General features: G+C 65.2%; 114 protein-coding genes and 3 pseudogenes (2 of these 117 only partly in view). 65 read left to right on the top strand and 52 right to left on the bottom strand.

Features of this window, described 5'->3' with window-relative positions:
• Together ACVMB0_RS23625 and ACVMB0_RS23630 are read right to left on the bottom strand one after the other, a co-directional pair.
• Positions 1-320: the 5' end (the start) of a COG4705 family protein gene (locus ACVMB0_RS23625; protein ID WP_461347835.1), read on the bottom strand. Its footprint begins 454 nt before the window's first position; the window shows 320 of its 774 coding nt (coding positions 1-320); it begins with the start codon at positions 318-320; its stop codon lies beyond the left edge, outside the window.
• A 316-nt stretch (positions 321-636) separates the two neighbouring features.
• Positions 637-2124 (bottom strand): MFS transporter, encoded by a 1488-nt coding sequence (locus tag ACVMB0_RS23630; protein WP_456755309.1) that lies wholly within the window; start codon positions 2122-2124, stop codon positions 637-639.
• 141 nt (positions 2125-2265) lie between these two features.
• On the opposite strand from ACVMB0_RS23630, the gene ACVMB0_RS23635 reads away from it, so the two are divergent.
• From ACVMB0_RS23635 to ACVMB0_RS23650, 4 genes are all read left to right on the top strand, one after another.
• Positions 2266-2517 carry a hypothetical protein gene (locus tag ACVMB0_RS23635; protein ID WP_456756561.1) on the top strand — a complete coding sequence of 84 codons (252 nt, stop codon included), beginning with the start codon at positions 2266-2268 and terminating at the stop codon, positions 2515-2517.
• A 181-nt stretch (positions 2518-2698) separates the two neighbouring features.
• Positions 2699-4189, top strand: a complete 1491-nt coding sequence (gene guaB / locus ACVMB0_RS23640) for an IMP dehydrogenase (RefSeq protein WP_456755308.1) — start codon at positions 2699-2701, stop codon at positions 4187-4189.
• Between the two features lie 235 nt (positions 4190-4424).
• Entirely contained in the window at positions 4425-5447 is a 1023-nt protein-coding gene (locus tag ACVMB0_RS23645; RefSeq protein WP_461347836.1) for an NADP-dependent oxidoreductase, read from the top strand.
• A 143-nt stretch (positions 5448-5590) separates the two neighbouring features.
• On the top strand, positions 5591-5851 hold the full coding sequence (locus ACVMB0_RS23650) for a hypothetical protein (RefSeq protein ID WP_461347837.1): 261 nt from the start codon (positions 5591-5593) through the stop codon (positions 5849-5851).
• Between the two features lie 178 nt (positions 5852-6029).
• Here the strand turns inward: ACVMB0_RS23650 and ACVMB0_RS23655 are convergent, their stop codons facing one another.
• Together ACVMB0_RS23655 and ACVMB0_RS23660 are read right to left on the bottom strand one after the other, a co-directional pair.
• Positions 6030-6866 (bottom strand): metallophosphoesterase family protein, encoded by an 837-nt coding sequence (locus tag ACVMB0_RS23655; RefSeq protein ID WP_461347838.1) that lies wholly within the window; start codon positions 6864-6866, stop codon positions 6030-6032.
• Between the two features lie 127 nt (positions 6867-6993).
• Positions 6994-7431 carry a hypothetical protein gene (locus ACVMB0_RS23660; protein ID WP_461347839.1) on the bottom strand — a complete coding sequence of 146 codons (438 nt, stop codon included), beginning with the start codon at positions 7429-7431 and terminating at the stop codon, positions 6994-6996.
• A 139-nt stretch (positions 7432-7570) separates the two neighbouring features.
• On the opposite strand from ACVMB0_RS23660, the gene ACVMB0_RS23665 reads away from it, so the two are divergent.
• Together ACVMB0_RS23665 and ACVMB0_RS23670 are read left to right on the top strand one after the other, a co-directional pair.
• The gene (locus ACVMB0_RS23665) at positions 7571-7993 is read left to right on the top strand and encodes an MAPEG family protein (protein ID WP_461347840.1); all 423 of its coding nucleotides are present in this window, start codon (positions 7571-7573) and stop codon (positions 7991-7993) included.
• 22 nt (positions 7994-8015) lie between these two features.
• Complete coding sequence (locus ACVMB0_RS23670; protein WP_461347841.1) at positions 8016-9314, top strand: RsmB/NOP family class I SAM-dependent RNA methyltransferase; 1299 nt, start codon at positions 8016-8018, stop codon at positions 9312-9314.
• A gap of 144 nt (positions 9315-9458) precedes the next feature.
• Here ACVMB0_RS23670 and ACVMB0_RS23675 read toward each other — a convergent pair whose 3' ends face one another.
• Positions 9459-10706 carry an MFS transporter gene (locus ACVMB0_RS23675; RefSeq protein WP_461347842.1) on the bottom strand — a complete coding sequence of 416 codons (1248 nt, stop codon included), beginning with the start codon at positions 10704-10706 and terminating at the stop codon, positions 9459-9461.
• A gap of 129 nt (positions 10707-10835) precedes the next feature.
• Between ACVMB0_RS23675 and ACVMB0_RS23680 the strand changes: the two genes are divergently transcribed.
• A complete protein-coding gene (locus ACVMB0_RS23680; RefSeq protein WP_456755300.1) occupies positions 10836-11288 on the top strand; it encodes a winged helix-turn-helix transcriptional regulator in 453 nt (150 codons plus the stop codon).
• Between the two features lie 162 nt (positions 11289-11450).
• Here ACVMB0_RS23680 and ACVMB0_RS23685 read toward each other — a convergent pair whose 3' ends face one another.
• The 3 genes from ACVMB0_RS23685 to ACVMB0_RS23695 all read right to left on the bottom strand — a co-directional run bounded on the left by ACVMB0_RS23685 (position 11451) and on the right by ACVMB0_RS23695 (position 13876).
• On the bottom strand, positions 11451-11783 hold the full coding sequence (locus ACVMB0_RS23685; protein ID WP_456755299.1) for a DHCW motif cupin fold protein: 333 nt from the start codon (positions 11781-11783) through the stop codon (positions 11451-11453).
• A 159-nt stretch (positions 11784-11942) separates the two neighbouring features.
• The gene (locus ACVMB0_RS23690) at positions 11943-13274 is read right to left on the bottom strand and encodes an IS1182 family transposase (RefSeq protein WP_456756372.1); all 1332 of its coding nucleotides are present in this window, start codon (positions 13272-13274) and stop codon (positions 11943-11945) included.
• 230 nt (positions 13275-13504) lie between these two features.
• The gene (locus ACVMB0_RS23695; protein ID WP_456798214.1) at positions 13505-13876 is read right to left on the bottom strand and encodes a nuclear transport factor 2 family protein; all 372 of its coding nucleotides are present in this window, start codon (positions 13874-13876) and stop codon (positions 13505-13507) included.
• Between the two features lie 135 nt (positions 13877-14011).
• Between ACVMB0_RS23695 and guaA the strand changes: the two genes are divergently transcribed.
• From guaA to ACVMB0_RS23715, 4 genes are all read left to right on the top strand, one after another.
• On the top strand, positions 14012-15610 hold the full coding sequence (gene guaA / locus ACVMB0_RS23700) for a glutamine-hydrolyzing GMP synthase (RefSeq protein ID WP_461347843.1): 1599 nt from the start codon (positions 14012-14014) through the stop codon (positions 15608-15610).
• Positions 15611-15632: 22 nt separating this feature from the next.
• The gene (locus ACVMB0_RS23705; protein ID WP_461347844.1) at positions 15633-16583 is read left to right on the top strand and encodes a toll/interleukin-1 receptor domain-containing protein; all 951 of its coding nucleotides are present in this window, start codon (positions 15633-15635) and stop codon (positions 16581-16583) included.
• A 13-nt stretch (positions 16584-16596) separates the two neighbouring features.
• A complete protein-coding gene (locus tag ACVMB0_RS23710) occupies positions 16597-17091 on the top strand; it encodes a hypothetical protein (RefSeq protein WP_461347845.1) in 495 nt (164 codons plus the stop codon).
• Between the two features lie 224 nt (positions 17092-17315).
• Positions 17316-17996 carry a hypothetical protein gene (locus tag ACVMB0_RS23715; RefSeq protein ID WP_461347846.1) on the top strand — a complete coding sequence of 227 codons (681 nt, stop codon included), beginning with the start codon at positions 17316-17318 and terminating at the stop codon, positions 17994-17996.
• Between the two features lie 744 nt (positions 17997-18740).
• Here ACVMB0_RS23715 and ACVMB0_RS23720 read toward each other — a convergent pair.
• Positions 18741-19304 carry a TetR/AcrR family transcriptional regulator gene (locus tag ACVMB0_RS23720; RefSeq protein ID WP_461347847.1) on the bottom strand — a complete coding sequence of 188 codons (564 nt, stop codon included), beginning with the start codon at positions 19302-19304 and terminating at the stop codon, positions 18741-18743.
• A gap of 113 nt (positions 19305-19417) precedes the next feature.
• On the opposite strand from ACVMB0_RS23720, the gene ACVMB0_RS23725 reads away from it, so the two are divergent.
• Positions 19418-20071: a glutathione S-transferase gene (locus ACVMB0_RS23725; protein WP_461347848.1), complete on the top strand. Its 654-nt coding sequence runs from the start codon at positions 19418-19420 to the stop codon at positions 20069-20071.
• A gap of 136 nt (positions 20072-20207) precedes the next feature.
• On the opposite strand, the gene ACVMB0_RS23730 is transcribed toward ACVMB0_RS23725, so the two are convergent.
• Positions 20208-20807 carry an NADPH-dependent F420 reductase gene (locus ACVMB0_RS23730; RefSeq protein ID WP_461347849.1) on the bottom strand — a complete coding sequence of 200 codons (600 nt, stop codon included), beginning with the start codon at positions 20805-20807 and terminating at the stop codon, positions 20208-20210.
• A 72-nt stretch (positions 20808-20879) separates the two neighbouring features.
• A complete protein-coding gene (locus tag ACVMB0_RS23735; protein WP_456755292.1) occupies positions 20880-21614 on the bottom strand; it encodes an SDR family NAD(P)-dependent oxidoreductase in 735 nt (244 codons plus the stop codon).
• Positions 21615-21907: 293 nt separating this feature from the next.
• Between ACVMB0_RS23735 and ACVMB0_RS23740 the strand changes: the two genes are divergently transcribed.
• A complete protein-coding gene (locus tag ACVMB0_RS23740; protein ID WP_461347850.1) occupies positions 21908-22804 on the top strand; it encodes a LysR family transcriptional regulator in 897 nt (298 codons plus the stop codon).
• Positions 22805-22890: 86 nt separating this feature from the next.
• Here ACVMB0_RS23740 and ACVMB0_RS23745 read toward each other — a convergent pair whose 3' ends face one another.
• Complete coding sequence (locus ACVMB0_RS23745; protein ID WP_456798206.1) at positions 22891-23127, bottom strand: hypothetical protein; 237 nt, start codon at positions 23125-23127, stop codon at positions 22891-22893.
• A gap of 231 nt (positions 23128-23358) precedes the next feature.
• Positions 23359-23997 (bottom strand): glutathione S-transferase family protein, encoded by a 639-nt coding sequence (locus ACVMB0_RS23750; RefSeq protein WP_461347851.1) that lies wholly within the window; start codon positions 23995-23997, stop codon positions 23359-23361.
• Positions 23998-24902: 905 nt separating this feature from the next.
• Here ACVMB0_RS23750 and ACVMB0_RS23755 point away from each other — a divergent pair.
• Complete coding sequence (locus ACVMB0_RS23755; RefSeq protein ID WP_456756559.1) at positions 24903-25379, top strand: VOC family protein; 477 nt, start codon at positions 24903-24905, stop codon at positions 25377-25379.
• A 65-nt stretch (positions 25380-25444) separates the two neighbouring features.
• On the opposite strand, the gene ACVMB0_RS23760 is transcribed toward ACVMB0_RS23755, so the two are convergent.
• Positions 25445-26428, bottom strand: coding sequence for a toll/interleukin-1 receptor domain-containing protein (locus ACVMB0_RS23760; protein ID WP_461347852.1), 984 nt, complete (start codon positions 26426-26428; stop codon positions 25445-25447).
• 175 nt (positions 26429-26603) lie between these two features.
• Here ACVMB0_RS23760 and ACVMB0_RS23765 point away from each other — a divergent pair, with 175 nt between their 5' ends.
• Positions 26604-27866, top strand: a complete 1263-nt coding sequence (locus ACVMB0_RS23765) for a serine hydrolase domain-containing protein (RefSeq protein WP_461347853.1) — start codon at positions 26604-26606, stop codon at positions 27864-27866.
• 125 nt (positions 27867-27991) lie between these two features.
• Here the strand turns inward: ACVMB0_RS23765 and ACVMB0_RS23770 are convergent, their stop codons facing one another.
• From ACVMB0_RS23770 to ACVMB0_RS23780, 3 genes are all read right to left on the bottom strand, one after another.
• Positions 27992-28489, bottom strand: a complete 498-nt coding sequence (locus ACVMB0_RS23770) for a peptide deformylase (protein ID WP_461347854.1) — start codon at positions 28487-28489, stop codon at positions 27992-27994.
• 69 nt (positions 28490-28558) lie between these two features.
• Positions 28559-29431 carry a bifunctional helix-turn-helix transcriptional regulator/GNAT family N-acetyltransferase gene (locus tag ACVMB0_RS23775; RefSeq protein WP_461347855.1) on the bottom strand — a complete coding sequence of 291 codons (873 nt, stop codon included), beginning with the start codon at positions 29429-29431 and terminating at the stop codon, positions 28559-28561.
• A gap of 72 nt (positions 29432-29503) precedes the next feature.
• Entirely contained in the window at positions 29504-29830 is a 327-nt protein-coding gene (locus tag ACVMB0_RS23780; RefSeq protein WP_461347856.1) for an EamA family transporter, read from the bottom strand.
• 74 nt (positions 29831-29904) lie between these two features.
• On the opposite strand from ACVMB0_RS23780, the gene ACVMB0_RS23785 reads away from it, so the two are divergent.
• Entirely contained in the window at positions 29905-30126 is a 222-nt protein-coding gene (locus ACVMB0_RS23785; RefSeq protein ID WP_461347857.1) for a hypothetical protein, read from the top strand.
• On the opposite strand, the pseudogene ACVMB0_RS23790 reads toward ACVMB0_RS23785, so the two are convergent.
• A pseudogene (locus ACVMB0_RS23790) lies at positions 30024-30365 on the bottom strand (EamA family transporter); the annotation flags it as partial. The gene ACVMB0_RS23785 and the pseudogene ACVMB0_RS23790 overlap by 103 nt on opposite strands.
• A complete protein-coding gene (locus ACVMB0_RS23795) occupies positions 30362-30868 on the bottom strand; it encodes a MarR family winged helix-turn-helix transcriptional regulator (protein ID WP_461347858.1) in 507 nt (168 codons plus the stop codon). The gene ACVMB0_RS23795 and the pseudogene ACVMB0_RS23790, both read right to left, overlap by 4 nt.
• Before the next feature lie 207 nt (positions 30869-31075).
• Here ACVMB0_RS23795 and ACVMB0_RS23800 point away from each other — a divergent pair, with 207 nt between their 5' ends.
• Positions 31076-31873 carry a DUF899 domain-containing protein gene (locus ACVMB0_RS23800; protein ID WP_461347859.1) on the top strand — a complete coding sequence of 266 codons (798 nt, stop codon included), beginning with the start codon at positions 31076-31078 and terminating at the stop codon, positions 31871-31873.
• 33 nt (positions 31874-31906) lie between these two features.
• On the opposite strand, the gene ACVMB0_RS23805 is transcribed toward ACVMB0_RS23800, so the two are convergent.
• Positions 31907-32809, bottom strand: coding sequence for a LysR family transcriptional regulator (locus ACVMB0_RS23805; protein ID WP_461347860.1), 903 nt, complete (start codon positions 32807-32809; stop codon positions 31907-31909).
• 104 nt (positions 32810-32913) lie between these two features.
• On the opposite strand from ACVMB0_RS23805, the gene ACVMB0_RS23810 reads away from it, so the two are divergent.
• Genes ACVMB0_RS23810 through ACVMB0_RS23820 form a run of 3 tightly spaced genes read left to right on the top strand, consistent with a single transcriptional unit; the run spans position 32914 to position 36357 of the window.
• Positions 32914-33672, top strand: coding sequence for a GNAT family N-acetyltransferase (locus ACVMB0_RS23810; protein WP_461347861.1), 759 nt, complete (start codon positions 32914-32916; stop codon positions 33670-33672).
• On the top strand, positions 33669-34847 hold the full coding sequence (locus ACVMB0_RS23815) for an MFS transporter (RefSeq protein ID WP_461347862.1): 1179 nt from the start codon (positions 33669-33671) through the stop codon (positions 34845-34847). The genes ACVMB0_RS23810 and ACVMB0_RS23815 overlap by 4 nt, the downstream gene beginning before the upstream one ends.
• A gap of 46 nt (positions 34848-34893) precedes the next feature.
• Complete coding sequence (locus tag ACVMB0_RS23820) at positions 34894-36357, top strand: M20/M25/M40 family metallo-hydrolase (RefSeq protein WP_461347863.1); 1464 nt, start codon at positions 34894-34896, stop codon at positions 36355-36357.
• Positions 36358-36374: 17 nt separating this feature from the next.
• On the opposite strand, the gene ACVMB0_RS23825 is transcribed toward ACVMB0_RS23820, so the two are convergent.
• Positions 36375-37811, bottom strand: a complete 1437-nt coding sequence (locus tag ACVMB0_RS23825) for an MFS transporter (RefSeq protein ID WP_461347864.1) — start codon at positions 37809-37811, stop codon at positions 36375-36377.
• 116 nt (positions 37812-37927) lie between these two features.
• On the opposite strand from ACVMB0_RS23825, the gene ACVMB0_RS23830 reads away from it, so the two are divergent.
• Positions 37928-38839 (top strand): LysR family transcriptional regulator, encoded by a 912-nt coding sequence (locus ACVMB0_RS23830; RefSeq protein ID WP_461347865.1) that lies wholly within the window; start codon positions 37928-37930, stop codon positions 38837-38839.
• A 16-nt stretch (positions 38840-38855) separates the two neighbouring features.
• Here the strand turns inward: ACVMB0_RS23830 and ACVMB0_RS23835 are convergent, their stop codons facing one another.
• Entirely contained in the window at positions 38856-39755 is a 900-nt protein-coding gene (locus ACVMB0_RS23835; protein ID WP_461347866.1) for a LysR family transcriptional regulator, read from the bottom strand.
• 214 nt (positions 39756-39969) lie between these two features.
• Between ACVMB0_RS23835 and ACVMB0_RS23840 the strand changes: the two genes are divergently transcribed.
• On the top strand, positions 39970-41487 hold the full coding sequence (locus ACVMB0_RS23840; protein WP_461347867.1) for an MFS transporter: 1518 nt from the start codon (positions 39970-39972) through the stop codon (positions 41485-41487).
• Positions 41488-41538: 51 nt separating this feature from the next.
• Here the strand turns inward: ACVMB0_RS23840 and ACVMB0_RS23845 are convergent, their stop codons facing one another.
• The gene (locus tag ACVMB0_RS23845) at positions 41539-41958 is read right to left on the bottom strand and encodes a cupin domain-containing protein (RefSeq protein WP_461347868.1); all 420 of its coding nucleotides are present in this window, start codon (positions 41956-41958) and stop codon (positions 41539-41541) included.
• Positions 41959-42043: 85 nt separating this feature from the next.
• A complete protein-coding gene (locus ACVMB0_RS23850) occupies positions 42044-42445 on the bottom strand; it encodes an Ohr family peroxiredoxin (protein ID WP_461347869.1) in 402 nt (133 codons plus the stop codon).
• A gap of 134 nt (positions 42446-42579) precedes the next feature.
• On the opposite strand from ACVMB0_RS23850, the gene ACVMB0_RS23855 reads away from it, so the two are divergent.
• Positions 42580-43047, top strand: a complete 468-nt coding sequence (locus ACVMB0_RS23855) for a MarR family winged helix-turn-helix transcriptional regulator (RefSeq protein WP_456755271.1) — start codon at positions 42580-42582, stop codon at positions 43045-43047.
• A gap of 67 nt (positions 43048-43114) precedes the next feature.
• Here the strand turns inward: ACVMB0_RS23855 and ACVMB0_RS23860 are convergent, their stop codons facing one another.
• A complete protein-coding gene (locus ACVMB0_RS23860; RefSeq protein ID WP_461347870.1) occupies positions 43115-44458 on the bottom strand; it encodes an ATP-binding protein in 1344 nt (447 codons plus the stop codon).
• The gene (locus tag ACVMB0_RS23865) at positions 44455-45177 is read right to left on the bottom strand and encodes a response regulator (protein ID WP_461347871.1); all 723 of its coding nucleotides are present in this window, start codon (positions 45175-45177) and stop codon (positions 44455-44457) included. Before ACVMB0_RS23865 ends, ACVMB0_RS23860 begins: the two co-directional genes overlap by 4 nt.
• Positions 45178-45459: 282 nt before the next feature.
• Between ACVMB0_RS23865 and bamA the strand changes: the two genes are divergently transcribed.
• From bamA to ACVMB0_RS23880, 3 genes are all read left to right on the top strand, one after another.
• On the top strand, positions 45460-47982 hold the full coding sequence (gene bamA / locus ACVMB0_RS23870) for an outer membrane protein assembly factor BamA (protein ID WP_461347872.1): 2523 nt from the start codon (positions 45460-45462) through the stop codon (positions 47980-47982).
• A 136-nt stretch (positions 47983-48118) separates the two neighbouring features.
• Positions 48119-48670, top strand: a complete 552-nt coding sequence (locus tag ACVMB0_RS23875; protein ID WP_461347873.1) for a carboxymuconolactone decarboxylase family protein — start codon at positions 48119-48121, stop codon at positions 48668-48670.
• A 193-nt stretch (positions 48671-48863) separates the two neighbouring features.
• Positions 48864-48998: a hypothetical protein gene (locus tag ACVMB0_RS23880; RefSeq protein WP_461347874.1), complete on the top strand. Its 135-nt coding sequence runs from the start codon at positions 48864-48866 to the stop codon at positions 48996-48998.
• A gap of 22 nt (positions 48999-49020) precedes the next feature.
• Here the strand turns inward: ACVMB0_RS23880 and ACVMB0_RS23885 are convergent, their stop codons facing one another.
• Positions 49021-49830, bottom strand: a complete 810-nt coding sequence (locus ACVMB0_RS23885; protein WP_461347875.1) for a phosphotransferase — start codon at positions 49828-49830, stop codon at positions 49021-49023.
• A gap of 224 nt (positions 49831-50054) precedes the next feature.
• Between ACVMB0_RS23885 and ACVMB0_RS23890 the strand changes: the two genes are divergently transcribed.
• Positions 50055-51275 carry an MFS transporter gene (locus ACVMB0_RS23890; protein WP_456755266.1) on the top strand — a complete coding sequence of 407 codons (1221 nt, stop codon included), beginning with the start codon at positions 50055-50057 and terminating at the stop codon, positions 51273-51275.
• 31 nt (positions 51276-51306) lie between these two features.
• Here ACVMB0_RS23890 and ACVMB0_RS23895 read toward each other — a convergent pair whose 3' ends face one another.
• Both ACVMB0_RS23895 and ACVMB0_RS23900 read right to left on the bottom strand, forming a co-directional pair.
• The gene (locus ACVMB0_RS23895) at positions 51307-51951 is read right to left on the bottom strand and encodes a Vgb family protein (RefSeq protein WP_461347876.1); all 645 of its coding nucleotides are present in this window, start codon (positions 51949-51951) and stop codon (positions 51307-51309) included.
• Between the two features lie 28 nt (positions 51952-51979).
• Positions 51980-53200, bottom strand: a complete 1221-nt coding sequence (locus tag ACVMB0_RS23900; protein WP_461347877.1) for a helix-turn-helix domain-containing protein — start codon at positions 53198-53200, stop codon at positions 51980-51982.
• Between the two features lie 92 nt (positions 53201-53292).
• On the opposite strand from ACVMB0_RS23900, the gene ACVMB0_RS23905 reads away from it, so the two are divergent.
• Entirely contained in the window at positions 53293-53541 is a 249-nt protein-coding gene (locus ACVMB0_RS23905) for a hypothetical protein (protein ID WP_461347878.1), read from the top strand.
• Between the two features lie 5 nt (positions 53542-53546).
• Here the strand turns inward: ACVMB0_RS23905 and ACVMB0_RS23910 are convergent, their stop codons facing one another.
• On the bottom strand, positions 53547-54638 hold the full coding sequence (locus tag ACVMB0_RS23910; protein ID WP_461347879.1) for an adenylate/guanylate cyclase domain-containing protein: 1092 nt from the start codon (positions 54636-54638) through the stop codon (positions 53547-53549).
• Positions 54639-54714: 76 nt separating this feature from the next.
• On the opposite strand from ACVMB0_RS23910, the gene ACVMB0_RS23915 reads away from it, so the two are divergent.
• Positions 54715-55167 carry an SRPBCC family protein gene (locus ACVMB0_RS23915; protein WP_456755261.1) on the top strand — a complete coding sequence of 151 codons (453 nt, stop codon included), beginning with the start codon at positions 54715-54717 and terminating at the stop codon, positions 55165-55167.
• Positions 55168-55179: 12 nt separating this feature from the next.
• On the opposite strand, the gene ACVMB0_RS23920 is transcribed toward ACVMB0_RS23915, so the two are convergent.
• On the bottom strand, positions 55180-55821 hold the full coding sequence (locus tag ACVMB0_RS23920) for an HD domain-containing protein (protein WP_461347880.1): 642 nt from the start codon (positions 55819-55821) through the stop codon (positions 55180-55182).
• A 207-nt stretch (positions 55822-56028) separates the two neighbouring features.
• Here ACVMB0_RS23920 and ACVMB0_RS23925 point away from each other — a divergent pair, with 207 nt between their 5' ends.
• Both ACVMB0_RS23925 and ACVMB0_RS23930 read left to right on the top strand, forming a co-directional pair.
• On the top strand, positions 56029-56994 hold the full coding sequence (locus tag ACVMB0_RS23925) for a GlxA family transcriptional regulator (protein WP_461347881.1): 966 nt from the start codon (positions 56029-56031) through the stop codon (positions 56992-56994).
• Between the two features lie 72 nt (positions 56995-57066).
• The gene (locus ACVMB0_RS23930) at positions 57067-57636 is read left to right on the top strand and encodes a histidine phosphatase family protein (RefSeq protein ID WP_461347882.1); all 570 of its coding nucleotides are present in this window, start codon (positions 57067-57069) and stop codon (positions 57634-57636) included.
• Between the two features lie 102 nt (positions 57637-57738).
• Here ACVMB0_RS23930 and ACVMB0_RS23935 read toward each other — a convergent pair whose 3' ends face one another.
• The gene (locus tag ACVMB0_RS23935) at positions 57739-58113 is read right to left on the bottom strand and encodes an MmcQ/YjbR family DNA-binding protein (RefSeq protein ID WP_461347883.1); all 375 of its coding nucleotides are present in this window, start codon (positions 58111-58113) and stop codon (positions 57739-57741) included.
• A gap of 189 nt (positions 58114-58302) precedes the next feature.
• Between ACVMB0_RS23935 and ACVMB0_RS23940 the strand changes: the two genes are divergently transcribed.
• The 4 genes from ACVMB0_RS23940 to ACVMB0_RS23955 all read left to right on the top strand — a co-directional run bounded on the left by ACVMB0_RS23940 (position 58303) and on the right by ACVMB0_RS23955 (position 60959).
• The gene (locus tag ACVMB0_RS23940) at positions 58303-58932 is read left to right on the top strand and encodes a PadR family transcriptional regulator (RefSeq protein ID WP_461347884.1); all 630 of its coding nucleotides are present in this window, start codon (positions 58303-58305) and stop codon (positions 58930-58932) included.
• 26 nt (positions 58933-58958) lie between these two features.
• Positions 58959-59603 (top strand): O-methyltransferase, encoded by a 645-nt coding sequence (locus ACVMB0_RS23945; RefSeq protein WP_461347885.1) that lies wholly within the window; start codon positions 58959-58961, stop codon positions 59601-59603.
• Between the two features lie 108 nt (positions 59604-59711).
• Entirely contained in the window at positions 59712-60407 is a 696-nt protein-coding gene (locus ACVMB0_RS23950) for a GNAT family N-acetyltransferase (protein WP_456755254.1), read from the top strand.
• A 207-nt stretch (positions 60408-60614) separates the two neighbouring features.
• On the top strand, positions 60615-60959 hold the full coding sequence (locus tag ACVMB0_RS23955; RefSeq protein WP_229170061.1) for a Lin0512 family protein: 345 nt from the start codon (positions 60615-60617) through the stop codon (positions 60957-60959).
• A gap of 21 nt (positions 60960-60980) precedes the next feature.
• On the opposite strand, the gene ACVMB0_RS23960 is transcribed toward ACVMB0_RS23955, so the two are convergent.
• On the bottom strand, positions 60981-61829 hold the full coding sequence (locus ACVMB0_RS23960) for an SDR family oxidoreductase (RefSeq protein WP_461347886.1): 849 nt from the start codon (positions 61827-61829) through the stop codon (positions 60981-60983).
• 290 nt (positions 61830-62119) lie between these two features.
• On the opposite strand from ACVMB0_RS23960, the gene ACVMB0_RS23965 reads away from it, so the two are divergent.
• Positions 62120-64237 carry a phospholipase D-like domain-containing protein gene (locus ACVMB0_RS23965; protein WP_461347887.1) on the top strand — a complete coding sequence of 706 codons (2118 nt, stop codon included), beginning with the start codon at positions 62120-62122 and terminating at the stop codon, positions 64235-64237.
• Between the two features lie 149 nt (positions 64238-64386).
• Positions 64387-65091 carry a glutathione S-transferase family protein gene (locus tag ACVMB0_RS23970; protein WP_456755249.1) on the top strand — a complete coding sequence of 235 codons (705 nt, stop codon included), beginning with the start codon at positions 64387-64389 and terminating at the stop codon, positions 65089-65091.
• Here ACVMB0_RS23970 and ACVMB0_RS23975 read toward each other — a convergent pair.
• Positions 65088-65639 carry a disulfide bond formation protein B gene (locus tag ACVMB0_RS23975; protein ID WP_461347888.1) on the bottom strand — a complete coding sequence of 184 codons (552 nt, stop codon included), beginning with the start codon at positions 65637-65639 and terminating at the stop codon, positions 65088-65090. The genes ACVMB0_RS23970 and ACVMB0_RS23975 overlap by 4 nt on opposite strands.
• 8 nt (positions 65640-65647) lie before the next feature.
• Positions 65648-65806, bottom strand: a complete 159-nt coding sequence (locus ACVMB0_RS23980; RefSeq protein ID WP_461347889.1) for a DUF5993 family protein — start codon at positions 65804-65806, stop codon at positions 65648-65650.
• A gap of 143 nt (positions 65807-65949) precedes the next feature.
• Between ACVMB0_RS23980 and ACVMB0_RS23985 the strand changes: the two genes are divergently transcribed.
• From ACVMB0_RS23985 to ACVMB0_RS23995, 3 genes and pseudogenes are all read left to right on the top strand, one after another.
• Positions 65950-67287 (top strand): dicarboxylate/amino acid:cation symporter, encoded by a 1338-nt coding sequence (locus ACVMB0_RS23985; RefSeq protein WP_456755246.1) that lies wholly within the window; start codon positions 65950-65952, stop codon positions 67285-67287.
• A 418-nt stretch (positions 67288-67705) separates the two neighbouring features.
• Positions 67706-68917, top strand: coding sequence for an ABC transporter substrate-binding protein (locus ACVMB0_RS23990; RefSeq protein WP_461347890.1), 1212 nt, complete (start codon positions 67706-67708; stop codon positions 68915-68917).
• A 243-nt stretch (positions 68918-69160) separates the two neighbouring features.
• A pseudogene (locus tag ACVMB0_RS23995) lies at positions 69161-69253 on the top strand (thioredoxin domain-containing protein); the annotation flags it as partial.
• Between the two features lie 77 nt (positions 69254-69330).
• Here ACVMB0_RS23995 and ACVMB0_RS24000 read toward each other — a convergent pair.
• The 4 genes from ACVMB0_RS24000 to ACVMB0_RS24015 all read right to left on the bottom strand — a co-directional run bounded on the left by ACVMB0_RS24000 (position 69331) and on the right by ACVMB0_RS24015 (position 73536).
• The gene (locus ACVMB0_RS24000; protein WP_461347891.1) at positions 69331-70227 is read right to left on the bottom strand and encodes an amidohydrolase family protein; all 897 of its coding nucleotides are present in this window, start codon (positions 70225-70227) and stop codon (positions 69331-69333) included.
• A gap of 216 nt (positions 70228-70443) precedes the next feature.
• Complete coding sequence (locus tag ACVMB0_RS24005) at positions 70444-70956, bottom strand: lipocalin-like domain-containing protein (RefSeq protein ID WP_456755239.1); 513 nt, start codon at positions 70954-70956, stop codon at positions 70444-70446.
• Positions 70957-71036: 80 nt separating this feature from the next.
• Positions 71037-71798 (bottom strand): type 2 periplasmic-binding domain-containing protein, encoded by a 762-nt coding sequence (locus ACVMB0_RS24010; RefSeq protein WP_456755238.1) that lies wholly within the window; start codon positions 71796-71798, stop codon positions 71037-71039.
• Positions 71799-71982: 184 nt separating this feature from the next.
• The gene (locus ACVMB0_RS24015) at positions 71983-73536 is read right to left on the bottom strand and encodes a winged helix-turn-helix domain-containing tetratricopeptide repeat protein (RefSeq protein ID WP_456755237.1); all 1554 of its coding nucleotides are present in this window, start codon (positions 73534-73536) and stop codon (positions 71983-71985) included.
• Between the two features lie 163 nt (positions 73537-73699).
• On the opposite strand from ACVMB0_RS24015, the gene ACVMB0_RS24020 reads away from it, so the two are divergent.
• From ACVMB0_RS24020 to ACVMB0_RS24030, 3 genes are all read left to right on the top strand, one after another.
• Positions 73700-74752: an alpha/beta fold hydrolase gene (locus ACVMB0_RS24020; protein ID WP_456755236.1), complete on the top strand. Its 1053-nt coding sequence runs from the start codon at positions 73700-73702 to the stop codon at positions 74750-74752.
• Between the two features lie 103 nt (positions 74753-74855).
• Complete coding sequence (locus tag ACVMB0_RS24025) at positions 74856-75224, top strand: ArsC family reductase (protein WP_461347892.1); 369 nt, start codon at positions 74856-74858, stop codon at positions 75222-75224.
• A 269-nt stretch (positions 75225-75493) separates the two neighbouring features.
• Positions 75494-76507 carry an IS30 family transposase gene (locus ACVMB0_RS24030; RefSeq protein ID WP_461347893.1) on the top strand — a complete coding sequence of 338 codons (1014 nt, stop codon included), beginning with the start codon at positions 75494-75496 and terminating at the stop codon, positions 76505-76507.
• A 35-nt stretch (positions 76508-76542) separates the two neighbouring features.
• Here the strand turns inward: ACVMB0_RS24030 and ACVMB0_RS24035 are convergent, their stop codons facing one another.
• Positions 76543-77160 (bottom strand): hypothetical protein, encoded by a 618-nt coding sequence (locus ACVMB0_RS24035; protein WP_461347894.1) that lies wholly within the window; start codon positions 77158-77160, stop codon positions 76543-76545.
• Between the two features lie 455 nt (positions 77161-77615).
• Here ACVMB0_RS24035 and ACVMB0_RS24040 point away from each other — a divergent pair, with 455 nt between their 5' ends.
• From ACVMB0_RS24040 to ACVMB0_RS24070, 7 genes and pseudogenes are all read left to right on the top strand, one after another.
• Positions 77616-78371 carry an ABC transporter ATP-binding protein gene (locus ACVMB0_RS24040; RefSeq protein ID WP_456756557.1) on the top strand — a complete coding sequence of 252 codons (756 nt, stop codon included), beginning with the start codon at positions 77616-77618 and terminating at the stop codon, positions 78369-78371.
• Positions 78364-79107 (top strand): ABC transporter ATP-binding protein, encoded by a 744-nt coding sequence (locus ACVMB0_RS24045; RefSeq protein WP_461347895.1) that lies wholly within the window; start codon positions 78364-78366, stop codon positions 79105-79107. Before ACVMB0_RS24040 ends, ACVMB0_RS24045 begins: the two co-directional genes overlap by 8 nt.
• Positions 79108-79146: 39 nt before the next feature.
• Positions 79147-80367 (top strand): ABC transporter substrate-binding protein, encoded by a 1221-nt coding sequence (locus ACVMB0_RS24050; RefSeq protein ID WP_461347896.1) that lies wholly within the window; start codon positions 79147-79149, stop codon positions 80365-80367.
• A 65-nt stretch (positions 80368-80432) separates the two neighbouring features.
• Positions 80433-81297, top strand: a pseudogene (locus tag ACVMB0_RS24055) (branched-chain amino acid ABC transporter permease).
• 1 nt (position 81298) lies between these two features.
• The gene (locus ACVMB0_RS24060; protein WP_461347897.1) at positions 81299-82267 is read left to right on the top strand and encodes a branched-chain amino acid ABC transporter permease; all 969 of its coding nucleotides are present in this window, start codon (positions 81299-81301) and stop codon (positions 82265-82267) included.
• A 143-nt stretch (positions 82268-82410) separates the two neighbouring features.
• On the top strand, positions 82411-83055 hold the full coding sequence (locus ACVMB0_RS24065; RefSeq protein ID WP_456755229.1) for a DUF47 domain-containing protein: 645 nt from the start codon (positions 82411-82413) through the stop codon (positions 83053-83055).
• Between the two features lie 102 nt (positions 83056-83157).
• Positions 83158-84162 (top strand): inorganic phosphate transporter, encoded by a 1005-nt coding sequence (locus ACVMB0_RS24070; RefSeq protein ID WP_461347898.1) that lies wholly within the window; start codon positions 83158-83160, stop codon positions 84160-84162.
• 11 nt (positions 84163-84173) lie between these two features.
• Here the strand turns inward: ACVMB0_RS24070 and ACVMB0_RS24075 are convergent, their stop codons facing one another.
• Positions 84174-85061: a LysR family transcriptional regulator gene (locus tag ACVMB0_RS24075; RefSeq protein WP_461347899.1), complete on the bottom strand. Its 888-nt coding sequence runs from the start codon at positions 85059-85061 to the stop codon at positions 84174-84176.
• 152 nt (positions 85062-85213) lie between these two features.
• Between ACVMB0_RS24075 and ACVMB0_RS24080 the strand changes: the two genes are divergently transcribed.
• Genes ACVMB0_RS24080 through ACVMB0_RS24090 form a run of 3 tightly spaced genes read left to right on the top strand, consistent with a single transcriptional unit; the run spans position 85214 to position 87771 of the window.
• Positions 85214-86194, top strand: a complete 981-nt coding sequence (locus ACVMB0_RS24080) for an MBL fold metallo-hydrolase (protein WP_461347900.1) — start codon at positions 85214-85216, stop codon at positions 86192-86194.
• A 54-nt stretch (positions 86195-86248) separates the two neighbouring features.
• Entirely contained in the window at positions 86249-86908 is a 660-nt protein-coding gene (locus ACVMB0_RS24085) for a hypothetical protein (protein ID WP_461347901.1), read from the top strand.
• A 35-nt stretch (positions 86909-86943) separates the two neighbouring features.
• Positions 86944-87771, top strand: a complete 828-nt coding sequence (locus ACVMB0_RS24090) for a substrate-binding periplasmic protein (protein WP_461347902.1) — start codon at positions 86944-86946, stop codon at positions 87769-87771.
• A gap of 12 nt (positions 87772-87783) precedes the next feature.
• Here ACVMB0_RS24090 and sugE read toward each other — a convergent pair whose 3' ends face one another.
• Positions 87784-88098 carry a quaternary ammonium compound efflux SMR transporter SugE gene (gene sugE, locus ACVMB0_RS24095; protein ID WP_461347903.1) on the bottom strand — a complete coding sequence of 105 codons (315 nt, stop codon included), beginning with the start codon at positions 88096-88098 and terminating at the stop codon, positions 87784-87786.
• A gap of 153 nt (positions 88099-88251) precedes the next feature.
• Between sugE and ACVMB0_RS24100 the strand changes: the two genes are divergently transcribed.
• The 9 genes from ACVMB0_RS24100 to ACVMB0_RS24140 all read left to right on the top strand — a co-directional run bounded on the left by ACVMB0_RS24100 (position 88252) and on the right by ACVMB0_RS24140 (position 97393).
• Positions 88252-89871, top strand: coding sequence for a peptide chain release factor 3 (locus ACVMB0_RS24100; RefSeq protein WP_461347904.1), 1620 nt, complete (start codon positions 88252-88254; stop codon positions 89869-89871).
• Between the two features lie 221 nt (positions 89872-90092).
• Positions 90093-90704, top strand: coding sequence for a hypothetical protein (locus ACVMB0_RS24105; RefSeq protein WP_461347905.1), 612 nt, complete (start codon positions 90093-90095; stop codon positions 90702-90704).
• A 77-nt stretch (positions 90705-90781) separates the two neighbouring features.
• A complete protein-coding gene (locus ACVMB0_RS24110; protein WP_461347906.1) occupies positions 90782-91366 on the top strand; it encodes an NnrU family protein in 585 nt (194 codons plus the stop codon).
• 2 nt (positions 91367-91368) lie between these two features.
• A complete protein-coding gene (gene panB / locus ACVMB0_RS24115; RefSeq protein WP_461347907.1) occupies positions 91369-92190 on the top strand; it encodes a 3-methyl-2-oxobutanoate hydroxymethyltransferase in 822 nt (273 codons plus the stop codon).
• 10 nt (positions 92191-92200) lie between these two features.
• Positions 92201-93793: a class I adenylate-forming enzyme family protein gene (locus tag ACVMB0_RS24120; protein WP_461347908.1), complete on the top strand. Its 1593-nt coding sequence runs from the start codon at positions 92201-92203 to the stop codon at positions 93791-93793.
• Positions 93794-93948: 155 nt separating this feature from the next.
• Positions 93949-94605, top strand: a complete 657-nt coding sequence (locus ACVMB0_RS24125; protein WP_461347909.1) for a tetratricopeptide repeat protein — start codon at positions 93949-93951, stop codon at positions 94603-94605.
• A gap of 50 nt (positions 94606-94655) precedes the next feature.
• Complete coding sequence (locus tag ACVMB0_RS24130) at positions 94656-95213, top strand: hypothetical protein (protein WP_456755221.1); 558 nt, start codon at positions 94656-94658, stop codon at positions 95211-95213.
• A 207-nt stretch (positions 95214-95420) separates the two neighbouring features.
• A complete protein-coding gene (gene der / locus ACVMB0_RS24135) occupies positions 95421-96803 on the top strand; it encodes a ribosome biogenesis GTPase Der (RefSeq protein ID WP_461347910.1) in 1383 nt (460 codons plus the stop codon).
• A gap of 125 nt (positions 96804-96928) precedes the next feature.
• Complete coding sequence (locus ACVMB0_RS24140) at positions 96929-97393, top strand: hypothetical protein (RefSeq protein WP_461347911.1); 465 nt, start codon at positions 96929-96931, stop codon at positions 97391-97393.
• Here the strand turns inward: ACVMB0_RS24140 and ACVMB0_RS24145 are convergent.
• Positions 97390-98388: a YybH family protein gene (locus ACVMB0_RS24145; RefSeq protein WP_461347912.1), complete on the bottom strand. Its 999-nt coding sequence runs from the start codon at positions 98386-98388 to the stop codon at positions 97390-97392. The genes ACVMB0_RS24140 and ACVMB0_RS24145 overlap by 4 nt on opposite strands.
• Positions 98389-98414: 26 nt before the next feature.
• Between ACVMB0_RS24145 and ACVMB0_RS24150 the strand changes: the two genes are divergently transcribed.
• The 3 genes from ACVMB0_RS24150 to ACVMB0_RS24160 all read left to right on the top strand — a co-directional run bounded on the left by ACVMB0_RS24150 (position 98415) and on the right by ACVMB0_RS24160 (position 100763).
• A complete protein-coding gene (locus tag ACVMB0_RS24150; RefSeq protein WP_461347913.1) occupies positions 98415-99086 on the top strand; it encodes a TetR/AcrR family transcriptional regulator in 672 nt (223 codons plus the stop codon).
• A gap of 395 nt (positions 99087-99481) precedes the next feature.
• Positions 99482-100144 carry a DUF3313 domain-containing protein gene (locus tag ACVMB0_RS24155; RefSeq protein ID WP_461347914.1) on the top strand — a complete coding sequence of 221 codons (663 nt, stop codon included), beginning with the start codon at positions 99482-99484 and terminating at the stop codon, positions 100142-100144.
• A 52-nt stretch (positions 100145-100196) separates the two neighbouring features.
• Positions 100197-100763 (top strand): DUF2147 domain-containing protein, encoded by a 567-nt coding sequence (locus ACVMB0_RS24160; RefSeq protein WP_461347915.1) that lies wholly within the window; start codon positions 100197-100199, stop codon positions 100761-100763.
• Between the two features lie 102 nt (positions 100764-100865).
• On the opposite strand, the gene ACVMB0_RS24165 is transcribed toward ACVMB0_RS24160, so the two are convergent.
• The 9 genes from ACVMB0_RS24165 to ACVMB0_RS24205 form a co-directional block, all read right to left on the bottom strand.
• Complete coding sequence (locus tag ACVMB0_RS24165) at positions 100866-102092, bottom strand: ABC transporter substrate-binding protein (protein WP_461347916.1); 1227 nt, start codon at positions 102090-102092, stop codon at positions 100866-100868.
• A 151-nt stretch (positions 102093-102243) separates the two neighbouring features.
• A complete protein-coding gene (locus ACVMB0_RS24170) occupies positions 102244-103380 on the bottom strand; it encodes an NHL repeat-containing protein (protein WP_461347917.1) in 1137 nt (378 codons plus the stop codon).
• A 242-nt stretch (positions 103381-103622) separates the two neighbouring features.
• Entirely contained in the window at positions 103623-104363 is a 741-nt protein-coding gene (locus ACVMB0_RS24175) for an SDR family NAD(P)-dependent oxidoreductase (RefSeq protein ID WP_461347918.1), read from the bottom strand.
• A 161-nt stretch (positions 104364-104524) separates the two neighbouring features.
• Entirely contained in the window at positions 104525-106066 is a 1542-nt protein-coding gene (purF, locus tag ACVMB0_RS24180) for an amidophosphoribosyltransferase (RefSeq protein WP_461347919.1), read from the bottom strand.
• A 34-nt stretch (positions 106067-106100) separates the two neighbouring features.
• Positions 106101-106736: a CvpA family protein gene (locus tag ACVMB0_RS24185; RefSeq protein WP_212014401.1), complete on the bottom strand. Its 636-nt coding sequence runs from the start codon at positions 106734-106736 to the stop codon at positions 106101-106103.
• A 187-nt stretch (positions 106737-106923) separates the two neighbouring features.
• Positions 106924-108426, bottom strand: a complete 1503-nt coding sequence (gene radA / locus ACVMB0_RS24190; protein WP_456755208.1) for a DNA repair protein RadA — start codon at positions 108424-108426, stop codon at positions 106924-106926.
• A gap of 88 nt (positions 108427-108514) precedes the next feature.
• On the bottom strand, positions 108515-108991 hold the full coding sequence (locus ACVMB0_RS24195) for a hypothetical protein (RefSeq protein ID WP_461347920.1): 477 nt from the start codon (positions 108989-108991) through the stop codon (positions 108515-108517).
• A 27-nt stretch (positions 108992-109018) separates the two neighbouring features.
• Positions 109019-109744, bottom strand: coding sequence for a sulfite exporter TauE/SafE family protein (locus ACVMB0_RS24200; protein ID WP_461347921.1), 726 nt, complete (start codon positions 109742-109744; stop codon positions 109019-109021).
• Between the two features lie 245 nt (positions 109745-109989).
• On the bottom strand, positions 109990-110551 hold the 3' portion of the coding sequence (locus tag ACVMB0_RS24205) for an exodeoxyribonuclease III (protein WP_461347922.1). It continues 209 nt past the right edge of the window; only the last 562 of its 771 coding nucleotides appear in the window; its start codon lies beyond the right edge, outside the window; it ends in the stop codon at positions 109990-109992.

The following is a 110551-nucleotide window of genomic DNA, read 5'->3' on the forward strand; positions in this document are numbered from 1 at the left end:
AGCAGCAGCGTCGATCCGCCGGCATAGCCGATGCCGAGCGAGCGATCGGCGAAATCGGCCATGGTGGTGCCGAACGTCGTCGACGCGACGATCGTGGCCCAGTACAGCATCGGCTGAAACGCCTTTGCGGCGATCTGCGCCGCGACCAGCGCCACGAGTACGAACAGGAACAGCATCGTCCCCGCCAGGTAACCCCAGTTCAGCGTCATCGTGACGGTATCGCCGCCGGTCTCGCCGAGCGTGGTCGCGGCGATCTTGATGATCCAGAACACCAGCGTGACTTCGGGAACCTTGCTCTTGGTGTATTCGATTGAGTTCATCGGGCGCGCTCCTGAGGGACCACGCGGCACTACCCCGCAAAGCCGGCATGGTTTCGACGGCCCGTTCAACAATGCTTGAGCGAGGCCGGCTGGAGTCTTGCGAATGCGAAGTGGTGGCGACCGGGTTTCGCAGGCAACAGCCGTCATCGATAGGAACGTCGTGACCGTCACCCTGGGGAGCGCGAAGCGCATCTCGAAGGGTGCGCGGCCCGGCTGTTGGCCGTGCATCCTTCGAGACGGCGCTACGCGGCTCCTCAGGATGACGGTGATAGATCGAGCGCGCACCTCGTCATTGCAATGACGGAGCTAACCGTCCTCACCCCAGCCGCTGATCCCTGGCGTTCTGGGTGTCCTCGGTCGCGGCCTTGACTGCGTCGGCGGCGGCGCGCTTCTCGGCGCCCTTGCGGCTCGAGATATCGATCGCCTTGCGGCCGGCGATCTCGTTGCCGGCGTCGGCCGGCATCTGCCAGAAGAACCAGGCCGAGGCCGCCGAGATCAGCGACACCACGATGAAGGCCGGCGCGAACACGTCGGCGGACAGCTCGGTCGCGTGGTGCAGCGCCAGCGTGGTCTCGACCGAGAACGCGCCGACCGCGACGCCGGCGGACACCGCGAGCTGCTGGTTGACACTGACCAGCGTCGTGGCCCGGCTCATCTGCGGCGCCTCGACTTCCGCATAAGCGACGGTGTTGATCGCGGTGAATTGCAGCGAGCGGAAGAAGCCGCCGACCACCAGGATGGTGAAGATCAGCATCAGCGGTGTCGAGATCGTGAACAGGGCGCAGGCGGCGAGGAAGGCCGAACTCACCACCGCGTTGACCGTCATCATGTTGCGGAAGCCGAAGGCCTTGATGATGCGCGCCGCCAGCGTCTTCATGCCCATGGCGCCGACCGCCGACGCAAAGGTGACGAGGCCGGACTGGAACGGCGACAGGCCGAAGCCGACCTGCATCAACAGCGGCAACAGGAACGGCAGCGCGCCGATGCCGAGCCGGAACATGAAGCCGCCGACGATCGACGCCCGCATGGTCGGCAGCCGCAGCAGCCCGAAATCGAGCACCGGCGAGCCGGTGCGCCGCGCGTGCAGGACATAGAGCGTCATCGAGATCGTGCCGACCCCGACCAGCGCGGCGACGATCGGCCACGGCAGCAAATTGAGGCCCGCGACCGACAGTCCGAAGGCGATGCCGGCAAGGCCGATGCCGGCCAGCACCAGCCCCATCAGATCGAAGCGCTCGGGGTCCTCGCTCTTGATCGGGTCGATGTATTTCAGCGCCAGGAAGATGCCGAGCAGCCCGATCGGGATGTTGATCAGGAAGATCCAGTGCCAGGAGAAATAGGTGGTGATGAAGCCGCCGAGCGGCGGCCCGATCACCGGGCCGATCAGCGCCGGCACCGTCACCCAGGCCATCGCGTTGACCAGCGCGCTCTTGTCGACCGAGCGCAGCAGCACCAGCCGCCCGACCGGCGTCATCATCGCTCCGCCGAGGCCCTGCAGGATGCGGGCGAACACGAAATCGGTCACCGAGCCCGACAGCGCGCAGCCGATCGAGCCCAGCATGAAGACGGCGACCGCGCCGGCAAACACGATGCGGGCGCCGAAGCGGTCGGCGGTCCAGCCGCTTGCCGGGATGAACACCGCAAGCGACAGCAGATAGGAGGTGATCGCAAGCTTCAGCGTCAGGGGGCTGGTGCCGATATCGGCGGCGATCGCCGGCAGCGAGGTCGCAATCACCGTGGAGTCCATGTTTTCCATGAACAGGGCGGTGGCCACGATGAGCGGGATCAGGCGTTGCTTGTTCATCAAAATAGGACAGCCGTGCTGAAAAAGGCGGGCGAGGGGGCCATATCATCCTGTCCGCGGGCACGCTATTGCGGAACCGGCCAAACGCCCTAAATCCTGCGTGACGCTGGTATGCATCCGCCCGCGTTGGAGGTGTCCGCCGTGATTTACGTCCTAGCCGCTCTCTTGCCGCCGATCGGGCTGCTCCTGAACGGACAGCCGTTTTCGGCCATCTTCAATCTGGTCCTGATCGTGTTTTGCGCGATTTTCGGGCTGTTTTTCCACGTCTTGCTGCTGGTGCCGTCGGTCCATGCGGTGATCGCGGTCCACATGAAGCGAGAGGACCGGCGCCACCGCGAGATGGTCGAGGCGATCCGCCGCCACGGGCCGCCGCCCGGTTACAGGGTCCCCTGAATCGGCCTGCAAAAAGGCCTGTGCATGGCTGGCAAACGCTTTGATTCGTCATGCCGCCATGCTATCGACCAGCGTCAACCCCACCGATGGGCGCCGATTCGACGGTGACGCAGTGAGCGTCGCCGCAGGCGGCGTTCATCCGTAAGACCATCGCGGCTGGGCCGCAGATAAGGAGTTGGCAATGGCCACGGGATTTCCGGCTATCCGAGAAGCCTTCACGTTCGACGATGTGCTTCTGAAGCCCGGTCTGTCCGACGTCCTTCCCTCGGAAGTCGATATCCGCTCGCGCGTCACCCGCGCGATCCAGCTCAACATCCCGATCATGGCGTCCGCGATGGACACCGTCACCGAAGCGCGTATGGCGATCGCGATGGCGCAGGCCGGCGGCCTCGGCGTCATCCATCGCAACTTCGATCCCGAGGGCCAGGCCGCGCAGGTCCGGCAGGTCAAGAAGTTCGAATCCGGCATGGTGGTCAACCCGCTGACCATCGGCCCCGACGCCACCTTGGCCGACGCGCTGGCGCTGATGAAGGAGAACGGCATCTCCGGCATTCCGGTCGTCACCGGCGCCGCCAAGAATGTGCCCGGCAAGCTGGTCGGCATCCTGACCAACCGCGACGTGCGTTTCGCCAGCGACCCCAGGCAGAAGGTCTCGGAGCTGATGACGCATGAGAACCTCGTCACGGTGCGCGAGGGCGTCGGTCAGGACGAGGCGAAGCGGATGCTGCACAAGCATCGCATCGAGAAGCTCCTGGTCGTCGACGACCAATATCGCTGCGTCGGCCTGATCACGGTGAAGGACATCGAGAAGGCGGTGGCGCATCCGCTCGCCTGCAAGGATGAGCACGGCCGGCTGCGCGTCGCTGCCGCCACCACGGTCGGCGAGACCGGCTATGAACGCACCGAACGGCTGATCGATGCCGGCGTCGACGTTGTCGTGGTCGACACCGCACACGGCCACTCGCGGCATGTGCTTAATGCCGTCAACCGCATCAAGCGGCTCTCCAATGCCGTGCAGGTCGTGGCCGGCAATGTTGCGACCGAAGGCGGCGCGCAGGCGCTGATCGATGCCGGCGCCGACTGCATCAAGGTCGGCATCGGCCCGGGCTCGATCTGCACCACCCGCATCGTCGCCGGCGTCGGCGTGCCGCAGCTCACCGCGATCATGGATGCGGTGGCGGCGGCGAAGAAGGCCGACGTGCCTGTCATCGCCGACGGCGGCATCAAATATTCCGGCGACCTCGCCAAGGCGCTCGCCGCCGGCGCCGATATCGCGATGGTCGGCTCGCTGCTCGCCGGCACCGACGAGACGCCGGGCGAAGTGTTCCTGTGGCAGGGCCGCTCCTACAAGGCCTATCGCGGCATGGGCTCGGTCGGCGCAATGGCGCGCGGCTCGGCCGACCGCTACTTCCAGCAGGACATCAAGGACACGCTGAAGCTCGTCCCCGAAGGCATCGAGGGCCAGGTGCCCTACAAGGGCCCGGTCGGCAACGTGATGCACCAGCTCGCCGGCGGCCTCCGCGCGGCGATGGGCTATGTCGGCGCCAAGGACATCACGGATTTCCACGGCAAGGCCGAGTTTGTCCGCATCACCGGCGCCGGCCTGCGCGAAAGCCACGTCCACGACGTGACCATCACCCGGGAAGCCCCGAACTATCCGGGCGGGGTGTAAGTCTATCACCGTCATTCCGGGGCGGTCCGTAGGACCGAGCCCGGAATCCATCGGCACGCAGCGTTGGTGGATAAATGGATTCCGGGCTCGTGCTTCGCACGCCCCGGAATGACGGCCGTCATTTCAAACAGAATTTCAAACACCGCGCGCATCAGAACAAAATCCATCTCCCTTGCGGGGAGGCGGATTGCATGCCTACGTGTGCGCCACGAACCAATCATCTCAAGAGGAAATCATGTCCCAAGGTAAGCGCATCGTTCTGGCTTCGCGCCCGCATGGCGAGCCCACGCCGGCCAATTTCAGGCTCGAGGACTACACGCCGCCGACACCAGGCGCGGGCGAGGTGCTGCTGCGCACCATCTGGCTGTCGCTCGATCCCTATATGCGCGGCCGCATGGCCGACGGTCCGTCCTATGCCGCACCGGTGCCGGTCGGCGGCGTGATGGAAGGCGGCACGGTGAGCGAAGTGATCGCGTCGAACAATCCCGGCTTTGCCAAGGGCGACATCGTGCTGTCGCGCGCCGGCTGGCAGACCCATGCGATCTCGGACGGCAAGGGCCTTGCCAAGATCGATCCCAAGCTCGCGCCGATCTCGACCGCGGTCGGTGTGCTCGGGATGCCCGGCATGACCGCCTATACCGGCCTGCTCGAGATCGGCAAGCCGCAGGCCGGCGAGACGGTGGTGGTCGCGGCCGCGTCCGGCGCGGTCGGCTCGGCGGTCGGCCAGATCGCCAAGATCAAGGGCGCGCGGGCGATCGGCATTGCCGGCGGCAAGGACAAATGCGCCTACGTCAAGAACGAGCTCGGCTTCGACGAGTGCCTCGACCATCGCGATCCCCATCTGGCGGCCAAGCTCAAGGAAGCCTGCCCGAAGGGCATCGACGTCTATTTCGAGAATGTCGGCGGCGCGGTGTTCGACGCGGTGTTTCCGCTGCTCAATGCGTTCGCGCGCATCCCGGTCTGCGGCCTGATCGCGCATTACAACGACACCGAAGCGCACGCGCCGAAATGGGCCGGCGCGATGATGCGCAACATCCTGACCAAGCGGCTGACCTTCCGCGGCTTCATCGTCAGCGATTTCGCCGCGATGCATGGCGACTTCCTCCGCGACATGTCGCAGTGGGTGCGCGAGGGCAAGGTCAAGTACAAGGAGTTCGTGACCGAGGGGCTGGACAGCGCGCCGGAGGCCTTCATGGGCCTGCTCAAGGGCGCCAATTTCGGCAAGCAGCTGGTGCGGGTCGGGCCGGACAAGGCGTGAGCCGGGCGCGTTTGGGCTCCCATTCCGCGCAACAAAGTATCAAAAACGCCACATTGGCGGGGTTTTGGGGGCCTTTTGGCCCCCATTTGCTTGACGCAGACCCGCAGCAGTTGATTCAATATGGCTATATTTCAGGTGTAGCCATGGTTTTTGAAGTCATTGTTTCCGGGGTCATTCTCCTCGCCGTCGGCTATTGGGCGACGATGTTCGTCATGGGCCGCCGCGACGACGTCCTGCATGGAAAATTCGTCGAGGAGGAGGAGCCGGCCGTTGAGCCGGTTCGCTTCACGCGGCAGATGCCGCGCACGCGGCCCGCGCCGGCGGCGCCGCAACCGAACAAGGACTCGCTGCAGGCGCTGCTCACCGTCATCAAGCGGGACCTGAACGACGCGGCGCGAAGCTGACGCCCTCAATCGGAACTGGTGCGCTCTGCTCTCTCCACGTCATTGCGAGGAGCGATAGCGACGAAGCAATCCATCTTTCCGCTTGCGGAGCGATGGATTGCGTCGCGGAGCCTGTCATCCGGCGGCGCTTCGCGCCGACCGGGTGGCTCGCAATGACGGTGGTGCCTGCCGTCACCGCTCAGGCCGGCTCTTTGCCGAGCAGCGTATCCAGATCGACGTCGACCTGGCCTTTCGCTCTGACGTGACGGACCTCGAAGCTGTCGGGCTGGAAGCGGTACTCGACGAGGCCGACTTCCTTGACGCCGATCGGTTCCTGCCGTGCGTCGGAGATGATGAAGCCGGTCGAGGGCGCCCAGACGTGCCTGACATGCTCGAACGTGTAGTCGCGGCGCTGGTGCACATGGCCGCTGCCGACCAGCCGCCAATCGACCTTGCCGAACATCTCGATCAGGCGCCGCCGCGCCGGCTGCGGCACGTAGCGGAACGAGGTCTCGACGCGTTCGGCGTCGTAGGGCAGGTCGAGATAGAGCGGCTTGTGCACGAACAGCGCCACCGGCCTGCCGACCGCCTTGTCGAGCGCGCTTGCCAGCCAGTCGAACTGCTCGGCCTCGCTGTCGAGGCCGGTGTTCATGATCAGCGAATTGAGCCCGATGAAGCACCAGCCGGCGGCGTCGAAATGCCAGCGATCCTCGCCGAGCACCGAGGTGAAGGCGCCGCAGGTTTCTTCGGTCGGCAGCTGTGCCGGCGCGGGGCCGACCGCGCTCGGGTTGTCGCCGATGTCGTGATTGCCCGGCAGATACAGGCAATCGACCGGCAGCGCGTTGTGCAATTGCTTGGCGAACGCCAGATCGTCGCGGCTGGTCGGCCCGTCGAACGAGACGTCGCCGGAGTTGAGCACGAGATCGGGCCGCGTCGCGTCGATGTGTTCGCCGACGCGATGAAAATTGTCGATCAGCGGCGTGAAGCGGCGCGCAAGGTGGGTGTCGGAGATTTGCGTCAGGCGAAACTGGGCCATGGATCGATCCTTTCGCCCGGAGCATAGGTCGGCGCGAAGTCGGAACGATGACGTTTTCGACGACTTGTTCGCTGCTCTGTTTGATGGGTTGTTTGATGTCTTGTTTGAACGAGGTGTGGGCGTGGCGCTAGATCGCGAACGTCTTGATCGCGCGCGTGGGGGCGGCCGGCGGGCTCCTGCGGCTTCCGAACAGGCCGGTGTTGGGCAGATTGGTTCGCGCGTCCGAGGGCGCCGCGCTCGGTCCGAAATAATCGCGCATGTCGTGCCGCATATCGTAGACGGCAAAGCCGAGCAGGCCGAGCACCAGCGCCGTGGCGAAGGAGTGCCTGACGATGTCGCGCGTCGAGCGATAGCCGGTGCGGAAATAGACCGAGAGCAGGATCGCGACCAGGAGCGCCGCGGCGATGCCGGCCAGCCCCGACATCACCATGCCGAGCCCGCCATCGGCCGCGTCGTCGAACCAGCCGGCTGCGGGATCGATCGCCTGGAGCAGGGAGCCGGCGAGATCGCCGAGAGTTGCGGCCGCCAGCGCCGCGCCGTCGAAGATCGGGGTGACGATGCTCATTGCGTCATCCGTCAAGTACTGAAACCGCCATTGGTCCTGGGAGTTGGTCACCTGGGCTAGGGTGATGGTTCAATGGGTTACCGCGTACGCTTCATTGTATTGGGCCGCTTCGGCGGCTAAGAGGGCTGAGGAGATTCTGATGTCTGTTCAAATGGTTCTGTTGCCGGTCTTGATCCAGATTGGGCTCACCTTCGCGCTCTTGTTCGGGATGGCGACGTTGCGCACGCGGACGCTGGCGAGCGGCGAGATCAAAATGGCCGATATCGCGCTGCGCGAGCCGAACTGGCCGGCGCGGGCGACCCAGCTCGGCAACTGCTTTGCCAACCAGTTCGAGCTGCCGGTGCTGTTCTATGTCCTGATCGCCATTGCGCTGCCGCTGCGCCGTGCCGATCTGTTCATCGTGCTGATGTCCTGGGTGTTCGTGGTGACGCGGTTCGCCCATGCCGGCGTGTTCGTCACCTCGAACGACGTGCGGCCGCGCTCGCTCGCCTGGTTCGCCGGCGTGCTGGTGCTGGCGGCGATGTGGCTGTATTTCGCGCTCAGGCTGCTGCTGCTGATCTGATGCGCCCAACCGGAAGAGTTCTATGACCCCCGCTGCCCGGCTTTCCGCCGCGATCGAGCTGATCGCCACCATTGATGCACAGCGCATTCCTGCGGCGAAAGCGCTGAAGGAATGGGGCACCGCGCACCGCTATGCCGGCTCCGGCGATCGCGCCGCGATTTCCGGCCTGATCTGGGACGTGCTGCGCCGGCAATCCTCCGCGGCCTGGCTGATGGACGACGCCAGCGCCCGCTCGCGCGTGCTCGGCATGCTCAAGCTCGAGCGCGGCATGGATGTCCCGACCATTTCCGCGCTGTGCGACGGCGGCCGGTTCGCGCCGGAGCCGCTGACCGCGACGGAGGAGGCCGCGCTGACCTCGCGCTCGCTGGCCGATGCGCCGGCGCATGTCGCGGGCGACTATCCCGACTGGCTCGATCCGCATCTGACAAACGTGTTCGGCGACGACCGCGCCGCGGAGGCGACCGCGATGGCGAGCCGCGCGCCGCTCGACCTGCGCGTCAACACGCTGCGCGGCAAGCGCGAGAAGGTGCTGCCGCGGCTGGCGCATCTCGGCGCCCGGGAAACGCCGTGGTCGCCGCTCGGCCTGCGCATCGCGCTCGGCGCCGATGCGCGCAATCCCGGCATCCATGCCGAGGAGGATTTCATCAAGGGCGCCATCGAGGTGCAGGACGAGGGCTCGCAGCTCGCCGCGCTGTTCTCGGCCGCAAAGCCCGGCGAGCAGGTGATCGATCTCTGCGCCGGTGCCGGCGGCAAGACGCTGGCGATTGCGGCGATGATGCAAGGCAAGGGCCGGCTGATCGCGACCGACAGCGACAAGCGCCAGCTCGCGCCGATCCACGAGCGGCTGTCGCGCGCCGGCGTGCACAATTGCGACGTCCGCACGCCGCGCGGCGAGGAGGAGGTGCTGTCTGACATCAAGGCCTCCGCCGATCTCGTGCTGATCGACGCGCCCTGCACCGGAACCGGCACCTGGCGCCGCAATCCCGACGCCAAATGGCGGATGCGCCCCGGTGCGCTCGAGGTGCGGCTGAAGGATCAGGCCGAGGTGCTGGAACGCGCCGCGCCGCTGGTGAAGGCCGGCGGCCGGATCGCCTACATCACCTGTTCGGTGCTGTCGGAGGAGAACGGCGAGCAGGTCAGGGCGTTCGTCGCGCGGCATCCGGAGTTTTCGGTGCAGCCGCCGGAGCAGACCGCATCGGTGCTGTGGGACAAGGCCGAGGCGTTTGCCGAGGCTGTGCTGCCGTCGCCGGAGGGCCTGCTGATGACGCCGCGCCGCACCGGCACCGACGGATTCTTCGTCTCGGTGTTGAAGAAGGCGTGAGCCTTTCTCCGCCGTCATTGCGAGAAGCGCAGCGACGAAGCAATCCATCGTCCTGCACATGCGGGCAGGTGGATTGCTTCGCGGAGCCTGTCATCCGGCGGCGCTATGCGCCGCCCGGGTGGCTCGCAATGACGGATGAACTCGCTACGCCTTGGAGCAAACGCCCGCAGGCACCTTCGTCCTGCTCACCACGATCACCCAGAACAGCAGCGCAATCGCGCTGATCGAAGCCCCCAGCATGCAGACGCCGAGCCAGCCGGCGGCCGCGTACGCCATCGTCGACGAGATCGCGCCAAATCCCGTTCCGATCGAATAGAACACCATGTAGCCGCCGACCAGACGGCTTGCGGCGTCGGGGCGGGCGGCGACGATCAGGCTCTGGTTGGTGACATGGATCGCCTGTACCGCGAAGTCGATCATCACGACGCCGGCCAGCACCAGCCATAGCGAGGTGTTGAGGCAGGCGATCGGCACCCAGCCGGCGAGCATCAACAGCAGCGACAGCCCGGTGGTGCGCTGGCCCCAGCCGCGATCGGCGAGGCGGCCGGAATTGCGCGCCGCCAGCGCGCCGGCCAGGCCGGCGATCCCGAGCAGGCCGATGGTGGTGTGCGACAGCGACAGCGGAGGGGCTGCGAGCGGCAGCACGACCGAGCTCCAGAACACGCTGAAACTTGCGAAGATCAGCAATGCGAACACTGCGCGCTCACGCAAGACCGGCTCCTCGACGAACAGCGCAGCCGTCGAGCGCAGCAGTTTCGCGTAGGACGATCCGGCCATCGGCTGCGGTGCGTGTCGCGGCAACGCGCGGGCCAGCAGCGCCGCCAGCACCAGCGTCAGCGCGGCCGAGGTCAGGTAGACCACCCGCCAGCCGGCGAGATCGGCCAGCGCGCCGGCGGCAAAGCGCGCCAGCAGGATGCCCGACACCACGCCGCTGGTGACGGTGCCGATGGTGCGGCCACGATCGGCGGGCGCGGCCAACGTTGCGGCGTAGGCGACCAGCACCTGGATCACGACGGCAAGCAGCCCGACCAGCACCATGCCGATGAGCAGCACAACGGCATTCGGCGCGGTGCCGACGATGGCAAGCGCCATCGCCGACAGCACGGTCTGGCCGACGATCAGCCTGCGGCGGTCCCAGAGATCGCCGAGCGGCACGATGAGCATCAGCCCGAAGGCGTAGCCGATCTGGGTCAGCGTCACGACGCCGCCGATCACCGCCGGCGTGATGGCCAGATCCCGCGCCATGGTGTCGAGCAGCGGCTGGGCGAAATAGATGTTGGCGACGCTGAGCCCGCAGGCGACGGCGAACAGCAGCACGACGGCCGGCGAGAGGGCGCTCGCATTGCCGCGCTGGTCGTCCGCGGTGTCTTTGGCCGCCCGGGCCTCTGCCATCGATCGGTTCGTCATCTTGCCTCCGCTGCAATTCGCAATCTGGTCTTATCATGAGACCAGTTGCATCGCGCGCTGTCTAGTCCTATTTTAAGACCAGTTCGGAATCGTGATCGAGGGAGGCGGAGCGCGATGAAACGGACCGGCTTTGCAAAAGCGGACTGCCCGGTGGCGCGCGCGCTGGATGCGATCGGCGACTGGTGGTCGCTGCTGATCGTGCGCGACGCGTTCGACGGCCTGCGCCGGTTCGGCGACTTCCAGAAGAATCTCGGCATCGCCAGGGGCATGCTGACGGCGCGGCTGCGAACGCTGGTCGAACTGGGCGTGCTCGAGCAGGTGGCGGCGTCGGACGGCAGCGCCTATCAGGAATATGTGCTCACCAGGCGCGGCCGCGACCTGTTCCCGATCGTCGTTGCCTTGCGGCAGTGGGGCGAGGCGCATCTCTATGCCCGCGGCGAGCCGCATTCGGTGCTGCTGGACCAGGCCGGCCAGGCGGTCGGCCAACTCGTGCTGCCGTCGAAGAGCGGCAAGCCGCTGGTCTGGTCGGACACCAAGGTGAAGAAGGTTGCGGCGCGGAGAAGGTGAGTGCGCGAACCAGGCTCAACCCGCCGTCATTGCGAGGAGCGAAGCGACGAAGCAATCCATTCTTGCTCTCCGCGTGCGTGGAGAGGTGGATTGCTTCGCGGAGCCTGTCATCCGGCGGCGCTTCGCGCCGACCGGGTGGCTCGCAATGACGAAGGCGTCAGCTCAATCCACGATAAACAACGTCGCGCCCGTCTTCGTCGACGAGCGATGCGCGGCGTCGCCGAAATCGGAGACCTGGTAGCTCATGCCGGGCTTCAGCGTGAATTGGCGGCCGTCGCGCAGCTCGGTGTCGAGCTCGCCGGTGACGACATAGAGCACATGGCCGCGATCGCACCAGTGATCGGCGAGGTAGCCGGGCGAATATTCCACCATCCGCACCCGCAGCTCGCCGATATTGAGCGTGCGCCACAGCGCTTGCCCGGTTTCGCCGGGATGCACTGAAGGTTCGACGTTACTCCAGTCGGTGACGGTGAAGGGCAGGGGCGGGATTTTCATGGCAGGGTCCTGGTTATTCGTTCGTCATATGTTTTTGCATCCCCAAACGCCGACGTCATCCTGAGAGCTTGTGACGGATTCGGCTCCTGCGGAGTTTTTGGCGGCTGTTCGTCGCAGCAATTGGCAGGTTTGAGTTCGAGTTCGGCGATGACCCGTTGTTTAGGCTCTGGAGAGGCGGTTGCCTTGCAGGATGTTGTTGACGAGGGCGTACCAGAGCACGACGGCACGGACCTTTTCGATGCCGCGCACGGTCAATTGCCGCAGGTCCCAATTGCGCCAGCGGGCATGGATGCACTCGCAGATCGACCGGGACCTGTATCGGGCCTTGCCCTCTTCGCTCGCCATTCGCGCACGCCAGGCCAACACCCCCGGACCGTCGCCGCGCCGCGGTAGATAGGGATCGGTACCGTGCTTGGATTGAGTGGGCGGACAAAAGATATCGATGCCCTCGGCATAGGCCCATTCGATGTCCTCGGCACTGCCAAAGCCGCCATCGACGAGATGGTCCTTGGGCAACCCTCCGGGCCGCGCACGCTGCCGCTCCAGCATGGGGCGCATCAGGCCGCGATCGGATCCGATGTTGCAAATTCTGGTGTCGACGACGATCTGCTCCCCGGCCACGCTCGTCACCTGCACGTTGTAGGCGGGGCGGAAGCCGCCGTTCGCCATCTTCATGACCCGTGCATAGGCGTCCGTCGTGGAGGCCCGCGGCTCCTTCGGCGTCTTGCCGTTGCCGCGACTTTCTTCGCGCTCCTTGCGCTGCTGCTTGATCTCGGCGAGCGCCGTCTGCGCCGCCTTCACCCGCGCGCTGCGTTCCCGCGCGGCCCGCTCCTTGGCTGCCCGGGCACGCTTATTGCTGGCGTCCGAGCGTGTGTCGACCTCGCGCTTGAGGTCTTCCACCACGGCCTCAGCCTGCGCCAAATGCTTATCCAGCGTCGCCTCGCGCCGGAACGAGGCCGCCCCGGCGCTGGCCCGGACCCGCATGCCATCCTGCGCCAAGGTCTCCAGATCGACGAGACCGGCCTTTGCCAACGCTGCCAGATGCTCACTGAGCAGTCGGTCAAGCAGATCGGCGTTGCCGACCCGGAAGTCTGCCAGCAGGTGATAGTTCACCGACACCCCGCCGCACAGCCAGCGATAGGCATCGTGGCTCTCGCACAGCCGCTCCAACGCCCGCGCGCTGCCAACGCCTTCGCTGGCGGCATAGAGCCACAGCGCCAGCAAAAGCCGGGGCGAGGTCGCGGGGTGACCGGGACGATCGCCGCGAGCCTTGATCCGGTCCTCCAACTCACTCAGATCAAGCTCTTCGACATAAGACCAAATCAGCCGCACCGGATGGTCTTCCCCGATCAGGCTCTCAATATCAACCGCTCGCAGCGCAATCTGGTCGCGCTGGGGCTCACGCAGCCGCGGAGCGCCGGGCAAGCCCGCTTCGGCTGGTGGCTTCGCCTGCTCCGGCAGGTCCCCAAACAACTCATCGGCAGCCAACATCACCTCCCGCGAATCCATCATCGCCAGAGAATCACACCGCGCCGGCTTTCGGCTATAATGCTCGCTGAAACCCCAAAAAAATCACACCCTCTGAGGTGCGCATCGAGTGCTGCGCAAGCAGCGCTCGGCGGGCCCCGAAGGATGGGGATGGAGCCGGGCTGTCGCCCTTCGAGGGCCGCTGAAGAAGCGGCCACCTCAGGGTGACGGGAGAGAAGGAGTGGCGCAGCAGCTCAATGCACCAGATGGTTCGCCGAGCCCTGCCGGATCTTGCCCTCGGCATCGAGCCGCAGATATTCGCAGATCCTGTTGCCGCGTTCGTTCCGGTAGAACACGACGACGCTGTCGGGCGAGACGTAGAGGTCGATCAGCTCGAAATGCAGCTCGGGCAGTTTGGCGAGCGCAGCGCTCCAATAGGCCCGCAGCTGCGCCTTGCCGCGCACCGTGCCGGAGGAGCCGAAGCCGAATGCCGGGATCCGGTCCGAGGTCATCTCGGTATCCTCGGCATACAGTGCGAGCACCCGCTCGAGGTCGCGCGCGTTCCAGGCGGCGATCCAGGCGTGGCCGAGCGCGGTGAGGCGCGAGGGCTCATGAAAATCCGCCATTGGTTTCCTCCTTTTGTTATGGCCAAATTAGGTCAATAATACTGACCTATATCGATTTGTCCATGCCCAAAGAAGAATGTGGGCGCGCGGCTCACCGCGGTTGCGGGGGCGGGCCGTGTCGCGTATCTGCTTGCCATGACAGCCCAGCACACAGCCCGCGACTCGTCGACGCCTTCCGTGGCCTCGGCGCATGACAAGATTCTGATTGTCGATTTCGGCAGCCAGGTGACGCAACTGATCGCCCGCCGCGTCCGCGAGATGGGCGTCTATTCCGAGATCGTGCCGTTCCAGAAGGCCGAGGCCGCCTTCAAGGAGATGAAGCCGAAGGCGGTGATCCTCTCCGGCGGCCCGGAATCGGTGCACGAGACCGGCTCGCCGCGCGCCCCGCAGCTGATCTTCGAGTCCGGCGTTCCCGTGCTCGGCATCTGCTACGGCCAGATGACCTTGGCGGCCCAGCTCGGCGGCGAGGTCGAGGGCGGGCATCATCGCGAGTTCGGCCGCGCCGATGTCGAGGTGAAGACGGATAGCCAGCTGTTCGACGGCATCTGGAACCACGGCGAGAAGCACCAGGTGTGGATGAGCCACGGCGATCGCATCACCAAGATGCCGCCCGGCTTCTCGGTGGCCGGCACCTCGCCGAACGCGCCGTTCGCGATCATCCAGGACGAGAAACGCAAATATTACGGCCTGATGTTCCACCCCGAGGTGGTGCACACGCCCGACGGCGCAAAACTCTTGCGCAACTTCGTGCGCAAGGTCGCCGGCCTCACCGGCGACTGGACCATGCGTGCGTTCCGCGAGGAGGCGATCGAGAAGATCCGCGCCCAGGTCGGCAAGGGCAAGGTGATCTGCGGCCTCTCCGGCGGCGTCGATTCCGCGGTCGCGGCGGTCCTGATCCACGAGGCGATCGGCGACCAGCTCACCTGCGTGTTCGTCGATCACGGCCTGCTGCGGCTCGACGAGGCCAAGACCGTCGTCGACCTGTTCCGCAACCACTACAACATCCCGCTGGTCCATGTGGACGCGTCGAAGGAGTTTTTGGGCGAGCTCGATGGCGTCACCGATCCCGAAGCGAAGCGCAAGACCATCGGCCGCTTGTTCATCGACGTGTTCGAGGCCGAGGCCAAGAAGATCGGCGGCGCGGAATTTTTGGCGCAGGGCACGCTCTATCCTGACGTGATCGAGAGCGTCTCCTTCACCGGCGGACCTTCCGTCACCATCAAGTCGCACCACAATGTCGGCGGTCTTCCGGCGCGCATGAACATGAAGCTGGTCGAGCCGCTGCGCGAGCTGTTCAAGGACGAGGTGCGCGTGCTCGGCCGCGAGCTCGGCCTGCCCGACGTGTTCGTCGGCCGCCACCCGTTCCCGGGTCCCGGACTTGCGATCCGCTGTCCCGGCGACATCACCAAGGACAAGCTCGACATCCTGCGCAACGCCGATGCCGTCTATATCGACCAGATCCGCAAGCACGGCCTCTACGATGCGATCTGGCAGGCCTTCGCCGTGCTGCTGCCGGTGAAGACCGTCGGCGTGATGGGCGACGGCCGCACCTACGAATACGTCGTCGGCCTCCGCGCCGTCACCTCGACCGACGGCATGACCGCGGACTTCTACCAGTTCGACATGAAATTCCTCGGCGAGACCGCGACGCGCATCATCAACGAGGTGAAGGGCGTGAATAGGGTGGTGTACGACGTGACGAGCAAGCCGCCGGGGACGATTGAGTGGGAGTAGGGGGCCTCCGAGGGGCTGGCGAATGAGCGATTTTTTTGTGAGCTATACCTCGGCGGATGCTGCGTGGGCAGAGTGGATCTCGTTCATTCTCGAAGAAGAAGGTTGGTCAGTTACGGTTCAGGCGTGGGATTTTCGTCCAGGTAGCAACTTTGTATTGGAAATGCAGAAGGCGGCAAGTGAAGCTGCGCGTACGATAATGGTTCTCTCACCTGACTACCTGAAGTCGCAGTTCGCGTCGCCTGAATGGGCCGCGGCATTTGTCCAAGATCCGAAGGGCCTTGAGCGAAAGGTCGTTCCAGTTATGGTTCGATCATGTAAGCCTGCCGGGCTTCTGACGAGTATCGTTCATATCAACTTGGTAGGTGCGGACGAGAAATTGGGTCGGAAGCGTCTTCTTGATGGAATCAACGCTGCGCGCACCAAGCCATTGGAGCGTCCAGCCTTCCCAGGCGGAGGAACCATCGCGCATCAGGAGCACAAGCCATTTCCGGGACCAGCGTCTCCCGTGCGGTCGCCAGTCTATGTTCCCGAAGTCAAACGTTCGTTGACTGATGCCGATCGCAGGCGCTTCGGCCGGCATGCGTTCGACCTAATCCGATCTCATTTTGCGACCGGCTTGAAAGAATTGGCCGAGCAGACCGGTTCTGTCGAATGCGATTTCCAACGAGACACTTCGACGGAATTTGAAGCGGAAGTCTTTCTGGATGGCAAGAGCGTCTGCCGATGTCGCGTTTGGTTCGGCGGAATGCTTTCGAACGATGGGATCTCTTATGCCGAGGGGCAAACTCGCTACGTGAACAATGCGTGCAACGAGATTCTCGCGGTATCGGACGAGGGGGGGAATCTCTATCTGAAATCTATTCTCGGAGCAGGCTTCGGGCAGTTTGACAGAATTTTCGATTTGAAGCGGTTGGATTCGCAGCAGGCTGCGGCCTATCTTTGGCGCCGCTTCGTGTCGCCACTAGAGAGATAACGGGGTCTTACAGATGGGTATTGTTCCCGCCGTACGGGCTGCTCGTTTCGAACAACTCGAACCGGGTGATCTGTTCATTGCTGCCGAAGGCCAACACTTCTGGGCGATGAAGACTCAGCAAGTGCCGAATGACGGGCGTTGCGGTATGGTGGTTCTAGGGCCACAATTTCCAGCAGATTCGAGCGAATCATTCTTACTTTCTTGGCAAGGAATAACGGTCTTATCACTGGGAAAGAGCTTCTCGATCTTGCCCTCGCTCTCACCTGAGTCTTGGTTATCAACACCAACTCGAATTCCGGTGTGCCTCGCGGTCGCCGATGAGAAATCTTTCATTTGTACTAACGGTAGCCCCTATCCCAACCGTTTTCTCCCATACTTCGTCGACGTGGATACAGGCGCAATAGTTGAGGGGCGCCTGCCAGGTATTGCGGTGTTTACAAACGCTTGGGAGATCGTTTCTCAGAACGGCGACGATACAGCTCGACCAATCTTGAGGTTTCCACTGTGATTTTGGAAACGTAGCCTAGATCAGCGCGTAGCCCGGATGAGCGAAGCGATATCCGGGGCACTTCCTGTCCGCGTGCCGTGCGGCGCCTCGCATATTGCTGTGCTCATGCTGGCCTGGCTACGCGTTATTTGCTTGGCCTGCGTAAGGCAAATTTCACCTTTCGCGACCCTCACTTTCTTAATCGGTTCTGCTCACCTCCCGCGCAAAGCAACGGGGAGTTCCGCATGTTCGGCAAGCGTAAGGCACCGGGCGATTCCGAATTCCCCCAGCCTCCAATCGATTCTGACGGCAAGCGCCGCGTGTTCGGCGAAGACGTGTTCGTAGGGCGGCACGGCGACATGCTGCGGGCGCTGGGATTCGGCCTGAACGATCCAGCGAATATCATTCCCGACGAGGTCGAGTTCAAGCGCAGGGTCCAGCAATCCCTGGCGACGCAGGATGCGCGCCGGACAGAGATCGAAAGGGAATTGCTGCGGGTCCATGGCCACAACGCGATCCGACCGTTCTTCGTGCTTTCCGAGCCGGTCTACAACGGCGAACTCGGGCAATGGCTGATCAAGCTGATGAACCTGTTGCCTTATGACGATTGGAATGTCGTCTACCTCCCGATGGACCGGGCGACGCAGGCGGCCATGGGCGGCGGTCTTCCCCTGCATCCGCGCCAGTCGATCGATCCAATCGACAAGTTGATGTGCGAGCAGATCGGCGGCTTCTACAATCAGTACAAGGAAGGCAAGCAAAAGGTGGACGCACACGTTCGCGCGGTCGGTATTTCAGCCGCCCACGACGTGCTGGACAAGTTCGTGACCTATGTCGATCACATGCCCCGCCGGATTCTCGATCACATCGCCATCGTTCGACCAAAGATCATCGAGCTCATTGCCGATGTTCAGAGCAGGGCGTAGCGCCCGAGCTGCAAGACCAGGGACGCGCGGGGTTTTTTCACATCGCATGTCACGCGGTACGGCAAGGGCTCGGTCCGCTGCTTGCGGGACTGTCCGTATCACGCGGCTATGTTGCCTCGACGCAAATCAAATCCCGCTCCTCCACCTGCGACAAATCACCCCGACGGGCAACTCACCAAAAACCCGTCAATCCCTAAATAAGAAAATATTCCGCTTGGCGTTTGACCCAACTCAGATGTTCAATAGGTGCGTCTCACCCGACACGAGGGGCGGATCGCGATCGTCACGAACGCGGGTCGAGATGCGGTGGACGCTGAATGCGCAACTGACGAGTGCGCACGAGGTGGACGGCGAAATCGTGCAGGCCTGACGCCCTAGTGGTAGGTGTCTCTTCACATTGCGCGTTGCGCGTGGCGAAGACGGTGACAACAAAGCCCAGTCTCGCCGGGGAGAGCACGTATAAGCCGTAAGCCATCGCGCAGGGAAGGCCGGGTTGTTCCCGGTTACACCTGTGGTCCTACCCCCGTGCTTACTACCCATTGCACGGGGCCCATGGGTGCGATCGGCACCCGGTCTTCCCTGCGCCGTCTGCCAAGCGAGGGCGAAACGACACGCAAGGCTCGGACGTTTCAGTCGCGAGAATGCCGTTGCATGCCCTTGCGCCGGTTGATGCGCGAGGGGTGGAGAGGGTGGATCGGCCGGAGGCGCGATGCACCATATCAGCTGGATTGAACCATGGACGAGCTACTTCGGCAAAAGACCCGCGGCGCGATAATTGTCGATCGCGGCGTCGTAGAGCGAAATATCGGCGCGGCTTCGGGCGACGAGCTGCGCGCCGGCGATGGCGGCGAAGATGGCGCGGGCGCGCTGATCGCTCTTTCTTGCACTGACCAGGCCCGCCGCCACCAACAGCTTGCTCAGCCACGCCACGTTGACGTCGGCAAAGGTCTGCACCTCCGTCTTCACAGCGTCGGGCAGGTCGTCGACCTCCGCGGACATGAAGCTGCACAGGCACATGCGATTGTCGTTCTCGAGCGCCTTGCGAAACACCTCGGGATAGCGGCGCAGGCAGCGGACCGGATCGGCGGCTTCCGCCAGCATCGCCTCGAGCTGGGCGGCGGTGTCCTCCCAGTAGCGCCGCGCCACGGCGGCGCCGAGCTCGGCCTTGCTCGGGAAATGGTGATAGATGCTGGCCGCCTTGATCCCGACGCCATCAGCGAGATCGCGGAAATTCAGGCCGCCATAGCCGCGCGCCTGCGCGGTCCGCCTTGCTGCCGCCAAGATGGCCTCCCGCGCGCTTGAACTCACGTCGTCCTCTCACTGCTTCGTTATCTACCAAGTGACAGGTAGGGCTTGACCGTCAGAATTAAAAGTCTTCATGTCGGACCTACCAAGTGACAGGTAGATAAACAGGAGTCATGATGAAGATTTACGATTTTCCGACCGGCCCCTATCCGGCCCGCGTTCGCATCGCCTTGGCCGAAAAGAACCTGCGGCCGCAGGTCGAGTTCGTCCTGGTCGATCTCTACAAGGGCGAGCACAAGCAGCCCGAATTCCTCGCCAAGAACTACTCCGGCACCTTGCCGGTGCTCGAACTCGACGACGGGACCTACATTGGCGAGTGCACGGCGATTACCGAGTACCTCGACGCGCTCGACGGCGCGCCGACGCTGACCGGCAGGACGCCGCGCGAAAAGGGCGTGATCCACATGATGAGCAAGCGTGCCGAACTGGAGGTGCTCGACGCCATCAGCGTCTATTTCCACCACGCCACGCCGGGGCTGGGGCCGCATGTCGAGATCTATCAGAATCCCGAATGGGGATTCCGTCAGCGCGACAAGGCGCTGAGGGGGATGCACTACTTCGACGGCATCCTGAAACGCCAGCCGTTCGTCGCCGGCGAGGCGTTCACGATGGCCGACATCACGCTGATCGGCGGCTTGATCTTCGCGGGACTCGTGAAGGTGCCGGTGCCCGTGGAGTGCGAGGCGCTTTCGGCATGGTATGCACGGATGCAGGAGCGTCCGAGCGTCAAGAACCGGATCACGATGTCCGAGCCGGCCAAGGCATCTTGATTGAGCAGGCGTGGTCCGCAGTGAGCGAAGCGATATCCGGGGACTTCGTGCGCGTCCCGCATGTCGCTACGCTCACGCGGGCTACTCGCTGCTCATGCGGGCCACTCGCACCCGGAGTCAATTACACCATCGTGAGTCACTGCTCCCTCTTGAACAGATCCTGGAAGATCAGCGGGCCCCAGATCCGGCCGCGTGCGTGCACCAGCGCGCCGCCCTCGTTGAGCTTTCCGAGCTTGACCGGCGCGAACCCGAGTTGCTTGGCCAGGGCCGCAACCGGAGCGATCGCGTCGTCGTCGTCACCGGACAGGAAGACCACCCGGTGGCCGCCCTCGACGACGGGATCGGCAGCCAGTTTGGCCGCGACCAGATGATTGAAGCCTTTGACATACCGGGCGCCGGTGAACGCCTTCGCGGCGAAGGCGGAGGACGGAAGATCGTCGAGCTCCTCGGGCGGAAGCAACGCGTTCATCGCGTCGATCACGGTCTTGCCTTGCCAGCTCGGCAGCGCCTTTGCGACCTCGCGATGCTCCCCGAACGGGACCGCCAGGATGATGGTGTCGGCCGCGAGTGCATCCCGCAGCGATTTGGCGACGACCGTAGGTCCGATTGCCCGGGCCTGCGGCGCCAGCTCCGCGGGCGGCCGGCGGCTCGCGACGGCCACCTCGAGGTTCTTGCGGGCGAAGGCCCGGGCGAGGGCCTGGCCGACCTTGCCGAAGCCGATAATTGCGTAACTCATATGCTTCTCCTCTGGTTTGCCGCGCCGTGCGGGTTGCGAAGATCGAATGGAGTGACCGGCCGGCGTTGCCCGTCAGATTTGCGCCAGGCCGCCGTCGACGGCGACTTCGCTGGCGGTCATGAAGCTGCTGTCCGGCGAGGCGAGGAAGGCGGCCACCGCACCGATCTCCGCCGGATCGGCCATGCGCTTGAGCGGATTGAGCGAGGCGAACACCTTCATGCCTTCCTCGCCCAGCGCTTCCACCGCGAGTTCAGTCGCCGTCGGCCCGGGCGACAGCACGTTGACGCGGATGCCGGTGCCCTTCAGGTCCTCCGCCCAGGTCCGCGCCAGGTTGCGCACGGCGGCCTTGCTCGCGCCGTAGGCGCTGAATGCCGGAGCGCCGGTGGTGCCGGCGCTCGATCCCGTCAGGATGATCGAACCGCCCTCGGACATCAGCGGCAGCGCCTTCTGGACCGTGAAGATCGAACCCTTCACGTTGGTATCGAAGATTTCGTCGATGTGTTCGGCGGTGATCTTGCCGAGCGGAAGCTGGCTTCCTGCACCGGCATTGGCGAAGACGACGTCGAGGGTTCCGCGCTCGGCTTTGATCGCCGCGTAGAGCCGGTCGAGGTCGGCCTGATCGGAGACCGAGCCCTGCACCGCGCGAGCCTTGGGCCCGAGCTCGGCGATGGCGGCGTCGAGCGCCTGCTGCCGGCGGCCGAAGATGAAGACGAAGGCGCCTTCCTCGATGAAGCGCTTTGCTGCCGCGCGGCCGATGCCGGTCGCGCCACCCGTGATCACTGCAACCTTACCCTCAAGCTTTCCCATGATTGTCCTTCAGGCTCCATCTTCGACGCGTTTGGGGGAGGGCCCCCGAGAGCCTCGACATAGGCCCGCCGGCCTCACGCGTAGAGTGCGGAAGCGCGCACATCGGTGGTGCGAAATCGATCCACCTGGACGGCTGACGCCAGCGGCGGGGCATCGGTGTCCGCCGTTCGTGAATTGCGCCGCGTGCTTACCGGCATAGGCTTTGATCACCGCCAATGTCTCCCCACATACGAGCTTCTGATGTGTCGGATACGAGCTTTGGAAGGGGCGCCGCGGTGGTGCCGGATTGCACCATGATCGACTGGGATGACGTTCGCTACTTTCTGGCGGTTGCGCGCGGAGGCTCGGTGCGAGCCGCCGCCGAGCGCCTCGGGGTCAATCACTCAACCGTGCTCCGGCGCATCGCCCAGCTCGAGGAACGCCTCGGGGCGCAGATGTTCGAACGGCTGCCTTCGGGCTACCGCCTGACGGCTGCGGGGGAGGAGGTGCTCGAATTCGCCGACCAGATGGAAGCGTCGTCGCACCAGCTGGAGACGCGCGTGTTCGGGCGCGACCAGAGCGTGCGTGGGCGTCTGCGGGTCACGCTGGCGCCGACCCTTGCGACACACCTGCTGATGCCGGACTTCGCCGAGTTCGCGCGTCTGTATCCGGACATCGAGATGGACATCCTGTCGTCCGGCGAACTGGCAAACCTGACCAACCGGGAGGCCGACGTCGCGATCCGCGTCGTCTACGACCGCAAGACCCTGCCGCTCAATCTGCACGGCCAGAAGGGACCGGAGCTGTTCGGCGGCATCTACATGTCGCGCGATCGACTGGCCGCGTGGCGCGCCGGCGCGCCTGAGCCGATGCGCTGGATCGTCATCAGCCTTCACGGAATCCCGGACTGGGCCCACGAGGGCGAGGTGCGCGCCGCGGGGGTTCCGTTCAGGATCACGGACGCCGAGGCGCAGCTCGTTGCCGTCCGGCAAGGGCTCGGGATGACGACCCTGCCGTGCTTCGTTGGCGATGCCGACCCACTCCTGGTGAGGGTGCCTGGCACCCACCTGCACATGTACGGAACGCTCTGGCTTCTCACCCAGGGGGAGACGCGCAAGACCAAGCGCGTGCGGTTCTTCACCGAGTTCGTCTCCCGCCGGCTCGCCGCCTACGCGCCGCTTCTCGCGGGCTTGTCCATATCGCGCGACTGACGCGCGGACGTAGCGAGCGTAGCGGTGACATAGCGCGCCAATCAAGCGGCCAGCGGCCGCTCGACCGGTCGATGCGTCCGGCGCGATCAATACGGACCGGGTTCGCAGGGGACATTGTCGCCGGTCCAGGGCGCGGTGGCGAACGAACCGACGCGCGGCGCCGGAATGCAGGCGCGGCCGTTGACGTAGACCGGCTCGGCCGGCACGGCGGCGCTGGCCTCTGCGACGTGGCGGGACACTGCATGGCTTTCACGCGCCATTGCCGGCGACGCGATCATGGCAACCGCGATCAAAGCAGCCGACAGCAGTTTGACGTTCGTCATTGCGTTTCTCCGTTTGTTGATGGGGCCAAGCAGTCTGGCCTCGTCGGATAAGTGCGCGCAGCAACGGCGGAGTTAAATGCAATCCTCGCTCACGCCGGCTCAACGCTGCGTGAGTCATGCGGCCGTCGCGGTTGGGTTACAGCGATGTGTAGCGTCGCTGAAAGACCGGATGAATGAAACGTGATCCATCGCGTCTTCGCGTGATGGACGTGAGGCGGGCTGCGTCCGCCGCTAGCGCGTGTTGACCGCAAGCTGCGCCGCGAACGCCCGCCGGTAAGCCGGCCGCGCTTCGCCGCGCGCGACATAGGCGGCGAGGTTCGGGTATTCGTCGAGGAGGCCCGATGCTCTCAGTCTGAGCAGCACCGAGACCATCATCAGGTCGCCCGCGCTGAATCGGCCGTCGAGCCAGTCGGCCTCGCCGAGACGCGCGGAGAGCTGTCTCAGCCGCTCGCGGATGCGATCCATCACCAGCGGCAGACGCGCTTTGCTCCAGGGCTTGTCGCCCTCCAGGATCCTCGTGGTGACGAGTTCGAGGATCGCCGGTTCCACGGTGTTGACCGCGGCAAACATCCAGCTGATGGCGCGGGCGCGGGCGTTGGCATTGTCGGGTAGCAGGCCCGCATGGCGCTCGGCGATGTGGAGCACGATCGAGCCTGTCTCGAACAGCGCGAGATCGCCGTCCTCATAGGTCGGAATCTGACCGAACGGATGCAGCGTCAGATGTGCGGGCTGCTTCATCGCCTGGAATGAAACCAGGCGGACTTCGTAAGACTGCCCCACTTCCTCCAGCGCCCAGCGGACGCGCGTGTCGCGCGCCAACCCCTTGCCGCCGTCGGGGGATCGCTCGAAGGCGGTGATGATAGGTGGCATCGTGTCTCTCCGTGTCCTTGCCAGGCGTCCCGAGGACGAATGCGCGGCGCGTGCCCCGACAGGCGATGTTGGATTTCTCTTGACCGCAATCGTAGCCCGGATGGAGCGAAGCGTAATCCGGTTCCTTGCGAATGGCAGACCCGGTCCCGGATTGCGCTGCGCTCCATCCGGGCTACGGATTACGGTGGAGACGTCGCGCGGCTGAGTTGCCTCGATGCAAATCAAATTGCTTCGCGCGACCTGCGACATATCACCCCGACGGGCAACTCAGCAAACCCTGTCAATCACCTCGCGTGAAAATATTTCGCTTTATCAGAAGGAAAATTCAGTATACAAATGCGCCGTCTCGCCCGACACGAGGGCGCTTCGCGGTCGTCACGAACGCGGGTCGAGATGCGGTGGACGCCGAATGCGCAGTTGACGAACGTGCATGAGGCGGACGGCGAAGTCGTGCAGGCCTGACGCCCTAGCGGTAGGTGTCTTTTCGGATTGCGCAATGCGCGTTGCGAAGACGGTGACAACAAAGCCAAGTCTCGCCGGGGAGAGCACGTATAAGCCGTAACCCATCGCGCAGGGAAGGCCGGGTTGTTTCCGGTTACACCTGTGGTCCTACCCCCGAGCTTTCTACCCCATTGCTCGGGGCCCATGGGTGCGATCGGCACCCGGTCTTCCCTGCGCCCTCTGTTCGAAAGCGGGCGAAACCAGACGCAAAGGCCCGGGCGGTTCCCGCCGCGGCAATGCGGACGTATGGCTCGCGGTATCGCAACAGGTTCGACGTGGTCCTGGCTTTTCGCCAGGGCGACAGTGGTGTGTTTGGAGGCGGTGGTGTTCCGCAAATTATTTTCATCAGCCTGTCGGCCGGCGTCGTCGTCAACCGTCCTTTGCCCACACAAGGAGGACTGCACATGACCGATCTCGTCACATGCCTTTGGTTCGATCAGGGCCAGGCGCGCGCAGCGGCGGAGTTCTACGCCGCGACGTTTCCCGACAGCCATGTCGATGCGGGGCATATATCGCCGATACCGGGCATCGGGCAGGGCGAGGAACTGACGGTCGAATTCACCGTGCTCGGCCGCCGCTTCGTCGGGCTGAACGGCGGCTCCAACTTCACGCCGAACGAGGCGGTCAGCTTCATGGTGTTGACCGACAGCCAGGAGGAGACCGATCGCTACTGGAATGCCGTCACGTCGCACGGTGGCAAGGAATTGCCGTGCGGGTGGTGCCGGGATCGCTGGGGCTTTACCTGGCAGATCACGCCGCGGCGGCTGCTCGAACTCGTCAACGGCGCCGATCGCGCCGCCGGCAAGCGCGCGATGGAAGCGATGATGACGATGAAGAACATCGACATTGCCACGATCGAGCGGGCGGCGGCAAACGCGTAGGGCGGATCTGCGGCAAGCAGCAATCCGCGATGTCGTTGGTATGTGGATCGCGGACCTCGCCGGGATCAGAGCCGGAACTCGTTTGCCTCGGCAATCGGCATGATCGGCACGTCCAGAAGCTCATTGAGCAATTCCTGCCGGAAACTTTGCGACGTGTCCGTGATCGGGGCGTGGAATGCATATCGCGTCTTCAGATAGAGCGGCGTTCCCTCGGCGATGTCGTTCGTTCGCACGATGATCTGGTATTTGGTGCTCTCCGGCGGAAGACTGGCGATGTCTCCCTGAATGATCATTGTCTCCCAACCGACGCCGCCAAGGCGCCCATCCGCCTTCTGCTTGTAGGCTTCATCGCATACGACAATCACCTTTTTGGCCATCGCGAGTTCGTTGCACATCCACTGCGGCAGATCCATGCCACGCCGCAGATGAAACTTGTCAAGCCTTGCCTGGATGCCGTGCTCGATCAGGTAAAGCGCGAGGCTTTTCACCCACGCGACGGCTTCGTCCGATTTTGACGTGTGGCTGATGAAGACACGCGGCGACTCCGTTGATGGGGTTGTCGGCGTCTCGGTGGGGCGATCGTTTCTCAGACGCTCATAAACGTCGCGGTGAAGCACATGGATGGTCAGCGATGCATGAGACGCCGCCGTTGCGCAAAAGCCGGCCTTCAGGGCGGCCACGACCTTCTCGCTCCGCAGGCCGCCGGCGCCGGCTCCCAGGAGCGGAGCCGAGACGGCCCTCACCGAGGGGTGATCGCGGGTGAACTGGCCCAGCTTTTGGCCGATCGACTCGATGGCGGGGACGGTTGAATACCTGCCGCGAACCGACGCAGCAAAACCGACGTATTGCGCAATGTTGTCCGCACCTTCAAACGGCACGATCTCGACGGTGCCGAGCTCCATTCGCTCGCTCGGATGTGGAATTGAGTGATGAACCAGCGAACGCGCGACAAATCCGGTGATGGTGCCCGCCGTCGAGCACGGCAGCGCGATGAGATCGGAAGGCCCATCGAATAGGTCACCAAGACGCAGTCTTACGGTCGGTTCCATACCGAGCTCCAACGGAAAATGTCTTGCGAACGCGAAAAGGTCTGCGGCGGAAAGGTTGCAAGCTACATGATTTCGCCTGTGCCTAGAAGTCCCCTTTGGCCGGCACACATGCCGGGTGTGCCGGGTGTCTGACTATGTTACGAATCCCGTATCGTCCCTCCCGGAGCCGTCATTGATGTCCGTCGCAGCCGCCGCCAATCAACAACAAAATCCCACCGCCACCGAGAGCGATCCGCAAGTGCTCGGCTGGATGCAGGGCTTTCCGCCGCCGCAGGACAAGACGATCACGTTCCAGGACGGCTCGTTCCGCAGCTTCCCCGAGCTGCGCTGGGCCTGGAGCAACATTCGCCAGCTGGTGCCGACGGTGAATGTCTGGCGCGGGGCAGGGCCGGCATCGGAGCTGCCGCGCGAGGATCACGATATCGGCGCATCCGCGTCGGTGACGATGGACGGCCGGCCGCAGACTTTTGCGCGCATGCTCGAGGACAGCTACGCCGACGGCATCGCCGTGCTGCATCGGGGCAAACTGATCTACGAGCGCTATTTCGGCGCGTTGAAACCGCACAAGCCGCATATCGCGATGTCTGTGACGAAATCGTTCACCGGCACGCTCGCCGGTATCCTGATCGCCGAGGGCAAGATCGATCCGCGGGCGCCGATCACGGATTACGTGCCGGAGCTGAAGGCCAGCGCATTCGGCGACGCGCGCGTGCACGAGGCGATGGATATGACCACGGGCCTGAAATACACCGAGGTCTATACCGACAGGAATTCCGACGTGTGGGGGCTGCGGCGCGCCAACGGCATGGCGCCGATCCCGCCGGGCTACGACGGCGCGACCAACATCTTCGATTTCCTCTGCGGGCAGCAGAAGCAGGGCGAGCACGGCAAGGCGTTCGCCTACAAGACCGTCAATTCCGACGTGCTGGCCTTCATCGTCAGGCGCGCCAGCGGCATGACCTTGTCCGATTTGCTGTCCGAGAAGATCTGGGCGCCGATGGGCGCGGAGGAGGATGCGCATTACCACGTCGATCGGATCGGCACCGAGAGCGGTGGCGGCGGGCTCTCGACCACGCTGCGCGATCTCGCCCGCTTCGGCGAGACCATCCGCAACCACGGCCGCTTCAACGGCCGCCAGATCGTGCCGTCCACGGTGGTCGAGGACATCGCGCGCGGCGGCGATCCCGAGAAATTCAAGCCGGCCGGCTACGCCACGCTGCCCGGCGCATCCTACCGCAATCAATGGTGGGTGACGCACAATGCGCATGGCGCCTACATGGCGCGCGGCGTGCACGGCCAGGGCATCTATATCGATCCCAAGGCCGAGATGGTGATCGCGCGCTACGCCTCGCACCCGATGGCGGGCAACGCTGCCAACGACCCGGTGACGCTGCCGGCCTACATGGCGCTGGCGAAGGATTTGATGGCGGGAGGCTAGCAACGCAGGCGGACTCGCACGGTGCCGTAGGGTGGATTAGCCGGAGGCCTAATCCACCGACCAATCTCACCAGTGATGCTGGTTTCGGCGGGTTACGTTTCGCTAACCCGCCTTACGAATCTCGCTTAACCGCACGACAGCTTCTCATACCGCTTGATCAATCGCTCCCGCTTCAGGCGGGACAAACGCCTGATCCAGAACACGCCGTCGAGCTGATCGATCTCATGCTGATGGCACACCGCGCGCAGGCCAAAGGATTCCTCGGTCTGCATGTTGCCGTCGAGATCCTGGTAGCGGATGCGGATCCGTGCATGGCGCTCGACCTCGTCGGTGACGCCGGGCATCGAGACGCTGCCTTCCTTGTGCAGGATCATCTCGGGCGAGGTCCGGATGATCTCCGGATTGACGTAGGTGCGCGGGCCTTCACTGGCGTCGAGCTCGAGCACCACGACGCGCAGCGGCACGCCGATATGCGGCGCGGTGATGCCGATGCCGGGCGCGGCGCGCATGGTCTCGAGCAGGTCAGCCGCCAGCTCGCGCAGCGCGTCGTCGAACACGGCCACCGGCTCAGCCGGCAGCGCGAGGCGCGGATCGGGATAGCGGACGATGGGGCGAATGGTCATGACGCTGTCTTAGGCCGGCGCAACGTGCCGGACAACACGGGCATGCAGCGGCCGCGCGCGCTACGCCGCTCAGAGCCGCTTTTCGAAGAACAGGTCGGGGTAGGGATCGTCGTTGAAGCGCGGGATCTCGGTCCAGCCGGTCCGGCGGTAAAGCCGGCCGGCTTCCGCCAGCGCGCTGTTGGTGTCGAGCCGCAGCACCGCGATGCCGAGATCGTGTGCGGCGCGCTCGGCGGCGTCCATCAGGCGGCGGCCGAGGCCGAGCCCGCGCGCGGCCGGCGCGACCCACAGCCGCTTGATCTCCGCGAACTCGCCGCTGGTGCCTTTCAGCCCAACGCAGCCGAGCGGCAGGCCGTCCGACATCGCCACGATGAAGCTGCCGCGCGGGCGCACCATGTCCTTGGCCTCGGGATCGCGCGACAGTTTGACGTCAAAGCCCTGTTTGAAGCGGCGCGCGAGCTCCGCGTAATACTCGCCGAGGCAGTAGCGCGCCTCGTCGCTGCGCGGGTCCATCTCATCCAGCGAGGTGCCGTCGCGCCCGAGTGCCGAGGCGATCAGATCCATCGCCGCCAGCAGCGCCTCGCGCTGGCTGTGGTGGCCAAGAAAGTCCTTGGCCTGCCGGTTCGAGATCGCCTCATAGGCGTTGAACTCGCGCTTGCCTGTCGGCGTCAGCCTGGCGATGCGGCGGCGGGCGTCGTCGCCATGTGCGGTGGTCTCGATCAGCCCTTCGTCCTCGAGGCTGCGCAGCAGGCGGCTCATCAGGCCGGAATCGAGCCCGAGATAATCCCTGATGTCGCCGACATCGGCACGTCCGTGGCCGATCGCGTTCAGCACCCGCGCCGCCCCGAGCGGCCGGCCGCGGCCGAGGAACGAGGTGTCGAGCGCGCCGACCGCAGAGGTGACGGCACGGTTGAAGCGGCGAACGCGGGAAACGGGGTCGAGCATATATCTGACTTTAGTCAGATATCGTCCGGGCGTCAATTGCGTTGGTTGCCCGGCGCGGCAGCCGAACGAAACCTAAGCCCGTGCCAGCACCAGCACATTGCCGGCAAGGATCGCGGCGGCGCCGGCGAGCACCGGCCAGCCCAGTGCGAGGTGCTCGAACAGCGCCGACAGCACGAGGGCGACGAGCGGCACGAGCGCGAGCGTGTAGGCGGCGCGGCCGGGACCGAGCCGGCGTACCAGCTCGAAATACAGCATGAAGGTGATGCAGGACGCTGCGACGGCGAGATAGAGGAAGCTCGTGACATAGGACAGGGACAAATCGACCGCAAACCGCGTGCCGGTCGCGACCGCCCACAGCGCGCTCGCGGCTGCGCCGATGAAGGCGCCCCAGGCCAGCACGGAAGAAAACCGGCAATCCGGCGCGCTGGTTGCGCGCGCCGACGGTGGTGCCGGCCCCGGTCGCGACCGCCGCCGTGAGCGCCCAGGCGAAACCCGCGAGCGATGCGGTGCCATGCGCGCCTGCGCCGGGCAGGAAGATGATCGCGAGCCCGGCGATGCCGCACAGCGCGCCCCACACGAAGCCGGAGGAGATCGGCACACCGAGCGCGGCGCGTGCGATCACGGCGGCGAACAGCGACGAGGTCGAGAGCACCAGCGCCGCAAGGCCGCTCGGCATCCGCGCGGTGGCTTCATAGAAGGCGATGAAAGCGATGGCGAAGAACAGCAGGCCCTGCAACGCGACGGCCGGGCGGTCCTTGCGCGGGATCGCAAGCGGCACGCCGCGCAGCCGCCCGTAGCCGAGCAGGATGAGACCTGCGAGGACCATGCGCAGCGCCACCGACCATGGCGCGGGCGTGACGCCGGCCTGCATCGCGGTGGCCAGCGCGCCGCCGCCCCAGAGCAGTGCGGTCAGCGCGAACAGCGCGGCGGTCATGGCGCGCCAATGTCGTCGCGCAGCGCGCGCCAGCCGCCCACGTCGATCCGCGCGCTCTCCGCCTCGAGCCGGGTGAGGGCGGTATCGAGCGTGGTTTGCTCGCTGTCGGAGAGGCGCGCCAGCAGCCGCGCCTGGATCGCGCTGCCGAGTGCGGCGATCCGGTTGAACGCGGCCCGGCCGCTGCGGGTGATGCTGACCGCAGCGTAACGGCGGTCGGTCTTGCCGGGACGCCGCACCGCGAAGCCGAGCTCGGTGAGCTGGCCGATGCCGCGGCTGACCGCGAACGGATCGAGCGCGCAGGCGCGGCCGATCTCGGAGGCATTGGCCGCATCGCGCTCGGCGATGACGGCGAGGATTCGCCAGCCGGCCTGGCTCAAGCCGAATGTCTCGCTGTAGAAGCTCTCGAGCGGGCGCGCGATCTGGGCTGCGACCAGGAACAGGCGATAGGGCAGCCAGGCGCTGAGCGTCAGGCCATCGTCGGAGGCGCGGGCAGTCTGTTTCATGGCGAAAGGCTCGCATATATAATTGCAGAGTGCAAGCATTATGCAAATAGATCGCAAGGCGCCGATGCGCAAATCCCGACACACTTGTCACTCCCACTTGTCATGGCCGCCGCGCCAGATTGCGGCATGACCAATGACGAACGGCCGCCGGCGCCGGAACTGCGCAGGGGTCCCGGAGTTCGTCCAATTCGAAAGATGGAGAGCATCATGACCAAATCAGCAGAAAACGACCGCGGCGGGCTGGCGAGGATGCAGACGCCGCCGGTGGTATCGCGCGAGGCGTGGGAGGCGGCGCGCCTCGAGATGCTGGTGAAGGAGAAGGCGCATGTGCGGGCGCGCGACGCACTGGCGGCCGAGCGGCGGCGGATGCCGTGGATGGCGGTCGAAAAGCCGTATGTCTTCGAGGGACCGAACGGCAGGATGAGCCTGCTCGATCTGTTCGAGGGTCGCCGGCAGCTGATCATCTACCGCGCGTTCTTCGAGCCCGGCGTGTTCGGCTGGCCGGATCACGGCTGCCGCGGCTGCTCGCTCGGCGCCGATCAGGTCAGTCATCTCTCGCACCTGAACCAGCGCGACACCACGCTGGCCTACGCCTCGCGTGCACCGCAGGCCGACATCGCGCGGCTGAAGGCGCGGATGGAATGGGAGATGCCGTGGTACACCATCACCGACAGCTTTGATGCCGACTTCGGCGTCGCCGAGTGGCACGGTCACAACGTGTTCATCCGCGATGGCGAGCGGATCTTCCGAACCTACCTCGTCAACAGCCGCGGCGATGAATCGATGGGCACGGTGTGGAGCTATCTCGACATCACGCCGTTCGGCCGCCAGGAGCTCTGGGAGGATTCGCCGAAGGGCTACCCACAGGGCCCAACCTACAAATGGTGGAACTGGCACGACAATTACGAGGCCGAGACCACGCCGAACGCGAAGTGGGCGGCAGTGACCGATGCCGGCGAGGCCGCATTCCGAAAGATCGCCGAGCAGGAACGCAAGGCGACTTGAGCGGTGGAGCAGGGAGGACGCGCGGCGTCCTCCCTAGCGCTCGTTGTCCTTCGCGGCCGAGAGCGCCTTCAATGCCGACAGCATCTCGCGCAGCCCGCGGTCGAGGCGCTTGTCGCGGCGGATCACGACGGCGAGCCGGCGGTGGAGTTTGGGCGACAGCGACCGGACGATCAGGTCGTGTTGCTTGGTCCTGGCAGGGACGGCCATGCCGGGCAGGATTGCGCAGCCAAGGCCGGCGCGCACCATCTCCTTGATCGCCTCGACGCTGCCGAGTGACATCAACGGCTTCAGCGACACGCCGCCGCGCGCCAGCCATTCGTCGGCAGTGCGCCGGGTGTTGCCGCCGGGCTCGAACAGCAGGACCGGCCGCGTCGCCAGCACCTCCGGCGTGACCCGCGCCGGCAGCTTCATGTCGCGCGGCGCGATCAGCACGAACTCGTCGTTCATGACCGGAGTGATCTCGAAGCTGCGTCCCGACACCGGCAACGTCACCAGCGCGATGTCGATCGTGTTGTCCTCGACCGCCCGCGCGATCTCCGCGGTGTTGCCGGTCGTGACCGTGATCTCCAGCGACGGCAATGCAGTCCGCAACTCCCTGAGAATCGGCGGCAGCAGGAAGATGCAGGCGGTCGCGCCGGTGCCGAGCCGCACACGGCCGGCGGTTCCCGTGGTTTGCTGGGCGACGGCGTCGACCGCCGAGGTCACGGCGGCGTTGATCTGGTGCGCATGCGAGAGCAGGGCGGCGCCGGCGGCGGTCGGCCTGGCGCGTCGTCCGACCCTCTCGATCAAGGTCGCATTCAGGCTGCGCTCGAGCTGGCGCACCTGCAGGCTCACCGCAGGCTGCGTCAGCTGCAATCGCTCGGCCGCGGCCGAGAAGCTGCCGCTGTCGATCACGACGGCGAAGCTCTCGAGATAGTCGAGGTTGAGGCTCTTCATCAAAGTATCTTTTATGCTGCGCATAAGTTGCAAAAGCTTCCCTTATATAAGGCCGGGGCGCATAGTCCGGCAAGCGACGACTTCGACAGATCGGGAAACGGGCATTGTCCGGCCTCAAGTTCATTGGCGGCGTCATCGTCGAGCTGGGGCGCTATCTTGTGGTCTCGCCGCATTCGCGGATTCGCCGCTGGCAGGCGCTGCGCGAGCTCGACGATCGCCTGCTGGCGGATGTCGGACTGTCGCGCAGCGACGTCGAGATGGGTCTATGGTGCGCGCAGCGTGCACCGACGCGAGACGAGAATGGAAAGATGAGCAACAGCGAGAACACCGTGATCCGCGACGCCACCGAGGTCGACATGGCGGAGGTGCAGCGCATCTACGCGCACCATGTGCTCAGCGGGCTGGCGACGTTCGAGGAGGTACCGCCGACGCTCGACGAGATGCTTGGGCGTCGCGCCGCCGTGCTGGCCGCCGGGCTGCCATATCTCGTGGCCGATATTGACGGACGCGTGGCCGGCTACTCCTACGCGACGGCGTACCGGCCGCGGCCCGCCTATCGCAACACCATCGAGGATTCGGTCTACGTGTCGGAAGCCCTGCGCGGCCGCCGCGTCGGCGCGGCGCTGCTGCAGGCGCTGATCGAACGATCGGAGGAGGGGCCCTGGCGGCAAATGATCGCCGTGATCGGCAATAGCGGCAACGCCGGATCGATCGCGCTGCACCGTCGCCTGGGTTTCGAGATGGTCGGAACGCTGAGATCGGTCGGCTTCAAGCTCGGGCAATGGGTCGACACCGTGCTGATGCAACGGCCGCTCGGGCCGGGCGCCTCCACGCTCCCCTCGGACAGGGAAGCAGTCCGGTGATCGCACGCCGGATCGTGGCCGCCCTCGGGCTGGCGCAACTGATCTCGTGGGGCGCGACCTATTATCTGATCGGCGGGTTCGGCGAGCAGATATCAGCGGATCTCGGCTGGAGCCGCGACATCGTCTATGGCGGGTTTGCCGCAGCGCTGTTGGTGATGGGGGTGACGTCGCCGCTTGCGGGAAAATGGGTCGACGGTCGCGGTGGCCGCGAGGTGATGGTCGCAGGCGCCGTCATCAACGCGCTCGGCTGCGCCGGTCTCGCGGTCTCGCATCAGATCGGCACCTACTTCGTATCGTGGATCGTCCTCGGGCTCGGCATGCGGCTGACGCTGTACGATGCGGCGTTCGCGGCGCTGGCCCGGATCGGCGGACCGGAGGCGCGCCGTGCGATGTCCGGCATCACCTTGCTCGGCGGCCTGGCCGCCACCGTGTTCTGGCCGCTCGGCCACGCGCTCTCGGAACATTTCGGCTGGCGCATCGCGGTGCTGGCCTATGCCGGCTTTGCGCTGCTGACGATTCCGCTGCATCTGCTGATTCCCAACCGGCGGTTTGCCGGCGTGCCGACCGCTGCCGCGACGGCAGCCCGGACGCCGCTCGCGGTCGGCCGGCGGCAATTGGCGGCGGCCGGCGGGCTTTATGCCGTGACCACGACCGGCGCGAACTTCCTCAATGCCGGCATGTCGGCGCACATGATCGCGGTGCTGTCAGGCCTCGGGCTCACGGTCACCGTGGCGGTATGGATCGCGACGCTGCGCGGCATCGGGCAATCCGCCGCGCGTCTCTGTGAAATCCTGTTCGGCGCACGGCTCGATCCGCTCGCACTCAACCTGACGGCCTGCCTGATCATGCCGCTGTCCTTCATCGCGGGCCTGTTCAGCGGACCGTCGAAGGAGATGGGGATCGCGTTTGCGCTGCTCTACGGCGCCTGCAACGGCATTCTGACCATTACCCGGGGAACGCTGCCGCTGATCCTGTTCGATCACCGCAGCTACGGCACGCTGGTCGGCCGGCTCATCGTTCCGAGCTTCATCCTGCCGGCAGCGGCGCCGTTGGTCTACGCGGTCGTGATCGACCGCCTCGGCGATGCGAGCGCGCTCTATCTTTCCATAGGCCTTGCCCTGACAACGCTGCTCGCGGCTGCCGTGCTGAAACTGCTGTTTCCGAGGGCTGCCTGAAGGCTGTCCCGCGGCATATGCTTTAGAAAACGAGAGGAACGAGAACGTGACGTCAAAGATCAAGAACAATTTCGCTTCCTTGGTGCTCGCCGCGGGCATCGTCTTCTCCGGAACCGGCTTCGGTACCGCCGAGCCTTATGGCGACCGCACGGTGGCGTTGCTCAAGAAGCTGATCGCCTTCGACACCTCGAACGGCCCGGGCGACACCCGGGCGCTCGCCGAATATCTGAAGTCGCAGTTCTCGCCGCTCGGCGCCGAGGTGGACATCTTCGTCGCCCCGAACGGCAAGGCGGCGCATTTCATCGCGCGGCTGCGTGGCGACGGGTCGAAGAAACCGGTGCTGCTGGCCGCGCATGCCGACGTCGTTCCGGTCGAGCGCGAAAAATGGACCGTCGAGCCGTTTGCCGGCGTCGAGAAGGACGGCTTCGTCTATGGCCGCGGCGCGATGGACTTTAAAGGCGGGCTCGCCGTCTTCGCCAGCGCGGTGATGCGGCTTGCGGAGGAGAAGACGCCGCTGTCGCGCGACGTGATCTTCCTCGCCGAGGCTGACGAGGAGCAGGGCCAGTACAGCACGGTGTGGCTGGCGAAGAACCATTGGGACAAGATCGACGCGGAATTCGCCCTGAACGAAGGCGGCTACGTGTTGCAGGAGCGCGACGGCACGGTGCGCCAGATCAACGTCACGACGGCGGAGAAGCTCTCGGCAACGTTTGCGTTGAGGGCGACCGGTCCCTCCGGCCATTCCTCGCGGCCGTTCCCGGCCGGCGCGATGGCCAATGACCGCCTGATCGCGGCGCTGGCCAGGCTCGCGGTGCATGATCCGGCGGTCAAGCTGGTGCCGGCAACCGCGGCCTATTTCAAGGCGCTGCTGCCGATCAGTTCGGAGCAGACGGCTGCCGATATCAAGCAGCTGCTGGCTGCAAAGGACCAGGCCGATCTCGATAAGGCCGGACAGAAGCTGGTCGCCGACAATCCGAAGGACAGCCTGCTGCTGCACGCGCTGCTGCGCGACACCATGGTGATCACGATGATCGATGCCGGCATCAAGCCCAACGTCATTCCCGGCGACGCCAAGGCGGTCGTGAATACGCGGCTGCTGCCGGGAACGACGACAGACCAGATGATTGCCGAGATCAAGCGCGTGGTCGGCGATCCCGGCATCGAGGTCAGCATCGTCACCGCGTTGACGCAGCAGGAGGCGCGGGACGCCTATCTGATGCGGAGCAAGATGCCGGGATCGCCGGTCGAGACCGAGCTTTATGCGGCGCTGGAGCGCAACGCGAAGCGGGTCTGGACCAACGCCGTGCTGGTGCCGACGATGTTCGAGGCCGGGACCGACGCCACCGCCTGGCGCGAGCGCAACGTGCCGGTCTATGGCATCTATCCCTATCCGCTCGACGACGACATCCTGAGCCGGATGCATGGCAATGACGAAAGGATCGGCGTCGAGGCCATCAAGCAGGGCGAGGAGTGGATCTACAACACGCTGCGCGAGGTCGCGAAGAAATAGGATTGCCTCCGGCCAATTCACGCGGCGGGCTCTCGCGGCAGCCACAGCGACAGCCAGCCGCCGAGCGCCAGCAGCGCGACGTTGCAGCCGAGTGCGATCGTGAAGGCATGCGCGTAGTCGTCGGCCTGCGGATGCGGGCCGAGCAGGCTGTAGAACACGCCGCCGATGACCGCGACGCCGAGTGCGGCGCCGATCTGGAATGTCGAGATCATCATGCCCGACGCCAGCCCGGCATGACGCGGATCGATGCTGCCGATCACGGCCTTGATCACCGACGGCATCACGGTGCCGAAGCCGAGCCCGCCGCAGATCAGGCCGAACTCGAGGCTTTGCGGCAGCGCGCCGCCGACCGACAGCATCACGACGCCGAAGCCGATCACCTGGAGCGCGAAGCCCAGCGTCAGCGTGCGCGCGCCGAGCCATTGCATCACCAGCGACGACACCAGTGAGCTGACGAAGAAGCCGCTGGCAAAGGGCAGGGTGGCAAGGCCGGCCGCGAGCGGCGAAAAATGCAGTCCGCTTTGTAGGTAGACCGCAAAGGTCAGATAGAACGACGACAGCATGTAGAAGGCGAGCGCCATCACCAGCCCGATCACGAAGTCGCTGTTGCGCAGGAGATGCAGCGCCACCAGCGGATCGCCGCCGCGCGCGGACAGGCGGGCCTCGAAGCGGATGAAAGCGGCGAGCAACAGCGGCGACGCCAGCAGCATTGCGACGATCCAGATCGGCCAGCCGGATTCGCGGCCCTCGATCAGCGGATAGACCAGGAGACCGAGCGTGAGCGACAGCAGGGAGACGCCGCCGATGTCGAGCCGCTGGGCCTGATCGGCGCGCGAGTCGGTCAGGAACAGCAGCCCGCCGATGAGGGCGATGAGGCCGATCGGCAGATTGATCAGGAAGATCGCCTGCCAGGCCAGTCCGAACGGATGGGCCGAGACCAGGACGCCGCCGAGCACCTGGCCGCAGATGTTGGCGAGGCCGAACGTCGCACCGTAGAAGCCGAGCGCGCGGCCCTGCTCGGCCGCGGGGAACAGCACTCGGATCGACGCGAGCACTTGCGGCGCCATCACGGTTGCGGCGAGGCCCTGAAGAATTCGTCCAGCGACGAGCACGGTGGGCGACCAGGCAATGCCGCACATCACCGACGCAATCGTGAAGCCGGCGACGCCGGTCAGGAACATGCGCCGTCGCCCCAAGAGGTCGCCGAGCCGGCCGCCGGTGATCAGGAAGACGGCGTAGGTCGCGGCATAGGCCGAGATCACGAACTGCACCTCGCTTGGGCTCGCGCCGAGACTGTCGCGAATGGCTGGCAGCGCCAGGTTGACGACGTTGAAGTCGAGGATCGGCAGGAAGGCGCCGGTGAGCAGCACCGGCAGCGCCAGCCATCGCCGCGGATCGGCCGCCGCCGGCCGCGTGTCGTGCAATCGGAATGTCTCGGTGGTCTCGCTGGTCACCTGCCTGCTCCTCTGGTCAATCGGCGGCGTATCGCGCCGGTCGATCGAATTCCCGGAAGATGGCCTGTCTGTTTGTGATAAGGCATTACCGAAGGATGCGAAGCGAGTTTGCAAAAATGCACAGTGCTCTCGACTGGAATGACCTCCGCCTCGTGCTCGCGGTTGCACGCGAGGGCAGTCTGTCGGGCGCGGCGCGCAGGTTGGGCGTCACGCATTCGACGGTGTTTCGTCGCCTCGGCGCGATCGAGACCGTGATCGGGACGCGGCTGTTCGAGCGCTTTCGCGATGGTTACGCGCCGACGCCGGCCGGCGAGACCGCGGCGGCGTCGGCGGCCCGGCTCGAGGAGGAGGTGCTCGCGCTCGAGCGCAAGCTCGAGGGGCAGGACCTCAGGCCATCGGGCACGGTCCGGATCACGACGACCGATACGCTCGGCACGGTGCTGATGCGGCATCTGCCCGCGATGCGCGCCGCGCATCCGGAGATCCAGCCGGAGATCATCATCTCCAACGCGATGGCGAACCTCACGCGCCGCGAGGCCGAGATCGCGATCCGGCCGACGCCGGCGCCGTCCGAGTTACTGGTCGGACGGCGGATCGCCGATATTGCCCATGCGGTCTACGGATCGCGCAGCTATCTGGCCCGGCGCGGCGACAAGGATCTGTCGGCGCATGACTGGATCGGGCTCGACGACGCGCTCGCCGGAACCGTCATCGCCGGTTGGATGCGCGAGGAGCTTCATGCGGCGCGGATCGCCTGCCGCGTCGATGCGCTGCCGGCGCTGTGTGACGCCGCGGCGGCCGGAATGGGGCTCGCCTTGCTGCCGTGTTATGTCGGCGATGTCGCGCCCGCGCTGCGGCGGGTCACGCCGAAGGCGCTCGTCGAGCCGCGCTCCGCGCTGTGGCTACTGACCCATGACGATCTCAAGCGCACCGCGCGCATTCGCGCGACGCTCGATTTCCTCGCCAAGGCGCTGGCGTCGGAGCGCGCGCTGTTTGAGGGCAAGCGCGCCGGCCGCCCGCGGCGCTAGACGGTCTTGCAGATGTTCACATCTGAAGGACCTTTGCCGGGGTGCTGCTTGCTGTCCGATCAACTGGCGGCCGATGATGGTCGCGAAAGGCGCTGACGATCGTCTTCAGGATCGCGCGGGATCCGGCGTCGGACAATGCCGACAGCAGCACGATCTCGGACGGGGCCAGCGCAGGGAGGCCGAATTTTTCGCCAACCTCGATCGTGCCGGGAGGCGCCATCCGGCGCGAGAATACCGAAATCGCAAGGCCGGCTGAAACGGCCTCGGCAACGGCAAAGGCGCCGCAACCAAGGAAGGTCTCTGTCCACGGAAGTCCCGCAGCGTCGAGTGCATGCGTCGCGGTGTTGAGGATGCCGCAGGACGGTGAGGAGGCTGCAAGTCGAAACGGCTCGCCGGAGCGATGGACAAAGCCGGGCGTGGCAAACCAGCCGAAATGATCAGGTCCGAGCACGTCGCCGTCGCGGCGGTCGTCCTCGCGAAACACGATCACCGCGTCGATCGTGCCGCGATCGAACGCATCGATCAGGTCACGGGCATAATCGAGCCGGACCTCGATCGTGAGCGCCGGGTCATGCGCGCTCAGCCGCGCCAGCACCGTGGGGAGCTCGGGCGCTCCGACATGGGTGGCTATTCCGAGCGAGAAACGGCGGCGCGCCGACGACAGGCCGGCAACGGCGCGGTCGTGCGCGGCAAGGAAGGCGCGCGCGGGTTCGAGAAACACCGCGCCCTGTGCCGACAGGCGCACCGATCGCGGCGTCCGCTCGACCAGCCTCTGTCCGACCTGGCGCTCCAGTCGCTTCAGTTTCACGCTGATCGCGCCTTGCGTGGTGCCGAGCGCATCGGCGGCACGGGTGAAGCTCTTGAGATCGGCGATCGTCACGAACGCCTTGACGGCATCGACATCGAGGGTGGTCATGTCATTCATCCGGAATTGTTGTCTCTGAAATATCTAGTCATCCAATTCACCAATGCTCAAGCGGTGACTAGCTTTGCGTTGTGAAGCGCCGCGGCCACCCGATTCCTGCCGCTGCTGCCTCAATACATCGTGAGTCGATCGACCGACGCTGCTGCCAGCACCCTGGCAACAGCGCACGGTATGCCGTTGGCTCGTCACAACAAAAGGCCCCATCATGTCAACTGAACTGAGCCGCCGCGGCGCTGTCGTGCTGTCAGCCGTATGTCTTGCCTGCCTGATGTTTGGATTGGAGATCTCCAGCATTCCCGCGATCCTGCCGACGCTGGAGCGGGTGCTGCATGCCGACTTCAAGGCGCTGCAATGGATCATGAATGCCTACACCATCGCGGTGACCACGGTGCTGATGGCGATCGGGACGGTGGCGGACCGCTACGGGCGCAAGCGCGTCTTCCTGGTCGCGATCGCCGCCTTCGGCATCACCTCGCTGATCTGCGGCGTCGCCTCGAGCGTCGAGATGCTGATCGTCGCCCGGTTCCTGCAAGGGCTGAGCGGCGGCGCGCTGCTGATCTGCCAGATCGCCGTGCTGTCACACGAATTCCAGGGCGGCCGTCTGCGCGCCGTCGCCTGGGGCTGGTGGGGCGTGATCTTCGGCATCGGCCTCGGCTTCGGGCCGATCATCGGCGGCGCCGTGGTCGCGGTCCTGAGCTGGGAATGGGTGTTCCTCGTCCACGTGCTGTTCGCGGCGGTTGCCTTCGTGCTGACGATCGGCGGCGTTCACGAATCGAAAGACCCCAGGGCCAGCAGCCTCGACGTCGCAGGGATCGTGACGATGTCGCTCGCGGTGTTCTGCCTCGCCTTCTACATCACGCAGGGGCCTGATCTCGGCTTCGTCAGTCCGAAGGGGCTTGCAATCTTCGCCGTCTCCGTCGTGAGCTTCATCGCGTTCCTGGTTGCCGAGAAGGTCAGCCGGCGGCCGATGTTCGACTTCTCGGTGTTCCGGATCCTGGCGTTCGCAGGTTCGATCGTCGGCTCGGCGGCAATGAACCTCAGCTACTGGCCGTTCATGATCTATCTGCCGATCTGGTTTCATGCCGGCCTCGGCTATGACAGCGTGTCCGCGGGGCTTGCATTGCTCGCCTACACACTGCCGACCTTGGTGATGCCGCCGTTCGCCGAGCGGCTGTCGCTGCGCTATCAGCCGGGCCTGATCATTCCGGCGGGGCTGTTCACCATCGGCGCCGGATTCATGCTGATGAAGTTCGGCAGTGCCGCCGCACAGCCGGACTGGCTGACGATGCTGCCGGGCTGCCTGCTTGCCGGAATTGGCCTCGGCATCACCAATACGCCGGTGACCAACACGACGACAGGCTCAGTCTCGAGCGACCGCGCCGGCATGGCGTCCGGCATCGACATGAGCGCGCGCATGGTCTCGCTGTCGGTCAACATCGCGCTGATGGGGTTCATCCTGGCGAGCGGCGTGCTGGCGCATCTGAAGGCCGTGCTGCCGTCGATGGACGGCGCGCAGCTTCGCGCAATCGCCGAGCGGATCGCCGCCGGCGACGCCGCCTCGGCGCCGGAGCTGACCGGCTCGATCGTGCATCAGGCACTCGCGAGCGGGTTTGGTTGGGTGATGCTCTATGGCGGCATCGGCGTCTGGGTCATGGCCGCGATCAGCTTCCTGATCTTCAATGCGCGGCAGGTCGTGCAGGCCGAAGCTCAGGGCACGAAGTGAATTGATGCCGCCGCGCCCGCCCTGAAGGAAAGGGCGGGCAGGCGGGATCGGTCATTTCACCAGGGTCAGCAGCGGCTTGTCCTTCTCGACGATATAGGTCGCAAGCTCGCTGGCCGTGACGTCGCCGACGTTCTTCGCCGCGTGGATCGCGCCTGCGGGGATGAACAGCACGTCACCGGCCCTCAGCGTTGCCGGCGGTCTGCCGTCGACATCGTATTCGAGCGTGCCGGCGAGCACATAGATGATCTCCTCGCCGGGATGGGTGTGCCGGCCGAACGCCTTGCCGGGTGCGATGTCGACGCGCACTTGCACGGCTTCACGTCCGGGCGCGCTGAGGTCGTGGCGCTGCAGGTCGGTCCGGGCGATGCCGGCCGGCTGCTCCGCCTGCGCGCTCGGGATCGTCAGGAGACCCGCAGCGAACAAGGCCGTCCTCGCGAAGAGGCGCGTCGCCGTCAACAGCTTACTGGTCATCTTGAACTCCGGATTTTCGTCTGGATCGGTCCAACCGCGAACCGGCAAGCGGCCGGTCCGCGTCGGAGGTCGCCATGTGCTGGTCTCAAACGAGGGTGGTCGTGACGTCGATGTTGCCGTGCACCGCCTTGGAGTAGGGGCAGATGCCGTGCGCGGCTTCGATCAGCTGCTGCGCGACGTCGCGCTCCACGCCGGGAACGTGGACGTTGAGGCGCGCGCTCAGGAAGAAGGCGCTGCCGGCCTGGTTCAGATCGATCTCGGCGTCGACCTCGGGCTCGCTCGCGAGCTTGACCTTGCGCTGTCCGGCCGCGAGCTGGATCGCGCCGATGTAGCAGGCCGACCAGGCGGCGGCGAACAGGTTTTCGGCGGCCGGGTGCGGCTGCGGCAGCTTGACGTCGAGGAAGCCGTCGCGCGAGCGGGCGGCACCGTTCGGGCCGGCGGTGACGTGGGTCTTTCCGGTGACGAGAACCTTGGCATTGGCGGTCATGGCAAACTTTAGCTCGCATCCGATCTAATCGGATACGCGTCGAAATAAGCCGCATGCCCGGGCGTGTCAAGCACTTCCGATTTAATCGGACGCGATTTATATTGACCCGGACTTCACAAACTCCGGAGCCGCCCGTGACCCGCCTCGCCAAGGCCGAAAGCAAAGGCCGAAAACTGTCGAATTTTCTGTGCTTTGCGGTCTATTCGGCCAATCTGGCCTTCGGCCGCGCCTACAAGCCGATCCTGGACGCGGTCGGCCTGACCTATACCCAGTACATTGCCATGATCGCGCTGTCGGAGGCGGACGACCAGACCGTCAGCGCGCTCGGCGAGAAGCTGTTCCTGGAATCCAACACGCTGACGCCGATCCTCAAGAAGCTCGAGCAGAGCGGCTATATCAGCCGCACCCGCGATCCCGCCGACGAGCGGCAGGTGCGGGTGAGCCTGACGGCCGCCGGTCGGCGCCTGCTCGACAAGGAGATCAACGCGTCGCTGGTCGAGGCTACCGGGCTCGGGGACGAGTTTCCGATCGTGCAGAAGAGCGTGGTCAGGCTGCGCGACAATCTGCTGCATCACACGCGCGGCGATACGAAGAAGGGCTGAGCCTCCGGCGGCGACTGCTGTGTTACGCCGGACGAGCTGAAACCGCGTTCTCAGAAGCTCACTTGAGTTAGCCCGACACGAGCTCGCGCTGCGCGGGGCGAGATGGGCTCGCTTCGGCGCGATCCGATCCAAGATGCACGGCCCCCGGCAGCGCGATGCGGACCAGAAGGCCGTGCGGCTCGTTGTCGTGCAGGGACAGCTCGCCGCCGTGCCCACGCACCATGGCCTGCGCGATCGAAAGACCAAGCCCGAAGCCGCTCTTCTCGTCCATGGTGCGGGCCTCGTTGCCGCGGACGAAGGGCTTCAGCATTTCGGCCCGGAGGTGCTCCGGAATCCCCGGACCGTCGTCGGAGACGTCGATGACGGTCCGATCGGCGGATGCGGAGAGCCGGATATCGACCTCGCTGCCGAACCGCAGCGCGTTTTCCACCAGATTGGTCACGGTGCGGCTGATCTCGCTGGGACGAACCAGCAGCGATCCCCTGGCCGGGCCGTGATAACGCACGACGTGGCCGCAATCGGAGAATTGCTCGCAGACCGTCTGCAGCAGCGCGGCCACGTTGACCAGCGTCGGCTTCGCCGCGCTGCCGCCGCTCAGGAACGACAGCACGGATTCCAGCATGGCCTGCATCTGGTCGAGATCGTGCAGGGTCTCCGCGCGCTGGGCGTCGTTCTCGATATATTCGGACCGCAGCCGCAGCCGGGTGATCGGCGTGCGCAGATCGTGACTGATAGCGGCGAGCATCCGCGTGCGATCGTTCATCAGGGTGGTGATGCGTTCGCGCATGCGATTGAGTGCGACCGCGGCAGCGCGGATTTCCTGCGGACCGGTTTCCGGAAGCGGAGCGGCCGCCTGGCTGATGCTGAAATTCTCGGCGGCGCGGGCAAAGGCGGAGAGCGGCGCGCTCAGCGCGCGAGCGGCCCAGACGCCGAGCAGCGTGACGCTGACGAACAGGAACAGGAACGTGCTGACCCAGAATGCGCCGAAGAAAGGCGGCATTTTCGTCGGGCCGATCGTCGCTTCGATCAGGGCTCCGTCCGGTAACTGAACCGCCGCCGCCGCGGCCTTCGCGGAAAACTCATCGATATCGTCGACGCCGGGCGTATCGGACGAAGCCCTGTCAGACAAGCCTGGAGCGGCGTCGCGCAAGGTGAAGTGCAAGCGGGGAAAGGCCCGGTCGGCCGCCTGCAACAGCGCTGGGCGATTGGCCTGAGGCGCCTCGGCCAGAAGCTTGGCAACCAGCTGGAACTGATGGATCGGCCGGTCGGCGAACGATTTCGGTTTCTGGCTGGTGAAGTAGAGCCCGATCAGCGCGTGAATCAACACCAGCGACAGCAGGATCAGGGCTGCGATCTGGCCGCTGATCCGGTGGAAGCTGAACAGCGCGGCAATCCTGCGGGTCCAGCTCATGCGTCCTCCACATGCGGCGTGAAGATATATCCGCCGGTGCGCACCGTCCTGATGACAGACGATCCTTCGGTGATATCGAGCTTGCGGCGAAGCCGGCTGACCAGCACGTCGATGCTGCGCCCGAACGGACTGGCCGGCCGGCTGCGCGTCATGGTCAGGAGGCCATCGCGCGTCAGGATCCGGCCGGGCCGCTCGCAGAACACCTGCAGCAGATCGAACTCGGCGCTGGTCAGCGTGACCTGGGCGCCGTCGGGATCGCGCAGTTCGCGCAAGCGCAGATCGATGGTCCAATCCTGGAAGCGCAGGCGGGCGGCGCTCTGGCCGGAGCGCCCGGCAAGGTCGGCCTGCGCCTGGCGGCGCAGCACGGCATTGATCCGCGCTAGCAGCTCGCGCGGATTGAACGGCTTGGCGAGATAGTCGTCCGCGCCCATCTCGAGCCCGAGGATCCGGTCGAGGTCCTCGCCCTTCGCGGTCAGCATGATGATCGGGATCGTCGAATCGCCGCGGAGGCGGCGGCACAGGGTCAGTCCGTCCTCTCCCGGCAGCATCAGATCGAGCACGACGAGATCGAGCGAGTGCCCGGCAAGGTAACGATCCATTTCCCGGCCGTTCGAGGCCGTGGCGACCAGACAGGATTGGTCGCGCAGGTAGCGGGCGATCAGGTCTCTGGTTGGCAGATCGTCCTCGACGACGAGGATCTTTGGCGTATGTGCAAGCATGGTCCGTGACGAGCCTCATGATAAGGGCATTTCACGCGCGTTGCGGCGCGCTCAGCCACCAATCGACCAGCATAGGCGTCGCTTGTGGGCGGCATTACGCCTTTTCGTAAGCATAGTGTTTCTGAACTGTGAGCGGCGCACGCAGGCGGAAACAATCCGGGCGGGGGTCACGCCTCGTTGCGCTCACAGTCCCAAATCACTGGAAATAATCCCGCAATCCTGCAGCCACACCGCAGCCATCACCATCCCGTCACAACGGGTGACTTGTTCGCGAGGTGTGGAATGAAGACGTGGCGGAGCCTTGTCGCGGCGATCGTGCTTACGGGCTTTTCGATCCCGGGGACGTCGGTGACATCGCTGATGACTTGGCTATTGGTGGCACCGGTGGCGGCTCAATCGGTTGATGCGATCACGATCGAAGGCAATCGCAGGGTCGAGGCGGAGACCGTCCGCTCCTATTTCAGGGCCGGGCCCGGCGGCCATCTCGATCAGGCGGCCATCGACGACGCGCTCAAGGAGCTGGTCGGGACCGGCCTGTTCCAGGACGTCAAGATCAATCGCGTCGGCGGCCGGATCGTGGTTTCGGTGGTCGAGAACCCGGTGATCGACCGCGTCGCGTTCGAGGGCAACAAGAAGGTCAAGGACGAGCAGCTCTCGGCCGAGATACAGTCCAAGCCGCGGGGCACGCTGTCGCGGCCGATGGTGCAGTCGGATGCGCTGCGGATCACGGAGATCTATCGGCACTCCGGCCGCTACGACGTGCGTGTCACGCCCGAGATCATCGAGCGCTCGAACAACCGCGTCGATCTCGTCTTCACCGTCGACGAGGGCGCCAAGACCGGCATCAAGACCATCGAGTTCATGGGCAACAACAGCTTCTCGGCATCGCGCCTCAAGGACGTGATCAAGACCCACGAGACCAACTTCCTGAGCTTCCTCGGCAACGCCAACATCTACGACCCCGACCGTGTCGAGGCCGACCGCGACCTGATTCGTCGCTTCTATTTGAAGCACGGCTATGCGGACGTGCAGGTGGTGGCCGCGCTCGCCGAATACGACCCGGAGCACAAGGGTTTTCAAGTGACGTTCAAGATCGAGGAGGGGCAACTGTACCGCGTCGAGACCGTGAGCTTCCAGTCCGGCATTGCCGGTTTCGATCCGAACAGCCTGCGCTCGCTCTCGCGCGTCAGCATAGGTTCGCTCTACAACGCCGAGGCAATCGAGAAGTCGGTCGAGGAGATGCAGATCGAGGCATCGCGCCGTGGCTACTCCTTCGCAGTGGTCCGTCTGGACGGCAACCGGAATTTCGAGTCCCATACGGTGGGGATCGTGTTCCATGTGGACGAAGGGCCACGCACCTATATCGAGCGGATCGACATTCGCGGCAACGGCCGCACCCGCGACTACGTGATCCGGCGCGAGTTCGATCTTTCGGAAGGCGATGCGTACAACCGCGCGCTGGTCGATCGTGCCGAGCGGCGATTGAAAAATCTCGACTACTTCAAGACGGTGAAGATCACCACCGAGCCCGGCTCATCGAGCGATCGCGTCATCCTGGTTGTCGATCTGGAGGAGAAGTCGACTGGCGACTTCTCGGTTTCGGGCGGCTATTCGACCACCGACGGCGCGCTCGCCGAGGTCAGCATCTCCGAACGCAATCTGCTCGGCCGCGGCCTGTATGCGAAGGCATCGGTCAGCTACGGCCAATACTCGCGCGGCCTGACGCTGTCCTTTGTCGAACCCTATCTGCTCGACTATCGCGTCGCGCTCGGGCTCGATGCCTACTACAAGGAGCAACTGCCGACGGCCTACACGACCTATGGCGTCAAGACGATCGGGTTCTCGCCAAGGCTCGGCCTTGCCCTGCGCGAGGACCTGACCCTCCAGCTGCGCTATTCGCTCTATCAGCAGGAAATCTCGCTCGATAGCGCCTATAATAATTGCAACAACAATGCGGCCAACACCTCGCTCGCGTTCAATCCGACGCCGGCCTACATCCAGAGTGTGCTCCACGGCGTCGACCCCACCAATTCGGTCTCGTCGGGGCTTTATGGATATGGTTGCTATGGCGACGGCGAATCCACGCTGCCCGTGCGTGAAGAACTGGCGCAGGGCGCGACCTGGACCTCGGCGGTCGGCTATACGCTGACCTACAACACGCTCGACAACAACAAGAACCCGACCGACGGCTTGCTGATCGACTTCAAGCAGGATTTTGCCGGCGTCGGCGGCGACGTGACCTATCTGAAGAGCGCGGTCGACGCCAAATACTACACGCCGTTGGTGTCCGATCTCGTCGGCCTGATCCATCTGCAGGGCGGCCTGCTCAGCAAGGTCGGAAACAATGATCTGCGCATGCTCGATAATTTCCAGATGGGGCCGAATCTGGTGCGCGGCTTTGCCTCCGGCGGCATCGGGCCGCGCGACATCACCTATGCGAGCTTGGGGGCGACCGGGGATGCGCTCGGCGGCACCAAATATTGGGGCGCGTCGATGGAGCTGCAGATGCCGTTCTGGTTCCTGCCCTCCGAGGTCGGGTTGAAGGGCGCGGTCTATGCCGACGCCGGCTCGCTGTGGGATTACCAGGGCCCGACCTCGTGGGCTGCGACCGGTGAGGTGAATACGGCTGCCTGCAAATGCGGCCTGCAATACGACGACGAGAACGTGGTGCGGACCTCGGTCGGCGTCGGCCTGATCTGGGCGTCGCCATTCGGCCCGCTGCGCTTCGACTACGCAGTGCCGATCACGAAGGGCAAATACGACATCGTGCAGGAGTTCAGGTTCGGCGGCGGCACCTCGTTCTAGGCAGGGCGACGCCTTTGCCGGCACTGCGCGCGCGGCACCGATCCGGCGTGATACTTGCCATGCCGTCGGGCGGCTTGCGGTATCGGACGAAGCGGGGCAGGTTGCATCGGTTCAATTCCGATCCGAGGCAATATCCATGTCACGCGTGTCCATCAAGACCAGGAACGACCTGCCGGCCGAGCTCAAACCGCTGTGGGACAAGATGACCACTTATGGCGCGTTCGAGAACCAGGCCGGGGTCATGGCGCTGCGTCCGCCGATCTTCAAACACATGTGGTCCCTGCTGGTCGATCTCGCCGACGAGGCGGTGATCTCGAAACGGCATCTCGAGCTCGCGCTGGTGACGGTCTCGCTGTTGAACAAGTGCGACTATTGCGTGTCGCACCACGCGCCGAAGCTTGCGATCCAGGGCGTCTCGGAGGCGGGCGCCGACCGATTGCTCGACTATCAGGATCACCCCGAGCTCGAGTCGCTCGACAAGCTGGTGGTCGAGTATGCGATCGCCGTCACCAACAACTGGAATAAGACCCGCGACGAGGTCTTCGTGCGCCTGCGCGAGCATTTCTCGGAAGCGCAGATCGTCGAGCTGACCTGGCGGATCGCGCTGTGCGGCGCCTTCAATCGCTTCAACGACATTTTGCAGCTCGACGTCGAGCAGGGCGTCCCGCAGCGCGAAGCCGCGGAGTGATGGTCTAATCAAATCTCCTTCGGCAACACGGCGCCGACCGGGTCTGGCCGCATCAGATGGTCGGCACCGCGCGCGGCTCGGCGGCAAGGTGGTCGGGACCAAATGCACGCTGGCGACCGAGGCGGATTTCTCGCCCTGATCAGGGAGATCGCCGCGAACAAGACCAAGGTGCTGCTGTACGTGGTGAGGGTGGATGGATTTCATCCGGCGGGCCGACGAGGCCGGGTCGCTCAAGGACATCATCGTCGAAGCGGACGGCACTGGGTGCAGGTCCGAGCCGCTTGGCCAGATTGCGCCGCAGCCGGGATGCAGTCTGGCCGGTCGCTGAGACTGGCGTGCGACCATTCAATTCAGCCTTCCGAGCGCAGGGCCGCCTCGACGCGCTGGATCAGCCGCTCCCGCATGTCGGGCTTGGCCCCGCCGAGCAGAAGGAAGACGCGGACGATCGGCAAATAGGGCTGCATCGCCGCCGTCAGCGCCGCAGGGGTGATGCCGGCCAGCCGCGCATACTCCGCCTGCAGAACCGAATTGACCGTGGCCCGCTCCGGATCATCGGCGTATTCCAGGTCAAGCTCGGCCATCAGGACATGGCACTGCGCAATCTCGTAGGCGGCGGGCGCACGGGCCGCGCCGAGCCAGTCGATCAATCTCGGACCCTGCGCCGTCATGATCACGTTGCCGGGGTGAAGATCGGAATGGCACAGCACATCATCGGGCGCGAGGTGCTCGATCAGCGCGAGGACGCCGGTGGTGATGCGCTCCGGAAGCACGCTGCCGGCAAACCGCAATCGGGCGTCCATCGCCTCGCGCAGCGAGAATGCGACCGGCGGCGGTCGCGTCTTGTGAACGGCAAGGCAGAGCGTCGCAAGAATTGCGCCGGCTTGTTCACGCGTGATGGCGCCGGTGCGCATCGCCTGCAACAGGGTCGGCCCATCGAGCCGCGGCAGTACGATGCCGAAGCGGCCGTCGAGAGTGACTTCGCCGAACACCTCCGGCGCCGGGCCGCCGGCGGCGAAGACCGCGCGGGTTATTTGCGTCTCGTGCTGGACGACCCAGCGCGGGATGCCTGGCTTGGATAGCTTGACGACCTGACCGGGCGCCCAGGCGTGGACATCCGCGAAAAGCCCACTGCCGATCTTCTCTCCCAGCGACCCCTGCATGCCCATTCTCCGCCGTGATAGAGGAAACACCGGCGGCGAGCCAAAAGGAACCCCTGCCGTCGCAGGGCGGACCGACACGATGATCGCCTTTCAGCGTGCAGAGGCCTTCGTCCGCTCCGCTCGACACCAGGCTCGAAAAAAATGAGCTGGCGCGGCCTTTCGTTGTCGGTTCCAGTCCGGTCCGTTCGTCTTCCAGCCAGAACGGGCGGCATGGGAGTTCCGGAATGAGCAATTCGACCTATCGCTGGGTGATCGTCGCGGCCGGCGGCCTGCTTGGCTGCGTCGCGATCGGCGGCATGTTCTCGCTGCCGGTGTTCCTGCAGCCGATGGCGCGGGAGACCGGCTGGTCGGTGACCGGGATCTCCAGCGCGATGACCATCGGTTTCCTTGCGATGGCCTTCACCAGCATGATCTGGGGCACGCTGTCGGACCGGTTCGGGCCGCTCCCGGTGGTGCTGACCGGATCGATCGTGCTGGCGGCAAGCCTGGCGCTGGCAAGCCGGGCGACCTCGCTGCTGGCCTTTCAGTTCATGTTCGGCGCGCTGGTCGGCGCGGCCACGGCGGCGATCTTCGCCCCGATGATGGCCTGCGTCACCGGCTGGTTCGACACCCATCGCAGTCTCGCCGTGTCGCTGGTGTCGGCCGGCATGGGCATGGCGCCGATGACGATGTCGCCGCTCGCGGCCTGGCTGATCTCCCACCACGACTGGCGGACCGCGATGCTGATCGTCGCGGGCGTCGTCGGCGCAATCATGATCCCGGTGTCGTTGCTGGTGCGGCGTCCGCCGGCACTGCAAGGCGACGCCCCTGAAGCGGCGGTTTCCGCCAACGGAGAGCCGCCGCTGTCGCTGGCGCAGGCCCTGCGCTCGCCGCAATTCCTGATCCTGATCACGACCAATTTCTTCTGCTGTGCCACCCATTCGGGACCGATCATCCACACGGTGAGTTACGCGGTGACCTGCGGCATTCCGCTGGTTGCCGCGGTCACGATCTACAGCGTGGAGGGACTCGCCGGCATGGGCGGTCGCATCGCCTTCGGCCTGCTCGGCGACCGCTTCGGCGCCAAGCGCGTGCTGGTGCTCGGCCTACTGGCACAGGCATTCGGCGCGCTCGGCTATGTCTTCGTGCGCGAGCTTGCCGCGTTCTACGCGGTCGCGGCGATCTTCGGCTTCATCTATGCCGGCACCATGCCGCTGTACTCGGTGCTGATCCGCGAGAATTTTCCGCTGCGCATGTTGGGCACCGTGATCGGCGGCACCGCGATGGCCGGCAGCCTCGGCATGGCGACCGGGCCGTTGGCCGGCGGCCTGATCTACGACACCTTTGCGAGCTACACGTGGCTCTATGTCGGCTCCTGGGCCACGGGCCTCGGCGCGTTCCTGATCATGATGACCTTCCGGCCGATGGCATCGGCGCGGCCCACCGCGGTGCCCGCACCGGCGTGAGCAGGCTCAGCGCGTGGAGCGGTTGGTCGCTTCACGCGCCGCTGCGCTTCGGCCGGCGGATCGCGCGCACCTTGTTGTTGGTCGAGCCGCTGCCGCAGAAGAACCGGTCCTTGCCGTCGGATTCGAGTCCGGAGACGAACGTGCCCTTCGGCATCTCCAGCCGCTCCATGACTTCGCCGGTTTGCGGATCGATGCGCCGGACGTCGCTCTGGTCCTCTTCCCAGGTGCCGTGCCAGAGTTCGCCATCGACCCAGGAGACGCCGGTGACGAAGCGATTGCTTGCGATGGTGCGAATGACCTTGCCGGTGTCCGGATCGACCTGAACGATGGTGCGGTCGCGATACTGGCCGACCCACAGCGAGCCTTCCGCCCACGCGAGGCCGGAGTCGCGGCCGCCGCCGGGCGCGGGGATCGTGGACAGCACGCGTCCGCTGCTCGGCTCGATCTTCAGGATGCGGTCCTCGGCGATCTGGTAGAGGTGCTTGCCGTCGAAGGCGGTGCCGGCATGGGCCGCGATGTCGAGGGTACGGGTGGTGTTGCCGCTGTCGGGATCGAACGCGACCAGCCGGCCGCCGGCCGCGAACCAGACCTGCTCGCCGTCGAAGCTGACGCCGCCGACGCTCTCGACGCCCTCGAAGGCATATTCCCGGATGATCTCGGCTTCGGACTTCTTCATGCTCGGCTCCTGTAATCTCGGCCCGATGCTAGCCGTTCGGCAGCGGGGCAGGGAGTAACAACGTCGTCGTGAATCCCGGCACCGGGGGCGTCATCCAGCGCCGGGCCCGGGCGCGGCCGACCGGCTGCACCTTGCCGCTGGCTGCCAGCGCATCGAGCGCGCGCTGCACGGTGCGCTGGCTGGCGCCGAGCGCGACCGACAGCGCCGAGCTCGACCACGCCTCGCCGTCGGCGAGGAACGCCAGCACCGCCGCATGCTCCTCCTCGACCGGCAGCGCCAGCACGCTGACCTCGCGCCGGCCGTGCGGCTCCAGCACGAAGCCGTCGGGCGTGGCGTTGAGATCGGCGAGCGGCCGCAAGGCCCGGCGCAGCCGTCCGATCTCGACCCGCAGCCGCGCCCGGTGCGATTCATCGGCGTGCTTGCCGCGAAACGCGCGCGCGATCAGCGTGCTGCGCGACGCGTCCTGCGGCCAGGCTTCGCCCAGCGCGCGGGCGAGCGCGAACAGCACCGGACGCCGATTCAGAGAAATAGTTGTCCGGGCATCGCGCACGGCATAGCGGCAGGCATCGACGACAAGCGCCTTCGACGCCATCAGGGCCTCGACCTCCTCGAGCAGCAGCGGACGCTCGCCGCCGCGCGCAATCAAGCGTGCCGCCGGCGTGGCGAGCAGGCGCGCGGTGCTTTCGACCTCGGCCGCAAGCTCGGCGATGCCGGCGCGGCGCGCGGCGTCCATGGCCCGTGCCAGCGCGTCGCGCGCCGGCCTGGTGCGCAGCCGGCGCATGGCGATTCCGGCGACGACCAGTTCATGGCCGACGCGCAGCGCCGGCGGGAAGGGCGCCGGATCGAGGTCACCGAGCATGCGCTCGGCCGCATCGAGGCTCCCGATCAACAGCAGGCGACGGATCTCGAGATAGCCGGCATGGGCGGCGTTGAGCGCATCGCCCCGCGCCGCGAGCGTCGCGCGCGCCGCGGCGAGGCTCTTGCCGGGAAAGGACAGATCGCGCGACACCAGCGCGATCTCGGCCTCGGCCACCACGCAGCGCGCCCGCGCGATCGCTTCGCGTGGACCGAAGGCGCGGCCGGCACGCCGCAACAGCTCCTTGGCACGCGCGAAATCGCCGAGCCTTGCCATCGCGATGCCGCGCAGCGCCAGCGCCGGCGCATCGTCGCGCAGGGCCACCCGTTTCAGTGCGCCGAGGGGATCACCCGCCGCGAGCGCGCGCGCCGCAGCTGTAATCAGCGAGTCCATTCGAATCCCGACACACTTGTCACTCTCGCCCTCCGAGGCCCGGTCCTAACCTAGCACATGACGACATGGATCATCTCCAGAGAGATCGAACGATGAGCGGTATCGAAACACGTGACGATTGGTTGAAGGGCAGGCTCGGCGGGCGCGGTTCGACGGCGGCGCGCTGGCTGTCGCTCGCGGCGGCGCCGACCTTCGCGGTCATGGCGCTGGTGGCCGCGATGGCGCCGGCCGACATGATCTGCGGCGCCATGCAGGGGCCGCTGTCATTGCAGGGGATGGTCCCGATGTACGCGCTGATGAGCGCGTTCCACCTGGCGCCGTGGCTGCGGCTGTTCCGATGACCGGCTCACCCCTCCGGCAGCGTGAAGACCGCGCAGGGCCGCGCGATGCCGCGCAGCGCATGGGTGCCGAGGGCGACCAGCGGCGTCTCGGCCTCGGCGGCAACGGCCTCCGAGACAAGTACGCTCTGCTCCAGCGGCTTGCACAGGCCTTCGAGCCGGCTGACCAGATTGACCGCGGCGCCGATCGCGGTGAAGTCGAGCCGGTCGGCGGCGCCGATATTGCCCCAGTGCACCTCGCCGAGATGCAGCGCCGCGCCGAACGACAGCGTCGGCAAGCCCCGCTTGCGGCGCTCGGTGTCGAGATGCGCCATGCCGACGCGCGCCGCCGAGACCGCGCGCAACGCCGCCTCGCATGCGCTGCGCGCGCTGGTGGTGACCGGAAAGATCGCGAGCAGGCCGTCGCCGATGAACTTCAGCACCTCGCCGCCGAAGGCGTGGATCGCGCCGGCGATGCGGTCGAACCAGGCATCGAGCGCCGCGATCACCTCGGCAGGCGGATGGCTCTCGGAGAGCGCCGTGAAGCCGCGCAGGTCGGCAAACAGCAACGCTGCGCGGATGGTTTCGCCGGTGTTGCGTCGCAACGGCGATGCCAGCACGCGCGCCGCGCTGCGCCGGCCGAGATAGGCCTCCAGCGCCGCCGTCAATGTTGCGCGCGCCGCAAGCGCGGCAAGCGGTGCCGCCATGAAGCGCGCTGCCTCGCGCAATCGATCCGCCTCGGCAGGCGTGAAGGGATCGGTCCCGATCCAGCTCAGGGTCGGGCCATCCGGTCGCGTTCCGATGGTGTCCTGGTGGATCGGGCCGCGCGCGAGGGCGCCGAGCCAGCGCCGGCCGGCATCGCCGGATCCGATCATATCGGGCATCGCAAAGGGTTGTTCCGGCGCGAAGCCGAGCGCTTCGATGACCTCGCCGGTCTCGGCACGCCACAGCCAGGTTCGTCGTGCGATCAGCGGGTGCGGAACTTCGAGCGTCAGCGTACCGCCGGCAAGCGGCAGGCCATCCGTGATAAGGTGGCTCCCAAGATCCGCCAGCAACCGGTTGGCGCCCGCGGTCTCGGCGGCGGCGTCGACCAGCCAGCTCAGTGTCGAGGACATCTGCATCACCCCATCATGGGGTTGACGCGCCACCCTTGTCACGAATTATCCCGAAACCTGACTGCCCATGGAGGATAGACCGATGACCGAAGCCTTCATCGTCCAACGCGAGATGCAGATCGCAGCCCCGCCCGCAACCGTGTTCGCGTTCCTGACCGATCCGCAGAAGATCGTCAGCTGGATGGGATTAGAGGCCGAGACCGAGCTGCATCCAGGCGGGCTCTATTTGCTCAAGGGCGTCTCCGGCGATCTGTCGCGGGCGGCACGCGGCGCGTTTCGCGAGGTCGTGCCGGTGCATCGTCTTGCCTACAGCTTCGGCTGGGAGGGCGGCGCCGAAGTGCCGCCGGGATCCAGCCTGATCGAGATCGACCTGATCGACAAGGACAGCGGCACGCTGCTTCGGATGACCCATAGCGGCCTGCCGAACGCGGCGCAGTGCGCGGCCCATGACAAGGGCTGGGCGCACTATCTGGGCCGGCTCTCACTCGCGGCGGCCGGTCGGGATCCCGGACCGGAACGCGGTCCGCACGCTTGAGGTCCCCTGACCTCATGTCGGCCATTTCGAGCCGAGGATGATCGAGCAGAAGTTCGTCCTTCTGTAGTTCATATCCTTTAGCGCCAGCACGTCGGCCTTGACGTTGCCAAAGGTGGTATGCGGCTTCTTGATGGTGCCGCCTGCGAAATGATCGATAATGTTCTCCTTGAAGTTCGCCTCGCGCGGATGATGCGCGCAGACATGGTCGCGGTGTGTGTCGGAGAAATCGTCATAGGCGATGCCGAGTACGTCCATCTCGACCCCAGCGGTGACCAGCGCGACGGTCGGACGCATATGCTCGGGAATGCCGGGCGTGGTGTGCAGCGCGATCGAAGCCCAGACGTCCTCGATGTCGCGTTCGGCGACGCCGTAGCCTTTGAGGAAGTCGCGCGCGGCGTTGGCGCCGTCGACCTCGAAGCGCAGGTCGGGGCTCGCATGCGCCGGCGTGAGGCCCATGTCGTGGAACATGGCGCCGATATAGAGCAGCTCGGGATCGAAGTTCAGCTTGCGGCGATTGCCGGTCAGCGCGCCCCAGAAGAACACGCGGCGGCTGTGATTGTAGAGCAAATCGTCCTCGGAATCGCGCACCAGCTGGGTCGCGGCGCGGGCCATGGCGCTGTCGGGTACGCGGATGCCCGCGATGATCTCGGTCATTTCAAGACGCTCCTCGATGTGGCAAGACGGGACCGTGGCGTGGGATCACGCGGGCGGCGTTCGTCTCTGCGGTGTGTTCTGGATCGCCTTCCGGCGTGGTCCGTGGTGGCGCTGTTGTCGCTTGTTCTGGGCCGATCCCGCAACGATCGCGCGCCGCCGGATCGGGCCAACGAGACGTCGTTTCGCGCCAGCGGGCAGGGAGAAGGCATGGCGGTTCAGAAGGTCGCGGTCGCGATTCACGAAGGGGTTCAGGCGCTCGACGTCGCCGGTCCCGTCGACGTGTTCGCCGAAACGAACGGCTTTGTGCCTGCCGGGAATGGCTATGAGACGGTGCTGGTCGGCGTCAGCCGTGAACCGCTGCGCGCATCGAACGGCATGAAGATCGCGGCCGACCTCAGCTTCGACGAGGCAAGCGAGAAGTTTGATATCCTGCTTGTTGCCGGCGGGCCCGCGCTGCCCGAGGCCGCGCCGGACCCCGAAATGACGCGGTGGCTGCGCGGGGCGCCGGAGCGCGCTGAGCTCTACGGCTCGATCTGCACCGGCGCCTTCGCGCTTGGACACGCCGGGCTGCTCGATGGCCACAAGGTGACGACGCATTGGCAGAACGCGCAGCGGCTCGCGGCGCGCTTTCCGGCCGCGGACGTGATCCCCGATCGGATCCACATCCGCGACGGGAGGCTGATGACGTCGGCCGGCGTGACTGCGGGGATCGATCTCGGGCTCGCGCTGGTCGGCGAGCGTCACGGGCCGGAGGTCGCGGTCGCGGTCGCAAAGCGGCTGGTCGTGGTGGCGCAGCGCCAGGGCGGGCAGTCGCAGTTCAGCCCCTATCTCACCGCACCCATCGACGAGGCCTCGCCGGTTGCGCGGGCGCAGGCGCACGTCATGCAGCATGTCGGCGCGCGCCACACGCTGCAATCGCTGGCGGAGGCCGTCGGCATGAGCGTGCGCAATTTCGGCCGCGCCTTCGCGCAGGAGACCGGCATCACGCCGCACGAATTCGTCGAGCGGGCGCGGGTCGATGCCGCGCGCCGGCTGCTCGAGGGCTCGGACCGGCCACTGAAAGCGGTTGCGTTCGACTGCGGCTTCGGTTCGGCCGATCGAATGCGCATCGTATTCACCGAGCGGCTCGGCGTCTCGCCGGCGCAGTACCGGTCGAGTTTTCGCAAATTGTGATGCGGTTCATCAACCGCAGGCTGTATCGAGGCTAGGATCGTTCCGCCCCATATCTGCTCCGGAGAGGCCGCCATGGACGCGCTCACGCTCTTCATCATCCGCCATGCCGAGAAGCCTGACGATGGCTGGCCGGGCCCCGGCTTTACCGCGGACGGTGTGTCCGATACCGAGTCGCTCGTGCTCCGCGGCTGGCAGCGCGCCGGCGCATGGGCGGCGTTGTTCGGCACCGATCTCACCGGCGGCGACTATGCCAAGCCCAATGCGATCTATGCGGCGACGCCGGGCACCACGCCCAATCAGCCGCCGTCGAGCCGTCCCGCCGAGACGATCTCGGCGCTCTCCGCGCGCCGCCACCTGAAACCGAACGAAGGCTTTGCCAAGGGGCAAGAGCCGGCGCTGATGAAGGCCGTGCTGGCGTCGAAGGGCGTCGCGCTGCTGTGCTGGGAGCACAAGACGATCATCTCCGACATCCTGCCGCTGATCCCGGTCAGCAAGGGCACGCCGCCGACCAAATGGGAAGGCGACCGCTTTGACGTCGTGCTGCGCTTCGAGCGCGCCAAGGGCGACGACAAGTTCGCCTTCAAGGAGCTGTTTCCGAAATTGCTGTCGGGCGATTCCGACAAGCCGCTGGGGAGCAGCTGAGCCGCGCGGCGGCCGCGCCGGTTAGAGCGGTTTCGAGCGAAGTGGACGCCGGTTCGCGTGAAGAAAACGCGTCAAAACAAAAAGCTGAGCTTCGGTTCTGATTCAATCAGAACCGAAAAAGCTCTGGTCGAAGCCGAGTGTCTTGCGCAATTTCCGCGTCAGCTTCGCCGCGATCAGCGCATGCGCCTGATTGAGATAGGCCTTCAGCTCGGGATCGGGCAGGGCGTCGTTCCGCACCAGCTGTACCCAAGTGGCGCGCGCCAGATACGGCGCCGGCCGCGCCAGACCTTGCTCGATCAGCAGCTGGTAGGCCATGGTCGAGGTCTTGAACATGAAGCCGCCGGTGCTCTCGATGGTGCCGCCGGCGAGCGCGAACATCTTGCCACCGACCTTGAACACCGACGTGCCCTCCCATTGCACCACCTTGGTGGCGGCGGGCAGGCGCAGGCAATGGGCTTCGAAGGTTTTGGGGCGCATGAGTCGGAGGGACCGGAAGGATATCAAAGCCATAAGCCGGCGGCGCGAACGTCGGCAAGCCCGGGGTGGCGGTGGCGACCTTGGCTGCCTGGTTGCGGCTTCAGCCCCGAGACCTTCACGGAAACGTGGGTTGTGGCTCGCCCATCTGTAGATATATCGTAAGATATGTGTTCAGTAAGGAAAAGACCAATGAGAAAATCAAGGTTTCATGATCGGGACGGCGACGGCTTCCGGTTCGGGCTCTTCGCCATGGGCCGGCACGGCCGGGGCGGTCATCGCTTTGGCCGCGGCGGCCATGGCTTCTTCGGGCGGGGAGGCGGCGGCGACTTTCCGGGATCGCGGCGGCTCTCGTCGCAGGACCTGCAACTCGTGATCCTCGCGCTGCTCGGCGAGCAGCCGGCGCACGGCTATGAGCTGATCAAGACGATCGAGGAGCGGTCGGACGGCTTCTATAGCCCAAGCCCGGGCGTGATCTATCCGGCGCTGACCTTCCTCGAGGAGATCGGCCATGCCAGCGTCACCCAGGACGCGGCGCGCAAGCTCTACAGCATCACCGAGCAGGGCAAGGCGCATCTCGCCGAGAACCGCGCCACTGCCGACACCATTCTCGAGGCGCTGTCGCGGATCGGCCGCCGCATGGAGGAGGTGCGCGAAGCCTTCGCCGGCGTCAGCGATCTCGATGGCGAAGCGTCCGACGATATTCACCGCGCCCGTCATGCGCTGAAGAGCGCGCTGCGCCAGAAGCGCGGCTGCGATGCCGCCGAGGCGCGACGGATCGCGAAAATTCTCGACCGCGCGGCTGCCGAAATCCTGCAGTAATGACGCAATCGCAAAGGAGGCCCTTCATGTACAATGCTGAACCGCACAGCGCGATTGCCGACGCCCGCGTCACCGCCGTCATCGAGCGCCTGCAGGCCACGCGCCGGGCCCCGGTGCGAGACAACCCGATGCAGAGCGGCAGCCGCGATCCGCACGATTATGCCGAGCAGGGATTCTCGATCCACCCGGAGCAGGGCGAGCTGATCTACCTGCTGTGCCGCGGCCTGCGTGCCAAGCGCGTCGCCGAGTTCGCGACGTCGGTCGGAATGTCGACGCTCTATTTCGCGGCCGCAATGCGCGACAATGGCGGCGGCACCGTGATCGGCTCGGAGATCGTGCCGGCCAAGGTGGCTGCCGCGAAGCGCAACCTTGCCGACGCCGGCCTGGCCGCTTACGCCGAGGTCCGCGAGGGCGATGCACGCAAGACGCTGCGCGATCTCGGCGGCCCTGTCGACTTCATCCTGATCGACGGCTGGCCGGGCGAGAAGGGCCCGACGCTGGCGCGCCAGGTGATCGAGATCGTCGCCCCGCAGCTTCGCGTCGGGGGCTATGTCATGAACGACAATGCCGAGGCGGATTTCCTGGAGTTCGTGCGCGATCCCAGAAATGGCTTCGTGTCAATCACGCTGCCGCTGAAGGGCGGCACCGAGCTCTGCCTCAAGGTGGCGTAGCGGAGGTTTTCCTGCTGGCGTGATTGTGAGCCGCAACGGCATCACGCCATGCTGGATTTCATCGGCGCTTCTTGCTCTTCTCTGGAAAAATCAGGAGCGAAGCGCCGCATGTCCGAAGTCCCGCCAACCCATCCGCTTGATCGCCCGATCTGGAGCGCGCTGACCACGCGGCAGCGCGATCTCGCGGAAGGCTCCGCCGCTGCAAGGCGCTTCCCGCTCGCGATTGCGCCCTTCGCCGACATGGTCGACATGTCGCCCGAGAGCTTCGCCGCGCTCGGTGCGCTGCTGTCGGGGCCTGACATCGCGGTGCTGTTCACGCCCGATCCGGTCAGCGTGCCGCCGCAGTTCAAGGTGCTGCTGGCCGAGACCGGCGAACAGATGATCGGCGCGCCGGCGGCCTTTTCTCTGTCCGGCGTCGAGATCATCAGGCTCGGTGCGGCCGATGTTTCCGAGATGATGGCGTTGACGACGCTGACAAAGCCCGGTCCGTTCAGCGCGCGGACGCATGAGCTCGGCAACTTTTTCGGGATCCGCGTCGGCGGCGAGCTGGTCGCGATGACCGGGGAGCGGATGAAGCCCGGGAACTATACCGAGATGACCGCGGTCTGCGTGCATCCGGAGCATCGCGGCCGCGGCTATGCGCAGGCGCTGCTGTCGGCGGTCGGCCGCCAGATCGTGGCCCGCGGCGAGATTCCGTTCCTGCACGTTTTCACCAGCAATGTCTCGGCGATCGCGCTCTACCGCCGCCAGGGCATGGCGATCCGCCGCCGCCTGCACATCACGGTGTTGCAGAAGCAGGAGTAGCGCGGGCCGCGAGCTCTCATAAAGACCGAAAGTTCGGCTCACGGATGCAGGCGCCCCATGCCGCGGCGATCCTCACCGGGTCTCGCGGCGTGGATGCTGGCGCCCGCCGGTCAAAAGCGCGTAGGCGCTAGGATCCGGCTTGACGCCGCGGGCCCGGCGGCCGAAGGAGGGATCAGTCTCTCACGCCAACGACAACAGGAAAGTTTCATGACACGCGTGCGCTGTATCACCGAAATGGGCATGGGCGTCGACGTTCACGGCCGCGACGCCACCAAGGCCGCCAAGCGGGCGGTCTCGGACGCGATCCGCCATTCCAGCCTCGGCTTCTTCCGCATGCTCGGCAAGACCGCCAACGACATGTTCGTCGATGTCACGATTGCGGTGCCGAATCCCGAAGCGGTCGATACCGATGCTGTCGCGCGGGAATTGCCCTACGGCACCAAGACCGTAAAGGCGATCGCGGGCGGGCTCGAGATTCCGTCCGATCTCGGCAACGACCCGATCCTGATCGCGAATGCCGCCGTCATCGTCAGCTTCGACGACGGCAAATGACGAACAGGCGGCGACCGGCGTTTACTCGCCGCCCCTGAAATAGTCGGGCTTGCCGGTGGTCCAGGTCTCGCCCCAATGCTGGCCGCCGCCGTCGACGGTCAGCATCTCACCGGTGATGAACTTGCCGGACGGCGCGGCGAGATAGACCGCGGCTTCCGCGATGTCCCAGGGCGTGCCCGGACGCATCATCGGGTTGGAGCGCGGATAGGTGGCGCGCGCCGCCTCGCTGTAGACGTTCCAGCCCTCGGTCTCGATCGCGCCGGGCGCGATGCAATTGATGCGGATGTTCAGCGGCGCCCATTCGACCGCCAGCGCGCGCGACAGCCCGATCACGCCGGAGCGCGCCGCGATCGAGTGCGCAATGCCGTAGAGGCCGTGGGTCGTGACCACGACGATATTGACGATGCTGCCGGGATGTGTGCGGTCGCGCCAGCGTTGCGCCGCGGCCTGCATCATGTACCAGGTGCCGTTGAGGTTGGTGTTGATGACCGCGTTCCAGCCCTTGATCGAGACGTCGATCGCGGCCTGCGGGAACTGGCCGCCGGCACTGTTGACGAGATGATCGATGCGGCCATGCTCGGCCCATAGCGTATCGAACATCGGGTTGACCGCGTCGGCATCCCTGATGTCGGCGACATGCGCCGACGCCTTCAGGCCGCGATGGCCGAGATGATCGACCAGCGCATCGAGCTTGTCGGCATTGCGCCCCGTGACAACGACGTGGGCGCCGAGCCGGGCGAAAAGCCAGGCGATGGCGCGGCCGATGCCGCCGGCGCCGCCGGACACGACGACCACCTGACCGGCCAGCGCATCGGCCGCGAACACCGTCGGGTGCGTCGCGAGTTCGTCGTCGGAGAGGCCTGAAGGCATTCGTCGTCCGTGTCGGCTGGAGCTGTCGCGAGCCAATCTGTCCTATCGGCCGCCGAGCGGCAAGGCCGCGCTGACCGCCAATACATTCGCGCGATCTGTGAATCAGTTCACAGCTTTCGGTAGCAAATCCATCCACTATCTCGTGGAGCGCGGCACTGGCGATTGTGCGGATCGCAAGCGCAGCGTCATCGTCGCGCGATCTGATTTGGGTATTCATTGATACGGCCCCGGCAGACCTGCTGCGGGCTTCGATGTGCTTGATTCTCACAAACCGGATTTGAGGAGGCGTTATGAAAGCCGTTGCGTTCTCCAACAACGACATGGCCGTGGTCGCCTGGACCTTCGGCGGCAAGCTCAAGGATTGCCTCGGCTTCGCCGTGCACCGGATCGACGTCAAGGCGGGAACCGAAACCGTGCTGCCGGCGCTGGCCACATTCAAGGGCGAGCAGGCGAGCGAAGGCCGGACCACCGCCGACGATCCCGTCCAGAAGTTCTTCTGGAAGGATGTCTTCGCCAAACGCGGGGGCACCTACAAATACAAGATCGTGCCGATGACGGGCGCCCCCGGCAAGCTGACGCCGATGCCGTTCGGTCCGCTGATCTCGAATCAGGTGCAGCTCAGTCCGAACTACGGAACGTTGTCGGCATATTTCAATCGCGGCATCCTCGCGACGCAGGCCACCGCCCACAAGCTGACCGACGGATCGCCGGCGGGCGCGATGGTCGACGTTCTGAAGGAGCGGATCGTCAAGATCGGCGATCAGCTGCGCGTCGACCTTGCCGGAGACATGATCAAGGCGCTCACCACGTTGCCGGACGAAGCGTTGACCTCAAACGGGGAGTTGCTGCTCGCACTCTACGAATTCCAGGATCCCGAGCTGATCCAGCATTTTGCGGCGCTGCACAGCCGCGGCAGCCTGATCCTGTCCAACATGCCCAGCGGCAGCAAGAAGACCGGCGATCTCACCAACGACGCCTATGCCGAGGAGCGCCAGCAGATCAAGGCGGCCGGATTGACCGTCATCGACCGGTTCATGCCGAGCAACAGCATCGGCCACAACAAGTTCCAGGTGCTGGTCAACGGCACGCCGCAGGCCGTGCTGTTCGGATCGACCAATTGCACGTCGAATGCGCTGTGCGCGCAGACCAACAACACGATCATCGCACGCTCGCCGGCGATGGCTCAGGCCTATGCCGACTATTGGCAGCGGCTGAAGCAGGACACCGTGCCATCAGGCAATAACGGCAAGGCGCAGCAGGGGGCGGCGCTGCGCGGCACCGACGGCACCAAGCTGCCGACCATCACGCTGGAAGACAACAGCGGCACGGTCGATCTCTGGTTCTCGCCGAACACGCCGCAGCGTCGTGCCAGCAAACCCGGACCAAACGAGCCGACGCCGCCCGACATGCAGATGGTGTTCGACGCGATCGCCGGCGCCAAGCAGGCGATCGTGTTTCTGGTGTTCGAGCCGGGCTCGCCGAGCATCATCGACAAGATCGTCGACGCGTTGAAGGCGAAGCCGTCGCTGTTCGTGCGTGGCGCGGTCACCGCGCCCCAGGCGTCGGGAGATTTCGCCGTCGGCATCACTGGCGGCGGCGCGGGGACCAAGCCGGCGAAGCGGCAGAAGGGCGACCCGCCATTGCCCGAGGATTACCGCGTGATCCATACCCGCGGCGTTACCAAGTCGGACGCGTTCGGCCAGTGGGAGGCCGAGCTGAACCAAGCAGGCCACGCCGTGATCCACGACAAGATCGTCGTGATCGACCCGTTCGCCGATGATTGCGTCGTCATCACCGGCAGCCACAATCTCGGTTACAAGGCCTCCTACAACAACGACGAGAACATGGCGATCATCCGCGGCCACCGTGCGATCGCGGAAGCCTATGCGGCACATTGCCTCGACGTCTACGATCACTACGCCTGGCGCTACTGGCTGCAAACCAGCCCCAACACGGCCTGGCATTTCCTCGCAACCGACGACAGCTGGCAGAACAGCTACTTCTCGGCCGACAACCAGGTCAAATCCGCCGAGCTGTCGTTCTGGCTGTCGGCGACGCCGGCCGCTGAGGCGTTGCCGACGCCGGTCGACCAGAGCAGCACGCGTGTCCGCCCAGGCCTTCAGGCCGCGGTCGGTGGCGTCGCGCCGGCGATCGGCCCGCATGCCCGCGCGCCGCACCGCCAGGGTGGCGCGACGAAGCACAATCCGGCAGCCGGCCGGCGGAGGGCGGCCGCCGCCGCGCGGAAGAAGGTCGCGAAGACCCGGACGTCGACCGCTAGGTCGGCGAAATCCAAATCGGCAAAGGCCAAATCAGCAAAAGCCAAGACCAAGAAGGTGTCGAAGACCAAGAAGCGGCGTGTGGCGGCTCGTCCTGCCAAGCGCGCAAAGACGAAACGCGCGAAGACGTGATCGGGTGTTCCGTCGGAGCGAGCTCTCGGACGGGCGATGTGGATCGCGCCGGAACGCTGAATAATTGCGGAGGGCGCGGGCTTCAATCGGTGCGGCGGATCACCTAGATTGGTTCGGCCCCCATCGCCCGCCCTCCGACGAGTTCATCCATGCCCGATCTGTCTGCCTTTCCGATCACCAAGCGCTGGCCCGCGCAGCATCCCGACCGCTTGCAGCTCTATTCGCTGCCGACGCCGAACGGCGTGAAGGTCTCGATCATGCTGGAGGAGATCGGGCTACCCTACGAGGTGCATCTCGTCGACTTCAACAAGGACGACCAGAAGACGCCGGAGTTCCTGTCGCTGAATCCGAACGGCAAGATCCCGGCGATCCTCGATCCCAACGGTCCCGGCGGCAAGCCGCTGCCGCTGTTCGAATCCGGCGCGATCCTGCAATATCTCGCCGACAAGACCGGCAAGCTGCTGCCTGAGGATGCCGCGCGCCGCTACCAGGCGATCCAGTGGGTGCATTTCCAGATGGGCGGCATCGGGCCGATGTTCGGCCAGGTCGGCTTCTTCCACAAATTCGCCGGCAAGGATTATGAGGACAAGCGGCCGTTGCAGCGCTACGTCGCCGAGTCCGCGCGCCTGCTCGGCGTGATGCAGGCGCATCTCGCGGGGCGGCAATGGTTCATGGACGATGAATACAGCATCGCCGACATCTCGATGCTCGGCTGGGTGCGCAATCTGATCGGCTTCTACGGTGCGCGCGAACTCGTCGAGTTCGACCGCTTCACCCACGTTGCGGCCTGGCTGGAGCGTGGTCTAAAGCGGCCGGCGGTGGAGCGCGGCTTGAATATTCCGAAGCGCACCTAAGTGCGCTTCAGCAGCTCGTAGACGATCGGATTGTCGGCGCAGGCACTGAGGCCGCATTCGAGCAGGGTGGAAAGCACATTCAGCGCCGTCAGCCCGACCACCAGCCACACGGCGCCTTGCGCGAACTTGCCGGGCGCGGTGCCTTGTGCTGTGCGGTGATCGAACTGGCGGTCGAACAGCAGCATCGCCGCGAGCAGGACGATCGCTGCGATGAAGCCGATCAGCGCCCACGTATAGTAATGATAGCCGAGCAATGCCGACCCGTAGCCGGCGTCGCCGGGCAGGATGTGCAGCAGCACCTGCCGGGTCGAGACCGATGCGCCGACCACCGCCGTCAGCAGCGACAAGGCATAATGGCTCGGCCGCGGTCCGAAGCGGATGTTCAGGATCGGTCCGATCGCCAGAAGCGCGAACAGAGTGCGTTGCAACAGGCACAGCGGGCAGGGCAGCTCGTGCAGCACGAGTTGCGCCGCAAAGGCCGCGGCCAGCAGCAGCGCGAGACCATAGAGCGCCAGCGCATTCAGGCTCACGGCCCGGGTGTCGGTCATGGCCGGCCTCAGAACGACAGCGTGAGGCGGTCGGTGGCGTGATGCAGCAAGGTTGCGATGCACGCAACCAGGATCACCGCGAACAATCCGATCGCGACCGGACGCGGGCCACGCCAGGCCACCAGCATGGCGACGGTGATGGCGAGAAACAATGCGGTGAATTCCATCCTCAGCCTCCGGATGCGAGCCGGCCGCAGTCTATGACAGATTCGTGTGCGTGCGCGGCGGCCCGAATGGCCATTGTCGCTTGCGTGCGGCTCCGCCAAGATGGCATCACGAGTTCGAGTTCACTTCCAGCCCGGGGCACCTCATGACGACAGACGCGATCAAGCCCGCAGCCCATCACAAGCATCAGCCCTGGTACAAGATCCTCTATATCCAGGTGTTGATCGCGATTGTCGCGGGCGTCTTGATCGGCCACGTCTATCCCGGCCTCGGCAAGCAATTGAAGCCGCTCGGCGACGGCTTCATCGCGCTGATCAAGATGATGATTGCGCCTGTCATCTTCTGCACCGTGGTGCACGGCATCTCCTCGATGGGCGACCTCAAGCGGGTCGGCCGGGTCGGGTTGAAGACCCTGATCTATTTCGAGGTGGTGTCGACGGTGGCGCTCGCGGTCGGGCTTTTGGTCGGCGAGCTGCTGCAGCCGGGCCACGGCTTCAACATCGATCCCGCCACCATCGATCCGAAGTCGGTCTCCACCTACGTCACGCAGGCAAAAGAGCAGGGCATCGTCGCCCATCTGATGGCGATCATTCCGGACAGCTATTTCGGCGCCGTGGCGCGTGGTGATCTGCTGCAGGTGCTGCTGATCTCGATCCTGTCGGGTTTCGCCATCGCGCTGATGGGCAAGGCCGGCGAGCCGATCGCCGAGGCGATCGACAAGGCCGCCAAGATGTTCTTCGGCATCATCCGGCTCATCGTCCGCGTCGCGCCGCTCGGCGCGTTCGGGGCGATGGCGTTCACGGTCGGCGCCTACGGCCTCGGCTCGCTGGTCAATCTGGCAGCGCTGATCGGCACATTCTATCTCACCAGCGTCCTGTTCGTGCTGATCGTGCTGGGTGCGATCGCGCGGCTGGCCGGCTTCTCCATCATCCGCTTCATCGCCTATATCAAGGACGAGCTCCTGATCGTGCTCGGCACCTCGTCGTCGGAGACGGTGCTGCCGCAGATGATCCAGAAGATGGAGCATCTCGGCGCCTCGCGCTCGGTGGTCGGCCTCGTGGTGCCGACCGGCTACAGCTTCAACCTCGACGGCACCAACATCTACATGACGCTGGCGACGCTGTTTCTGGCGCAGGCCACCAACACCCATCTGACGATCTGGCAGGAGCTCGGCATCCTCGGCATCGCCATGATCACCTCGAAGGGCGCCTCCGGCGTCACCGGCGCCGGCTTCATCACGCTCGCCGCGACGCTGTCGATCGTGCCCGACATTCCGATCCAGTCGATCGCGATCCTGGTCGGCATCGACAAGTTCATGAGCGAGTGCCGCGCGCTGACCAATCTGATCGGCAATGGCGTCGCCTGCGTCGTGATCAGCCTGTCCGAGGGCGAGCTCGACAAGGACGCGCTGCATGAGACCATGGCGCATCCGCTCGAGCTCGGCGAGGCGCTGGAGCCGGGCGGGACCGGCGGAGCAACATGAAGTAAAGGGGCCGTCGCAGGGGGCGCAGCCAAAATACCGAGGAACAACCCCATGCAAAAGGAGCCGGCGGAGCCCGGCTTCGGCCGAATGGCTTGACACGTCGGGCAACTCACGGGTATTTTTCTAAAATACCGAAATTGCGCAAGCTTCTGCATATGGTCCATCAGTCGCGGGCGGAGCGGGAAACGTGCCATGTTCGCCGCCGCGGCTGAGGTCGTGAACCTCTGAAGTGGGAAGGGCCTCCACTGCAGGGTGACGAATATCCGCGGAGCTATGAGCGCATCATGCGCCCTCGATAGCGACGCTTCCATACCGCCGCCTTTGTGCAACCGCAGCAAATCACGCCACGGTTTGGTAGCGCTCGCTCGGATCGGAAAAATCTGATAGCGTGCATGGCGGCGTAGTTGCGAGGTAGCACATGAAAACGATTTTCAGTGTGATCTTGGTCGCGGCCGCTCTCGTGAACAATTCGGCCGACGCGCAATATACCGATGACGTCGTCAAGATCGGCGTATTGACCGATATGTCGAGCATCTATTCGGACATCGGCGGTCCTGGCGCGGTCGTGGCCGCTAAGCTCGCGGTCGAAGATTTTGGTGCGACTGCCAAGGGCATGAAAATCGAAATCGTCAGCGCCGACATGCAAAACAAGCCTGACGTTGGCGCAAACATTGCCAACAGGTGGTTCGACGTCGAAAAAGTCGATGTGATCGTTGACGGCATGAATTCCGGCGTTTCACTGGCAGTGAGCGAGATCGCCCGCCAAAAGAACAAGCTGTTCCTGGTGACGGGCGCGGCAACGTCGGACCTCACCGGTCCGAAGTGCAACACCAATACCATTCATTGGGTCTACGATACCTGGGCGCTCGCCAATAGTACCGGCAAGGCGACGGTACAGACGGGTGGCGATACCTGGTTCTTCGTCACCGCCGACTATGCGTTTGGGTATGCTCTTGAACGTGACGCAGGAGCGGTCGTTGAAGCCAATGGCGGAAAAGTGCTGGGCAAGGTCCGGGTGCCGATCAACACCAGTGACTTTTCGTCGTTTCTGCTCCAAGCACAAGCCTCCAAGGCTAAGGTGATCGGTCTCGCTAACGCCGGCGGAGACGCTACAAATGCGATCAAGCAGGCTGCCGAGTTTGGAGTTGTCAGAGGAGGGCAGAATATCGCAGGTCTGCTGTTGTGGGTGAGCGATATCGCAGCCCTTGGTCTGCCGATAACGCAGGGCGTCGTTTTAACCGAGGCCTGGTATTGGGACATGAACGACAACAACCGTATCTGGACGAAACGCTGGCAGGTCGAGCGCCCGGGCAAGGTCCCCACTTCGGCCCAGGCCGGTGTCTATTCGGCCGTGACCCACTATCTCAAGACAGTCGAAGCGCTAAAATCTGACGCCGATGGCCGCGCCGTCGCCGCCAAGATGAAGGAGATTCCGACCGACGACCGTCTTTACGGCAAAGGACTCATTCGAGCGGACGGACGCAAAATCCACGATATGTATCTCTTCGAGGTAAAAACGCCGGCCGAATCGAAATACTTCGGCGACTTCTACAAAGTGCGCGCCACCATCCCGGCAGCAGAAGCCTTCCGACCGTTGCAAGATGGCGGGTGTCCCCTCGTGAAGGGCTGATCACCAGCGCATCTGCGGCGACGAGCCGCCTTCTGAGGTCGCATCATAGATGCACTTGCCGCCGCGCACGATACCGCTGTCCCGATGATCGATGCTCCACAGGATCAAACAATGTCATCGAGTGGCGGCGCCCGACGATTGGCTTGCCGCCAACTACCTTGCTTTCGCTCAACTCGCATCAACCAGACTATGGGTGCGCTGTCATAAGTACACGCCCAGATACATCTCCAGGAACGCTCAACCATGCTCACCGTCTATGGCGAAGGTCGCGGCTTTCGCGTTGTTTGGCTGCTCGAGGAATTGGGATTGGCTTATCGGCTGCGCCCTGTCGACCTGCATGAGCCCAACACCTGCGGAAAAGCGAACATCTCCCGAGATGCCGAGGGGCGAAGGCGGACTGGCAACGATCTGGTTCACGTCCAGCGCAGCCGCGCCAGGATTGCGCGACCCATGATCCAGTCCTTGTCGCTCTCGCTGAGGAACGGAAGCTCCTCCGTGAATTGCGTTACGCGCTGCCGGTAGGTGGCTCTCGCGAATGAATTGGTTAGATCGGTCCCCCAGTGGCATCGCTCCGGCCCGTACGCGTCGAACAGGCGGTGGATATGCGGGATCACGTCACGGAATGGATAGGGTTCAGTCGAAATCAGCGGGACCGACGACAATTTCACCGACACATTCGGATAATTTGCGAGCGCGGCCGCCTGGACGATGGCTTCCGGCACCACGTTGTTGCTTGCGAATCCCGATGAATCGGCATGAGGGCGCAGACCCGCGCCGACGCCCATGTGGTCGATGATGAGCGTAAGTTGCGGGTGTCGCTCGGCGATACCGGCGAACAGCGATGTCTGGCCCGATGTGAGAAACATCACAGGCAGGCGGGCCTTCTCCGCCGCCGGCCAGAACCAGTCCGCGGTCCCGTCGGTCAGCCATGCCGCTTCGCCGGGGCCGAAGTTCAGCCTCACGCCGAGCACGCCGGGCTGGTCGCGCCAGCTCGCAAGCCGTGCCGCGCGGTCGGGCTTGTCGAGGGCGACACGCGCCATGATGGCGAAGCGGCCGGGGTACCGTTTGACCGCCTCCTGGGCATAGTCGATGCGCTCGCCTTCGAGCGACGCCGGCGGAACGATCACGACGCGATCGACGCCGGCTTCGTCCATCAGCGGAATTATTCGCTCGATGGTGAAGGGCTCCGGAAGCTGCGGTTTGGCACCGGGGAGCCAGGGTCTTTGCGGGGTGCTCGCCGGCCACAGGTGAACCTGCGAATCAACGATCACCCGTTTTTGCTGCGCGACCGTTGTCACGGCGTGCTGCATTGACAGCGCGACGCCGGTCGCGACGGTGCCGGTCAGAAAACTACGGCGCGAAGGCATACGGTGTACTTCCTGCTCTGTGGTTTTAATCACCCGCGAATGTCGATCGGTATGGCGCCCCCAGGCAGATCACAGCAGGTTGGCTCGCAAGATTGAGGATCACACCAGGAATTGCGCCATGGATAACGCAACGGACAGCAGCGGAATCGCCCGAGCCATTCACTTTGCTCGCTTCCAAATCACGTCGACAACGTCCCTACCGGGAGGACGGACAGTCAGCGACAGTTGATCCTCCACAATTCTAACGAGGCGCTTCTGATCGGTGCCATTCCAGTTTGGAAAGGAACTTCCCTCGACGTGAATTGCGATGCTACTATCTGCCTCGTTGGTCGAATACGTTCCGAAATAGGTTATCGTTCCGTCGGCCGTTTCCTTGTTCTCTTCGGGCGTACCTTGCCACAAGGCGTTGCTCGTATACTTGGGGCGGTCTGATTTCATCACCGTTATGATGTATCGCCCATCCGTATCAAAGAACGCAATGCCCTTCGGGTCGGTCCCGTAGCGCCTGACGATCGTACCGTCAGGCTTCTTCTGCTCCCAGGCGATCAGGGTCCATGTACCGACCAGCCGCTGCTTGAGCGACTGCATCTGACCTCTCGCGTCGGACGTCATAGCGAAAGCGCCAAAGGCCACGATCGAGCATGCGGCAAAAATTGCGCGCAAGATTTTCATCAGTCTTGCTCCTGTTAGCATGGCAGTGCTGAGCGAACTGAGCAGCCGCCATGATCGGCACGTGGTCGCGGGTCATACAGTCAATTCTTAGCAACGTTCACGCCCTTGAGGCCTGTCGCGTCGATCGCCCTCTGCACTACACCCGTCCGTTTTGCTTCATCGACGAGCGCCGCAAGTGCAGCCTGCACCTCTGCCGAGCGATCTTTCGGAAGCGCGGCCGCCACACGAACCATCGCAAATGCGCCGGGTACGATTTTGGCACCGGGCAACGCATTGGCTGCAGGGTATCCGACCCCGGAGTCCGCCCCAAATACGTCCGCCTTGCCCGAGCGCAGCAACTCGGCCGCGTCAGCCGCGATGGTCGGGCTGAGTGGGATACGGACGATCTCGGCCGCCTTGATCTCCCGGGTGAGCACGCGCTCCGAGGGAGCTCCGCGAATGGTGCCGATCTTGACACCGGCCTTATCGACCGAGGGGATGTCGGGGAATTCCTTTCCTGGCGCCGCGACATAGATGAGACTAATGACCCACAGGTCGGCGGTAGAGGTGGACTTATCGGCAGGAGCAAGAACTCGGGGTCCGATTGCGACGTCCCATTCACCTTTGCCGAAGCTTTGCTGGTATGCATCCGGACTAGGATACATCACGGGTTCGACCGCCACGCCGAGCTTCTGCCCAATGAACCGCGAGACCGGCTCAGCCACGCCACCGAGCACGGTGATGTCAATCATGCCGACGCGTAACTTTCCACTTGGGGCGATCTCCGGCGCTGGAGCTGTCTGCCCAAATGCCATGCCAGACAACGTTATGAACAACGCGACCGAAAGAAGAAGCCGAACCATCAGGCGCCCCTTTGCTTGGACAGGTCGATCCTATCAGCGGACGGGCAACCCGGCCATTACTACCGAATTGGTAGGGCTCGCGAGGCGATGTTGCCTACGGGTCAACTCGACAAAACTCAAAGTCAGCATAGCGCGTTGGTTTTCGGGCGCATCGCGAATGATCGTCGCGTCCTCCCGAGCGGTGTCAGTCCGGGACGCCGGCCGCCTTCAGCGTTTCACGATAGGTCGCGGACATCGATTGCACCGGAAACGGAATCCGCGACAGGAAGCTGGAGATCGAAAACTCCGGATCGACCTTAAGCAGCTCGCGCGCGGTCTGGGTCGCGCGCGCGGAGTCGCCGGTCTTGACCAGAGCCACGATCAGGACGCGGAGGGCGACTGCGAAGCGACGGTTCTGCGCCAGCGCCTTGTCGGCCCACGTCACCGCCTCGGTGAAATTCTGGTCGAGCACCGCGCAGATCGCGAGCGCCGCGGACGCGAACCAGCCGCGGGGGTCGCGCGGGTTGAGCCGTTGCGCGCGCTCGATCATCGCGCGGCCAACGTTCTGGTTGCCGCGCATCGCCTCGATCCAGCCGCCGAGCACCAGCGCCATCGCCGAGTTCGGATTGATCGCAAGCGAGCGCTCGAACAGTTCGCGCGCGGGCTCGATCTCGTCGGCCATGTTCCAGATCGCGAACGCCGCCATCCACAGCACCTGCGGATCGCCGGGCGCAAGCTCCACCGCGCGCCAGGCCTGCGCGACCGCGCGCTCCCGGTAGGAGTCGTCAGGCTTCAGCCAGCCCTGGACATGGCGCATCGCATGGCAATAGGCCGACGCCGCCAGCGCGGGCGCGTAGGTCGGATCGAGCGCCAGCGCCTGGTCGAGGCAATCGAGCGCGGCTTCCATGCTCTCGGGCGTGAACTCGTACCTCAGACTGTAGGCGCGCAGCAGCAGATCGTAGGCGTCGAGCTTGTCGGGTGGCGCGGCCCGCACCCGCTCGGCCTCTGCGACCAGCATCGTCGGCTCGATCGCGCCGACCACGGTCTCGGTGATGCGATCCTGCAGGTCGAACACGTCGTTCGCCGCACCGTCGAAGCGATCGGCCCACAGATGCGCGCCGGAGGTGGCGTCGATCAGCTGGCCGGTGATGCGCAGGCGATCACCGCCGCGGCGGACGCTGCCCTCGAGCACATAGCCGACGCCGAGCTCGCGGCCGACCTGGCGGATATCGACCGCCTTGCCCTTGTAGGTGAAGGCGGAGTTGCGCGCGATCACGGTGAGGCGGCTGCAACGGGCGAGCGCGGTGGTGATGTCCTCGGCGATCCCGTCGGCGAAATAATCCTGCTCCGGATCGCCGCTCATGTTGGTGAAGGGCAGCACCGCGATTGACGGGCCCTCGCTCGGTCGCGGCGGCGCGGCGTTGTCGGCAACCGGACGGGCGGACGCGCTGTCCTCCCGGACATCGCCGACGAAGCGGAGGCCCTTGCGGGGCAGGGTGCGGATCAGCCGCTGCGCCTCGCCATTGTCGCCGATCGCGGTCCGCGCCGCGTTGACCCGGCTGCTCAGCGTCGCCTCCGAGACGATCCGGCCGTGCCAGACCGCGGCCAGCACCTCGTCGCGGCTGACGACGCGATTGCGCGCGCGGATCAGGAATTCCAGGAGGTCGAAGACCTGCGGCTCGACGGCCACCAGGGCAGCGCCGCGGCGCAGCTCCCGGCGCTCGGAATCGAGGGTCAAGTCGTTGAAATGGTAAGTCAATTCGAAGAGTCCGGCAGGCGGCGGCTGAATCCGGAGCGGAAGCTAGCACAGGCCGACGGAAGCCAAAATCAAGACGGTCTGAAGAACAAATCCATGTCCTCTGAAAGCGGGCGGAGGCGGTCTCTGCGATAGTGATTTCGACACCAGAGTTAAGGAGATCGCCATGTCCCAACCCACCAACCAGCAACGCCGCCGCTTCCTCGGCATCGCCGGCGGGATCCTCGCCGCGTCCCGGTTTGGCTTGATCGGATCGGCGAGCGCGCAATCCAAGGAGCAGTCCAAGGCGGCGGCGCCCGCGGTCAAGGCCGGCGGCCATACCACGATCGGTCCGGTGAAGCAGATCAAGGCCGGCGTGCTCGATACCGGTTATGTCGAGATGGGTCCGGCGTCAGGTCCTGCTGTCATTCTGCTGCACGGCTGGCCCTACGACATCCACAGCTATGCCGACGTCGCGCCGGCGCTGGCGGAGGCCGGCTATCGCGTGATCGTGCCGCATCTGCGCGGCTACGGCAGCACGCGCTTCCTCTCCAGCGATACCAAGCGCAGCGGCCAGCCGGTCGCGGTCGCCGCCGACATCATCGCGCTGATGGACGCGTTGAAGATCGAGAAGGCGGTGCTCGGCGGTTATGATTGGGGTGCGCGCACCGCCAACATCATGGCAGTGCTCTGGCCCGAGCGCTGCAAGGCGATGGTGTCGGTCAGCGGCTACCTGATCGGCAGCCAGGCGGCCGGCAAGCTGCCGCTGCCGCCGAAGGCCGAGCTGCAATGGTGGTACCAGTTCTATTTCGCGACCGAGCGCGGCCGCGAGGGCTATGCCAGGAACCGGCACGACTTCAACAGACTGATCTGGCAGCTCGCTTCGCCGCAGTGGAAGTTCGACGACGCCACCTATGACCGCAGCGCCGCCGCGTTCGAGAACCCCGACCACGTCGAGATCGTGATCCACAATTACCGCTGGCGGCTCGGCATCGCCGAGGGCGAGGCCAAGTACGACGCCTTCGAGACGACGCTGGCCCAGGCGCCCGTGATCGCGATCCCGACCATCACGATGGAAGGCGATGCCAACGGCGCGCCGCATCCGGAGCCCGCGGCCTATGCCAGGAAGTTCTCCGGGCATTACGAGCATCGCCAACTCGCCGGCGGCATCGGCCACAACCTGCCGCAGGAGGCGCCGCAGGCCTTCGTGCAGGCGATCATCGACGTCAGCAAGGTCTAGACACGTGCCGCCAAGATCGATGTGGAGACCTGATAGCTTCGATCTGGCGCTGCGATGGCTGCGAGGCTAGTTTCCCCGCGGCAATCGCATGCGGGGTACGGCTTTGACCATCACCATCTACGGCATCAAGAACTGCGACACCATGAAGAAGGCACGCGGCTGGCTCGACGATCACGGCGTCGCCTATGATTTCCACGATTACAAGACGGCCGGGATTGCCAAGGACAAGCTCAAGCAATGGAGCGACGAGGTCGGCTGGGAGACGCTGCTCAACCGTGCCGGCACCACCTTCAAGAAGCTGCCCGATGCCGACAAGGAAGGGCTGAACGAGCGCAAGGCGCTGGCGCTGATGGCCGAGCAGCCCTCGATGATCAAGCGTCCGGTGCTCGACCTCGGGCCGAAGCGCGTGGTCGGCTTCAAGCCGGATATCTATGCCAAGGAAGTGCTGGCGAAAGCGCGCAAGAAGGGCTGATGCCGGCAGGCTCCGCGCATCTCGAACCATGAGGTCCCGTCGGTGGCCTACATCGTTCGAGACGCCCACATCCTGCGGGCTCCTCGGATGACCGGTCTGAAGGCGGGACAACATGTCCGACGTCGTCCCTGCGAAAGCAGGGACCCATAACCACAGGATCTAATTGTTGAAAGGCTGTGACCCCAGCCCTGCGCAACAATGGCCTTCGGTGGCTATGGGTCCCCTGAGTTCACAAACGAAGTGCAACACTTCCTTGAGGAGGTGTTGCGATGGGGCGGAGTTACGAGCAGCTATCCCTGGACGAGCGATGCGAGATTGCCCGGCTTTCAGCCAATGGCAGCTCGGTGCGGCAAATCGCGGCAGCTCTGGATCGCTCGCCATCAACGATCTCTCGGGAGCTGAACCGCAATTCTGGCGCCCAGGTCGGCTACAAACCCAGCTATGCCCAGCAACAGATGCGAGCGCGGCGCTGGACGGGCGTACGCCTCGAACGGGAGCCCGGCCTGCGCCGCGCGGTCTTGGAGCGCCTTGGTCGGGGCTGGTCGCCCGAGCAGGTCGCGGGCCGGCTGGCCCGCGAACACGGCCGCAAGGTGATCTCCCACGAGACCATCTACCGCTTCATATACGCCCAGATCCGGCGCACCTCGGACTTCAGCTGGCGGCGTTATCTGCCACGCGGCAAGAGCAAACGCGGCTACCGCGGCAAGAAGGGCGGCAGTCCCGCAAGCTTCATAGAAGGCCGTGTTTCCTTGGACAAACGGCCTATCGAGGCCGCCGATCGCAATGCCCCCGGTCATTGGGAAGCCGACCTGATGATGTTCTCCAAATACGGTCAGGCGATCCTGACCGTGCACGAGCGCACCTCGCGCCTGCTGCTCGGCATCCGCATCGCCAGCAAGCTCGCGCGCGGTATCGCCCGTCATCTCGTCCGCTTGTTTGCTGCCTTGCCGGAAGGCCTGTGCCAGACCGTTACCTTCGACAATGGGACCGAGTTCGCCTGTCACCTGGAGCTGCACCGCCTCGCGATCGAGACCTTCTTCTGCGATCCGCACGCGCCCTGGCAGAAGGGCGGCATCGAGAATGCGATCGGTCGGATGCGCCGCTTCATTCCACGCAAAACCGATCTCGCGACCTTCCCGACGCGCCGCCTCCGCCAGTCGATCAACGCCTACAACAACACCCCGCGCAAATGCCTTGACTTCCAAACCCCTCTCGAGGCCTTCTCTCAAGTGTTGCACTTCGAGTGTGAATCCACCTCCCTGCTTTCGCAGGGACGACACTGAATGTTTGGTGCCGCTTCCCTTAGCTCGAAAGCGCTTTACGTCAGCTCGACCGAATCCTGGCTCGCCGGACGATCCGCCGGCACGAACCTGCGATCGATCACGGCGCGCACCGTGACGACTGGGACCGACTTCGCCTTCACGCCCATCAGATTGTGCAGCCGGAAGCCGCCCTCGATGCTGATCGCCTTGTAGGAGCCGATGATGTGCTCGACGGTGTCGCCGCGCCCGAACGGCAGCAGCAGCCGTTCGTAGGAGACATCCTTGCCGTCGGCGTCGGTGACTTCAGCGACCGTATAGGTCGGACGCTTTCGCGCCAGGCAGGCACGATAGGACCGGATCACGCCGGCATAACGCTCCGGGCCGATCGCATCATCCAGATAGCGGTTGGTGCGCAGCCGCGGCTCGACATGCTCGTTGCCATAGGCGGTCGTTAGCCTTGCGCCTTCCTGCGTGATGATGAAACGGGCGGCGTCGCCGCTGCCCTCGACGTCGAAGCCCATCATGTCGGCGCGCTCGTCGGCACTGCCGTCGGTGTGGAAATCGTCGAGCGTGGGAAGCGCGTCCGGCGTGCGCAACGCGCGCAGCCAGGAGTTCAGCAGCACGCGCTGCGTGATCGATTTGATCACCGATGGATCGGCACTTGTGAATGGCATGGGCTAGCCGACGCGCGGGATGGTCGGGCCGCGGGCATAAAGCCGCAGCCACGTGCTGAGGACATCACGTTGCCGGATCGACTTGACGACCGAGGAATTGGCGCTCTCGAAATGCAAGGCTGGTGCCGCTCATCATGTAATGGCCAAAGCTTCGGCGAGAAGGCGGAAATATTCTATGAATGCCGGACTGCGGAGCAAAACACCCTTAATGGTGGCTTTCCGAGGCGCAAAGCCCGCGGAAATACCATTCGACTAAGGATCAACCGGAACAAGCCGTGCCGATACTGCACTGCACAGCTTTCCACCTTGCGTAACTGCCGCAGATGACGGCATATTCCGGCCCGGAGGAGGCGGGCGCCGGACGGTTTCCAAGACGGACCGACGACCTGTCTGACATGAAAAAACTGGCCACGCGGGCGAGGCGCTTCGCGGCGATGGCGTATGGGGGAATCTTTTTGGCCGATGAGTTCATCCTCGAAACCAGCGGATTGACCAAGGAATTCGCCGGTTTCTTTGCCGTTCGCGACGTCGCGCTGAAGGTGCGTCGCGGCAGTATCCATGCGTTGATCGGGCCGAACGGCGCCGGCAAGACGACCTGTTTCAATCTGTTGACCAAGTTCCTGAAGCCGTCTGCCGGCCAGATTCGCTACAAGGGCCAGGACATCACCGCGATGCCGCCCGCCGACGTGGCGCGGCTCGGGCTCGTCCGCTCGTTCCAGATCTCCGCGGTGTTTCCGCATCTGACAGCGCTGGAAAATGTGCGCGTGGCGCTGCAGCGCCAGCATGGTTCGTCATTCGATTTCTGGCGCTCCAAGAGCGTGCTCGACCGCTTCAATCCGCGCGCGCACGAGCTTCTGAACGATGTCGGCTTGAGCGAATTCGCCAACACGCCGGCGGTCGAGATGCCGTACGGCCGCAAGCGCGCACTTGAAATTGCAACGACACTCGCGCTCGACCCCGAGATGATGCTGCTCGACGAGCCGATGGCCGGCATGGGCCATGAGGACATCGACAAGATCGCGGCGCTGATCAAGCGGATCTCGGCCAAATACACCATCCTGATGGTCGAACATAACCTCTCGGTGGTGGCCAACCTCTCCGACATCATCACCGTGCTGACGCGCGGGCAGGTGCTGGCGGAGGGCAACTACGCCGACCTCTCCAAGGACGAGCGCGTGAAGGAAGCCTATCTGGGAGCGGGTCATGGCTGAGGCAAATCTCGCGGAGAAGCCGGTGGCCGCGGCCGGCGCCGAGGTGCTGGCGGTCAAGGATTTGCAGGCCTGGTACGGCGAATCCCACATTCTGCACGGCATCAATTTCAACGTGAAAGCCGGCGAGGTGGTGACGCTGCTCGGCCGCAACGGCGCCGGCAAGACCACCACGCTGAAGTCGATCATGGGCGTGATCGGCAAGCGCTCCGGCTCGATCCGCTTCGACAACAAGGAGATCATCCGCGCCACATCGGACAGAATCGCGCGGCTCGGCATCGCGTTCTGCCCGGAGGAACGCGGCATTTTCGCCAGCCTCGATGTGAAGGAGAACCTGCTGCTGCCGCCGGTGGTGCGGCCGGGCGGGCTGCCGCTCGACCAGATCTTCACGCTGTTTCCCAATTTGAAGGAGCGCCTCACCAGCCAGGGCACCAAGCTGTCGGGCGGTGAGCAGCAGATGCTGGCGATCGCGCGCATCCTGCGCACCGGCGCGCGCTTCCTGATGCTGGACGAGCCGACCGAAGGCCTGGCGCCGGTCATTATCCAGCAGATCGGGCACACCATTGCGCGCCTGAAGTCGCAGGGATTTACGATCCTTTTGGTCGAGCAGAATTTCCGTTTCGCCTCGACCGTTGCCGACCGCTACTACATCGTCGAGCACGGCAAGGTGATCGACGGCTTCGCCAATTCCGAGCTGTCCGCCAACATGGACAAGCTGCATACCTATCTCGGCGTTTGATCGCCCGAGCCAGAAAATTTAAGGACTGAGGGAATCCCCATGAAGAACACGATTTCTGCGCTTCTGCTCGGCACCGCGATGGCGCTCAGCGTCGCGAGCATTGCTTCCGCCGACGACAAGGTCGTCAAGATCGGCGTGTTGTCGGACCAGTCCGGCCTCTACGCCGACCTCGCCGGTCCCGGCTCGACGCTGGCGGCGCAGATGGCGATCGAGGATTCCGGCCTCAAGGCCAAGGGCTGGACCATCGACCTGATCTCCGGCGATCACCAGAACAAGCCCGATATCGGCACCACCATCGCCCGCCAGTGGTTCGATGTCGACAAGGTCGACACCATCGTTGACGTGCCGAATTCCGGCGTTGCGCTCGCGGTCAACAACGTCGTGAAGGAAAAGAACGGCGTCTACATCAATTCGGGTGCCGCGACCTCGGATCTCACCAACGCGCAGTGCTCGCCGAACACGGTGCACTGGACCTACGACACCTACATGCTGGCGCACGCCACTGGCCAGGCGCTGGTCAAGGCGGGCGGAGACACCTGGTTCTTCCTGACCGCGGACTACGCGTTCGGCGCGGCGCTGGAGCGCGACACCACTGCGGTTGTCCTCGCCAATGGCGGCAAGGTGGTCGGCGGGGTCAAGCATCCGCTCAACACCGCCGATTTCTCGTCGTTCCTGCTGCAGGCGCAGGCCTCCAAGGCCAAGATCATCGGCCTCGCCAATGCCGGCGGCGACACCACCAACTCGATCAAGCAGGCGGCCGAGTTCGGCATCGTCAAGGGCGGCCAGAAGCTCGCCGCGCTGTTGCTGTTCCTCACCGACGTCAAGGCGATCGGGCTCGAGACCGCGCAGGGCCTCAACTTCACCGAGACGTTCTACTGGGACCTCAACGACAACACCCGCGCCTTCTCCAAGCGCTTCTCGGAGAAGATGAAGAGCGGCGCGCCGCCGACCATGGTGCAGGCCGGCGTCTATGCGGGCCTGATGCATTACTTCAAGGCGCTCGACGCGCTCGGCGGCAATCCGCATGACGGTGCCAAGGTGGTCGCCAAGATGAAGACCATCCCGACCGACGATCCGCTGTTCGGCAAGGGCGAGATCGAGGCCAACGGCCGCGTCACCCATGACGCCTATCTGTTCGAGGTGAAGAAGCCCACGGAGTCCAAGGGACCGTGGGACTTCTACAAGCTGGTCGGCACCGTGCCGGGCAAGGAGGCCTTCACGCCGCTCGACAAGAGCACCTGTGCGCTCCTGAAGAAGTGACGATCACGCCCGCCGGCCATGCGCGTGGCCGGCGGGCTTCATCTATCTAAGCGAAAGCTCATTCGATGCAGGCTCTCTACGCACAGCTTCTGGTCGGACTGATCAACGGCTCGTTCTACGCGCTGCTCAGTCTCGGGCTTGCCGTCATCTTCGGCATGCTCAACATCATCAATTTCGCGCATGGCGCGCTCTACATGATGGGCGCCTTCGTGGCGTATTTCCTGCTCAATCTGGGCGGCATCAACTACTGGTGGGCGCTGATCATCGCCCCCGTCGTGGTCGGCATCTTCGGCATGATCCTCGAGCGCACCATGCTGCAATGGCTGACCGGGCTCGACCATCTCTACGGCCTGCTCTTGACCTTCGGCATCGCGCTGATCGTGCAGGGCGTGTTCCAGAACTATTTCGGCTCCTCCGGCCTGCCTTACTCGATCCCGGATCAGCTCAAGGGCGGCGTCAATCTCGGCTTCAATGTTCCTGCCTATCTATCGCGGCTGGGTGGTGGTGTTCTCGCTGGTGGTGTGCCTTGCCACCTGGTTCCTGATCGAGAAGACGCAGCTCGGCGCCTATCTGCGCGCCGCCACGGAGAATCCGACGCTGGTGCGTGCCTTCGGCATCAACGTGCCGCGCATGATCACGCTGACCTACGGGCTCGGCGTCGGCCTGGCCGCGCTCGCCGGCGTACTGTCGGCGCCGATCAACCAGGTCCGCCCGCTGATGGGCGCCGATCTGATTATCGTGGTGTTCGCGGTGGTCGTGATCGGCGGCATGGGCTCGATCATGGGCTCGATCATCACCGGCTTCGCGCTCGGCGTGATTGAAGGACTGACCAAGTATTTTTATCCCGAGGCCTCCAACACCGTGGTGTTCGTGCTGATGGTGCTGGTGCTGCTGGTGAAGCCAACGGGACTGACGGGACGGGCGGCCTGATATGTCAGCATTGACCGACGATACACTTCCGATGACGCCGCGCGCGATGCGCGACGAGATGATCGTATTCGCCGCGATGGCGGCGCTGCTGGCGGTGGTGCCGTGGACGGGGATCTATCCGTTCTTCGTCATGCAGGCGCTGTGCTTTGCGCTGCTCGCCTGCGCCTTCAACCTCTTGATCGGCTTTGGCGGCCTGCTGTCGTTCGGCCACGCCATGTTCCTCGGCACCGCTGGCTACGTCTCGGCGCATGCGCTGAAGGTGTGGGGGCTGCCGCCGGAGCTCGGGATCGTGGTCGGCACCGCCGCGGCGGCTCTGCTCGGCCTCATCACCGGCTACATCTCGATCAAGCGGCAGGGCATCTACTTCTCGATGATCACGCTGGCGCTGTCGCAGCTGCTCTACTTCCTGTATTTGCAGGCGCCGTTCACCCATGGCGAGGACGGCATCCAGGGCATCCCGCAGGGCCATTTGCTCGGGATCTTCGACCTCTCGAAGCCGATGGTGCTCTACTACGTGGTGCTGGTCGGCTTCCTCGCCGGCTTCCTGTTGATCTACCGCACCATCAACTCGCCGTTCGGCGAGGTCTTGAAGTCGATCCGCGAGAACGAGCCGCGCGCGATCTCGCTCGGCTACAAGACCGACCAGTACAAGCTCTTGGCTTTCATCCTGTCGGGCACGCTGGCGGGCTTTGCCGGTTCGCTGAAGGTGTTCGTGGCGCAGAACGCCTCGCTCACCGACGTGCACTGGTCGATGTCCGGTGAAATCGTGCTGATGACCCTGGTCGGCGGCCTCGGTACCATCTTCGGCCCGGTGGTCGGCGCCTTCGTGATCATCGCCATGCAGCAATATCTCGCCGGGTTCGGCCAGTGGGTGACCGTGATCCAGGGCGTGATCTTCGTGGCCTGCGTGCTGCTGTTCCGCCGCGGCCTGGTCGGCGAGTTGGCCCATCTGCTCAGGCGGTCGCTGTAAGGGCAGGGGCAGGATTTCGGCCGACATAGCGGTGGACGACCGCCCGTTCGGGCGGTCGTTTCAGGTTTTTTCCCCGCCAGATGCTCTATGACAGTTCTGTGACAGTCGCTAAAAGGGCTGTCCCAGAATGATGGAACAGAGACATGCTGCGCTGGTTTCGCGCCTTCCTGCCCAAGGAAGAGCGGTTTTTCGAGCTGTTCGCCCGCCACGCCCAGACCTCCGTGCAGTGCTCGCTGGCGCTGCAGGACATGCTGAAGGGCGGGGAGGAGACCCCGGTGTTCTGCCAGCGCGTCAATCAGTTCGAGAACGACGCCGACAGCGTCACCCGCGAGGTGCTGACCGCGGTTCGCCGCACCTTCATCACCCCGTTCGACCGCAGCGACATCAAGAACCTGATCACCGCGATGGACGACGCGGTCGACCAGATGCAGGCGACCGCCAAGGCGGTGATGCTGTTCGAGGTGCGCGAGTTCGAGCCGCCGATGCGCGAGATCGGCACCCTGATCGTCGAATGCGCCAATCTGGTCGTCCGCGCGCTGCCATTGTTGCAGGCGATCGGCCACAACGTCTCGATGCTGACCCAGATCACCGAGGAACTGACCAAGCTCGAGGGCCGGGTCGACGATCTCCACGATATCGGGCTCAAGGAGTTGTTCCTGAAGCACCGCAACGCCAACACGATGGACTTCATCGTCGGCGCGGAGATCTACGACCACCTCGAGAAGGTGGCCGACCGCTTCGACGACGTCGCCAACGAGATCAACTCCATCGTCATCGAGCAAGTCTGAGCATGATCTGGAAAAGTGTGGAGCGGTTTTCCGGCGCGACAAACGCGGAACGCGTTTGCGCGGAGATCATGCTCAAGAAAACACAATAAAGCGGGGCATCACGTGGACGCCACGCTGGGTCTTCCCGTTCTGACCATCCTGATCGCGGTCGCGCTGCTGTTCGACTTCCTGAACGGCCTGCACGACGCCGCGAACTCGATCGCGACCATCGTCTCGACCCGGGTGCTGCGGCCGCAATATGCGGTGTTCTGGGCGGCGTTCTTCAACTTCGTTGCCTTCGCGGTGTTCGGCCTGCATGTCGCCAACACCATCGGCACCGGGATCATCGACCCGTCGGTGGTGGATGCGACCGTGATCTTCGCCGCGCTGGTCGGCGCGATCGTCTGGAACGTGATCACCTGGGCGCTCGGCATTCCCTCGTCGAGCTCGCACGCGCTGATCGGCGGCCTGGTCGGCGCCGGCATGGCGAAGGCGGGGATTTCGGCTGCGGTGTGGAGCGGGCTCACCAAGACCTTGCTCGCGATCGTGCTGTCGCCGCTGGTCGGCTTCCTGCTGGCGCTGGTGCTGGTCGCGATCGTGTCCTGGCTCTCGGTGCGCTCGACGCCGTTCGCGGTCGATCGCGCCTTCCGCATCCTGCAATTCGCCTCCGCGTCGCTGTATTCGCTCGGCCATGGCGGCAACGACGCGCAGAAGACCATGGGCATCATCGCCGTGCTGCTCTACTCGCAGGGCCATCTCGGCGACACCTTCGAAATCCCGTTCTGGGTCGTGCTGGCCTGCCAGAGCGCGATGGCGCTGGGCACCCTGATGGGCGGCTGGCGGATCGTCCGCACCATGGGGCTGCGCATCACCAAGCTGACGCCGATGCAGGGTTTTTGCGCCGAAACCGGCGGCGCCGCGACGCTGTTCATCGCGACCTATCTCGGGGTTCCCGTTTCGACCACCCACACCATCACCGGCGCCATTGTCGGCGTCGGCGCCGCGCGGCGGCTCTCCGCCGTGCGCTGGAACGTGGCGAGCTCGATCGTCTACGCCTGGGTGATCACGATCCCGGCGTCGGCCGCGGTCGCGGCCGCGACGTACTGGGCGGTGATGATCCTGCGCTGACTGAATCCTTGTCAACCCAACTCGCTGACCACAGCGGAAATGAAGCTCTTGAGCTTCGACGTCTGCCGGCGGTCGGGATGGTAGATCAAGTGAATGGGACGTGACGGCGTTTCGTAGTCAGGCAACACCTTGGTGAGACGTCCGGAGCGCAAGCCTTCGCGCGCCAGATCTTCGGCGATGAACGCGATGCCAAAGCCGTTCAAGGCGGCGATGAGGAGCGCCTTGGCGTCATTCACCTGCAGGCGATGCTTGACGTCGACCGTGTAGGTGTCCTTGTCGCGCACAAAGCGCCAGTCATTGACGATGGGCCCTGATGTCGACGCGTAAACCAGGCACTCGTGCGTCTCGAGATCGAGCGGCGTTGCAGGAGCTCCTCTTTCGCGCAGGTAGTCAGGTGATGCGCAGGCGACAAGGCGGAACGGCGCAAGTTCACGAGCCACGAAGCTTGAGTCCACCAGCGGACCGACACGAAACACCGCTTCGAATTCCTCCTCGACCAGGTCAACGAAGCGATCGCTGAGCACAAGATCGACCTCTACCCTTGGGTGCTGCCTCAAGTAGCGTGCGATGACAGGCGTCAAACTGTGGGCGCCAAACGACACCGGCGCATTGATCCGCAAGCGCCCGCGGGGAGCCCCCTTGGCCTCGTCAGCGAGGGAATCCGCCCAATCGGCATCGGCCAGAACCAGCTTGCAACGGTCGTAGTACGCCTTGCCGATGTCCGTCAGGCTCTGGCGGCGCGTGGTCCGGTTGAGCAGACGCGTGCCCAGCCGGGTTTCCAGCCAGGTCACGTGCTTGGCGACCATCTGCGGCGACATGCGCAGAGCGCTGGCGGCCGCAGCGAAGGAACCAACCTCTGCGGCCTTGACGAAGGCGGCCATGCTGGCGAGGCGATCCATTCCCTACTCCTGGTAGTGACACCCTTGTCCGAGGCGCTGTTTATACCCGAATTGAAGGCCAATAGGTATGGCCGCAACTGGTCCTTGAGGCCGATGCGAGAAAGGCTGTTGTCATTAGCCGTTGTCACGAGGAATTGGTGGAAAGCGGTTCAATGAGCACATTGATGTCGCGTCGCGCGTTTGCTGCGGCAGCAGGAGCGCTTGCGTTTGTGAGCACTGGATCGACGTGCGCCACTGCGCAAGTGTCTGATCCTCGTCCGCCGATGGTCGATACGTCCAATCCGAAGGAGGTCGCGGACGGCGTTTGGGTTGTGTCGGACAACCGGGTTTGGCTCGTGCCGAACATCGGCATCATTGTCGGTAAGGACGCGGCCCTGGTGGTCGATTGCGGGCTCGGGCCTGCGAACGGCGAGAAGATCCTGGAGCTTGCCCGTAGACTTGCCGGTCCGCGCCGGCTCATGCTGACACTCACGCATTTTCATCCGGAGCACGGCTACGGCGCGCAGGTGTTCCGGCGCGACGCCACGATCCTGTACAACCGCATCCAGCGTGACGAGCTGGCGGAGAAGGGCGTGCGCTACATCGACCTTTTCCGGAAGACGCAGAGTGCCGCCGCGGCAGCGGCCCTTGATGGAACAACCATCGTCATGCCCGATGTCATCTATGACGGACCGCGAACGGAGGTCGATCTCGGCGGCCGGATCGTGCAGCTGCACAGCGTGGGTACGGCGCATACGCGCGGTGACCAGATCGTCTTTCTGCCCAAAGAGCGGATCCTGTTCGCGGGCGACCTGATCGAGGAACGCATGTTCCCGATCTTTCCGTGGTTTCCGCCGCTGGACACCGATCTCGACGGAACGCGCTGGACGCAGGTCCTGAGCAAATTGCAACGGTTCGCCCCCGACTTGATCGTGCCCGGCCATGGTGACCCCGGTACGATCGACATCGCCCTCGCTCTCGCGTCCCATATCGATAGCGTGAGCCGAACGGTCAGGGCCTTGCGGCAAGCGGGAAAGGCCGTCGAAGAGATTCTTCGCGAGGCCAAGCCAAACATCATCTCGGCCCATCCCTATTGGGAGCATCCAAGCCTGATTGACTGGGAAATCAGCTATTACGCGGCACAGCCGGCCTGAGCGCGGCGAGCGCTCGGCCGGCCCCAGGCCGCAAGCCGACACGGAAACATCATCATGCTTGAACGTCGTCATTTCGTTGGAGCCGCGCTCGGCTCGATGTTCATCTCTGATCTGGCCGCTGCGCAGACGCCAGCAGCCAAAGCGGGCGGTTCGGCCCAGCGCGAGCCTGGCAACGCGGCCTCGTCCGCGATCCCCGCCGCCGAGCGGCTGAACGAACTCGGGCCAGAAAACGCTGCCATGGCAGCATACGCAGGTTTGTGGGACGTCACCGAGACGGCGTGGAAGAAGCCGGGCGGCGATCCAGTCACGACCAGCGGGCTCGTCGCCGAGCGCCGCATGATCGGGTCCTACCTGCAGGAATTCATCCGTCCGTCGTCGGACACGTCGAGCCAGGACATCAAGCGCATTGACTATCTGAGCTTCCAACGCGTGGAAGGCCGTTGGAAATACGTGTCAATCGAGATGCGGGCGCCAGTTGGCATCATGCCCGCCTACAGTTTCGATCGCGGCGACGGGAAGAGCGTGGTGCTCGCCCACGATTCCTTCGCGATCGCTGGCGGCGGGTCCGATGTGGCCGGGCAGATGCTGCGCATGAACACGGTTGTCATCCGTGATGGCCCGGACCGCGACGTCAAGAACCAGCACTTCATCCTGTCCGATGGTACCGGGACGGTCTGGCTCGCGCACCGTTACGTCTATACCCGCAGGGCGTGAAGACCCCGATGCCTTGAACGACACGGAGCGCGCGCATGCCATCCTGGACAAATACACTACTGGCCGCCTTGCTGGTCGCAATACCGGTGACGGTTCGTGCCGCCGACATTGCCGCGCCGCCGCCCGGCGCGAGCAGCCGGATCGATGCGATCCGGCAGCGAGGGACGCTGCGGGTCGCGGTGCTCGACGAGTATCCTTGGCTGATCAAGAGCTCCTCGGCCGACGCCGGGCCTTTCCGTGGCCCCGCCTGGCGACTGGTCGAGGAATATGCCCGTCGCCTTGGCGTGAAGATCGAGACGACGCCCGTCACTTCAGAGGATAAGGTCTCGATCCTGGTGGGTGGCGCGGTCGACATTTCCATCGCTCCGCTGTTGGTGACGCCGGAGCGCGAGGCCGTCGCGGATATGATCCCTTACTCTCCCTCGGCTCACTGCGTGTTCGGTCTGTCCGACAATCCCAGGGTGGCGGCGGCCGCGCGGCTCGACGATCTCGACCAATCCGCGGTGACGATCGGTTTCATCGTCGGCGCACCACAAGGGGCTTGGCTGCAGAAGCGGCTCGTACGGGCTGCGCGGGACGGCGTACCCGGGAACCTTATGGACCTCGCGACGGCCGAGATTCTGGCGCACCGCGCCGACGTGGCGCCGATCGACAAGTTCTTCTTCCGCGACCTGCAGAGGAAGGTGCCCGGGCTTGCGTCAGTGCCGAAGGACTGCCTGGCGAGCGAGGAACTGCCAGTCTCGATCGGCATGGCGATCGGCAAGGGCCAGCCAGCGTTCCTTGATTGGCTGCGCGCGGTCGCGGCGCGCATCAAACCTGCCGTGGACGCCGAGATGGCGAAAGCCGTCCAAGCGGGTCCGTGAGCCGATGCGTCCTCACGTCACGAGCTTCAGCCCGACGATGCCGGACACGATCAACCCGATACTGGCCAGCCGCATCGCGGTCGCGGGTTCGCCGAGCAGGATGATGCCGAGCGTTGCGGTGCCGACCGCGCCGATCCCGGTCCAGACCGCATAGGCGGTTCCAATCGGCAGCGTCTTCAGCGCGAGGCCGAGCAGCAGCACGCTGCCGGCCATCGCCGCCAGCGTCAGCACCGACGGCACCAGCCGCGAGAAGCCCTCGGTGTATTTCAGTCCGATCGCCCAGCCGATCTCGAGCAGGCCTGCGGTGAACAGAATGGCCCAAGCCATAACGAACCCTCCGGATAAGGCAGGGTCGTCCCCGCGGGTGATGTGGTGAGGGAAAGGTCGTCCTTCCCGGCCATATATGGGGATCGTGCCGCCGCTCCGCAGTTGCGACAAAACGCCCTTGATTGCGCCCGTTTTCCCTGCCAAATGCCCGCCATGTCCGACATTTCAGTTTCAGCCGAATCGCCGTCCCGCTCGCCGCTGTCAGAGGAAGTGGCGCGCCGGCGCACCTTTGCGATCATCTCGCACCCGGACGCCGGCAAGACCACGCTGACGGAAAAGCTGCTGCTGTTCGGCGGCGCCATCAACCTCGCGGGCCAGGTCAAGGCCAAGGGCGAGCGCCGCAACACGCGGTCGGACTGGATGAAGATCGAGCGCGAGCGCGGCATCTCGGTGGTCACCTCGGTGATGACCTTCGAATTCAACGAGCTCGTGTTCAACCTCCTGGACACGCCGGGCCACGAGGACTTTTCGGAAGACACCTATCGCACGCTGACCGCGGTCGATTCCGCGGTCATGGTGATCGACGCCGCTAAGGGCATCGAGGCGCGCACGCGAAAACTGTTCGAGGTGTGCCGCCTGCGCGATATCCCGATCATCACCTTCATCAACAAGATGGACCGCGAGAGTCGCGACACGTTCGAGCTCCTCGACGAGATCGAGAAGACGCTGGCGCTCGACACCACGCCGATGACCTGGCCGGTCGGCCGCGGCCGCGACTTCCTCGGCACCTATGACGTCGTCAATGGCGGCGTGCGGCTGCTCGAGGGCGGCGGCGCCAAGACCGGCGCCACCGAGCAGATCGACATCGCCGATCTCGGCAAGCGCAACCCAAATCTCGACGTCGCCGAGGTCAAGGACGAGCTCGCGCTGGCGTCGGAAGCGTGCAAGCCGTTCGAGCTCGCCGCATTCCGCGAGGGCCATCTGACGCCGGTCTACTTCGGCAGCGCGCTGCGCAATTTCGGCGTCGGCGACCTGCTTGAGGGCCTCGGCAAGTTCGCGCCGGCGCCGCGCGCGCAGGAGTCCGATCTGCGCAAGGTCGAGGCGGCCGAGCCGCGCATGAGCGCGTTCGTGTTCAAGATCCAGGCCAACATGGATCCGAACCACCGGGATCGCATCGCATTCGCCCGGCTGTGCTCGGGCAAGCTCAGCCGCGGCATGAAGGCCAAGCTGGTCCGCACCGGCAAGAACATGAGCCTGTCGAGCCCGCAATTCTTCTTCGCCCAGGATCGTTCGGTGGCGGACGAGGCGTTCGCCGGCGACGTCGTCGGCATTCCCAATCACGGCACGTTGCGGATCGGCGATACCCTGACCGAGGGCGAGGATCTGACCTTTGTCGGCGTGCCGAGTTTTGCGCCTGAAATCGTCCGCCGCGTTCGCCTCACCGATGCGATGAAGGCGAAGAAGCTGAAGGAAGCCTTGCAGCAGATGTCGGAGGAGGGCGTCGTGCAGGTGTTCCGCCCGCGCGACGGCGCACCGGCGCTGGTCGGCGTGGTCGGCCCGCTGCAGCTCGACGTGTTGAAGGCGCGGCTCGATGCGGAGTACTCGCTGCCGGTCGAGTTCGAGGTCTCCGAATTCTCGCTGGCGCGCTGGATTTCGTCCGACGACCGCAAGAAGCTCGACGCCTTCGTCGCCGCCAACAATTCCGGCATCGCCGACGACGTCGACGGCGATCCGGTGTTCATGGCCAAGAACGAGTTCTATCTCGGCTACACCCGCGAGCGCGCCGAAGGCATCACCTTCTCCAACGTCAAGGACGTGAAGAAGAAGGCGTAGCGTTGCATACGCAGTGTCGTCCCCCGGCTTGACCGGGGGACCCAGTACGCCGCGGCCTCTCCGTGACTCACGACCGCCTCTGGAATACTGGATCGCCCGGTCGAGCCGGGCGATGACAGTTGAGGATGGGACTGACGCGCGCAAGGAATTGAACGCCGGCCCGCTTGATGCGGTCCGGCCCGGGTACCATGTTCCCCGGTACGCAATCCGGGTCCGTCTGCATGCTCCGACGCGTCGCCATCTGTCTCGCATTTGCCGTGCTGGCCCTGGCGCTCGCGAGTGCTGCCTCCGCGCAGCAGCGGCAGCAGACCAACCCGGCGCCGTTCGCGCACACGCCTTGCAGCGTGCTCGACGAAGGGCCTTGCATCCCGTCCTATTGCAGCCTGTTCAACAACGGGCCGTGCTTTCCCGAGATGGATTATCCGTACGGCGAAAATCTCCAGCTCACGATCCTGACCGTGCCGCCGGAAGGGCAGGCCGAGAAGTACCGAAAGCCGGATCATGATCTCAATACCATCGGCGATCTCTTCGCCGCGTTGCGCTCCTGCTGGGCGCCGCCGCCACCGGACGACGCGCGCGCCGGCATGCAGATGTCGGTGCGCTTCAGCTTCAAACGATCCGGCGAGATGATCGGCGCACCGCGGCTGACGTTTTCGACGCGGGGCATCCCGGCCGACACCCGAACGACCTACCTCAACGCCATCAATGCCTCGCTCGATGCCTGCCTGCCGCTGAAATTCACCGGCGGCCTCGGCGGCGCGCTGGCCGGCCGCCCGATCATGATCCGCTATGTCGACAATCGGGAGCTCGCCAGGCCGGCCGGCCATCCCTGACCCTCGACCCGGCCTGACGCATTGCCACGCGCCGGGCGAAGATGTTACGCGAGGGCATCAATCAGGGGAGGAACATCGTGGGACTGCTCGTCATGATCCTGGGTCTCGTGCTGTTCCTCGGCATCCACGTGCTGACCAGCCTGCGCGATCTGCGCGCTGGCATCGTCAATGCGATGGGCGAGGGCGCCTACAAGGGCGTCTATGCGCTGCTGGCGTTCGCAGGCCTCGGGCTGATCATCTGGGGCTTCGGCCACTACCGCGCGACCGGATGGATCGACGTCTGGACGCCGCCGACCGCGTTCAAGCACATCACGGTGGCGCTGATGCTGCCCGCCGTCATCCTCGTCGTCGCCTCCTACATCCGCGGCCGCATCTACACCACGCTGAAGCATCCGATGCTGGCGGGCGTGAAGCTGTGGGCATTCGCGCATCTGCTCGCCAATGGCGACCTCGGCTCGATCATCCTGTTCGGCTCGTTTCTCGGCTGGGCGGTCTATGACCGGATCTCGCTGAAGCGCCGCGCCGATGCCGGTGCGCCGCCGATCCCGGTGGGCGGCCCGACCAACGACCTGATCGCGATCGCGGTCGGTGTCATCGTCTATCTGGCGCTGGCGTTTGCGTTCCACCCGGTCGTGATCGGCGTGCCTGTCATGGGAGCCTGACTATGTCTGTTCAATCCGCCATCAAGCGCAAGACCGCGCCCGATCTGCGCGCCCGCAAGAACGGCGAGCCGATCGTGATGCTGACGTCCTACCACGCGCACACCGCGGCACTGGTCGACCGCCATTGCGACGCGATCCTGGTCGGCGATTCCCTCGGCAACGTCATGCACGGTTTCGAGACCACCGTGCCGGTCACGCTCGACATGATGATCCTGCAAGGCCGCGCAGTGATGCGCGGCTCGCAGGCCGCGCTTGTTGTGGTGGATATGCCGTTCGGCTCCTATGAGGGCTCGAAGGAGCAGGCGTTTCAGTCCGCGGTGCGGATCATGAAGGAAACGCTGTGCGGCGCGGTCAAGCTCGAGGGCGGCGCGCGGATGGCCGAGACGGTGGCGTTCCTGTCCGAGCGCGGCATTCCGGTGATGGGCCATATCGGCCTGACGCCGCAATCGATCAACACGCTCGGCTCGTTCCGCGCGCAGGGCCGCGAGGAGGAGAACTGGGCGCCGATCGAGAACGATGCGAAGGCGATCGCGGAGGCGGGCGCGTTCTCGATCGTGGTCGAGGCGGTCGCCGAACCGCTGGCGCGCAAGATCACGCAGTCGATCGCCGTGCCGACGATCGGCATCGGGGCGAGCGCGGCCTGCGACGGCCAGGTGCTGGTGCTCGAAGACATGCTCGGCCTGTCGCCGCGCGCGCCGAAATTCGTCCGCCGCTATGGCAATCTCGGCCCCGCGATCGAGGAAGCGATCGCGGGCTATGCGCGCGACGTCAAGAGCCGCGCCTTCCCGGGGCCTGAGCACGTCTACGGCATGAAGAAGAGCTGACGAGGCACGCATGGACTGGTCGCAACACGCACTGCCGCTGATGCGGCTCGAGCCGCGCTTCGGTGACCGCGTCGTGCCGGCATTCGCGGAGCGGCCGGCCAGCCTGTGGGCGATGATCGCTGAAGCGGTTACTCAGAATGGCGACGGCGAGGCGCTGGTCTGCGGCGCGACGCGCATGAGCTGGCGTGACGTCGCCGAGCAGTCGGCCGAGGTCGCGGCGGGTTTTTCAAAGCTCGGGCTTGCGCCCGGCGACCGCGTCGCGATCCTGCTCGGCAACCGCATCGAGTTCGTGTTGACGATGTTTGCCGCCGCGCATGCCGGACTGGTCACGGTGTTGCTCTCCACGCGCCAGCAGAAGCCCGAGATCGCCTATGTGCTGAACGATTGCGGCGCCAAGTGCCTGGTCCACGAGGCCACGCTTGCCGACCGCATTCCGGACGCCGCCGATATTCCCGGCCTGAAGCACCGCATCGCGGTCAGCGACGACAGCGCGTCGCAATTCGCTCGCCTGCGCGACAATGCTCCGGCCGCGGCGCCGGCGGAGGTGAGGGAGGAGGACACCGCGATGATCCTCTACACCTCGGGCACCACCGGCCGGCCGAAGGGCGCGATGCTGGCCCATTGCAACATCATTCACTCCTCGATGGTGTTCGCATCCTGCCTCAAGCTGACCAAGGCCGATCGCTCGATTGCCGCAGTGCCGCTCGCGCATGTCACCGGCGCGGTCGCCAACGTCACCACCATGGCCCGCTGCGCCGGCGCGCTGATCATCATGCCGGAGTTCAAGGCGTCGGAATATCTGAAGGTGGCCGCGCGCGAGCGCGTCAGCTACACGGTGATGGTGCCGGCGATGTACAATCTCTGCCTGATGCAGCCGGATTTCGACAGCTATGACCTGTCGAGCTGGCGGATCGGCGGCTTCGGCGGCGCGCCGATGCCGGTCGCGACCATCGAAAAGCTCGACGCCAAGATTCCCGGACTGAAGCTCGCCAATTGCTACGGCGCCACCGAAACGACGTCGCCCTCGACCCTGATGCCGGGCGAACTGACCGCCGCCCATATCGACAGCGTCGGCCTGCCGTGTCCCGGCGCCGAGATCATCGTGATGGGCGCCGACGGCCGCGAGGTGCCGCGCGGCGAGATCGGCGAGCTCTGGATCCGCAGCGCCTCCGTGATCAAGGGCTACTGGAATAATCCGAAGGCGACCGCGGAAAGCTTCACGGCCGGGTTCTGGCATTCCGGCGATCTCGGCTCGGTCGACGCCGACAATTTCGTCCGCGTGTTCGATCGCCAGAAGGACATGATCAACCGCGGCGGCCTGAAGATCTATTCCGCCGAGGTCGAGTCGGTGCTGGCCGGCCATCCGGCCGTGGTCGAGAGCGCGATCATCGCCAAGCCGTGCCCGGTGCTCGGCGAGCGCGTCCACGCCGTGATCGTGACCCGCAGCGAGGTGAATGCGGAAAGCCTGCGCTCCTGGTGCGCCGAGCGCCTGTCGGATTACAAGGTGCCGGAGACCATGGCGCTCAGCACAACGCCGCTGCCGCGCAACGCCAATGGCAAGGTGATCAAGCGGCAGCTGCGGGAGACGCTGGCGGGGGCGTGATCCGGGCAGGACAACGTCCCCGGTTAACGCTTTGATCCGCCTCGCTTTGCCTTGCCTCCGCCACACCGTTAGGGTAACGCCGCCGCGATGTGGGGATCGGGTAGGGGCTGGGCTCCACCCAGATTCGCGGTCCCGAGGGGATGGGATAGCTTTAAGTGTCTGAATTATTTGACGAAGTAGACGAGGAAGTCCGTCGCGATCAGCTCAAGAAGCTGTGGGACAAGTACTCGATCTTGATCATCGCGCTGGCGGTCCTGGTGGTCGCGGGCGTCGGTGGCTGGCGCGGCTACCAATATCTCGAGGCCAAGAAGGCCGCCGAGGCCGGTGCGGCGTTCGACCGCGCCGTCGAGCTCTCGGACCAGAACAAGCACGCCGAGGCCGAGGCTGCCTTTGCCGACCTGGTCACCAAGGCGCCGTCCGGCTACCGCACGCTGGCGCGGCTGCGCATGGCCGCCGAGGTCGCGACCCGCGATCAGCCGGCCGCCGCAAAACTCTATGACGAGATCGCAGCCGACCGCAGCGTCGGCGGCCCCGACCAGGACCTGGCGCGGATCCGCGCCGCGCAGCTCGTGATGGAATCCACGACCTATCCGAACATGCTGCAGCGGCTCGAGGCTGTGGCGACGTCGAAGGGTTCGACGTTCCGTCACTCCGCGCGCGAGTTGCTGGCGCTGTCGGCCTGGCGCGTCAACGATGCCACCGCGGCGCGGCAGTGGCTCGACCAGATTGCCAATGACGGCGAGACGCCGCCGAGTATGCGTTCGCGCGCCGAAGCGCTGCAGGCCTTGTTGCCGCCGGTCGCGAAGAGCTGACCTGGAGAGCTGACTTGGCGCGAAACCCGAGTTTGAGTGAGAGATCGACCATGCGCCGCTCGCAACGCCTGATCGCAGCCGCAGTCCTCACCGCGCTTTGCGGCGCGCTGGCCGGCTGCGGCAGTGGCGGCATGGCCAATTTCGACCCGAGCGACATGCTCGACTTCCTCGACACCAAGAAGAAGCTGCCGGGCGACCGCAAGCCGGTGTTTCCCGAAGGCGTGCCCGGCCTCGAGCAGGGCGTGCCGAAGGAACTGTACAAGGGCTCGCAGCAGGAGCAGCTCGACCAGCAGAACGCCGCGGCGGCAGCCGCCGCCCAGCCGGCTCCGCCAGCTGAGCCGCCGAAGGGCGCCAGGAAGCACGCCAAGCGCGCCGCGCCACCAGCCGATCAGGCGGCTGCGCCCGACGCCGCAACCGAGGAGGGGGCGCCCGCCGCGGTGCCGCCGGATCCGAAGCCGAAGAAGATCGTCCGCCGCCGCACCACCGCGCCGCCGGCCGACGACCAGCAGGCGCAGCCTGCCGCGCCGGCCCAGCAACAGACCCAGACCACGCAACAATCCGGCGGCGCGTTCCCCGCGCCGCTACCGAGCGGCGGATTTAGCCGCTAGAGCTGATCGCCGGGCGGCGTGACGTAGCGCATTCCACGGCCTCATGGTTCGCGACGCGCTGCCGCGCTCCTCACCATGAGGGTCCAAGACCCTCATCCTGAGGAGGCGCGAAGCGCCGTCTCGAAGGATGAGGCCACCGAACGACAAGAGGCACGGGCTACCCGAAGCTCATTGACTCCAGCTTCATAAATTGCGCTTGGATAGTTCATGTCTTTCACCATCGCCATTATCGGCCGGCCCAATGTCGGAAAGTCGACGCTGTTCAACCGGCTGGTCGGCCAGAAGCTCGCGCTGGTCGACGACGAGCCCGGCGTCACCCGTGACCGCCGCGAGGGCCAGGCCAAGCTCTACGATCTCGACTTTACCATCATCGACACCGCAGGCCTCGACGAGGGCGCCAAGGGCTCGCTGACGGCGCGGATGCAGGAGCAGACCGAGACCGCGATCGAACTCGCCGACGCGCTGATGTTCGTGATCGACGCCCGCGTCGGCCTGACCCCGACCGATCGCGCCTTCGCCGACTTCGCCCGCAAGGCCAACAAGCCGGTGGTGCTGGTCGCCAACAAGGCCGAGGGCAAGCATGGCGAGATCGGGGCGATGGAATCCTACGCGCTCGGGCTCGGTGATCCCGTGCAGATCTCGGCCGAGCACGGCGAGGGCATGGGCGACCTCCACGAGGCGCTGAGCACGCTGGTGCCCGAGGCGCCGAAGGAAGACGACGAGATCGAGGAGGATGAGGACATCTCGGAGGAGGAGGCCGCGCAGCGCCCGATCCGCGTCGCCATCGTCGGCCGCCCCAATGCCGGCAAGTCGACCCTGATCAACCATCTGCTCGGCGAGGAGCGGCTGTTGACCAGCCCCGAGGCCGGCACCACGCGGGATTCCATCGCGGTCGAGATCACCTGGCAGGGCCGCCAGTTCCGGGTGTTCGACACCGCCGGCCTGCGTCGCCGCTCGCGGATCGAGGAGAAGCTGGAAAAGCTCTCGGTCGCCGACGCGCTGCGCGCAGTGCGCTTCGCCGAGGTCGTTGTCATGATGATGGACGCGCAGAACAAGTTCGAGGAGCAGGACCTGCGCATCGCCGATTTGATCGAGCGCGAGGGTCGCGCCATCGTGCTCGCGGTCAACAAATGGGACCTGGTCGAGCGCAAGCCCAACCAGATCTCGCAGCTGCGCACCGATGCCGACCACTGGCTGCCGCAGGTCAAGGGCGCGCCTGTTGTCGCGGTCTCCGGCCTGATGGGCGAGGGCATCGACCGCCTGATGACCGCGATCCAGGAGGCCTATGCGGTCTGGAACCGGCGGCTGCCGACCTCGGCGCTCAATCGCTGGTTTGAGCAGGCGATCCAGGCCAACCCGCCGCCGGCGGTTTCGGGCCGCCGGCTGAAGCTGAACTACATCACCCAGGTGAAGGCGCGCCCGCCGAGCTTCGTGCTGTTCTGCTCGCGTGCCGATGCGATCCCGCGATCCTATCTGCGCTACCTGATCAACTCGCTGCGCGAAACCTTCGATCTGCCGGGCACGCCGATCCGGATCACGCTGCGTGAGAAGGCCAATCCGTTCGCCCACAAGCGCAAACGGCCGTCATGAGCAGGCATCGCGTTTCCGAGCGACGTGGGTACCGGGTCGCGTGAAGAAAACGCGTCAAACGAGGTTGATACCGCCGCAGCCGCCGTGCCACAGGCGCCCAGCGGCGCGGTGATCTCATCACCCCGTTGCTCGATATGGTCGCGCTCGGGATCATCATCCCGATCCTGGCCAAGCTGATCGAGGGCTTCGTCGACAACGACACCGCCAACGCGGCACGTATCTTCGGCGTGTTTGGGCTTCGCGATCTTCGGCGCCGCGACGCACGCCTTGACGACGCAGTTCGTCGCCGCCGACCAGCAGGCCAGTTCCAGGGCGCGACGTCGAGCGTGCAGAGCATGTCCGAACTGATCGGCCCGTTCCTGTTCACGCTGCCCTTCGTCTATTTCATCGGCGACGTCGCGCCGCTCAAGATGCCCGGCGCGCCGTTCTTTCTGGCCGGCGCGCTGCTGCTGCTCGCGCTCGGCATCGCCTGGCGCGCGACGGTGAAGACAACTCCGCAGGGTGGGCAAAGCCCAAGCGTGCCCACCATCGCGAGCACGCCCGGAATGGTGGACACGGCGCGCGCGCCTTTGCCCACCCTACAATTCTAATCCGTCGCCGGCACCGAATGGTGCTCGTGCGTGATGCGCCAATCGCCGTCGATCTTGCGCAGTCCGATCGTCAGCCTGAACTGGAAAATGGCGTCGGGCGGGCCACAGCGCATCACCATGACCGCGAAGGCGACATCATCGCCGGCCGTGATCGCGATCTCGTCGATATCGAAGGCGTGCGAGGGACGGTAACAGGTATAGAACAGGTCCCACGTCTTTCTGTATTCATCCAATCCGCGCGACTGCAACGGCGGCGGCACGTCGAACATCACGATGTTCTGATCGTGGCGGGCGAGGATGCCCGGATAGTCCTGTCGGCGGACGGCGGCCGCCCAGGCGTCGATCAGTGCCCTGATTTCGGCGTCCGTCGTCTGTTTCTGCTGTGTCATCGCTTGCGGGTTCCGGCTGCTGGTGGATCGATGCTTCGAGGACGAACGCGGCTGTGCCAGTCCGACACCGGCCCGACGGGCCGCCGCGATGACGATTGCGTTATTTTGGTCATTTACAAACCATCCGGTTGGTTTGTATAAGACCAATGCCGGATCAAGTTGCGTGCCTCGCCCGGAGGCCGCGCTGCCAGGAGGAGCATAGTGACCGACGAGGCCGTTGATAACTACGATGAGTTGACCCGCTTCAGCGACGCGCAGGCGGCGCTGCTGACGTCGCGCAGCCTCGTCTATCTGACCGACCTGAAGCTCGATGGCGGCAGGCATGGGACGATTGTCGCCGCCAGTCATGCCGACGCCCAGGCTGTCGCCCGCGCGCGCGGTCGCGGGGAAAAGGTCATCGGCCGCATGGCGCACGGTTTCCTTCATGGCCTGCTGCGGAAGGTTCGCTTGTGCGCGTGAGTGATCGGGGCACTCGATGACGCTTCCTGAAATTGAGGCGTGTCCCGAGGCCGCCGCCGGCATGGCGGAGACGTGGTTCGCGCCGCCTGGCACAATCGGATGCGGCGCTTGAGATTGACCGATGCCGCTGAGATACTGCGCTCTCACGCGACTCCTTCCTGAGTAAGTAGCCCATGGATAATCCTTCCCGCTCGGAACGCTCCCGCAACGCCGCGCTCGACGCCGCGATCACCATCGTGACGCGCGACGGTCCGGGACGCCTGACGCTGGACGCGATCGCGCGCGAGAGCGGGCTCAGCAAGGGCGGCGTGATGCATCAGTTCCGCACCAAGGAAGCGGTGCTGCGCGCTCTGCTCGAGCAGCAGATGGCGCATTTCGAGGAATTCTCGAACCGCTACATCGAGAAGGTGCGCGGGACCACCGCGCAGCCCGAACTGTCGGCGCAGATCGCGACGCTGCGCGAGGCGATCTCGACGCCGCGGGCGGGGGCGTTCGCGCTGCTGGCGGCGATGAACGAGAATCCTGAATTGATGGCGATGCCGCGGGATCAGGACATCAAGAAGGTCGCGCTGATGAAGGCCGAGGCGCGCGATCCGGATCTCGCGCTGCTGCGCTGGGCAGCGGCGCGCGGACTGCTGCTGAGCTCGCTGTTCGGCATGTTGTCGCTGACCGATGTGGAGCGCGACCGGCTGTTCGAACGGTTGCTCGACGACAGCAAGTGGACCGCGATGGAGCAGGGCGCGCCCGCGGCAGCAAAGCCGTCCAGGGCGAGGGCGCAAACGGCGTCGCCGAAGCCTGCCGGCGCGCGCGCCGCAAAGCCGGTCTCGGCGCGCAAGCGCAGCTGAATTTCCGACGCTGCCCTGAAAACGCAACGCCGCCCAAGCGGAATATGATCGCTTGGCGGCGTTGGATCGGCACCGGGCCCCTGAAATCCCCCGGCAATTGGTCCGGTATCACAGCAAACATCTCGGGTTTGTGACAGCGCTGGCCGTCATTCGCGAAGCCGTCGCGACAGGTTTTCTCCTGCGCGCTTCAAGCCCGGAATTTTTCTGACGGGTTTCCTGCGATTGCAACTTTACAAACCGCCTGGTCGGTTTTATAGATGGCCGCACTGAGGCAAGGTCTGGCGGCGCCGGGACGGCGAGCCAGATCGGCAGTGACGGCCGCAGCCGTAACTTTAGCCCCGGACGCGGCTGCGGCCGAGCTGCTCTTCCGCTTTAGCTCGGATGAGGAGATTGGAATGGAGAGCTCGATCGCGACACGCGGTCTGGGAGCGATGGCGCTTTGCGTCCTCGCAGCAGGATGCGCCGGCGTCACGCCGGTGGCCTATTCGGACGTGGCGTCAACCGCCTACATGACGCCCGATACGTCGGATTCCTCAGGCCGCGTGCCGTATCGCTATGCGCCGCCGGTCGACTGGCGGAGCTACAACAAGGTGATGCTCGATCCGGTCGTGATCTATCGCGGCGCGGATCATCAGTTCGGCGAGATGTCCGAGAAGGACAAGCAGACGCTCGCCGCCTACATGCAGACCCGCTTCGCCGACAAACTGCGTGGCCGCTTCACGCTGGTGAATACGCGCGGGCCGAACACATTTCGCGTGCGGCTGACGCTGACCGGCGCGGTTGCCAACACGCCGGTGCTCGGCACGCTGTCGCGCTTCGATATGGCAGGCGCGATCTATAATGGCGTGCAGGCGGCGCGCGACGGCGAGGGCACCATGACCGGCTCGGTGATCTATGCCGTCGAGATGTTCGACGGCCCGACCTCGCGGCTGCTCGGTGCTTACGTCAGCAAGCAATATCCCAACGCCTACGACATCAAGGCCAGCGTCGGCGACCTCGCCGCCGCCACCGCCGGCATCGACAAGGGTGCCGATGCCTTCATGGCGCAACTGAAGTGAGGCGCGCCGCGCGCGTCCTCGCAATCATTCCGATACTGAAAGGTCCCTTGCAATGAACTCTCTGGTTCGCATGTTTCTGCGCAGCCTGGTCGCGGCCCTGCTGATGAGTTCGACCGGCCGCGCCGAGACGATCCCGGCCGATCCCAGCGGCACCTGGCTGACCGAAAACGGACAGGCCCGTATCCGCCTCGAGCGCTGCGGCACCGCGCGCGATCGCATCTGCGGCTTCATCGTCTGGATGAAGGATCCGCTCGATCCGCGTGGCCAGCCGCTGCGCGACAGCCTCAATCCCGATCCCGACAAGCGAACGCGCGCGCTGCTCGGCCATCAGCTGATCCTGGGATTGAAGCTGACGCCGGAGGGGCGGTTCGACGGCGAGATCTACAATGCCGAGGACGGCAAGTCCTATGCGGTCTCGCTGTGGCGCGATGCGTCCGACCGGCTGAAGCTCCAGGGATGTCTGATCAGGTTCCTGTGCCAGACTCAGACCTGGAAGCAGACGCTCGACGTGCAGCCCGGACAGCTGGTCGGTCTGACCGGCGATCCCGGCGGCCCGCGCGCCGACCGGGAGTGGGCGTCGCTGCCCGCGCAGGCCAAGGCGAAGTCAGCCGCGAAATGAAAAGCGTAGGGCGGGCAAAGCGTAAGGGTGCCCACCATCGCGAGCACGCCGCAATGGTGGCCACGGCGCTAGCGCGCCTTTGCCCACGCTACGGCAGCTGGCTTATTTCTTCACCAGCGGACAGTCGCTCGCTTCGAGCGGCTTGGCGGCGTCTTCCGGCGAGATGGTGGCGATCAGCTTGTAATAGTCCCAGGGATATTTCGACTCTTCCGGCTTCTTCACCTCGAACAGATAGGCCGGGATGATGCGGCGGCCGTCGATCCGCAGCGGACCCTTGCCGAACAAGGGATCGTCGGTCGGGATCTCCTTCATCTTGGCGACCACCTTGGCGCCGTCGTGCGGATTGCCGCCCATCGCGTCCAGCGCCTTCAAATAATGCAGCACGCCGGCATAGACGCCGGCGACCGTCATCGACGGCATCGAGCCCTTCGGCGAGACCTTCTGGAAACGCTTCGACCAGGCGCGGGTCTGGTCGTTCATGTCCCAGTAGAACGACTCGGTGAAGGTGAGGCCCTGCGCGATCTTGAGGCCCAGCGCGTGCACGTCGTTGACGAACAGCAGCAGCGCCGCGAGCTTCTGTCCGCCCGCGGTGATACCGAATTCGGAGGCCTGCTTGATCGCGTTGGTGGTGTCGCCGCCGGCATTGGCGAGGCCGATGATCTTGGCCTTGGATGCCTGCGCCTGTAGCAGGAACGAGGAGAAATCCGCGGTGTTGAGCGGGTGCTTGACGCCGCCCAGCACCTTGCCGCCGTTGGCGGTGACGACCGCCGAGGTGTCGCGTTCCAGCGCATGGCCGAAGGCGTAGTCGGCGGTGAGGAAAAACCAGCTGTCGCCACCGGCCTTGGTCAGCGCCTTGCCGGTGCCGTTGGCGAGCATGTAGGTGTCGAACGTGTAGGAGATCGTGTTGGCGTTGCAGGCCTTGCCGGTGAGGTCGGCGGTCGCAGCCCCCGAGTTGAGCACGATCGAGTTCTTCTCCTTGGCGAGGTTGCTCACCGCCAGCGCAACGCCGGAGTTCGGCGTATCGGTGATGATGTCGACCTTCTCATTGTCGATCCAGTTGCGCGCGATGTTGACGCCGACGTCGGGCTTGTTCTGGTGATCGCCACTGACCACCTCGATCTTCCAGCCCTTGGCGAGCAGGCCGGAGTCTTCCACCGCCATGTTGGCGGCGGCCACCGAGTTCGGGCCGCCGATATCGGCATAGAGCCCCGACATGTCGTTCAGCACGCCGATCTTGACGTTCTTGTCCTGGGCAAGGGCCGGCGTTGCGAGGCCGAGTGCAGCGCAAGCGAGAAGCACGGCATGGCGCCGTGCGAGCGTCGTCGTCATGAGACATTCCCTCCACTGTAAATTTTCCGGACAGCCCTCTTGCGGGGCCTTGTGCCGGTGGTTCGGGTTCCCGCTTACCCTGTCCTTGGGCGAGCGGCAATCCGCATAAAGCCGGATGAACTGCGTCGAAGCGTCATCCCGCCGTCATTCCCTACTTGAGCGCATCCGAGGTCAGCTTGAACTTCTGGATCCGCTTGCCGTCGACCTCGCCGGTGTAGACGTTGCCCTTCTGGTCGACCGCCATCACATGGAGCAGGGCGAATTGTCCGGCGTTGCGACCGCTATGGCCGAAGGTGCCGACCACGGTGCCGTCGTCGCGCTTGATGACGCGGATCTCGTTGTTGGCGCCGTCGGCGTTCAGCAGATAGGTCTGCTTCTGATCGGGCCACAGCGCGAGATCGAATACCGCGCCGTCGCCGCGGGTGTTCTTTTCGTAGAACCATTCCCGCACGAAGGTGCCGTTCTTCTGGAACACCTGGATGCGGTCCTGGCTGCGATCGCAGACATAGACCAGCCCGTCATTGGCGATCTTGATGCAGTGCACGGGATTGCCGAACTGCTCCTGCACCGCGGCGCTCGGATCGTAGGGCGGCTGCTTCTCGTCGGTCGGCAATTTGCCGTAGCCGCCCCAGTGCCGCTTGTAGGCCAGCGTGGTGGCGTCGAACACGATGACACGGCGGTTGCCATAGCCGTCGGCGACGTAGAGCTCGTTTGCGTCCTTGTCGATCGCGATCCCCGCGGGCCGGCCGAGCTGGGTCGAGTCGTTGCTGTTGGTGCGCGCGGCGATCTTGCCGATCTGGCCGAGATATTTGCCGTCGAGCGAGAACTTCAGGATTTCGCTGTCGTCATCGGCATTGCCGCCGATCCAGACGAAGCCGCGCTCGTCGACCTCGATGCCGTGCTCGCGGCCGACCCACTGATAGCCGTCGCCGGGTCCGCCCCAGGATCGCAGCAGATTGCCGTCGACGTCGAACTCCAGCACCGGCGGCGCCGCCACGCAGCATTTTGCGCGCGGCGGGCTCAGGCTCGCGGCCTTCTCGCCATCGGTCAGCGAGCGCGGCCGGTGGATCACCCAGATGTGGCCCTGCCAGTCGACGGTAATGCCGCCGATCTGGCCGAGGATCCAGTTGTTGGGCAGCTGTTTCGGCCAGGAGGCGTCGACCGCGAAGATCGGGACGTCACCGGCCTTGGCCGGCGCGGGCGCAATGAGAAGCGCTGAGGATGCGATGCAGGCGGAGAAAAACAATCCGGTGAGAATGGAGCGCGCGCGATTGAACGTCGGCGTCATGATGCCTCCCGAGCGTCTTCTTGGCGGCCGTGCCGCTGGAGAGGGCAGTCAATCGTGGGGCGGACGCGGAGTCAATTGCATGAGAATGGCAAGCAGAAGCGCCATAAACGGTGTCATCGCCCGGCTTGACCGGGCGATCCAGTACGCCGCGGCGTCTCGACTCAAGCACTGCTGCCTCTGGAATACTGGATCACCCGCATGCGCGGGTGATGACAATCGAAGGTACGGCTCGTATGTGCCCCTCACGCCGGCGGCTGGAATGTCCGCAGCATGCGTGCCTTGTAGTCGTAGAGCTTGCCCGTCTCGGTCCATGCAGGCGAACACATCGGCACGATGAATTCGGCGGCCATGTCGGGTGTATCCAGCGTCATCGGGTCTTCGCCGGGAAACACCTGCGCCCGCATTCTGGTGCGGATCGGGCCGGGGCTGAACAGATTGACGCGCAGCGCGGTGTTGGCGGTCTCGTTGGCCCAGGAGCGCACCAGCGCGTCGAGCGCGGCCTTGGAGGCCGCATAGGGGCCGAGATAGGCGCTGGCCTTGTGCGCCACGCCTGAGGTCACGAACACCGCGCGGCCGGCGTCGGACTGCCGCAGCAGCGGGTCCATGCAGCGGATCAGCTGGAAGTTGGCGGTGACGTTGATTGCGAGCACGTCGTTCCACGGCTTCAGCTCGATATGGCCGAGCGGCGACGAGGGGCCGGCGGTGCCGGCATTGCCGACGAGAATGTCGAGCTTGCCGAGGCGCTCATGCAGCGCGAGCCCGAGCCGCGCGATGCCCTCGTAGTCGGTGAGCGAGAGCGGCACCAGCGTGGCGCTGCCGCCGTCCTTGCGGATCGCGTCGTCGAGCTCTTCCAGCCCGCCTTGCGTGCGCGCCACCGCCACGACATGGGCGCCGGCCTTGGCCAGCGCGATTGATGTCGCATAGCCGATGCCGCGCGAAGCGCCGGTCACGAGGGCAATCCGGGAGGCGAGGGGTTTTGTCATGGGAGGGACTCTAACAAATCGTCGTCCCTGCGAAAGCAGGGACCCATACGCCGTGACGGCGATAATGGAAGAAAGTGGTCGTGTCTAACACTGTCACCAGCCACGCTGGCCGGTGGTTATGGGTCCCTGCTTTCGCAGGGACGACAGCGGTGGTGATAGCGTCAGCTCGCCTCAGCGAGCAGCGAGAGCTGGCGCGGCGGGGCCTCGGTTTCGCTCTGGTCGGTGAGGTGGGTCGGATAGGCGCCGGTGAAGCAGTGGTCGGCGAACCTTGGATTGGCTGGATCGCGCCCCTCATAGCCCATCGCGCGGTACATGCCGTCGATCGACAGGAAGGCGAGCGAGTCGGCGCCGATGATGTCGCGCATCTCCTCGAGCGAATGGGTCGCCGCCAGCAGACCGCCGCGGTCCGGCAGGTCGATGCCGTAATAGTCGGGATAGAGGATCGGCGGTGAGGCGAGGCGGAAATGCACCTCGCGGGCGCCGGCGTCGCGCATCATGCGCACGATCTTCTTCGAGGTGGTGCCGCGCACGAGCGAGTCGTCGATCAGGATGATGCGCTTGCCCTCGATCGCGGCGCGGTTGGCCGAATGCTTCATGCGGACGCCGAGCTCGCGCACGGTCTGGGTCGGCTGGATGAAGGTGCGGCCGACATAGTGGTTGCGGATGATGCCGAGCTCGAACGGCACGCCGGAATACTGGCTGTAGCCGACCGCGGCAGGGACGCCGGAATCCGGCACCGGCACCACGACGTCGACCTCGGGATGGCTCTCGCGCGCGAGTTGAGCGCCGAACGCCTTGCGCACGTCGTAGACCGAGCGGCCGCCGACGATGGAGTCGGGCCTTGCGAAATAGATGTACTCGAAGATGCAAGGCCGCGCCGGCTTCGGCGGGAACGGCTTGTGGCTGTGCGCGCCGTGCTCGTCGAACACGATGATCTCGCCGGGCTCGATGTCGCGGACATATTTGGCGCCGATCATGTCGAGCGCGCAGGTCTCCGAGGTCAGGATCGGATGGCCGTCGAGATCGCCGAGCACCAGCGGACGGATGCCGAGCGGGTCGCGCGCGCCGACCAGTTTCTTGTTGGTGAGCGCAACCAGCGCATAGGCGCCCTCGATGGTGCGCAGCGCCTCGATGAAACGGTCGATGAAGCGGGTGCGCTTCGACTGCGCAACCAGGTGCAGGATCACCTCGGTATCGGTGGTCGACTGCATCATGGCACCGCCCTTGACCAGCTCGCGACGCAGGGTCAGGCCATTGGTCAGGTTGCCGTTATGGCCGACCGCGAAGCCGCCGGCGCTGAGCTCGGCGAACAGCGGCTGCACGTTGCGCAGGATGGTGCCGCCGGTCGTGGAGTAGCGGACGTGGCCGACCGCGGCGTTCCCGGGCAGGCGCTCGATCACCTCGCGGCGGGAGAAGGCGTCGCCGACCAGGCCGAGGCGGCGTTCCGAGTGGAAGCGGCTGCCGTCGAAGGAGACGATGCCGGCGGCCTCCTGGCCGCGGTGCTGGAGCGCGTGCAGGCCGAGCGCGGTGATCGCGGCGGCCTCCGGATGGCCGAAGATGCCGAACACGCCGCATTCCTCGCGGAGCGTGTCGCCATCGAGATCGGGGTGGTACCTGAGAGGGTCGTTTTTGGGGTCGTCTTGCAGTACGATCGGGCCGAGGTCGAGATCCATTTGGTCGCTATGATCCGAAGGGGTCTGCATCTCGTTCATCGCCTCTCGTAAGGGCCCAAATAGTTTATCGGCCCGCGGGTTTCTCGATCAGCTTCTTCAAGCTGTCACGCGCAGGTTTGCTATAGCCATCACCCGACGCCGGCGTCGCCTGATCATTGGTATCGGCCGCAGAATCGTCGTCTGGCTTATTCTTCTTGAACTTCTTTAAGATGGTGTTCTCGGGGTCGTCAGGCAAGAGCGTCATGAGCCAATCCCCGGTTCCCTGCAACACCACGCGGGACTTCGCGCCGGTCACCCAGTCGGGCCGCTGCTTGTCGGGAACCAGCCAGGTGAAGAACATGAACGCCACGACCACGATCAGGAGGCCGCGGGCGAGCCCGAACAGGAAGCCGAGAGTACGGTCGAGCGCGCCGATCCGGGAATCCAGGATCATGTCGGAAATCCGCACCGTGATCACGGAAACCACGATCAGCGTGCCGATGAAGGTGCCGGCGACCACGACGATGGCCGCGACCGTGTCGTTGTTGAAGTAGGTTTTGGCGGTCGGCAGCAGCTTCGAGAAAGCATACAGCGTGACCAGCGCGGCGGCGCCCCAGGCCGCGATCGACAGGATCTCGCGCATGAAGCCGCGCACCATGGCAAGCAGGCCCGAGATCAGCATCACGCCGAGCAGGACGAGATCGAGTATTGTTACGGGCATCGGCTGGTCAGGTCCGCTGGTACGTTTCGGTACGGTGTTAAGGGCTTACGCTGTGAGAGCTCTCGCGAATCGGCAAAGTCGGTGCCGTCCTAACTGAGGCGCATTGGGGGCATCCGGCAAGGCCGCAACACCACCTGTCCCGCGCGGCGGATGTATAGCGGCGAGGGGCTGAGACGTCACGCCCGCTTTAGGTGGTCTCGCGACGGAATCGGGCCGGTGTGGCATTTTTCCCAGCCTTATCAGCGTCTCCGGAGCCGCCCGGGTCGCCGCTTGGCGCACCTTCGTCGTGCCGTGGCGCAGCCCGGCCGCCGCGGGGCGTTCCGCGCGCGGCGATTTCAGCGACCAGCGTGGTCAGATTGCCGACGCTGTTGAGCGCGAGCCCCATATCGCCCCCCGGTTCGCCGCGGGCCGATTCGGGCAGGATGGCGCGGCCGAAGCCGAGCTTGAGCGCCTCTTTCAGCCGGGCCGGGGTCTGCGCCACCGGGCGGATCGCGCCCGACAACGAAATCTCGCCGAAATAGACTGCATCCGTCGGCAGCGGCGCATTCACCAGCGAGGACACCAGCGCGGCGGCCGCGGCGAGGTCGGCGGCCGGCTCCTGGATGCGCAAGCCGCCGGCGACGTTGAGATAGACGTCATGTCCGGACAATTTGACGCCGCAATGTGCTTCCAGCACCGCCAGCACCATCGACAGCCGGCTTGGATCCCAGCCGACCACGGCGCGGCGCGGCGTGCCGAGCGAGGTCGGCGCCACCAGCGCCTGCAATTCGACCAGCACCGGGCGGGTGCCCTCGATGCCGGCAAACACGGCGGTGCCGGGGCTGCCGAGCTCGCGCTCGGAGAGGAACAGTTCCGAGGGGTTGGTGACCTCGCGCAGCCCGAGTCCGGTCATCTCGAACACGCCGATCTCGTCGGTGGCGCCAAATCGGTTCTTGACCGAGCGCAGGATGCGGAACTGCTGCGAGCCTTCGCCTTCGAACGACAGCACCGCATCGACCATGTGCTCGACCACGCGGGGGCCGGCGATCTGGCCGTCTTTTGTCACGTGGCCGACCAGGATGATCGCAGCCCCGGTCTTCTTGGCGAAGCGAATGAGTGCCTGCGCCGAGGCGCGCACCTGGGTCACGGTGCCGGGCGCGGATTCCACCGTGTCGGTCCACATGGTCTGGATCGAATCGATCACGATCAGCCGCGGCACCGCGCCTTCCGACAGCGTCGAGACTATGTCCTCGACCGAGGTTTCCGAGGCAAGCTGCACCGGCGCGTCGGCGAGCCCGAGCCGCTCGGCGCGCAGCCGCACCTGGGCCACCGCCTCTTCGCCGGATATATAGACCGCGCGGTGGCCGGCGCGCGCCATCATGGAGGTGGCCTGGGTCAGCAACGTCGATTTGCCGATTCCGGGATCGCCGCCGACCAGGAGCACCGAGCCGCGCACGAAGCCGCCGCCGGTGACGCGGTCGAGCTCGGCCATGCCCGACGACAGCCGCGGCGCGTCCTGGGTCTTGCCGGACAGCGATTCCAGCGCGAACGTCCGCCCCTTGCGCTTGGAGCGGATCGAGACCGGCACCGAGCCCGTGGTGTCTTCCTCGGCCAGCGTGTTCCACTCGCCACAGGAGTCGCACTTTCCCTGCCAGCGATTATACGCCGCGCCGCAGTTCTGGCAGACAAAGGACAGGGTGGATTTGGCCATGAAGGAGAGCTCGATTCCTGATCCTCTCCATAGCACGGATCAAAGGGTCGCAATGCCCGACGGCCGCGCCGTGCCCGGGCATGTCGGGTCAGCGGAGGCCCGACGCCGATCGTTGCTTCAGGACGCGAACCGCGATCGGGGCGGCCGGCCATAGCTGCAGCCGGTAGTGGTCGTCGCCCTCGAGGCCGTTTTCCGACAGCGTGTCGAGCGCGCCGTAGGAGACGCGCACCCGATAGGACCCTGGCGGGGTCTCGATGCGCACGGCATCGGGGAAGTAGTCGGTGCAACCGGCGATCACGACGCGTCCGGAGGCGACGTCGAGGCTTGCTTCGACCACGTGATCCCAGTTAGCCGAATCGTCGTCGGGCTCCTGCTCAAGCAGTGTCACCGTGACTGGAACATCCATGTTCCGCACGGTGCCGATCCCGACCGTCCCCGGCGCGATCGCAAGCATTCGATCGGTCGCTTCCTCCGTCCACGCAGCGGAAAGGTCGCCGGATGCAGGTTCATCCTGGATGTAGAATTGAAAGTAATCGGCGAACAGTGAAAGTTCGAGCGATTTCATTTTAGGGCTTCCCTGAATGATCGATCTTCAGTTCATCATAGCGGTCCACAGCAGCGACGCGCCCGCCGCCAGCATGATGCCGTCCATGATCAGGCGGAACGCCTCCGGCTTCATCTGCAGCACGAAGCGTTTGGCGATGAAGGCGCCGGCCATCAGCGAGGCGCCGGCGATCAGGCCTTTCAACGCGATGTCTGATGTCAGCGCGCCGAAGCGTTCGAAGGTCACCGACTTGCTGAGATAGAGACCGAGCGAGCTCGCCGCTTCGGTGGCGAGGAAGGCGCCCTTGTTGAGGCCGTAGAACAGGAACAGCGGCACACTGAGCGGGCCGGTCGAGGCGACGATGCCGGTGAGGTAGCCGATCAGCGCGCCGCCGATTGCGAGATGCCAGAGATTGGCTTTCAGCCTGTGCCGCGCCAGCCAGTGCCGCACCGGCACCATCGCGATCAGGAACACGCCGATCGCGATATCGACCGCGCGCGAGGGCAAAGCGAGCAGCGTGCGCGCGCCGAGCGCTGCGGCCGGAATGCCCGTGATCGAGTAGGCCGCGCAAGCGCGCCAGTCGACCTCGCGCCACCAGGCCAGGATGCGCGAGAGGTTGGCCATCACGGCGGCGACCGCCATGATCGGCACCGCCTGTTTCGGGCCGTATTGATAGACCAAGACCGGCATCAGCATGATCGACGAGCCGGTGCCGACGATGCCGGAAATGGTGCCGGCGACGAGGCCGACGATCAGGACGAAGACAAAGCCCACCTGCGCGCTCCGAGAGGTGGTTTGCCCATGCCACCGATTGGCCCGCCGGCGCAAGGGTCGCGAATAGCGCCACATATTCGGCGTCGTCCCTGCCTAGTGCGCAATTACGCACGGGAGCAGGGACCCATAACCACAGGCATTCATTGTTGAGCGACGCCCGAACGACGAGTCTCTTCAACAACAGCCGCCGCGGAGTATGGGTCCCTGCTTTCGCAGGGACGATGGCTGTGGTGGGGCAGGCGCCATCACCTCAACACCACCCACGCCGGTGCATGATCACTGGCTCCTTCCTCGCCGCGGATGTCGCGGTCGACGCCGGCTTTCGCGAGCCGCGCGGCGACCTCGGGGCTGAGCAGGAGATGATCGAGCCGCAGGCCGGCGTCGCGCGGCCAGCGCTGGCGCTTGTAGTCCCAGAAGGTGAACATTGGCTCGTCCGGATGCAGCGTGCGGATCGCATCGCACCAGCCTTGGTCGACCAGCGCCTTGAACGCGGCGCGGCTCTTCGGCTGGATTAGCGCATCCTTGTCCCAGGAGCGGGTCGGATAAATGTCGAGAGGCGTCGGCGCGACATTGTAGTCGCCGGCAAGCACCACGGGCACCTCCTGCTTCAGCAGCTTGGCGGCGTGGGCGCGCAACCGCTTGAACCAGGCGAGCTTGTATTCGAATTTTGGTCCGGGCTGCGGATTGCCGTTCGGCAGATAGAGGCTGGTGACGACGATGCCGCGCACCGCGGCCTCGATGTAGCGCGCCTCGTGGTCGTCGCGATCGCCGGGCAGGGCGGTGCGGATCAGCACCGGATCGGCCTTG

The sequence above is a fragment of the Bradyrhizobium sp. USDA 4451 genome (assembly GCF_054822585.1).

Bases quoted from the DNA above. Each gene is read 5' to 3' on its own strand.
- ACVMB0_RS23630 (WP_456755309.1), bottom strand. From the start codon at position 2,124: ATGAACAAGCAACGCCTGATCCCGCTCATCGTGGCCACCGCCCTGTTC.
- guaB (WP_456755308.1), top strand. From the start codon at position 2,699: ATGGCCACGGGATTTCCGGCTATCCGAGAAGCCTTCACGTTCGACGAT.
- ACVMB0_RS23645 (WP_461347836.1), top strand. From the start codon at position 4,425: ATGTCCCAAGGTAAGCGCATCGTTCTGGCTTCGCGCCCGCATGGCGAG.
- ACVMB0_RS23650 (WP_461347837.1), top strand. From the start codon at position 5,591: ATGGTTTTTGAAGTCATTGTTTCCGGGGTCATTCTCCTCGCCGTCGGC.
- ACVMB0_RS23655 (WP_461347838.1), bottom strand. From the start codon at position 6,866: ATGGCCCAGTTTCGCCTGACGCAAATCTCCGACACCCACCTTGCGCGC.
- ACVMB0_RS23660 (WP_461347839.1), bottom strand. From the start codon at position 7,431: ATGAGCATCGTCACCCCGATCTTCGACGGCGCGGCGCTGGCGGCCGCA.
- ACVMB0_RS23665 (WP_461347840.1), top strand. From the start codon at position 7,571: ATGTCTGTTCAAATGGTTCTGTTGCCGGTCTTGATCCAGATTGGGCTC.
- ACVMB0_RS23670 (WP_461347841.1), top strand. From the start codon at position 8,016: ATGACCCCCGCTGCCCGGCTTTCCGCCGCGATCGAGCTGATCGCCACC.
- ACVMB0_RS23675 (WP_461347842.1), bottom strand. From the start codon at position 10,706: ATGGCAGAGGCCCGGGCGGCCAAAGACACCGCGGACGACCAGCGCGGC.
- ACVMB0_RS23680 (WP_456755300.1), top strand. From the start codon at position 10,836: ATGAAACGGACCGGCTTTGCAAAAGCGGACTGCCCGGTGGCGCGCGCG.
- ACVMB0_RS23685 (WP_456755299.1), bottom strand. From the start codon at position 11,783: ATGAAAATCCCGCCCCTGCCCTTCACCGTCACCGACTGGAGTAACGTC.
- ACVMB0_RS23690 (WP_456756372.1), bottom strand. From the start codon at position 13,274: ATGTTGGCTGCCGATGAGTTGTTTGGGGACCTGCCGGAGCAGGCGAAG.
- ACVMB0_RS23695 (WP_456798214.1), bottom strand. From the start codon at position 13,876: ATGGCGGATTTTCATGAGCCCTCGCGCCTCACCGCGCTCGGCCACGCC.
- guaA (WP_461347843.1), top strand. From the start codon at position 14,012: ATGACAGCCCAGCACACAGCCCGCGACTCGTCGACGCCTTCCGTGGCC.
- ACVMB0_RS23705 (WP_461347844.1), top strand. From the start codon at position 15,633: ATGAGCGATTTTTTTGTGAGCTATACCTCGGCGGATGCTGCGTGGGCA.
- ACVMB0_RS23710 (WP_461347845.1), top strand. From the start codon at position 16,597: ATGGGTATTGTTCCCGCCGTACGGGCTGCTCGTTTCGAACAACTCGAA.
- ACVMB0_RS23715 (WP_461347846.1), top strand. From the start codon at position 17,316: ATGTTCGGCAAGCGTAAGGCACCGGGCGATTCCGAATTCCCCCAGCCT.
- ACVMB0_RS23725 (WP_461347848.1), top strand. From the start codon at position 19,418: ATGAAGATTTACGATTTTCCGACCGGCCCCTATCCGGCCCGCGTTCGC.
- ACVMB0_RS23730 (WP_461347849.1), bottom strand. From the start codon at position 20,807: ATGAGTTACGCAATTATCGGCTTCGGCAAGGTCGGCCAGGCCCTCGCC.
- ACVMB0_RS23735 (WP_456755292.1), bottom strand. From the start codon at position 21,614: ATGGGAAAGCTTGAGGGTAAGGTTGCAGTGATCACGGGTGGCGCGACC.
- ACVMB0_RS23740 (WP_461347850.1), top strand. From the start codon at position 21,908: ATGATCGACTGGGATGACGTTCGCTACTTTCTGGCGGTTGCGCGCGGA.
- ACVMB0_RS23745 (WP_456798206.1), bottom strand. From the start codon at position 23,127: ATGACGAACGTCAAACTGCTGTCGGCTGCTTTGATCGCGGTTGCCATG.
- ACVMB0_RS23750 (WP_461347851.1), bottom strand. From the start codon at position 23,997: ATGCCACCTATCATCACCGCCTTCGAGCGATCCCCCGACGGCGGCAAG.
- ACVMB0_RS23755 (WP_456756559.1), top strand. From the start codon at position 24,903: ATGACCGATCTCGTCACATGCCTTTGGTTCGATCAGGGCCAGGCGCGC.
- ACVMB0_RS23760 (WP_461347852.1), bottom strand. From the start codon at position 26,428: ATGGAACCGACCGTAAGACTGCGTCTTGGTGACCTATTCGATGGGCCT.
- ACVMB0_RS23765 (WP_461347853.1), top strand. From the start codon at position 26,604: ATGTCCGTCGCAGCCGCCGCCAATCAACAACAAAATCCCACCGCCACC.
- ACVMB0_RS23770 (WP_461347854.1), bottom strand. From the start codon at position 28,489: ATGACCATTCGCCCCATCGTCCGCTATCCCGATCCGCGCCTCGCGCTG.
- ACVMB0_RS23775 (WP_461347855.1), bottom strand. From the start codon at position 29,431: ATGCTCGACCCCGTTTCCCGCGTTCGCCGCTTCAACCGTGCCGTCACC.
- ACVMB0_RS23795 (WP_461347858.1), bottom strand. From the start codon at position 30,868: ATGAAACAGACTGCCCGCGCCTCCGACGATGGCCTGACGCTCAGCGCC.
- ACVMB0_RS23800 (WP_461347859.1), top strand. From the start codon at position 31,076: ATGACCAAATCAGCAGAAAACGACCGCGGCGGGCTGGCGAGGATGCAG.
- ACVMB0_RS23805 (WP_461347860.1), bottom strand. From the start codon at position 32,809: ATGAAGAGCCTCAACCTCGACTATCTCGAGAGCTTCGCCGTCGTGATC.
- ACVMB0_RS23830 (WP_461347865.1), top strand. From the start codon at position 37,928: ATGCACAGTGCTCTCGACTGGAATGACCTCCGCCTCGTGCTCGCGGTT.
- ACVMB0_RS23835 (WP_461347866.1), bottom strand. From the start codon at position 39,755: ATGACCACCCTCGATGTCGATGCCGTCAAGGCGTTCGTGACGATCGCC.
- ACVMB0_RS23840 (WP_461347867.1), top strand. From the start codon at position 39,970: ATGTCAACTGAACTGAGCCGCCGCGGCGCTGTCGTGCTGTCAGCCGTA.
- ACVMB0_RS23845 (WP_461347868.1), bottom strand. From the start codon at position 41,958: ATGACCAGTAAGCTGTTGACGGCGACGCGCCTCTTCGCGAGGACGGCC.
- ACVMB0_RS23850 (WP_461347869.1), bottom strand. From the start codon at position 42,445: ATGACCGCCAATGCCAAGGTTCTCGTCACCGGAAAGACCCACGTCACC.
- ACVMB0_RS23860 (WP_461347870.1), bottom strand. From the start codon at position 44,458: ATGAGCTGGACCCGCAGGATTGCCGCGCTGTTCAGCTTCCACCGGATC.
- ACVMB0_RS23865 (WP_461347871.1), bottom strand. From the start codon at position 45,177: ATGCTTGCACATACGCCAAAGATCCTCGTCGTCGAGGACGATCTGCCA.
- bamA (WP_461347872.1), top strand. From the start codon at position 45,460: ATGAAGACGTGGCGGAGCCTTGTCGCGGCGATCGTGCTTACGGGCTTT.
- ACVMB0_RS23875 (WP_461347873.1), top strand. From the start codon at position 48,119: ATGTCACGCGTGTCCATCAAGACCAGGAACGACCTGCCGGCCGAGCTC.
- ACVMB0_RS23880 (WP_461347874.1), top strand. From the start codon at position 48,864: ATGGATTTCATCCGGCGGGCCGACGAGGCCGGGTCGCTCAAGGACATC.
- ACVMB0_RS23885 (WP_461347875.1), bottom strand. From the start codon at position 49,830: ATGCAGGGGTCGCTGGGAGAGAAGATCGGCAGTGGGCTTTTCGCGGAT.
- ACVMB0_RS23890 (WP_456755266.1), top strand. From the start codon at position 50,055: ATGAGCAATTCGACCTATCGCTGGGTGATCGTCGCGGCCGGCGGCCTG.
- ACVMB0_RS23895 (WP_461347876.1), bottom strand. From the start codon at position 51,951: ATGAAGAAGTCCGAAGCCGAGATCATCCGGGAATATGCCTTCGAGGGC.
- ACVMB0_RS23900 (WP_461347877.1), bottom strand. From the start codon at position 53,200: ATGGACTCGCTGATTACAGCTGCGGCGCGCGCGCTCGCGGCGGGTGAT.
- ACVMB0_RS23905 (WP_461347878.1), top strand. From the start codon at position 53,293: ATGAGCGGTATCGAAACACGTGACGATTGGTTGAAGGGCAGGCTCGGC.
- ACVMB0_RS23910 (WP_461347879.1), bottom strand. From the start codon at position 54,638: ATGCAGATGTCCTCGACACTGAGCTGGCTGGTCGACGCCGCCGCCGAG.
- ACVMB0_RS23915 (WP_456755261.1), top strand. From the start codon at position 54,715: ATGACCGAAGCCTTCATCGTCCAACGCGAGATGCAGATCGCAGCCCCG.
- ACVMB0_RS23920 (WP_461347880.1), bottom strand. From the start codon at position 55,821: ATGACCGAGATCATCGCGGGCATCCGCGTACCCGACAGCGCCATGGCC.
- ACVMB0_RS23925 (WP_461347881.1), top strand. From the start codon at position 56,029: ATGGCGGTTCAGAAGGTCGCGGTCGCGATTCACGAAGGGGTTCAGGCG.
- ACVMB0_RS23930 (WP_461347882.1), top strand. From the start codon at position 57,067: ATGGACGCGCTCACGCTCTTCATCATCCGCCATGCCGAGAAGCCTGAC.
- ACVMB0_RS23935 (WP_461347883.1), bottom strand. From the start codon at position 58,113: ATGCGCCCCAAAACCTTCGAAGCCCATTGCCTGCGCCTGCCCGCCGCC.
- ACVMB0_RS23940 (WP_461347884.1), top strand. From the start codon at position 58,303: ATGAGAAAATCAAGGTTTCATGATCGGGACGGCGACGGCTTCCGGTTC.
- ACVMB0_RS23945 (WP_461347885.1), top strand. From the start codon at position 58,959: ATGTACAATGCTGAACCGCACAGCGCGATTGCCGACGCCCGCGTCACC.
- ACVMB0_RS23950 (WP_456755254.1), top strand. From the start codon at position 59,712: ATGTCCGAAGTCCCGCCAACCCATCCGCTTGATCGCCCGATCTGGAGC.
- ACVMB0_RS23955 (WP_229170061.1), top strand. From the start codon at position 60,615: ATGACACGCGTGCGCTGTATCACCGAAATGGGCATGGGCGTCGACGTT.
- ACVMB0_RS23960 (WP_461347886.1), bottom strand. From the start codon at position 61,829: ATGCCTTCAGGCCTCTCCGACGACGAACTCGCGACGCACCCGACGGTG.
- ACVMB0_RS23965 (WP_461347887.1), top strand. From the start codon at position 62,120: ATGAAAGCCGTTGCGTTCTCCAACAACGACATGGCCGTGGTCGCCTGG.
- ACVMB0_RS23970 (WP_456755249.1), top strand. From the start codon at position 64,387: ATGCCCGATCTGTCTGCCTTTCCGATCACCAAGCGCTGGCCCGCGCAG.
- ACVMB0_RS23975 (WP_461347888.1), bottom strand. From the start codon at position 65,639: ATGACCGACACCCGGGCCGTGAGCCTGAATGCGCTGGCGCTCTATGGT.
- ACVMB0_RS23980 (WP_461347889.1), bottom strand. From the start codon at position 65,806: ATGGAATTCACCGCATTGTTTCTCGCCATCACCGTCGCCATGCTGGTG.
- ACVMB0_RS23985 (WP_456755246.1), top strand. From the start codon at position 65,950: ATGACGACAGACGCGATCAAGCCCGCAGCCCATCACAAGCATCAGCCC.
- ACVMB0_RS23990 (WP_461347890.1), top strand. From the start codon at position 67,706: ATGAAAACGATTTTCAGTGTGATCTTGGTCGCGGCCGCTCTCGTGAAC.
- ACVMB0_RS24000 (WP_461347891.1), bottom strand. From the start codon at position 70,227: ATGCAGCACGCCGTGACAACGGTCGCGCAGCAAAAACGGGTGATCGTT.
- ACVMB0_RS24005 (WP_456755239.1), bottom strand. From the start codon at position 70,956: ATGAAAATCTTGCGCGCAATTTTTGCCGCATGCTCGATCGTGGCCTTT.
- ACVMB0_RS24010 (WP_456755238.1), bottom strand. From the start codon at position 71,798: ATGGTTCGGCTTCTTCTTTCGGTCGCGTTGTTCATAACGTTGTCTGGC.
- ACVMB0_RS24020 (WP_456755236.1), top strand. From the start codon at position 73,700: ATGTCCCAACCCACCAACCAGCAACGCCGCCGCTTCCTCGGCATCGCC.
- ACVMB0_RS24030 (WP_461347893.1), top strand. From the start codon at position 75,494: ATGGGGCGGAGTTACGAGCAGCTATCCCTGGACGAGCGATGCGAGATT.
- ACVMB0_RS24035 (WP_461347894.1), bottom strand. From the start codon at position 77,160: ATGCCATTCACAAGTGCCGATCCATCGGTGATCAAATCGATCACGCAG.
- ACVMB0_RS24045 (WP_461347895.1), top strand. From the start codon at position 78,364: ATGGCTGAGGCAAATCTCGCGGAGAAGCCGGTGGCCGCGGCCGGCGCC.
- ACVMB0_RS24050 (WP_461347896.1), top strand. From the start codon at position 79,147: ATGAAGAACACGATTTCTGCGCTTCTGCTCGGCACCGCGATGGCGCTC.
- ACVMB0_RS24060 (WP_461347897.1), top strand. From the start codon at position 81,299: ATGTCAGCATTGACCGACGATACACTTCCGATGACGCCGCGCGCGATG.
- ACVMB0_RS24065 (WP_456755229.1), top strand. From the start codon at position 82,411: ATGCTGCGCTGGTTTCGCGCCTTCCTGCCCAAGGAAGAGCGGTTTTTC.
- ACVMB0_RS24075 (WP_461347899.1), bottom strand. From the start codon at position 85,061: ATGGATCGCCTCGCCAGCATGGCCGCCTTCGTCAAGGCCGCAGAGGTT.
- ACVMB0_RS24080 (WP_461347900.1), top strand. From the start codon at position 85,214: ATGAGCACATTGATGTCGCGTCGCGCGTTTGCTGCGGCAGCAGGAGCG.
- ACVMB0_RS24085 (WP_461347901.1), top strand. From the start codon at position 86,249: ATGCTTGAACGTCGTCATTTCGTTGGAGCCGCGCTCGGCTCGATGTTC.
- ACVMB0_RS24090 (WP_461347902.1), top strand. From the start codon at position 86,944: ATGCCATCCTGGACAAATACACTACTGGCCGCCTTGCTGGTCGCAATA.
- sugE (WP_461347903.1), bottom strand. From the start codon at position 88,098: ATGGCTTGGGCCATTCTGTTCACCGCAGGCCTGCTCGAGATCGGCTGG.
- ACVMB0_RS24100 (WP_461347904.1), top strand. From the start codon at position 88,252: ATGTCCGACATTTCAGTTTCAGCCGAATCGCCGTCCCGCTCGCCGCTG.
- ACVMB0_RS24105 (WP_461347905.1), top strand. From the start codon at position 90,093: ATGCTCCGACGCGTCGCCATCTGTCTCGCATTTGCCGTGCTGGCCCTG.
- panB (WP_461347907.1), top strand. From the start codon at position 91,369: ATGTCTGTTCAATCCGCCATCAAGCGCAAGACCGCGCCCGATCTGCGC.
- ACVMB0_RS24120 (WP_461347908.1), top strand. From the start codon at position 92,201: ATGGACTGGTCGCAACACGCACTGCCGCTGATGCGGCTCGAGCCGCGC.
- ACVMB0_RS24130 (WP_456755221.1), top strand. From the start codon at position 94,656: ATGCGCCGCTCGCAACGCCTGATCGCAGCCGCAGTCCTCACCGCGCTT.
- der (WP_461347910.1), top strand. From the start codon at position 95,421: ATGTCTTTCACCATCGCCATTATCGGCCGGCCCAATGTCGGAAAGTCG.
- ACVMB0_RS24150 (WP_461347913.1), top strand. From the start codon at position 98,415: ATGGATAATCCTTCCCGCTCGGAACGCTCCCGCAACGCCGCGCTCGAC.
- ACVMB0_RS24155 (WP_461347914.1), top strand. From the start codon at position 99,482: ATGGAGAGCTCGATCGCGACACGCGGTCTGGGAGCGATGGCGCTTTGC.
- ACVMB0_RS24160 (WP_461347915.1), top strand. From the start codon at position 100,197: ATGAACTCTCTGGTTCGCATGTTTCTGCGCAGCCTGGTCGCGGCCCTG.
- ACVMB0_RS24165 (WP_461347916.1), bottom strand. From the start codon at position 102,092: ATGACGACGACGCTCGCACGGCGCCATGCCGTGCTTCTCGCTTGCGCT.
- ACVMB0_RS24170 (WP_461347917.1), bottom strand. From the start codon at position 103,380: ATGACGCCGACGTTCAATCGCGCGCGCTCCATTCTCACCGGATTGTTT.
- ACVMB0_RS24175 (WP_461347918.1), bottom strand. From the start codon at position 104,363: ATGACAAAACCCCTCGCCTCCCGGATTGCCCTCGTGACCGGCGCTTCG.
- purF (WP_461347919.1), bottom strand. From the start codon at position 106,066: ATGCAGACCCCTTCGGATCATAGCGACCAAATGGATCTCGACCTCGGC.
- ACVMB0_RS24185 (WP_212014401.1), bottom strand. From the start codon at position 106,736: ATGCCCGTAACAATACTCGATCTCGTCCTGCTCGGCGTGATGCTGATC.
- radA (WP_456755208.1), bottom strand. From the start codon at position 108,426: ATGGCCAAATCCACCCTGTCCTTTGTCTGCCAGAACTGCGGCGCGGCG.
- ACVMB0_RS24195 (WP_461347920.1), bottom strand. From the start codon at position 108,991: ATGAAATCGCTCGAACTTTCACTGTTCGCCGATTACTTTCAATTCTAC.